Annotated in this window: 69 protein-coding genes and 2 riboswitches; of the genes, 33 read left to right on the plus strand and 36 right to left on the minus strand. The window is 43.9% G+C overall.

What is annotated here, in order from left to right; genetic code table 11:
• From B4K26_RS01860 to B4K26_RS01880, 5 genes are all read left to right on the plus strand, one after another.
• The coding region (locus B4K26_RS01860) for a ComEC/Rec2 family competence protein (protein WP_296243187.1) at window positions 1-2,441 on the plus strand (2,441 nt) is incomplete at its 5' end.
• Between the two features lie 3 nt (window positions 2,442-2,444).
• A complete protein-coding gene (locus B4K26_RS01865; RefSeq protein ID WP_296243188.1) occupies window positions 2,445-2,804 on the plus strand; it encodes a hypothetical protein in 360 nt (119 codons plus the stop codon).
• A 272-nt stretch (window positions 2,805-3,076) separates the two neighbouring features.
• Entirely contained in the window at window positions 3,077-4,132 is a 1,056-nt protein-coding gene (gene sppA, locus B4K26_RS01870; protein ID WP_296243189.1) for a signal peptide peptidase SppA, read from the plus strand.
• Between the two features lie 147 nt (window positions 4,133-4,279).
• The gene (locus B4K26_RS01875; protein ID WP_296243190.1) at window positions 4,280-5,167 is read left to right on the plus strand and encodes an alpha/beta fold hydrolase; all 888 of its coding nucleotides are present in this window, start codon (window positions 4,280-4,282) and stop codon (window positions 5,165-5,167) included.
• A 77-nt stretch (window positions 5,168-5,244) separates the two neighbouring features.
• Entirely contained in the window at window positions 5,245-6,033 is a 789-nt protein-coding gene (locus tag B4K26_RS01880) for a CPBP family intramembrane glutamic endopeptidase (protein ID WP_296243191.1), read from the plus strand.
• Window positions 6,034-6,115: 82 nt separating this feature from the next.
• Here B4K26_RS01880 and dusA read toward each other — a convergent pair whose 3' ends face one another.
• The 3 genes from dusA to B4K26_RS01895 form a co-directional block, all read right to left on the minus strand.
• Complete coding sequence (dusA, locus tag B4K26_RS01885; protein ID WP_296243192.1) at window positions 6,116-7,087, minus strand: tRNA dihydrouridine(20/20a) synthase DusA; 972 nt, start codon at window positions 7,085-7,087, stop codon at window positions 6,116-6,118.
• A 203-nt stretch (window positions 7,088-7,290) separates the two neighbouring features.
• Window positions 7,291-8,592: an MFS transporter gene (locus B4K26_RS01890; RefSeq protein ID WP_296243193.1), complete on the minus strand. Its 1,302-nt coding sequence runs from the start codon at window positions 8,590-8,592 to the stop codon at window positions 7,291-7,293.
• A 90-nt stretch (window positions 8,593-8,682) separates the two neighbouring features.
• Window positions 8,683-10,356: a phospholipase D family protein gene (locus B4K26_RS01895; protein ID WP_296243194.1), complete on the minus strand. Its 1,674-nt coding sequence runs from the start codon at window positions 10,354-10,356 to the stop codon at window positions 8,683-8,685.
• A gap of 682 nt (window positions 10,357-11,038) precedes the next feature.
• Between B4K26_RS01895 and B4K26_RS01900 the strand changes: the two genes are divergently transcribed.
• The 4 genes from B4K26_RS01900 (at window position 11,039) to B4K26_RS01915 (ending at window position 14,982) form a co-directional block, all read left to right on the plus strand.
• Entirely contained in the window at window positions 11,039-12,313 is a 1,275-nt protein-coding gene (locus B4K26_RS01900) for an O-succinylhomoserine sulfhydrylase (protein ID WP_296243195.1), read from the plus strand.
• Window positions 12,314-12,393: 80 nt separating this feature from the next.
• Window positions 12,394-12,723: a YbaB/EbfC family nucleoid-associated protein gene (locus B4K26_RS01905; protein WP_296243196.1), complete on the plus strand. Its 330-nt coding sequence runs from the start codon at window positions 12,394-12,396 to the stop codon at window positions 12,721-12,723.
• Window positions 12,724-12,844: 121 nt separating this feature from the next.
• Window positions 12,845-13,438: a recombination mediator RecR gene (recR, locus tag B4K26_RS01910; protein WP_296243197.1), complete on the plus strand. Its 594-nt coding sequence runs from the start codon at window positions 12,845-12,847 to the stop codon at window positions 13,436-13,438.
• A gap of 218 nt (window positions 13,439-13,656) precedes the next feature.
• The gene (locus B4K26_RS01915) at window positions 13,657-14,982 is read left to right on the plus strand and encodes a ribonuclease D (protein WP_296243198.1); all 1,326 of its coding nucleotides are present in this window, start codon (window positions 13,657-13,659) and stop codon (window positions 14,980-14,982) included.
• 56 nt (window positions 14,983-15,038) lie between these two features.
• On the opposite strand, the gene B4K26_RS01920 is transcribed toward B4K26_RS01915, so the two are convergent.
• From B4K26_RS01920 to gcvT, 5 genes are all read right to left on the minus strand, one after another.
• Window positions 15,039-15,713, minus strand: a complete 675-nt coding sequence (locus tag B4K26_RS01920) for an esterase/lipase family protein (RefSeq protein WP_296243199.1) — start codon at window positions 15,711-15,713, stop codon at window positions 15,039-15,041.
• A gap of 145 nt (window positions 15,714-15,858) precedes the next feature.
• Window positions 15,859-18,756: an aminomethyl-transferring glycine dehydrogenase gene (gene gcvP / locus B4K26_RS01925; protein ID WP_296243200.1), complete on the minus strand. Its 2,898-nt coding sequence runs from the start codon at window positions 18,754-18,756 to the stop codon at window positions 15,859-15,861.
• Window positions 18,757-18,830: 74 nt separating this feature from the next.
• Window positions 18,831-19,589, minus strand: a complete 759-nt coding sequence (locus tag B4K26_RS01930; RefSeq protein ID WP_296243201.1) for a nitroreductase family protein — start codon at window positions 19,587-19,589, stop codon at window positions 18,831-18,833.
• A gap of 256 nt (window positions 19,590-19,845) precedes the next feature.
• Window positions 19,846-20,226: a glycine cleavage system protein GcvH gene (gcvH, locus tag B4K26_RS01935; RefSeq protein WP_296243202.1), complete on the minus strand. Its 381-nt coding sequence runs from the start codon at window positions 20,224-20,226 to the stop codon at window positions 19,846-19,848.
• 70 nt (window positions 20,227-20,296) lie between these two features.
• Window positions 20,297-21,466, minus strand: coding sequence for a glycine cleavage system aminomethyltransferase GcvT (gcvT, locus tag B4K26_RS01940; protein WP_296243203.1), 1,170 nt, complete (start codon window positions 21,464-21,466; stop codon window positions 20,297-20,299).
• A 182-nt stretch (window positions 21,467-21,648) separates the two neighbouring features.
• A riboswitch (glycine riboswitch) is annotated at window positions 21,649-21,806 on the minus strand.
• 52 nt (window positions 21,807-21,858) lie between these two features.
• Window positions 21,859-21,996, minus strand: a riboswitch (glycine riboswitch).
• Window positions 21,997-22,232: 236 nt separating this feature from the next.
• On the opposite strand from gcvT, the gene B4K26_RS01945 reads away from it, so the two are divergent.
• The 4 genes from B4K26_RS01945 (at window position 22,233) to B4K26_RS01960 (ending at window position 25,823) form a co-directional block, all read left to right on the plus strand.
• Window positions 22,233-22,553: a YcgL domain-containing protein gene (locus B4K26_RS01945; RefSeq protein WP_296243204.1), complete on the plus strand. Its 321-nt coding sequence runs from the start codon at window positions 22,233-22,235 to the stop codon at window positions 22,551-22,553.
• Window positions 22,554-22,736: 183 nt separating this feature from the next.
• Complete coding sequence (locus B4K26_RS01950; RefSeq protein WP_296243205.1) at window positions 22,737-23,354, plus strand: hypothetical protein; 618 nt, start codon at window positions 22,737-22,739, stop codon at window positions 23,352-23,354.
• Window positions 23,355-23,655: 301 nt separating this feature from the next.
• Complete coding sequence (locus B4K26_RS01955; RefSeq protein ID WP_296243206.1) at window positions 23,656-24,519, plus strand: AAA family ATPase; 864 nt, start codon at window positions 23,656-23,658, stop codon at window positions 24,517-24,519.
• A gap of 80 nt (window positions 24,520-24,599) precedes the next feature.
• Entirely contained in the window at window positions 24,600-25,823 is a 1,224-nt protein-coding gene (locus tag B4K26_RS01960; RefSeq protein WP_296243207.1) for a vWA domain-containing protein, read from the plus strand.
• Window positions 25,824-25,937: 114 nt separating this feature from the next.
• Here the strand turns inward: B4K26_RS01960 and B4K26_RS01965 are convergent, their stop codons facing one another.
• From B4K26_RS01965 to B4K26_RS01980, 4 genes are all read right to left on the minus strand, one after another.
• A complete protein-coding gene (locus B4K26_RS01965) occupies window positions 25,938-26,765 on the minus strand; it encodes a phosphodiester glycosidase family protein (protein WP_296243208.1) in 828 nt (275 codons plus the stop codon).
• 69 nt (window positions 26,766-26,834) lie between these two features.
• Entirely contained in the window at window positions 26,835-28,637 is a 1,803-nt protein-coding gene (locus B4K26_RS01970) for an FMN-binding glutamate synthase family protein (protein WP_296243209.1), read from the minus strand.
• A gap of 582 nt (window positions 28,638-29,219) precedes the next feature.
• Entirely contained in the window at window positions 29,220-29,678 is a 459-nt protein-coding gene (locus B4K26_RS01975; protein WP_296243210.1) for a DIP1984 family protein, read from the minus strand.
• A gap of 170 nt (window positions 29,679-29,848) precedes the next feature.
• On the minus strand, window positions 29,849-30,676 hold the full coding sequence (locus tag B4K26_RS01980; RefSeq protein WP_296243211.1) for an IclR family transcriptional regulator: 828 nt from the start codon (window positions 30,674-30,676) through the stop codon (window positions 29,849-29,851).
• Between the two features lie 174 nt (window positions 30,677-30,850).
• Here B4K26_RS01980 and B4K26_RS01985 point away from each other — a divergent pair, with 174 nt between their 5' ends.
• Both B4K26_RS01985 and B4K26_RS01990 read left to right on the plus strand, forming a co-directional pair.
• Entirely contained in the window at window positions 30,851-32,035 is a 1,185-nt protein-coding gene (locus B4K26_RS01985) for an acyl-CoA dehydrogenase (protein ID WP_296243212.1), read from the plus strand.
• Between the two features lie 260 nt (window positions 32,036-32,295).
• Entirely contained in the window at window positions 32,296-33,495 is a 1,200-nt protein-coding gene (locus B4K26_RS01990; protein WP_296243213.1) for a CaiB/BaiF CoA transferase family protein, read from the plus strand.
• Here B4K26_RS01990 and B4K26_RS01995 read toward each other — a convergent pair.
• Complete coding sequence (locus B4K26_RS01995) at window positions 33,492-34,256, minus strand: IclR family transcriptional regulator (RefSeq protein WP_296243214.1); 765 nt, start codon at window positions 34,254-34,256, stop codon at window positions 33,492-33,494. The genes B4K26_RS01990 and B4K26_RS01995 overlap by 4 nt on opposite strands.
• Before the next feature lie 266 nt (window positions 34,257-34,522).
• On the opposite strand from B4K26_RS01995, the gene B4K26_RS02000 reads away from it, so the two are divergent.
• The 3 genes from B4K26_RS02000 to B4K26_RS02010 all read left to right on the plus strand — a co-directional run bounded on the left by B4K26_RS02000 (window position 34,523) and on the right by B4K26_RS02010 (window position 39,118).
• Complete coding sequence (locus B4K26_RS02000) at window positions 34,523-35,995, plus strand: NAD-dependent succinate-semialdehyde dehydrogenase (RefSeq protein ID WP_296243215.1); 1,473 nt, start codon at window positions 34,523-34,525, stop codon at window positions 35,993-35,995.
• A 162-nt stretch (window positions 35,996-36,157) separates the two neighbouring features.
• The gene (gene gabT, locus B4K26_RS02005; protein ID WP_296243216.1) at window positions 36,158-37,459 is read left to right on the plus strand and encodes a 4-aminobutyrate--2-oxoglutarate transaminase; all 1,302 of its coding nucleotides are present in this window, start codon (window positions 36,158-36,160) and stop codon (window positions 37,457-37,459) included.
• Window positions 37,460-37,675: 216 nt separating this feature from the next.
• The gene (locus B4K26_RS02010; RefSeq protein WP_296243217.1) at window positions 37,676-39,118 is read left to right on the plus strand and encodes an APC family permease; all 1,443 of its coding nucleotides are present in this window, start codon (window positions 37,676-37,678) and stop codon (window positions 39,116-39,118) included.
• A gap of 72 nt (window positions 39,119-39,190) precedes the next feature.
• On the opposite strand, the gene B4K26_RS02015 is transcribed toward B4K26_RS02010, so the two are convergent.
• The 4 genes from B4K26_RS02015 to B4K26_RS02030 all read right to left on the minus strand — a co-directional run bounded on the left by B4K26_RS02015 (window position 39,191) and on the right by B4K26_RS02030 (window position 45,211).
• On the minus strand, window positions 39,191-40,564 hold the full coding sequence (locus B4K26_RS02015; protein ID WP_296243218.1) for an NAD-dependent succinate-semialdehyde dehydrogenase: 1,374 nt from the start codon (window positions 40,562-40,564) through the stop codon (window positions 39,191-39,193).
• A gap of 274 nt (window positions 40,565-40,838) precedes the next feature.
• On the minus strand, window positions 40,839-42,332 hold the full coding sequence (locus B4K26_RS02020) for a Na+/H+ antiporter NhaC family protein (RefSeq protein ID WP_296243219.1): 1,494 nt from the start codon (window positions 42,330-42,332) through the stop codon (window positions 40,839-40,841).
• Window positions 42,333-42,492: 160 nt separating this feature from the next.
• Window positions 42,493-43,824: an NAD(P)/FAD-dependent oxidoreductase gene (locus tag B4K26_RS02025; protein WP_296243220.1), complete on the minus strand. Its 1,332-nt coding sequence runs from the start codon at window positions 43,822-43,824 to the stop codon at window positions 42,493-42,495.
• Between the two features lie 43 nt (window positions 43,825-43,867).
• Complete coding sequence (locus B4K26_RS02030; RefSeq protein WP_296243221.1) at window positions 43,868-45,211, minus strand: glutamine synthetase family protein; 1,344 nt, start codon at window positions 45,209-45,211, stop codon at window positions 43,868-43,870.
• Window positions 45,212-45,723: 512 nt separating this feature from the next.
• On the opposite strand from B4K26_RS02030, the gene B4K26_RS02035 reads away from it, so the two are divergent.
• Together B4K26_RS02035 and B4K26_RS02040 are read left to right on the plus strand one after the other, a co-directional pair.
• Window positions 45,724-46,464 carry a gamma-glutamyl-gamma-aminobutyrate hydrolase family protein gene (locus tag B4K26_RS02035; RefSeq protein WP_296243222.1) on the plus strand — a complete coding sequence of 247 codons (741 nt, stop codon included), beginning with the start codon at window positions 45,724-45,726 and terminating at the stop codon, window positions 46,462-46,464.
• The gene (locus tag B4K26_RS02040) at window positions 46,439-47,182 is read left to right on the plus strand and encodes a cupin domain-containing protein (protein ID WP_296243223.1); all 744 of its coding nucleotides are present in this window, start codon (window positions 46,439-46,441) and stop codon (window positions 47,180-47,182) included. The genes B4K26_RS02035 and B4K26_RS02040 overlap by 26 nt, the downstream gene beginning before the upstream one ends.
• 45 nt (window positions 47,183-47,227) lie before the next feature.
• Here B4K26_RS02040 and B4K26_RS02045 read toward each other — a convergent pair whose 3' ends face one another.
• The 8 genes from B4K26_RS02045 to B4K26_RS02080 form a co-directional block, all read right to left on the minus strand.
• Window positions 47,228-48,559, minus strand: a complete 1,332-nt coding sequence (locus B4K26_RS02045) for a glycosyltransferase (protein WP_296243224.1) — start codon at window positions 48,557-48,559, stop codon at window positions 47,228-47,230.
• An 80-nt stretch (window positions 48,560-48,639) separates the two neighbouring features.
• Window positions 48,640-49,512 carry a TIGR03915 family putative DNA repair protein gene (locus B4K26_RS02050; protein ID WP_296243225.1) on the minus strand — a complete coding sequence of 291 codons (873 nt, stop codon included), beginning with the start codon at window positions 49,510-49,512 and terminating at the stop codon, window positions 48,640-48,642.
• 42 nt (window positions 49,513-49,554) lie between these two features.
• Complete coding sequence (locus B4K26_RS02055) at window positions 49,555-50,823, minus strand: putative DNA modification/repair radical SAM protein (RefSeq protein ID WP_296243226.1); 1,269 nt, start codon at window positions 50,821-50,823, stop codon at window positions 49,555-49,557.
• Between the two features lie 232 nt (window positions 50,824-51,055).
• Window positions 51,056-51,952, minus strand: a complete 897-nt coding sequence (locus B4K26_RS02060) for a hypothetical protein (RefSeq protein ID WP_296243227.1) — start codon at window positions 51,950-51,952, stop codon at window positions 51,056-51,058.
• A 401-nt stretch (window positions 51,953-52,353) separates the two neighbouring features.
• A complete protein-coding gene (gene greA, locus B4K26_RS02065; RefSeq protein ID WP_296243228.1) occupies window positions 52,354-52,830 on the minus strand; it encodes a transcription elongation factor GreA in 477 nt (158 codons plus the stop codon).
• 370 nt (window positions 52,831-53,200) lie between these two features.
• Window positions 53,201-56,455: a carbamoyl-phosphate synthase large subunit gene (carB, locus tag B4K26_RS02070; RefSeq protein ID WP_296243229.1), complete on the minus strand. Its 3,255-nt coding sequence runs from the start codon at window positions 56,453-56,455 to the stop codon at window positions 53,201-53,203.
• A 137-nt stretch (window positions 56,456-56,592) separates the two neighbouring features.
• Entirely contained in the window at window positions 56,593-57,825 is a 1,233-nt protein-coding gene (gene carA, locus B4K26_RS02075; RefSeq protein ID WP_296243230.1) for a glutamine-hydrolyzing carbamoyl-phosphate synthase small subunit, read from the minus strand.
• Window positions 57,826-58,155: 330 nt separating this feature from the next.
• The gene (locus B4K26_RS02080) at window positions 58,156-58,704 is read right to left on the minus strand and encodes a phosphatase PAP2 family protein (protein ID WP_296243231.1); all 549 of its coding nucleotides are present in this window, start codon (window positions 58,702-58,704) and stop codon (window positions 58,156-58,158) included.
• Between the two features lie 117 nt (window positions 58,705-58,821).
• On the opposite strand from B4K26_RS02080, the gene B4K26_RS02085 reads away from it, so the two are divergent.
• Complete coding sequence (locus B4K26_RS02085) at window positions 58,822-59,358, plus strand: gamma carbonic anhydrase family protein (protein WP_296243232.1); 537 nt, start codon at window positions 58,822-58,824, stop codon at window positions 59,356-59,358.
• Window positions 59,359-59,377: 19 nt separating this feature from the next.
• Here B4K26_RS02085 and B4K26_RS02090 read toward each other — a convergent pair whose 3' ends face one another.
• Entirely contained in the window at window positions 59,378-59,824 is a 447-nt protein-coding gene (locus B4K26_RS02090; RefSeq protein WP_296243233.1) for a hypothetical protein, read from the minus strand.
• 193 nt (window positions 59,825-60,017) lie between these two features.
• Here B4K26_RS02090 and B4K26_RS02095 point away from each other — a divergent pair, with 193 nt between their 5' ends.
• The 3 genes from B4K26_RS02095 to B4K26_RS02105 all read left to right on the plus strand — a co-directional run bounded on the left by B4K26_RS02095 (window position 60,018) and on the right by B4K26_RS02105 (window position 62,414).
• The gene (locus tag B4K26_RS02095) at window positions 60,018-60,719 is read left to right on the plus strand and encodes an HAD family hydrolase (protein ID WP_296243234.1); all 702 of its coding nucleotides are present in this window, start codon (window positions 60,018-60,020) and stop codon (window positions 60,717-60,719) included.
• A 112-nt stretch (window positions 60,720-60,831) separates the two neighbouring features.
• Window positions 60,832-61,927, plus strand: a protein-coding gene (gene prfB / locus B4K26_RS02100; protein WP_296243236.1) for a peptide chain release factor 2 whose coding sequence is annotated in 2 segments (ribosomal slippage) — window positions 60,832-60,903 and window positions 60,905-61,927 — 1,095 coding nt in all. Because the reading frame shifts where the segments join, the coding sequence is not laid out codon by codon here.
• A gap of 202 nt (window positions 61,928-62,129) precedes the next feature.
• Window positions 62,130-62,414, plus strand: a complete 285-nt coding sequence (locus B4K26_RS02105; protein ID WP_296243237.1) for a pyrimidine/purine nucleoside phosphorylase — start codon at window positions 62,130-62,132, stop codon at window positions 62,412-62,414.
• 93 nt (window positions 62,415-62,507) lie between these two features.
• Here B4K26_RS02105 and B4K26_RS02110 read toward each other — a convergent pair whose 3' ends face one another.
• Window positions 62,508-62,960, minus strand: coding sequence for a GNAT family N-acetyltransferase (locus B4K26_RS02110; protein WP_296243238.1), 453 nt, complete (start codon window positions 62,958-62,960; stop codon window positions 62,508-62,510).
• A 179-nt stretch (window positions 62,961-63,139) separates the two neighbouring features.
• Between B4K26_RS02110 and B4K26_RS02115 the strand changes: the two genes are divergently transcribed.
• The 7 genes from B4K26_RS02115 (at window position 63,140) to B4K26_RS02145 (ending at window position 74,046) form a co-directional block, all read left to right on the plus strand.
• A complete protein-coding gene (locus tag B4K26_RS02115) occupies window positions 63,140-64,258 on the plus strand; it encodes a DNA topoisomerase IB (RefSeq protein WP_296243239.1) in 1,119 nt (372 codons plus the stop codon).
• Window positions 64,259-64,420: 162 nt separating this feature from the next.
• Complete coding sequence (locus tag B4K26_RS02120) at window positions 64,421-66,172, plus strand: AMP-binding protein (protein ID WP_296243240.1); 1,752 nt, start codon at window positions 64,421-64,423, stop codon at window positions 66,170-66,172.
• 64 nt (window positions 66,173-66,236) lie between these two features.
• On the plus strand, window positions 66,237-67,016 hold the full coding sequence (locus tag B4K26_RS02125) for an SDR family NAD(P)-dependent oxidoreductase (RefSeq protein ID WP_296243241.1): 780 nt from the start codon (window positions 66,237-66,239) through the stop codon (window positions 67,014-67,016).
• A gap of 127 nt (window positions 67,017-67,143) precedes the next feature.
• Window positions 67,144-67,713: a L,D-transpeptidase family protein gene (locus tag B4K26_RS02130; protein ID WP_296243242.1), complete on the plus strand. Its 570-nt coding sequence runs from the start codon at window positions 67,144-67,146 to the stop codon at window positions 67,711-67,713.
• 372 nt (window positions 67,714-68,085) lie between these two features.
• Window positions 68,086-70,683, plus strand: coding sequence for an ATP-dependent chaperone ClpB (gene clpB, locus B4K26_RS02135; protein ID WP_296243243.1), 2,598 nt, complete (start codon window positions 68,086-68,088; stop codon window positions 70,681-70,683).
• A 238-nt stretch (window positions 70,684-70,921) separates the two neighbouring features.
• Window positions 70,922-72,118, plus strand: coding sequence for a PQQ-dependent sugar dehydrogenase (locus B4K26_RS02140; protein ID WP_409521373.1), 1,197 nt, complete (start codon window positions 70,922-70,924; stop codon window positions 72,116-72,118).
• 272 nt (window positions 72,119-72,390) lie between these two features.
• Window positions 72,391-74,046 (plus strand): BCCT family transporter, encoded by a 1,656-nt coding sequence (locus B4K26_RS02145; protein WP_296243245.1) that lies wholly within the window; start codon window positions 72,391-72,393, stop codon window positions 74,044-74,046.
• An 88-nt stretch (window positions 74,047-74,134) separates the two neighbouring features.
• On the opposite strand, the gene B4K26_RS02150 is transcribed toward B4K26_RS02145, so the two are convergent.
• The 8 genes from B4K26_RS02150 to dnaQ form a co-directional block, all read right to left on the minus strand.
• Window positions 74,135-74,488, minus strand: a complete 354-nt coding sequence (locus B4K26_RS02150; RefSeq protein ID WP_296243246.1) for a hypothetical protein — start codon at window positions 74,486-74,488, stop codon at window positions 74,135-74,137.
• A 223-nt stretch (window positions 74,489-74,711) separates the two neighbouring features.
• Window positions 74,712-75,080, minus strand: a complete 369-nt coding sequence (locus B4K26_RS02155; protein ID WP_296243247.1) for a DUF3144 domain-containing protein — start codon at window positions 75,078-75,080, stop codon at window positions 74,712-74,714.
• Between the two features lie 87 nt (window positions 75,081-75,167).
• A complete protein-coding gene (gene metK / locus B4K26_RS02160; RefSeq protein WP_296243248.1) occupies window positions 75,168-76,334 on the minus strand; it encodes a methionine adenosyltransferase in 1,167 nt (388 codons plus the stop codon).
• A gap of 452 nt (window positions 76,335-76,786) precedes the next feature.
• A complete protein-coding gene (gene nth, locus B4K26_RS02165) occupies window positions 76,787-77,482 on the minus strand; it encodes an endonuclease III (protein WP_296243249.1) in 696 nt (231 codons plus the stop codon).
• Between the two features lie 52 nt (window positions 77,483-77,534).
• Entirely contained in the window at window positions 77,535-78,383 is an 849-nt protein-coding gene (locus B4K26_RS02170) for an RnfABCDGE type electron transport complex subunit B (protein ID WP_296243250.1), read from the minus strand.
• 117 nt (window positions 78,384-78,500) lie between these two features.
• Window positions 78,501-79,544, minus strand: coding sequence for an NAD(+) diphosphatase (nudC, locus tag B4K26_RS02175; RefSeq protein WP_296243251.1), 1,044 nt, complete (start codon window positions 79,542-79,544; stop codon window positions 78,501-78,503).
• Window positions 79,545-79,654: 110 nt separating this feature from the next.
• Window positions 79,655-81,337 carry a hypothetical protein gene (locus B4K26_RS02180; RefSeq protein ID WP_296243252.1) on the minus strand — a complete coding sequence of 561 codons (1,683 nt, stop codon included), beginning with the start codon at window positions 81,335-81,337 and terminating at the stop codon, window positions 79,655-79,657.
• A gap of 180 nt (window positions 81,338-81,517) precedes the next feature.
• Window positions 81,518-83,164, minus strand: coding sequence for a DNA polymerase III subunit epsilon (dnaQ, locus tag B4K26_RS02185; protein WP_296243253.1), 1,647 nt, complete (start codon window positions 83,162-83,164; stop codon window positions 81,518-81,520).
• A 293-nt stretch (window positions 83,165-83,457) separates the two neighbouring features.
• On the opposite strand from dnaQ, the gene B4K26_RS02190 reads away from it, so the two are divergent.
• Together B4K26_RS02190 and B4K26_RS02195 are read left to right on the plus strand one after the other, a co-directional pair.
• The gene (locus B4K26_RS02190) at window positions 83,458-84,015 is read left to right on the plus strand and encodes a hypothetical protein (RefSeq protein ID WP_296243254.1); all 558 of its coding nucleotides are present in this window, start codon (window positions 83,458-83,460) and stop codon (window positions 84,013-84,015) included.
• A gap of 67 nt (window positions 84,016-84,082) precedes the next feature.
• Window positions 84,083-84,388, plus strand: a complete 306-nt coding sequence (locus tag B4K26_RS02195) for a hypothetical protein (protein ID WP_296243256.1) — start codon at window positions 84,083-84,085, stop codon at window positions 84,386-84,388.
• A 172-nt stretch (window positions 84,389-84,560) separates the two neighbouring features.
• On the opposite strand, the gene B4K26_RS12835 is transcribed toward B4K26_RS02195, so the two are convergent.
• Window positions 84,561-85,022 (minus strand): YkvA family protein, encoded by a 462-nt coding sequence (locus B4K26_RS12835; protein ID WP_409521371.1) that lies wholly within the window; start codon window positions 85,020-85,022, stop codon window positions 84,561-84,563.
• Window positions 85,023-85,092: the final 70 nt, after the last annotated feature.

The raw sequence follows: 85,092 nt of genomic DNA on the forward strand, positions 1-85,092 counted from the left end.
CTATATATTTTGGGTTTGGTATAATATTAGCGTTAGCGCTGATTATTGGTAGTGGATTCCTCGCTTTATTAAGTCAACAACAGGCAGAAAGTAGCAAAGTAAAACAACCACTGCGCGTTCAAGCGTTGGTGAGCATCGAAGGGATCAGTGATAGTGTCTATGATATCGCAAGTACTAGTGGCTATCGACAAGTAGCGACCATCAGCCAACTATCGCCGTTGTTAACCGAACTAACGTCGCAAGAATTAGATAACCTTACGGCCGAGTATGCGGCGAATCATAGAAAAGAGCTTAATAATAGCCTAAGCAATAGTAAGAACAGTTTAAATGAAGGTAGTTTCGAAGATTCCGAAGGTTTTGAAAATAAACAATACCGCGTACTGCTCAACGCGTATCCAAAAAAACCATCCAAGCAATCAAAAAAGAAGCTTTCTAAAAGTCAATCTAAAAAACTATCTAAGCAAGCACAAATTACCGACTTAAATCGTTTGCAGCCGGGTGATAAATTATTTATGACCTTGACACTGGCGCCGCTTACCAACTCTGAGCAAGTACTGAATAATCCAACGGGGTTTGACAGCTATCGTTGGTTGCGAGGGCGACATATTGATGGCGTCGCCAATATCTTAGCGACTAGTACCTCAGCCGCTGCGCTTGATGACTCAGTGGTAGCATTTAAAGCCGATGGCTCTTATCTTCAACGTTTTCGCACCCGTATAGACCAAGGACGTTGGCAACTACGTCAGCACTTTTATCAAAATTGGGCAACGCAAACCAGCGCAGAGCAGCAAGCAAAAGCGGTCACCTTAAGCTTACTAACAGGCGATCGTAGTTTAATCAATCGTGACACAAAAGATTTATATCAGCTGGCCGGTATTTCACATTTACTGGCTATCTCAGGGACGCATGTTTTATTTTTAGCAATTGTGTTAGCAGGATTGGCGGTATTATTACTTAATCGTTTTTGCCCCTCTCTTTATCGTCATTTGCCACGCTGGCAAGTTCGTTGGTGGGTCATGATGAGCGCCGCTTTTATTTATGCGTTATTTACAGGTTTTGATGTGCCCGCTGCCCGTACTGCATGGATGCTATTAGCCATCGGTTTGATACGCCTGACACTGCTGCCTATGAGTACTATGCGGATATTGTTGGCGCTTGCAATATTGATGGCATGGCTTGACCCATACGTATTATGGCAGGCAGGTTATTGGCTGTCTTTTATAGCGGTGGCGTTACTATTAAAATATGAAGACACTTCAGTACAATGGCGTCAAACAGAGTTTGCAAGGTTAACCACCACTAATTCTAATGACAATAGAAATTCTAATGACAATAGAAACGCGAAAATACTTCAACAAATATGGTTAGGGTTTAAACGCCTATTTAAATTACAGTTTTGGTTATTTATTGCCCTATTACCCATTACGTTATTGTTATTCGGCAAGGCATCACTACTAGGATTAATCGTTAATCTATTTGCCATTGGCTTATTTGGCTGGGTGATTGTACCGCTGAATTTATTAGCAGGGCTTTGTTATCTTATTGTGCCCGCGCTAGCAGATGCGGTTTGGGTGTTAGTGATTGCTATTGTCGCTTATTTGCACGAGCTTATCACGTGGCTAACGGCATTACCGATATTCTCAGGGGCATGGCTTTATACGCCAGTCAATATGGCTGTTTTGCTGATAGTATTATTGGCAATACTGCCATGGTTATTGCCTCGCGGGCTTACCAGTCGTTGGTTAGCATTGCCGCCGCTCACACTGCTAGTGATGACGATATATGCCAATCAGCAGTCATTAACTACGATACCAACTCTCTATATTTTACCAACTGGTGATCAATATCTAAGCGCGGCTTTGCTGCAATATCCCGTGATAAATAATGAAAATAATAATAAAATCGTTAGCTGGCTATTTTTAGCGGATCACAGACCTTATGGGGTCCGAACGATGCCAAGTACGCTGACGGCAGACAAACTCTCCTTAACCCTAGAGCAGCAATTGCATAGCATGTCTATTAAGCGCTTAGAAGGTATCATAGTGCAAAGCAGTAGCGCGGCATTGACTGATTCATTAGTGCCATTAAAGACTAACGATAATAAACCTTTGCAGACCAATATTTCCAAACCAAACATTTTTAAACCAAACGATTCTGAATTGCTACCAATGACAGTGGCTCAGTTAAGCCAACGTTTTCCAACCGCTCAATATTGGCAAGCAGGACGAAGTGAGCGCTGGCCTGAGATTCAGCAAGCCTATCAAGCAATCACTCAAGCCAAAACTCATTCGACTATTAGCGCCCAACGTTGTGAACAAGGTAAAATCTGGCAACTTGCTAATGGTGATTTTACCTTACAAGCCGTGACGGGCTGGAGTAAAATAAACGATGCCAGTGTTTGGGACTGTACGATTGCTGTTGATAGTCGTTTGCCCATTTAAGTCATGAATTATAATGCCGCTGATCCACTCAGATCATTGTCTGCAAAGGTACAAACACTCACATCAAGTAATCAGTCGCCAACTCTTCAAGCTAAAAATGCTCAATCACGCCTGATTTTAAATGCCGATACACACCCACGTGTTTGGCAAATGTGGTCACTGCTATGTTCAATTGAACCGAATAATAACAATGCGTTAAGCCATCCATTAATCAATGTCATAAATAGCAGCACATGGGTCGGGAACAGCACCTCGCAAATATCTACTGACGTAATAAGTCAGCAACAAATACATGAGATAATCACTTATGATAATAAGCCGCTAGAGGTCGTCTTAACTTTTCAGACTGATATTAAGGATTAACCCTAGGTTTTACCTTAATAGTGCTATTCTTATAAAATCCCTCGTTCTTATAAAGTCTCCACCTTATGATATCAAGCTATTTCACAGTTCTGCTATTGAACCATGAGAGAAATGGCACCATACTTAGTAGCTTGTTTAACTTTTATCAAAGTGCTATAAAACGAACTTATATAATTGACAATACTTATTGTTGTTCTATGAAGTTGTTGCTCTGTTAAGTTCAAAGACTCTCTCTTTTATCGTTTTACATTATTTCTGACTTAGGAAGTTATATGCCCAACTGGCCACCAGACCCTAACAAACGTCCTGATAACTCGGCAAATCAGCCAACGCCGATGCAGCAGCCAAATCAGCCGAGCGGACAAGAGTGGCGACTGCTTGAAAATACGTTATTAGCCAGTGTGGTTGAGCAGCGCCGCGCCCGCCGTTGGAGTATTTTCTTTAAGTTATTAACTTTTGGTTATATATTATTAATATTTTTGACCATTGGCCGCGGTTGTAGCACTAAATCACCGTCGGGACTTGAAGGTGTGGATACCAGTAAGCCACATCTGGCCGTGGTTGAAATCCAAGGGACGATTAGTAGCGGCGATGCCGCCAATGCTTACGACGTCAATAAAGCCTTGACTCGCGCTTTTGAAAACAGCAATGCAAAAGCTGTGGTGCTCGATATTAACTCGCCCGGCGGCTCGCCTGTTCAGTCTGATGAAATCTGGCAGACGATGATGGATTTGCGTCAAGAGTATCCTGATAAAAAACTCTATGCGGTGATCGGTGATATGGGTGCTTCTGGCGCTTATTATATTGCGTCGGCGGCGGATGAGATTTATGTTAATCCATCAAGTTTGGTTGGTTCGATTGGCGTTATTATGCCAAGCTATAATATCGAAGGCTTAATGGATAAATTTGGCGTCAAAGACCGCACCATAACGGCGGGCGAGTATAAAGATATCTTAAGCCTATCACGTCCGCTCACTGCCTATGAAGAGCAGCACGTCGAAAAAGTGCTTAATAATACCCATAAGCACTTTATCAATGCGGTAAAACAGGGCCGCGGCGATCGTTTAAAAAATCCTGAACAAAACAAACTGTTCTCAGGCCTGTTTTGGACAGGTGAGCAGTCTATTGAGCTGGGTTTAGCTGACAAAAAGGGTAGTATTTCAACTTTAGAGAAAAAGCTGAAGCTTGATAATGTGGTCAATTATACGCCAACCGATCCGTTTAGCTTATTTATGGATCGCTTCGCGGTGAAGCTGGGCGCAGGGCTCGGTTCAAGCATCAAGCTTGATGTGTTGCCGCAAGAAGCTGGTAACGCGCAGATGCGTTAAGCACTTTATATTTTAGATTTAATGTGTATGATTGTTAAGGCTGAGCGTATGATTATGCTCAGCCTTAATTGTATATAAGTTTTGACTATTATAATAAATATTTCAAATAATCATTTAAATCCCTATTTAAATTACTGAGAGCTTGTCATGAGTGCCATTAACTCGCAAACCTTTGCATTATTGCCCAAATCTAAAATAACCCAAAAGCCAGTCATCCATTTTGCTCATGCCAATGGCATGCCCAGTGCTGTTTACGCGCCATTTTTTGAACCGCTTGCAGAATTTTTTACCATTGAATATATTCCGATGTTGGGTAATACGCCTGATTATCCAGTAGATGATCATTGGCAGAGTCTGACGCAGCAGATTATCGATAGTGTTAAACGCACTTGTGAGCAGTATGGGGTAAGTCAAGTGGTAGGCATCGGCCATTCGCTTGGCGCCATGTGTACCATGCAAGCGTTATACCGTGCGCCAGAAATCTTTGCGCAAGCGGTGCTGATGGATCCGCCGTGGATTTATGGCAAAGTCAGTTTGCTATGGCATTTGGCAAAAACCGCAGATAGATTACCACTCATGAATAATCGCTTGATGGATAAGCTGTCACCAGCGGGCGTGTCTAAGCATCGCCGTGATGTTTGGGATAGCCGCGAAGATGCGTATGATAAGCTGCGTCATAAAGGCTTTTTTAAAGATTTTGATGAGCGTAGTTTTCAAGGCTATATCGAGCATGGTTTACATGAGCGCGCGGACGGAAAGGTAACATTAGCCATTCCTAAAGCGAGCGAAGTCGAAGTTTTTCGCACCAACCCGTCATGGTATTGGCTGGCCCCAAACCATGGGCCAAAGCCGCCCGTTACCCTTATTATCGGTAAAGACAGTATCTTTCTTAAGCGCCGTTTTCCGCAGCAAATCAAATCGCGCCTTAATATCGATTACGAAACCCACGCAGGCGGCCATATGTTCCCGCTTGAGCACCCAGAATCGGTAGCACGTCAGGTGCTTGAGCTTATTAAGCAGCAGTTGCCAAAATAAGCAGATTTTTTCTAATACTCATAGTTGATTTCAGAGCAACTGTGGGCAGCTAGCTCCACCTTTTGAGTAACGTCTTTATGCTAAAAAATGCAACTACTTTGCCTCATGGGGTAAAATCGCCGAAGTCTAGGCCATTATTTTCGCGCTTGGGTGCGTTGCTATTGATCATTGGCATGGTAGTGACGTTTTTTATCAGTCAATTGATAGGCGTCTATATCGCTGGCAAACTGGTATTGCCTGCTACTAAAAACGCCACCATGGGTGATATTTTCTTTTTTGGCAGTAACGACGGCACCGTAGTCAGTGTTTCCATCATGATAGGCTGCTTGTTACTGGTAGCGATCAGCATTTTATTGATTCGTATAAGGGGTGGGAGTATACGGCAGTATCTGGCGCTGAAGCTATTTTCATGGGCGATAGCCATCGGTATGCTAGGGTTATTGCTTATATTTATGATTGGCAGTCAGGCATTGACCTATTTGCTTAATGAGTCACCATTGGTCTTCGTTGATCCTTTATACCAGTCTGTCAGCTCAGTATGGCTATTGGTATTTGCGATGGTTATCGTTGCGCCAATCTATGAAGAGCTTATATTTCGCGGATTGTTGTGGTCGGCTATTGCAGAGCAGTTCCCAGATGCATCCTATTCAGGACATCGTGGGGCGATAGTAGCAAGTCTGGTGACCAGCTTAATATTTGCAGCGATTCACTTGCAGTATGGGATTTATGAAATCAGTACCATTGTAGTATTGGCATTGATCTTTTGCTACGCTCGCATCAAATCAGGCTCGCTAGTATTACCGATGCTGCTACATATTATTAATAATGGGGCGGCGATGGCACAGTATTTAGCGCAAGTTGCTTAAATGCTTGTGTATAAAATAACGGCTAATTGGCGAATACTTGCAGCAATTAGCCGTTATCTTATGCGAGGTGGGTTACTTGTTTTTAAGCCTCTGGATTTAATGCTAATACTTCAGCCGCCGCTCGTTTAACCTCATCAATTGTTAACTGAGGCTTACCGCTTAATGCCTGTCGCCACCTGCGAGCGCCCATCAAACCTTGAAACAACCCTAGATAATGCCGCATCATCGTTGGCAGCGCTTCACCTTTAGCGACTTGTGCTTCTAAATAGGGATACAATTTTGCTAAAATATCTGAGCGCTTAGGGATGGGTTCACCCCATAAGCTATTGGCTTCTGCCAGTAAATACGGGTTATGATAAAACGCCCGTCCAATCATGACGCCATCGAGATGCTGCAAATGCGCTTTAATATCAGCAACCGTCTCGATACCGCCGTTAATCTCGATATCAAGCGTTGGAAAGTCCTGTTTAAGGCGATAAACATCGTCGTAGCGTAATGGCGGTATTTCACGATTTTGCTTGGGACTCAAACCCTGAAGCCACGCCGTACGAGCATGGACAATGAAACGTGTACAGCCAGCTGTAGCCACTGTCTGCACAAAATCTGCCATAAACTCGTAACTGTCAAAATCATCAATACCAATACGGTGCTTCACGGTTACCGGAATATCGACTGCTGCTTGCATGTGCTTGACCAACGCTGCAACTGTATTGGGTTCTGCCATAAGGCACGCGCCAATTTTATTATGCTGGACGCGATCAGAAGGGCACCCCACGTTAATATTGACTTCATCATAGCCATGCTGCTGCGCAAACTCAGCACATTGAGTCATCTCGCTAATGTCTGCGCCGCCAAGTTGTAGCACAAGTGGATGCTCAAGCGTATCAAAGCGCAGATGCCGCGCGCGATTACCATGTATCAGGGCACCAGTACTAATCATCTCGGAATAAAGATAAACGTGCGGATTAAACAGCCGTGCAAAGTAGCGGTAATCTGTCGTTGTCCAATCTATCATTGGTGCAACAGAAAGCCGTTTGTTGGTCATATCAACCATTAGAGTAAAGCCTCTTTATTATGCATAAATACTTTTAATTGCATTTTTAAAATGCGTTTAAAATGATAATAGATAAAGCGCCATGATTTATGTCTCCATGACGCCTTTTTATTACTCTATTTATATAGGTTAAATAGTAGGAAAATCAATGGGAAAGCAGAACAAGGATAAATTAAACAGTTGTCAAATTAAACCGCCGTTTCCTAAATGACCTCATTAATTTTTTTAAATTCCGGCAAATTATAAAAATAAATCCCCATGATAATGCCGATAAAACCGATAAAGGTGATATACAGCGCAGGCGAAAAACTTATATATAAAGTGGCGTAACCAAGCCCAAAAGGCACCAACACCCCAACAATACCGTAAGCAACATTATAACAAAAAGCCATGCCAGTCAGGCGAACATTGGTTGGAAATAATTGCACCAAGATGGCAGGAACCATACCCACAATACCCGCACAAAAGCCCAAAAGCGCATACATAATAAGAATATAATCGCCACTTGCTTGCAGATGATAAAAGAACGCAAACATCTGCGTAATCAATAAGATAGAGCCGATGGCCAACACTTTACCAAAGTTTTGATGGTTGGATATGAGACCATAAAACACGCAGCCAAAAATCATAAACACGATGCCTAAACTGTGCGAGAATCCAAATAAATCATTGTCTAAGGTAAATCGCAGCTCAATTAGATCGGGTAGTAATAGAATGATGACAGTGGTAATGCTCGCTATGATAAAAGTGAGAACCAAGCCGACAAAGATAGAATGTTTACAATGTTTAAAGAGTAGGATAAAGGGTTTGGCAATATAATCGCGCGGCTTTGCCTTTTTCATGGAGATAAAAAACGGTGATTCATCTATCCAGCGCCAAGCCAATAGAGGCACTACGCTTAGTATTGCCGCCATAAAAAATGGTATCCGCCAACCGTAAACAGCCAATTGCTCAGTAGTCATGGAATTGGTTAGCCAAAGAAAAAAAGCGTTGGAAAATAGGACACCAATAAAAAAACTCGCAGTCACATAACTACAGGCAACTGACAAATATTGGCGCGGAACATGCTCTGAAACAAAAACCCACGCTAGGGGCGCAAACAGCCCAAATGCCATTCCTTGTATAAGACGTAAGACGATAAATAAAGCGGGCGCAACCATGCCCCATTGTGCATAGGTCGGCAAGCATGCCATCGCTAGCAAACTTGCGGCGGTCACCAGAATACTGATTAATAATATAGGTTTTCGACCACTGATATCACCAAAGCGTCCAAAGATGACGCCGCCAATAGGGCGTGCCAAATACCCGATCGCAAACAGCCCAAGCCCTTGTATTTTTGCCATCGCTGCGCTGGTATTGGCAGGAAAAAAGGCGGCTGCTATGATATCGGCAAGATACAAATAAATCAAAAAATCAAAAAACGCGACCGCGCTGCTAAAGCAGATGAACAGTACGGCATTTCTATCCTTAGAAGTCATCAGGGCATATCGAGAACGAGAAGGCATAATAGATCACGCATCCACATAAGAGAAGGGTTTGTTAAAATGGCTAAATAAAACTTATTGCATAAAACTTGTCATGTAAAAGTGTTGTCTTTACAGTAACCAATCAATCGGTAGCCATGACATGATAGCCAGCCAAACATGATCACTAATATCGACGCGCGGCTCTGAGTCGTAAACGACCTTTTTACCATCTTCTTCGGTCAACCACTGCAAACTGCCATTTTCTAACAACTTAACTTCATAGGCTTGACCCAATAATTCATCGCTGAGCGCACTATGCAATTGTTTTGCCAGCTCTTCATCATTGATAATCACGCCCATCTCGGTATTAATATTGGCGGAGCGCGGATCGACATTATATGAGCCGATAAACACTTGATAATCGTCAACGGCAAAGGTTTTAGCATGTAAGCTGGTGGACGATTGACTGCGCGCTTTCCAAAGCTTATTTTCGCGTTTTTCTTCAGAAGCAGTTGATTTTAGCTCGTAGATTTTTACCCCAGCTCGCAATAAGCTCGGGCGCCACTGACTATAGCCGGAGTGTACGGCGGTCACATCGGTGGCATCAAAAGAGTTGGTCAGAATCTTGATGTCAATCCCCGCTTTAGCCAACTCGACCAGCGTATTAACGCCGTCTTTGGTTGGGACAAAATAAGATGAGATGATAGTCAGACGCTTGGTTGGACTACCTAACAAAGTTCGTAGCTGATGCACCAAATTGGTATCCGCTGGGACGGTTTTGGTCAATTTGCCCACGTCATCACTTAAAAACTGCATGTCCGTCCAGCGAAAAGGCACGCGCTTGTTTATTAAGTCGTTATCAATAGAGGAGTCTTCGATAGCGGTTTTATAGACGTCTAAGCTGCTTTTACTGTTGTCTTTCTCATCATCTCTTAGTTTGTCTAAACCCTTTAAGAAATCAGCGGTTTCGCCATTATCAAGGGTCGCTAGGGTTTCGATATCAAATGAAATTGGCGCTGACCAATAACTTGCAAAGCTATTATCAATGTCGGCGACGACTTTGCCGATAAGTAAAACGTCTAAATCTGCAAATTGGCTATTTTTATCGTTGCTTAAGTATTCATCACCAATATTGCGCCCGCCAATAATGGTGATTTGCTTATCAAAAGTCATGCTTTTATTGTGCATGCGCCGATTGATTCGCGGTAGTCCAGTGACGTAGTTCAAGGTTTGAAATTTACGATACATTAAGGGGTTGATGATGCGTACCGCGATATTAGGGTGACTGGCAAAACGTAATAAATGCTGGTCGAATTTGGCGTTATTATTAAAATCATCCAATAACAAACGGACAATAACACCGCGCTCGGCGGCATCCCATAAGTCTTTTAGCATGAGCTGTCCGGCTTGATCGTCGTGCCAGATATAATACTGCGCATCGATATTCCGTGTGGCCATGCCGGTCAAGATACTGCGTGAAGCAAAAGCGTTGGCACCCGTCACAATCGGATGATAGCCTGATAAGTCAGGATGGATGTCGTTTTGTTCACTGATAGCCGCTACCAAATCAGTGCGGTCAGTTTTTGAATGGGTATTCAGACTGTCTTTTTGGCTATTGCCTCGCTGACTGTTATTTTGCTCGCGATTATCTTGTCGATATAAGGCATCAATACGGGCTGATAAAGCTTGGCTTTCAGGTAAATGTGGCTGCTTTGGCAAACTCTGACATCCACTAAGACCTAAGGTGAGTCCGAGTGTTAAGCTCAACGATAAGTTAACGGGTTCTATACTGAACATCGACATAAATGGGTGACCTTAGTGGACCTAAATATAATAAAGGGCTTGTTAAAGATGAGCTTGAGTTTGCTTGCTGTTTTTACCGATGATAGCACTGATTATAGAGCGCGTAACAGTTTCGCTTAAAGCAATATTCAAAGCGCCGCTAAGCTTAGCAGCTGTCATCACTTGTGCCTATTGTAAATACGTTATTTTTTTGGCTTACAGCGGCTTATCTGGCTATGATTTAAAAATCGTTCAGTCATCGTTTTTTCTTGCATTTTTTTGCATTGTGTTGTTAGAAATGTGTGAGTGGGTCTTGGTATAAATATTTGACAGCAACTACTTAACATTAATTGTTTAATAAAAAATGTTTAATAGTAAATAAGTGCTAGGGCGTATCCTCATTTTAAAAATGGTAATAAAAATGAGATAAATTGCCGCCAAATAAGGAAAATAGCGCCGTTAATATCGGGATATTACCCAGCTATTTGACGATGTTTGACAAAACTTAGCCATTTTTAGCCCATTTAGATGTCCATCGATTGAATTGAGGACACGCCCTAAATACTATGCAAAAATAATATTTAGCATGCCTTTGAAACCAGCTGTTTGGAATAAGTTGACATGCTATGATAACGCGAATGAATGATGTTTATAATCAAAAATAAGCCGTCTATTTAATAATAACCTGGGCAATGGAAAATTTATGAGTCAATCGCAAGTGCATGATGATAACAATTTGAATAAATTAGATCCCAACTGGCGCAATGATGCGCTCAATTTAGACCTTGGTTATGGCATGCAAACCATTGCTGTGCGGGCAGGGCAGCATCGCACCGATGAAGGCGAGCATTCAGAGGCTATTTTCACCACCAGCTCTTATGTCTATGAATCTGCAGCGGATGCTGCAGCGCATTTTAATGGCAGCAAAACTGGAAACGTTTACTCGCGCCATACCAATCCTAGTGTTCGCACCTTTGAGCGTCGTTTGGCAGCGCTTGAAAATGGCGAGCGCGCGGTGGCAACGGCATCAGGCATGGGGGCGATTTTGACCATGTGCCTCGCTTATCTAAAAGCAGGCGATCACCTGCTAGCAGCCAATCAATTATTTGGATCATCCATTGGTTTATTTAATAACTATATGGCAAAGTTCGGCGTTGAAGTCAGCTACGTTGATTGCTTTGATAATGAGGCATGGACGAAGGCTGTTCAGCCAAATACTAAGGTAATTTATTGTGAAAGCCCTAGCAATCCGTTGGCACAAATTTGTGATATCGGTTATTTAAGCAAGTTGTGTAAAGCCAATGATATTTTACTCGTCGTCGATAATTGTTTTGCCACGCCTGCACTGCAACGTCCACTCGATTTGGGCGCCGATGTGGTGATTCATTCTGCGACTAAATACTTAGACGGTCAAGGTCGCGTATTAGGCGGGGCGCTAGTCGGTAACGATAAACTCATGCAAGAGGCATTTACTGTAGTACGTTCGGGCGGTATCAGCATGAGCCCATTTAATGCTTGGGTTTTCACTAAAGGACTTGAGACGCTTAAATTACGTATGCAAGCCCATTGTCAAACTGCCAATCAAGTGGCAGAGTTTTTGGACAACCATCCCAGTGTCAGTACCGTACATTTTTCAGGATTAACTGATCATCCCGCTCATGAGCTTGCGACCCGTCAACATCATATGAAAGATGGCTATGGCGCTATCATGGGCTTTGAAGTAAAACCATCGCCTAGCCGTGATGCGAAAGCAGCTGCTTGGCATGTCATTGATTCAACGCAAATGGTCTCTATCACCAATAATTTAGGCGATGCCAAAACCACGATTACCCATCCAGCAACCACTACTCATTTTCGCCTGAGCGCCGAAGCCCGTGCTGAAGCAGGTGTTAAAGATGGCCTTATCCGTTTGTCGGTTGGGTTAGAAGATGTAGAAGATATCATTAAAGATTTGGCACGTGGTTTAGACAGCTTGTAAAGATAACGGTATAATCGCTGTTAGCATTTTATATCAGTAAAATACCAATCTTTCATTATTAAAGAGCAAAAGAGGCAACTATGAATATTCAAGCATTGATGCAACAAGCACAAACGATGCAAAAGAAAGTTGAAGCGAACGTTGAAAACGCTAAAAAAGAGTTGGCGACTAAAGAAGTACAAGCCGAAGCGGGCAGTGGTCTGGTAAAAGTTACCATGACAGGTCGTCACGTGGTTAAGCGTTTGACCATCGATCCAAGCTTATTGGAAGATGAGCCAGATATGATCGAAGACTTAATCGCTGCTGCGATCAATGATGCAGTTCGTCAAGCGGATGAGCTTTATGAAGAAACCATGGCTGGTGCAACCTCAGGAATGGGCTTACCACCTGGAATGCAAGGTATGTTCTAAATAACGGTTTTCAAACACTAAATACTGCTTATTGAACACAAAAATGGGGTTGTTATCGACACGATACGACCCCATTTTTATAGCTACGATTTATAAATTAAGTTAAATAAAGGAAGTTACTTTGCTAACAGCCAAATTTGATCAGCTGGTCAAACAGCTGCGTATTTTGCCAGGTGTGGGTCAAAAAAGCGCCCAACGTATGGCGCTGCATTTACTCACAAAAAAACGCCCTCAAGGCATGGCGCTAGCGCAGGCGCTTGATGAGGCGATGCGTGAGATTGTTGAATGCCAGCGCTGCCATAGTTTTAGCGACGAGTCTGTTTGTCCATTATGCCAAGACCCGAGGCGCGATGATAGCTTGCTGTGCGTGGTTGAAACCGCAGCGGATGTGATGGCTATTGAACAAACGGCAGGTTATCGTGGGCGTTATTTCGTCTTAGGTGGTCATTTATCGCCAATAGATGGCATCAGTGCCGATGACCTAAATATCGATCAGCTGGTCTGGCGAGTTAAGCAAGAGCCAGTTGAAGAGTTAATTTTAGCGACTGGTACGACGGTCGAAGGTCAAACCACCGCCCACTTTATCAGTGAAGCGGTCAGTCGTCATGTCAACAAGATCACGCGTTTGGCACAAGGCGTTCCGATGGGCGGCGAACTTGAATATCTTGATAGTATGACTCTTGGTCAAGCAATGCAAAATCGCTCATTTTTATAATATTTCTATCTTTTGATATAGCAGCAATCAAGGAAGGTTTATGCCAGCCGCAGATGACTAGTAACGTATCGGTTTTATTTCGAACGGACTATCGCTGCTTTTTTAAAACGAAATTTTGTCCATCTGATTTTATGATATTGTTATAATGGTTTTCGTTTTTTCATTGTTAAGGCGCGGTTTAGCGTTTTATTCTCTTCTATTTAAGCAGGTATCTGCCCGTGTCAAACCATGTTTCAACCGCTTCAACCTCCTCAACCCAATTAAGTACTCTCAATAATGCTGCTCATGATGACAATTTAGCCCAGCAACTAGATCATATGAATACACAATCAGCAGATTTGCCACCAGAGCCAGACATTGATGCTCTGCTAGATACCGCTGATGAAGCAGCTGTTACCTGGGTGCGTAAGCAAGATAACTTGGCTGAAGTTATCAATGCATTAGCGACTTGCGGGCGAGTAGCATTAGATACTGAGTTCATCAAGCGTGATACCTACTATCCGCGCTTGGCACTGGTTCAGCTCAACACAGGCAGTCATGTCTATCTGATAGATGCGCCGCAATTGCAACTGGCTGAGCTTTGGCAAGCTTTGGCTAAAGTGGACGTGGCAATTTGGCATGCTTGCGGCGAAGATTTGGGTATTTTTTATCTGTTGTCTGGTTGTCCGCCATTGACCAATATTTTTGATACGCAAATTGCGCTGTCATATTTAACGGGTCAATTGCAGATGGGCTACCAGCAAGCGCTTGATGATCAGCTAGATATGCACATTGATAAAGAACAAAGCCAATCTGATTGGTTACAACGTCCGTTATCAGATGAGCAAGAGCAGTACGCAATTGATGACGTACGCTTTTTGCCCGCGCTCTATTTGAGCCTTGAATATGAGTTGAAAAAGCAGGGTCTGTTTGAATATGTTTGGGCGGACTGCCAGCTTTATGCCAGTGACCTTTATGACGCTCAGCATATGGCTGACGATGAGATGTATCTAACGATGGCAGATTATCGTTATACGTCGGAGCAAATGGCGATACTACAAGCGGTTGCCACGTGGCGCGAGGAATTGGCACGGGCAACCAATCAGCCGCGTACTTTTGTGATTAAAAAACAAGCAGTGCGCGAGATTATTACGGAAAAACCAAACAGTATGCGCGAGCTTGCACACAAAACCACCATGCACCGTAGCATGTTGCGCTTATATGGTGAAGAGCTGCTCAAAGTTATTAAAGAAGCAAAAAACCTGCATCCTGCTGAGCACCCAGACTGTCTCTTGCCGCCGTACCGTTCAAAAAATAAAGTACTGTCAAAAGCGGTTCAACAAGCAATTGATGAGCAAGCCAAAAAAATTGGCGTGCCTGCCAATGTATTGATGCGTAAGAAATGGCTGGCGCAGTTATATGAAGTGATTGCATTTGATAAAGATCTCAGCGAGCTACCAGAAGGACTAAAAGGCTGGCGCAATGACTGGGTCATGCAAACTTTGATTCCAGTGATTGAGCAGCATAAAACCGAATTACAACAAGGTATGGGTATAAAAAATTAAGAGAATCTAATCTATCAGATTGGGTCAAGTTTAGCGTTTGTAATATCTAAATGCTTTCAGCGTTTAAACTGTCCATGTTGCAAAAAATAAATCGTCTGCTCGACAACTTCTTTACTTACCAACATGCCTGTATGCGAAACTGGTAAGATAATGTGATCCGTCGCGGTATCTATTTTGGTTTCTTCAATATATACCGTGCCATCGTGTAGCAGATGTTCTTCCGATGGTATGTTATCTGACTTACGCAGCTTTCGATTGTGATACTGCAAAAACAGCTGACCCAAACCGTAGGGGCGATTACCGGCAATCACGCCTAAGCTAATATGTTCCGGTAAAGAGGCGACGGTTCCATCTAGCGCATCGATGTACGAGCGTCCCACTACCGCAGGGGTTAAACGCCAAATATAATCTGCACAAATACTGCCTAAATGCGGTGTTCCTAGCGTCACGCAGCGTCCAATCTGCCATTTTGGATACTCAGCGACAAAATCACGAATAATCAAACCGCCTAAACTATGGCCGACCAGATCGATTGGCTGGTCAGGATGATGATGGTTTTCTAGCCAGCTATTTAGACGGTCGCTATTGGTTTTGATATTATCACGCATGCTACGATAACCATATTGATGAGTATCAAATCCTGCGGCTTGCAAGCGTTTAGCCAGCGGACGCATAATCCAAGGCGTTTGATGTAGACCATGAATCAGAATAACGCGGTTTTTTTGTTGCATATCGACACCCATTAAAAACGTACGGTTAACACCTTGATGATATGGATAGTATAGCGCTAAATACCTTAAGCAAAATAAAAACCTCCAAATCAGCTGCTGACTTGGAGGTTTGTTTTTATCTTTTATAAAGTATCAAAAGCGGATGCTACATATAGTTTTCGATACTTGGGCAAGAGCACATAAGGTTCTTATCTCCATAAGCGTCATCGACACGTGCCACACTCGGCCAGAACTTATGGGCACGGATGTATGACAGTGGGAATGCGGCGGTATCACGGCTGTACGGATGCGCCCATTCTTCGCTGGTGATCATCGCCGCGGTATGCGGTGCATTGACCAATGGATTGTCCTCTAACGTCCAACCCTCTTCGCCAGCTTTGGCTTTCATCGCTTCCGCTTTGATAGATTTGAGCGCACTGATAAAGCGGTCCAATTCTTCTTTTGACTCAGATTCAGTTGGCTCAATCATCAAAGTGCCTGCTACTGGGAAACTCATCGTTGGCGAGTGGAAACCATAATCCATCAAGCGCTTAGCGATATCGCTTTCACTGATGCCAGTTTCTTCCTTCAATGGACGAATATCGATGATACATTCGTGAGCGACGCGACCGTTTTTACCGGTATAAAGCACAGGATAGTGGTCTTTAAGCTGGCTGGCAACATAGTTGGCATTTAATAGCGCAAGCTCAGTGGCTTTAAGTAGGCCATCACGTCCCATCATGGCAATATACATCCATGAGATTGGCAAAATGCTGGCAGAGCCATAAGGCGCTGCCGATACCGCTGAGCAGTCTTTTTGCGCATTATGCACAGGGCTTAGGGTATGGTTAGCCATGTATGGCGCTAAATGCGCTTTCATGCCGATAGGGCCCATACCTGGACCGCCGCCGCCATGTGGGATACAGAAGGTTTTATGCAAGTTCATATGTAGTACGTCAGCACCGACATCGGCAGGCTGCATCATACCAACCTGCGCATTCATATTGGCACCATCCATATAGACTTGGCCGCCATGCTTATGAATCAAATCACAAATATGACGGATGCCTTCTTCAAATACGCCGTGCGTTGATGGATAGGTAATCATCAAGGCGCCTAAACGAGCGCTATGCTCTTCACATTTAGCGGTCAAATCATCGATGTCTACGTTACCGTTATCATCAGTTTTAATGACGACGACTTGCATGCCCATCATCATGGCAGTGGCAGGGTTGGTACCGTGCGCTGACATTGGAATCAAGCAAACATCACGCTCAGTCTCATCCAATGATTCATGATAGCGGCGGATGGCTAATAGACCCGCATATTCACCTGAAGCGCCAGAGTTTGGCTGCATAGAGACTTCATCAAATCCAGTGATGGCTTTTAGTTGTTCTTGCAAGCTGTCAATCATGGCGATATAACCGGTCACTTGACCGCGCGGCGCAAATGGATGCACATTGGCAAATTCAGGCCAAGTAATCGGCAACATCTCGCTAGTAGCATTTAATTTCATGGTACAGCTACCAAGAGAAATCATGCTACGGTTCATCGCCAAATCTTTGTCTTCTAGCGACTTTAAGTAGCGCAGCATTTCGTGCTCGGTATGATGTGAGTTAAATACCGGATGGGTCAAGATATCATCGGTGCGTAAGTGCTCACTATCAAGAGAAACGCGCGCTTCTTTAGGTAAGTCATGGGCTTTACTCACGAACAACTGTGTTAACACCTTGAAGTCTTGGGCATCGCTGGTCTCACTGAAGGCAATGCTCAATTTGGTGTCACCAAGACGCCATAAGTTATAACCAATATTGTCGGCATTTTCAAAAATTTGAGTTGCCAGTTTTTCTGAACCACAATCAACGACGACACTATCAAAGAATTGATCGTGTACGACTTTTAAATTACTGTCGTTAGCACCTTTAATAACATCAGCAAAGGCAGTCGCAAACGCATGGATACGAGTGGCAATTCGTTTAACGCCATTTGGGCCATGATAAACGGCATACATACCGGCTAGATTGGCAAGCAATACTTGTGAGGTACAAATGTTTGAGTTGGCTTTTTCACGGCGGATATGCTGCTCACGAGTTTGTAATGCCATTCGTAGGGCGGTATTACCCTGCGAGTCTTTAGAGACACCAATAATACGGCCAGGTGCTGAACGTTTGGCTTTATCAGAGAAAGCAAAGTAGGCAGCATGTGGACCACCAAAGCCCATCGGGATACCAAAACGCTGGGTGCTACCCAATGCCACATCGGCGCCCATATCGGCTGGCGATTTTAGTAGTACCAAGCTCATGATATCACTGACGACGCTGACGTAAGTTTTGTTTTTCTTAACGGCAGCGATAACGTCGGTTAAGTCTTTTACATCGCCTTCAACACCAACGTATTGGAAGATAGCACCGAAGTAATCGCCTGATTTAGCCAATTCAAAATCACCAACGATCACTTCCCAGCCAAAGTACTTAGCACGAGTATTAATAACGTCTAGTGTTTGCGGATAGATACGCTCATCCACAAAAAACTGGTTTGATTTACTTTTGCTCACACGCTTCGACATGGCCATCGCTTCTGCCGCAGCCGTTGCTTCGTCAAGTAATGACGCACCAGCCATTTCTAGACCTGTTAGGTCAATACAAACTTGCTGGAAGTTAAGTAGCGCTTCTAAACGACCTTGGGCGATTTCCGCTTGATAAGGGGTATAAGCGGTGTACCAGCCTGGATTTTCTAGGACGTTACGCTGAATCACCGCTGGCATTCGCACAGGCGAATAACCTTGGCCAATATAGCTTTTGTTGACCGTAATATCGTCTGCCATAGTGCGCAGTTTGGCAAGCGCGGCATGCTCACTCATCGCTACAGGCAAATCTAGCTCTTTATGCAAGCGCACAGGCTCAGGCACAGTATCATTGATAAAGCTGGCCATGTCTTTGTAGCCAACGGCACTTAGCAGGTCGGCTTGCTTGCTTTCATTTGAGCCTAAATGACGATAAACAAATTCAGCTTCGTTGAATAAACCTTGAAAGGTATCAAACGTTGGGTTTTGCGAGATAGTCATAACAGTCCTTGGTAAAAGGGATGATAAAAGAGATGGCTAAAATAACGAATAAAAATTAATGATGGCTTACGGTTTTAGACGTAATGGACAAATTGAGTTTGGTCAAAGCGAAATTGGCTGTTGTAAATGCCATTATCAGCGCGCTCGCCAGCACCAATCATCATAATGATATGGTGATCGTCGCTTAAATTTAATAAGCGCTTCATCGCAGGCTCATCAAAACCGCCCATCGGACAGCTATCAAAACCGTGCGCGCGTAGTGCAAGCATGAAGTTTTCGGCCGCAAGCGCGGTATTGTTGGTTGCCCAGTTTTTGGTATCTTCGAAGGTATAATAAGGCGATTTAATCGGACCTTTGACGCGTCTGACCAATTTTGTTGCGCCCCATTTAGCCGCTGAGATAAGGTTAGCAGGACCACGCAAAAAATCCATAGCAACGACTTTGGTATAGTAATCTTTGACCTTTTTTGGCACTGGCGTATCTGGATATTCGCGTAAGATTTGCTTGGCATGGTCGTGCCAAACATCGGTACGCGCCACGACCGCAATCAAGCGTGCTGAGGTTTTTGCCGCGTTTTGATTCATGCAGTTTTTTACCGCGCGTTTGCGCTTATCCGCATCATCAATCACATAAAATTCCCACGGCTGCAGGTTGCTTGAGTTTGGCGCAAGCATGGCCAAACGTAGACAATCTGCTAATACGTCATCTGGTATCTTGGTGTCGGTAAAGCGACGGACAGATCGGCGCGATTCGACCACGTCGCGAAACGCTTGCAGCTGCGGAGTATTATTGGGCGTGGCAATAGTTGCTTGGTTGTCAGTGGCAAGGGTCATATGAAAATCCATGCTGGGATTGAGTGCTCGACTAGATGTATTTATTGAATCGCATTGCTAAAAACTTGCGACCAATAAGTAAAACAAATAAATGGGCTTGCGATTGCAAGTAATAAATTGAGCGATAAGCATTTTAGAAAAAGCGCACAGATACCAGCTGATGCCAATATCTGTTATATCGAGTTGTGATTATTACCATTAAAAATAGCGATATTTTAATCAAATACCACTTTTAAACACGAGTATTAAACTAATATTACAGCTCGTTTTCGTATTCATCAGCGGTCATCAGAGCTTCATAGTCAGCGATATTGTCAGGCTTCATTTTAAAGAACCAACCTTCGCCATACGGATCAGAGTTGATGATTTCTGGATCGTCTTCTAGCGCTTCGTTGATGGCGACTACTTCACCTGAGATAGGAGCATAAACGTCAGAAGCGGCTTTTACTGATTCGACCACAGAAATTTCGTCGTCAACCGCGATGATGTCGCCCACGTCTGGCAATTCAACAAACACCACGTCACCGAGTAGGTCTTGAGCATGGTCAGTGATACCAACAGTAATCGTACCGTCGTCTTCTAGGCGTAGCCACTCGTGGCTGGCGATGTATTTTAGTTCTGCTGGGATGTTGCTCATGGTCTCTCTCCTAAATGATAGAGAATGGTTAATAAAAAAGGGAAACTAATAATAAAATTTATCAGGGAGATCAGTCAAATTGCTGCTTGCCATTACGGACAAAGGGCAGCTTCACGACGCGCACATCAACGAACTTACCTTTACCGCGCAAATCGACCTGCACGCTATCGCCGTCAGATAAGCTCGCAGGAACACGAGCAATGGCAATCGAATTTTTTAGGCTGGGGGAGAAGGTGCCACTGGTAATAAGACCTGTTTGTTCATTATCAGTGCCTTGATTGATGGTCACTGTCATGCCTTCACGCAGGACACCACGTGTGGTGAGCAGTAAGCCAACTTGCTTCATGGCCGTGTTGTCGTCTTTTGACTGCTGACGTTTGCTCACCAACGCTTCACGGCCAACAAAGTCACGATCGTTTTTTAATGCCAGCGTCCAGCCCATGTTGCACTCGTAAGGGCTAACGTTGTCGTCCATATCATGACCATAAAGGTTCATTCCAGCTTCCATACGCAAGGTATCACGTGCGCCAAGGCCAGCAGGTTTGACGCCATTGGCCTTTAATTGCTCAAAGAAGGCCGGAGCATCACTGCCATGCATAATGACTTCAACACCGTCTTCGCCTGTATAGCCAGTACGCGCTACAAACCAATCAGTGCCTTCGATATCGGTTAAATCGGCACCAACGAAAGGTTTAAGTCCCGCTAAGGTATCTGCCCAGTTAGGTTTGGTTTGTGCCAATTTTGCAACGGCATTCGGTCCTTGGACCGCGAGCATAGCCAAGTCATCACGTTCCGTTAAAGCAACATCAAAACCTTCGGCGACTTTATGAAACTGAGCCATGTCTTTATCACGAGTGGCAGCGTTTGACACGATACGATATTCGGTGGCGTCTTCATTCATCAGATAAACGATTAAATCGTCAATGATACCGCCTTGCTCATTGAGCATCGGAGAATAAAGCGCTTTACCGACGGTTTTTAGTTTATCGACATCATTGGCGAGTAGCTTTTGTAGCCATGCTTTGGCATCAGGGCCTTTAATATCGGCAACGACCATATGCGAGACGTCAAACATACCAGCATCGGTACGCACCGATTCGTGCTCTTCAATTTGTGAACCATAATGGATGGGCAATTCCCAACCAGAAAAATCGACCAGTTTGCCATCACTATCAAGGTGCGACTGGTAAAGGGGCGTGCGCTTTGGGGCTGAAGTACTTGTGCTTTGAGTGTCGGTCATAACAAATCCTTATGGAACATCAGCAGCATTTGATAATCAGTCATAAAATATCAAAGTAGCAGGGCAGATGTGCATTATCATAGTAGTGAGAAGCAATCTTGCAGGGCGCAAGCGTTGCGACCAAAGGTCGTACAAAAAAATAGAACAATTAGCCAAACAGACGCCGAACGTCGGTTTAAGCAAAAGCCCTATCTGTCCTGTAACCTGAGATTTTCAACACGAATCATCATTGTTTGTCTATCAAAGCATGAGCTTTAAAGGCAATCGCGATGATGCCGCATTTTCTCCCCTTCGGTGAGTAAGGCGTCGTCCGTCCTTACCGCTCTCCAGATTTGTTATGCCTTATGTTTTGGAATGCTATGCGATTTTAGTAGCAATAAAACAGTCATGACATATGTTTTTCAGTCCTTTTACCTGAGCGATTGGCAGGGTGTATGCGCCTTCGGTGGTCATGTCGCAATTATTAGTGCAAGCTCATTAATATGAACGCACTCAATATTGTGCTCAAGACTCTCTCCTGAAAAACGCTTTTATTATGAAAGGTTCAGGCTGTTTTTACAAGCCATCTGCCTCATTAAAGTCGATAATGTTGTGAAAAAGAACCTTTTAACAAAATAACGGGTAAATTTATTTATAAATAATAGGTACTAAGGGTAATTATAAAGGTTAATTTTACTGTGATTTACCATAGCCGAACGTAAAGCGACTACGGATTATGGCGTCAAATATGCTAATCTATAGCGATAGTTTCTGATAGGTTGTTTTTATGCATTGCGATATTTATAAATTCCCCAAACACGATGATATGTATGTTTACATTGCTCGTCCTGATTATCCTGATGATACCGACGAAATTAAAGATTGGCTGGGTGTGCTACCAAAAGATTTCCGTGCCAGCTTAGGGCGTAGTAAGTTTGTCATGCATTTAGACTTGGCAACTACGCCATCGCTTGCGCGCGTCGATAAAGAAGAGGTGCTGGCAAAATTAAAGTCGCAAGGATATTTTGTGCAATTACCGCCACAAGATGTCATGCGCCGTCAGGCTGAGCTGCGCGCCCGTGAAGCACAGGACAATATCTACGATTAGGGCGTTTTTTAGCATTAATGCATTTTGGTAGAAAGTCATGATAAACTAACCACTATTAAATACATATAATCAAGTTCAGATATCGATTATGTATTTTGTCGTACTTTTGGTCTGACAAAACTTACCCTATACCGTTAGACGCCTTATGTACTACCGGTAATAAACGCAGGTAATGAAACACGCATGGATTGGTTAAAAGGCATTATAGACAGCTTACCGATGGGCGCTATCAGTGACACTCTTGGTGAGATTACGATTTGGTGGGGGCAACTGGTAAAAGACGTGCCACCCGCAGACTTACCTATGTATGCATATCTTGGCGGTGTCATTATCGTTTTGATACTTTGGCTGTTGGTTGCTCGCATTTTGCCGCGCCCACTCGGCGGTATGAGTTGGATGATGCTATTTGCTGTGTTATTAGCACCGGGTACGGCTCTTGGTGATCCCAGCGTCATAGCTCCCGCAAGTATTGGTGTCGTTTATGCGATTATGATGAAAGACACTGCTGGCGCGATTACGAATATGTTGCCGATTTTGGTGGTACTGGTAGTAGGCTTGTTTGTTGGTTTTGTTTGGCAACTGATTCGCGGTGCGTTTGAATCAAGCTTGGATAAAGCGCGTAGCCGAACGGCAGAAGATGCGCAAGCGACCGCTCAATTGACTACTGGTAATTACTTGGCAGACGATGCTAGTTTATCAGAGTCGTTTGATCATTCAGCATTGACGCCTAAACCTGAAATAACTAAGACTGAATTAAATAAGCCTAAAGCTGAGGTTAGCTTAAAAAAAGACCGCAAATAATAAGCATGAGTCATATAGCTTTTTGCTTTAGATTTTTACAAAATAAAAGACACCTTGCGTGTCTTTTTTTATGTAATTCCATTTGTCCATCGACGCTGAAAAGCTAATTTTAGAATAAGACACAGTAAATCGTTATTAATTTAAATCATATTTGGTGGTCAATTCGAACGCATGAGTATTTTGGCAATCTATAGGGCTGTGCTAATCTAAATGATTGTGTAACTTCTAACGATTTCCTCTAAGCTTTCTACTATATTTAACAGATAACAATAACTGCGATTTAATTAACCGAGAATGTATTATGAGCACGACTGATAAAACGAAAAAGAGCTTTACCGGCACGCAAAACTATATCGCCACTGACGATTTGCAGCTCGCTGTTAATGCGGCGATGACGTTACAAAAGCCGCTACTGATTAAAGGTGAGCCGGGCACAGGGAAGACATTATTAGCAGAAGAGGTAGCGGAGAGTTTGGGAATGCCGCTGATTACGTGGCATATCAAATCGACCACCAAAGCTGAGCAAGGACTATATGAGTACGATGCGGTATCGCGCCTACGGGATTCGCAACTGGGTGATGATAAGGTTTATGAGATTGGCAATTATATCAAGCCCGGCAAACTGTGGGAGGCCTTTACTAGCAGCGAGCGCAGTGTGTTACTGATTGATGAAATTGATAAAGCCGATATTGAGTTTCCAAACGATTTGCTGCATGAGCTCGATAAAATGTCTTTTTACGTCTACGAGACGGGCCAAACCATCACTGCCGAGCAGCGTCCGGTGGTTATCATCACCTCAAATAATGAAAAAGAGCTACCGGATGCATTTTTACGTCGCTGCTTTTTCCATTATATCGATTTTCCTGAGGAAAATACCATGCGCCAAATCATTGAAGTGCATTTCCCTAATATCCAAGAAAAACTCGTCAATGATGCGCTCGATATTTTTTATAAGCTGCGTAGTATTCAAGGCCTCAAAAAACCACCATCAACGTCGGAATTGGTCGATTGGTTAACGTTATTGCTCGCTGATGATATGGCACAAGCAGAGCTAGAAGAAAATTTGCGTGGTGAGAAGTCTATTCCGCCACTATATGGCGCGCTGCTGAAAAACGAAGCCGATGTGAGCTTGTTGCAACGTTTTGCCAACATGATGCGTCGATAAGCGTCGGATTGTTTGTCATAATTAAAATAATCAAGCGGTGTAATTCGTAACTATATCAGCCAATAAGTGATGCGACTTTTATGTTTATCAAATTGTTCTATACTTTACGTACTTACGGCGTGCCGGTCAGTACGCGTGAGCTGCTTGACCTAAATGCGGCGTTAGATCAAGGGCTAATGATGCAGCCGCATCCTGAAAATTCAGAACTGTCTACTTTTACCAGTCGCGAAGATATGTATCGACTGATACGCCTTTGTATGGTCAAAGATGAGCGCCATTTTGATAAATTTGACCGCGCTATGGCAGATTATTTTGAGGGTGTTGATAGTCTCGATATGGATGAGCTACTAGCGAAGCTGACGGACATTCCTAAAGAATGGCTCGATCTCAAGCTTGATCCAAAAAATCTGACCGAAGAGCAGCGGCGCTTGCTGAAAAAGTACGGCTCATTAGAAGAATTGATGAAAGCGCTTGAAGAACGTCTGAAAGAGCAAAAAGAGCGTCATCAAGGCGGTAGTAAGTGGGTCGGCACTGGCGGTACTTCACCATTTGGTGCTTATGGCGACCATCCAGAAGGCGTACGCGTTGGCGGTGAGTCGCGTAAACGTAGCGCTGCGAAAGTATGGGAGCAGCGTAAATACCGCAATCTCGATGATGACAATCAGCTTGGGACGCGCCAAATTCAGATGGCACTGCGTAACTTGCGTCAGTTTGCCCGTACCGGCAGCGCCGATGAGCTAGATATTCACGAAACCATTAAGCGCACCGCCAAAAAAGGTGTCCTCGATATTCATATGCAAGCTGAGCGCCGCAACCGCGTCAAGGTACTAATGCTATTTGATGTTGGTGGCAGTATGGATGTTCACGTCGAAGCATTGGAAAAATTGTTTTCTGCGGCCAAAAATGAATTTAAAACGTTAGAGTTTTTTTACTTTCATAACTGTCTATATGATTATGTTTGGAAAGACAATAATCGCCGCCACAGCGCGCCGATGCCGACTTATGAGCTGCTCAATACCTATGGTCGTGAGTATCGGGTGATATTTGTCGGCGATGCGTCGATGTCGCCGTATGAGCTGATGACGGTTGGCGGTAGCGTCGAATATATGAATAATGAGGCGGGCATCGTATGGCTAAAACGGGTACTGGCACATTTTGACAAGGTCGCTTGGCTCAATCCGGAAAATCCTGCGTATTGGCAGTATACGCAAACCATCGTTGAGATTAAAAAACTCTTCGATAATAAGATGTATCCGATGACTTTACATGGCGTGGAAGAGATGACCAACTATTTGGCGCGCTGATTGATGATAGTAAGAAATATTCTCTTTATTTATTGTTTAAACAGGCATAAAAATAGCCGTTATAAAATATATAGCGGCTATTTTTTCTATTTTTTCTTTTTTACTCTTTCGTTTCTAATTCTTTGTTTCCAGCAGCCCAATCATCACGCCCATCTCTTTTTTGTCATGTTTATCAATGCTAGGAGCATAGAGCGCTGAGGCGATGCCGCCGTCCAAGAATAACGCATTTGGACAGTTTAAGTCATCTTTAAACAGCGCGGCAAATTGATAAAAGCTGACTGGCGCTTCGCTATTGACAAACTGGACGCTGCCATCGCTGCATATCCCGACGCCATTTCGCAGCTTTATCGAGTGGCTGTTTGGGTCAAATTTGGGATGGATTTCATCATTAATGACGAGCATCGGCCCTGACTGTGTGGCATACCAAGGTTGTACCTTGCCACTTTTGAGCTGGTTATATAGGGCTTGGCTTTCAGTAATTTGCACCTTTCCAGATTTATCCCACCACAACACACCATTGGGCAATAAGTGAAAGTTACCGCCGCCTTCTTTAATATTTAATGCGCGCAGCTCTTTACCTTTAATGACCGTATAACCAATCGGCGCGTAATTTTCATCATACATGCCTGCATTCATGGCAAAGTTTAGAGTTTGATCAGAAGGAAGATCAGCAATTAGTTTCTCAAAGGTCAGCAATGGCTTGCTGCTACCAGTTTGTTTCCAAAATAGCTGTAATGACGTTCGACTCTCAGTCAATACTTGGGACTCAACACGGCAAATGCTGTAGGCGAATGGTAATGTTTGAGACTGGCACGACCCGTTTTTTGTATGATTGGAGGTTGAATTCTCACTGTCATCATTGATAGGCTGGCAGGCGCTGATGCTTAATGCCATCAGCGCTGTCATGATTTGAGACGATAACGTAAAAAAAGGAGTTGTCATGAACACGTCTTCTTTATAAAAGCCGCCAAGTACCCAGTTTAGGGCAATATTTTAAGGGAATTCAGGCTTTTAATTGCCAGTTTCGGGAATATCACGGACGGTATTATTAACATTGCCGATCAACTGACCACTATCCGTTATCACGGCAAAGCTGCCAAGGCCATGCTCCGTAGACGGACTGGGTTCTTTGCCTTTATCGCGCGAGTCTTTGTTGTAGGCAATCAACGCCTCATTGTTGGATAAAAAGCTATCTGCGCTCGCCATCACCCACATCTGGTTAAATACGTCAGCGCGCGCGCTACTACTGAGTAGTGCGCCTTCATCAGCAAAGTAATAAAATTTGGACAACAATTTTATCTGGCCGTCATCTAAGCGCCGTGCAATGTGATAAGGCTGCAGCTGACTTGGGTGTTGAAGCCCTACAGCCCCCACAATACTGGCTAAGGATTTTAAAGTGTTTTTATGAAAATTAGCAACTCGCTCGGCTTTGCTGGGGACATCAAGCGCTTTTTGGCGATACGGGTCTTGGGTGGCGACACCAACCGGACAGGTATTGGTGTGACATGAACGTGACTGGATACAACCAACAGCAAACATAAAACCGCGTGCCGAATTACACCAGTCAGCACCTAGCGCAATCATTCGGGCAATATCAAAGCCTGAGACGATTTTTCCGCTAACCCCAAGCTTGATTTTGTCACGAATACCCGCACCAACCAAGGTATTGTGAACCAATAAAAAACCATCGACCATCGGCATTCCGACGTTGTCCATAAATTCAACGGGCGCCGCTCCTGTACCGCCTTCAGCCCCGTCAATGACGATAAAGTCAGGATAATTGTCTGTTTCTATCATAGCTTTAACAATAGCCATAAACTGCCACGGCTGGCCGATACAAAGCTTAAAGCCCACCGGCTTACCGCCAGACAAATCGCGTAGCTGTTGCCAAAAATCTACCAGCTCAAGCGGGGTACTAAATGCACTGTGTGAAGAAGGTGACACACAGTCTTTGCCCATAGGGACGTGGCGTGTATCGGCGATCTCTTGCGTGATTTTCTCTGCAGGGAGGACACCGCCTTGACCGGGTTTAGCACCTTGTGAGAGCTTGATTTCAATCATTTTGACTTGTGGGTCTACTGCTTTCTCAGCAAAAGTTTGTGGATCAAAGTTACCAAACTCATCGCGGCAACCAAAATAACCCGTTCCCAACTCCCAGATCAAATCGCCACCAAATTTGCGGTGGTAAGGGCTAATAGCACCTTCGCCAGTGTCATGAGTAAATCCACCCATTTTCGCGCCTTGGTTCAGCGCCATAATCGCATTCGCAGACAAGCTACCAAAACTCATCGCTGAGATATTAAACACCGACATATCATGAGGCTGCTTGCAGCGCTCGCCGCCAACAATGATTCGAAAATCTTTATTTTCTAAGGGTTGACTGACCGCCGATTGTAAAAACCACTCTTTGCCATGTGTGTATAAGTTGTCAAGCGTCCCAAAAGCGTTGGTGTCACTGACGTTTTTGGCTCGCTGATACACCAAAGCACGTTGCTGACGAGCAAATGGCACCTGCGCCTTGTCATCTTCTAAAAAGTACTGGCGAATTTCAGGACGAAAATCTTCAAGCAAGTAACGAATATGGCCAGCAACGGGATAATTTTTCAAAATGGCATGCTTTGACTGCAGCAAATCATAAACGCCAAGCGCAACGCCAATACCGCCCAAAACGATTAACCACCCATTCATTAATAATAGCCCTGACAAAAACAGCAAGGCTGCAGCGGCAAAAGTACTATAGCGTAACATGACGCCGACTAAGTAAGGAGAATCATGTTTTGGTTTTGGGTTTAAATTGGTACGAGATTGGGGCATAACAATACTCAACAGTGAGACGAAAATAATAAAAATGCGGCGACAATAAAGTAAACCATCAATAACAAAATAACCATGTCATAAACATGGTTATTTTATTTGGATTACTAGCTCTCATTTACCGCGCACATCATACATATATGATAACACCGTGTCGGTTTAATTGGGTAACAGAGTGCTAATTTTATTCTCAGAACGGACGTTTTTAGACGTAAATAACTTTAAATGCTGACAAGAAGAAGAGTTTTTGAGGATTGTTTGTCGAAGGAGAAAAGGAAGGGACATTCACGACATGGCAAAAAGTACTAAAAATAAGATTGAAATCGACCGTCAGTGTCTGGTGGTAAGGTCTAAACAGTGCTTTGTGAGCGGTGACGTGTGCAGAGCATGAGTGGTAAAAAAAGCGTCTGCCCGCAACGCATAGCGGCACTACAGTATGTTTTCAACCCCCTGCTGTGTAGGTTTGGGGTCTGACACTCGCCCAGTCGGTTTCAAAAGGGCAGACTATCCGTCTATTATCAAATGTTACTGTTAAATGATTAAAACGGACAGAAAATTCTACTATTAATGAACTAAAGATTCTTATTCGACAAGGTCAATTTGCCAGTTATTCGCTTGAATAACAATATTAATTTTGCGTAATTTCATCGCAATATCATCAGCTTGCTTTTGTAAGCCCGCGACTGAGACCATGACATGCCATTTAATCTCGCGAGGGCTATAGCGGTCAACCTCGGTATCAGTGGCTTCAATAGCCTCAATTAATAACTTATGACGCATCTCTAATGTATCACGCTCCACCAACAGCGTCAGCATGGATTGGCCTTGATCGGTTTTTGCAATCGCATTAGTACGGTGAAGACGTTCAATCAAAACAGACAAGTCAGTAATGACTTGGCTAGCCTCAATCATCAGTGCGTTTGGGTCTTCGTTTGGCGTGTCGCCTTCTTGGACCTTGACATTGCTACGAATCCGTCCTTTGATTTGGGCGAGCTTTTTTTGCATATCGCTGCGGATGAGTAGGGCTTCGGCGAGTTTCATTTTTACTCCAATATTTTTATTTTTATTTAGGTTAAAGTTTAACGTCTCTCACCCTTGAACACAAACCATCTGTCGCAGAGTATGCACCACTTCTACCAAGTCGCTTTTTCTTTGATACATTATCAATCTCTTTATACGACGGTGAAAAATCGATAAGTCAATTAAATTCTCTAAACCCCACTGCCAACCTTTTCAGCCAGCGCCTGCAATTTAAGCACCATCGCCGCCGCATATTCTTCCGCTTCCCAGTTAGCGCTCGGCACGCTAGCATTAAGCGAATACGCATACTGCCCAGTAGCAACATCGTATACCCCAACGGCTACCGCCAATATGTCGGTAGAAAACTCTCCATCTGATACCGTATAACCATATTTTGCATAATGCTCTGTCGACTCGGCTAAGGCCGTCTGTGCGCGGTCAAACTCTTCTTTTGATAGATGGTCCTGTAAATTACTAAGAATCACGGCTTGTCTTGCGGGCGAGCTTGCTGCGTAGAAAGCGCGACCAATGGCAGTGCGTGCGACTGGCAAAGCTGAGCCAACTTGCAAATTGACCGATAGGCGAGCAGGGCTACGACAGCAAGCGTGATAGCGCATTTCTCCTTCGACTTCGGTGGCCAAATTTACCGATACTTCATTTTCACTGGCAAACTGCCGAAGCAGTGGTTCCGCTGCCGCGACCATGTCATGACGACTCCATGCGGTCGCGCTTAGACGCACGGCGTTACTGCCTAATTGATACTGTCCATGTTCCGTCATGCGTAAGAATCCAAGCGTCATCAAAGTATGAATAAGCCGAGTAATGGTCGCTTTTGGCAAAGCGGTCATCTGACACAACTGCTGATGACTAAGCTGCTCATGCTGCTCAAAGGCAGCTAGTAACGTCAGCCCGCGCCCAAGAGCGGTGACAAATTGCCGGTCATTATTGTCTTTACTGTGCTCAAGAACGCCCGTTATTCGATCCAATAACGGTAGGGCAGCTGATACATTTTTTGTCATTTTATGCTCATTTTTTTGATAAAGGTTTACAGCGTCGTAAAACTTTGCTTAAATAGATTTATATTATGAAACTAAGTTTCGCACAGCGGTACTTACAAGTCAATAACCTGTGAAGTCAATTTATTCATTAATCACGAATCGTCGGTCAGGATGACGGACATCAAGGAGATCCACATGGCAACATCTACGCGCCCAAGTTTTGATTGGGAAGATCCACTTTTATTACGCGACCAACTCACCGATGAAGAGCGCATGGTCACGGACAGTGCCCGTCAGTTTTTTCAAAAAGAGCTGATGCCTGGTATTTTAGAGGCCAATCGCAACGAGAATTTTGACCGTAATATCATGCGCCAAATGGGTGAGATGGGTTTACTTGGTGTGACGATCGACGGTTATGGCTGTGCTGGTTTATCGAGTGTTGCTTATGGTTTGATTGCCAAGGAAGTTGAGGCGGTGGATTCGGGTTATCGTTCGGCGATGAGCGTGCAGTCAAGCTTGGTCATGCACCCTATCTGGGCGTACGGCACCGAAGAGCAAAAAGAAAAATATCTGCCGAAGCTTGCCACTGGTGAATATGTTGGCTGCTTTGGTTTGACTGAGCCAGATTCAGGCTCAGACCCTGCTTCAATGTCGACCCGAGCGCGAGCAGTGGATGGCGGTTATGAGCTGACGGGAAATAAGATGTGGATTACCAACAGCCCTATCGCTGATGTGTTTGTCGTTTGGGCAAAAGATGACGCCGGTGAGATTCGTGGTTTTATCTTAGACAAAGGCATGAAAGGCTTATCAGCGCCGAAGATTGAGGGTAAGTTTTCACTGCGTGCTTCGGTTACAGGCGAGATTGTCATGGACAAGGTATTTGTTCCTGAAGCCAACGCTTTTCCAGATATTCGTGGTTTAAAAGGACCGTTTGGCTGCTTAAATAAAGCCCGTTACGGTATCGCTTGGGGTTCAATGGGCGCAGCAGAATTCTGCTGGAAAGCGGCGCGTCAATATACGCTAGACCGTAAGCAGTTTGGCCGTCCATTGGCTGCAACGCAGCTTGTACAATTAAAGCTTGCCAACATGCAAACAGAAATTGCCCTAGGTTTACAAGCTGCGTTACGTGTTGGCCGTCTGATGGATGAAGACAATGCCGCGCCTGAGATGATTTCACTCATCAAGCGTAATAACTGTGGTAAGGCACTCGATATCGCCCGAATTGCACGTGACATGCACGGCGGTAATGGTATCTCTGATGAGTTCCATATCATTCGCCACGTCATGAACCTAGAAGCGGTGAATACTTATGAAGGGACGCACGATATTCACGCGCTTATCTTGGGTCGTGCGCAAACCGGAATTCAAGCGTTTTATTAATTGTTGTTAGCTAATAACTGCTAGCGGGTTTTTAGACCATTAACGTACGTTGCTGTTTGGCTTTGTAATAAGCGCATTTAAACAGTAACGTACGTTTCTAAATGGTATTTAGCTAAGCGCTATTTAGCGTTGTTATGCCTCATTTATTTATCAGTGCTTATTATTAAAGCATTGAAGAAAAGACAGTAAAAGCTAAATGATACATAGCAATTTTTTATTAAATATTTATCAAAGAATAAGTGACATAATAAGGGAAGATTATGACTGATATGGCAAATGGTGCATTGCACGGTATCAAGGTGCTTGATTTATCGAGAGTATTGGCCGGTCCTTCTTGTACCCAAGTACTTGCCGACCTTGGCGCCGAAGTCATCAAGGTCGAACGTCCGCATATTGGAGATGAAACGCGGCACTGGGCACCGCCAAAATTCAGCGATGACACCTCCGCTTACTACGCCACTATTAACCGCAATAAAAAATCCCTGACCGTTGATATTACAACGCCTGCCGGACAAACGATTATTAAACAGCTGGTTGCTGAAAGTGATATTGTCGTTGAAAATTTCAAGGTTGGCGGTCTAAAAAAATACGGCTTAGATTACGACAGTCTAAAACTAGACAATCCGCGTCTGATTTATGCCTCTCTAACGGGTTTTGGTCAGACAGGTCCCGACGCCAAGCGCCCCGGTTACGACTATATTATTCAAGGTCTATCAGGGCTAATGAGCATCACCGGTCCGAGCGATGGCGAACCGCATAAGGTTGGGGTGGCAGTTGTCGATTTGTTTGCAGGATTGCAACTGACCATTGGTATCCAAGCCGCTTTATTAGCGCGTCAACATACTGGACTTGGACAGCATGTCGATGTGGCATTGCTTGATAGTGCGCTTGCAATGCTTGCCAACGTCGGAATGAATTATTTAGCATCAGACCAATTGCCGCCAAGACTGGGTAATCAGCATCCTAATATTGTGCCCTATCAAGTATTTGAGACGGCAGAAAAAGAACACTTTATTCTAGCTTGTGGCAATGACAGTCAGTTTGCCAAACTTTGTGATCTATTAGGGGTTGATTGGCATGGCGACAGCCGTTTTGCGACCAACCCGCAGCGTGTTGCCAATCGTGAGCTACTGTGCGCTGAGCTTGCTAAAAAATTCTCTGAGAAACCTCGCACTTATTGGCTAGAAGTCTTAGATGACGTAGGTATTCCAAGCGGGGCAATTCATAATATCGCTGACGCACTGACCATGCCACAAGCCCAAGCGCGTGAAATGATTGTCGATTTCGCGGCACAAGGTAGTCCAGTTCGAGCGCTTGGAAACCCAATCAAGCTATCCGCGTCGCCGGTTACTTATCATTCGCCGCCGCCTCAATTGAGCGAGCATACCGATAGCACGCTTGCTGATTTGGGCTATGACAGGGAGATGATCGCCAAACTTAAAGCCGATGGGATTGTTTAATGCTCGTCCTTAAAACCCAAACGCTGCTCGATTTGTTCGGCCAGTTCAATCAAAACGGCACTGACTTCAGCACGTTTGGACTCATATTCTGCTTGCAAAAAACTGACTGCCATCCCTGCAACTGCATTGCCCGACGCATTACGAATATAAGTGCCTAAGCAATACATGCCCTCGCGCAGTTGCCCATCGTCGAGGGAGATGCGACTGTTTTTAATGGCGGACAGCTCGGTCGACAAATCGGTAAAGTTATCGACACCGTGCTGGGTGATGGGCGTAGGAAATCCGCTGGCGTAGATGGATTTTATATTGTCCATAGTGAAGGTGGAAAGCATGGCTTTACCCGTAGCAGAAAACACCGCTGGTACACGAACACCCGCGCGGAAAGTGAAGCCGAGCGGGGCAGGCGCTTCATGACAGGCCAAAAATACCACTTCACCCAAGTCGAGCTTGGACAAAGTCACCGTATGCTGAAGTAGAATCGGGTACTGGACAATAAGGTCTTTAAATAACTGGGTGACGCCTTGCTGCTGCTCGTATCTTCCCGCCCAGTACATCAAATACGAGCCCAAATGAAATCGACTATCGCTGTCTTTATAAATGACATGTTTGGCTAAAAGACTCTGCAAAATATTGTGGGTTGAGCTACGCGGCAGATTTAGCGCTTTGGCAATATGCGCCGCTGTTAAAGGCTGCGAACTATCGGTAATCAAATCTAAAATCTGAAAGGTTTTGTCCAAGGCAGGAACGGCAGTGGTGCTCATAAGAAACCTTTAAAAGTCGGTAAAATGAAAAAATTATCAAAATAAAGTAATAAATCAGTACAAATTCGATAATAGCGCTTGCAAAGTTGAGTTCATCATTCTTATAATAATGTCTCATATATAGAATATATGTTCATTATATTGAACAAATAACAAGTTATCAATAATTATTTAAGTCATAACCGTCTATTTATTGTTAGTCATTTATTTATTGCTATAAATCTGCAAACCCTATTTGCAAAATAACACCGACAAGGAGTGTCACCATGTCACAACAGCCACATACGCTACAACTATCAAATCCAGATCTACTAAAACAGCAATGCTTTATTAAAGACGGCTGGCATGACGCAAGTGATGCGGCCACTATCGACGTGAGCAATCCTTTTAGCGGGGATATTATCGGTAACGTACCAAGTCTGACGACCTCCGATGTTAACGATGCGGTTACGGCTTCTCATGACGCGCAAATCACGTGGGCGGCCAAAACTGCCAAAGAACGTGCTGAGTTACTACAAAAGTGGGCAGACCTTATCGATGCCAATAAAGAAGATTTGGCCATCATTATGACCGCCGAGCAAGGCAAGCCTTTAACTGAATCACGCGGGGAAGTTGGCTATGCCAATAGCTTTATCCGCTGGTTTGCTGAAGAAGGTAAGCGTGTTTACGGCGATGTCATCCCTGCCAATCAATCACAATTGCGCCACGTTATCCTAAAACAGCCCGTTGGCGTTTGCGCGGCCATCACGCCTTGGAACTTCCCAGCAGCGATGATTACCCGTAAAGCGGCTCCTGCACTAGCAGCAGGCTGTACCATGATTATCAAACCTGCCACCGAAACGCCGTTTTCTGCATTGGCACTCGCCGTATTGGCGGAGCAAGCCGGTATTCCAGCAGGCGTCATCCAAGTGGTGACTGGCAAATCTTCAACCATTGGCGACATTCTAACTGGTGATGAGCGCATTCATAAACTGTCGTTCACGGGCTCTACTGAAGTCGGTCGTACCTTGATGGCACAGTGCGCCCCAACCATCAAAAAACTGTCATTAGAGCTGGGTGGCAATGCGCCATTTATCGTCTTTGATGATGCTGATCTTGAAAAAGCCGCTGAAGGCTTAATTGCTTCTAAATATCGCAACGCTGGTCAAACCTGTGTTTGTGCCAACCGTGTCTATGTGCAAGACAGTATCAAAGACAAATTCCTCGATGTATTTGTACAAAAAGTCGCTGAGCTTAATGTCGGTAACGGCATGGATGAAGGCGTGGATATCGGACCTTTAATCAACAAAAAAGCTTTGGATAAAGTACAAGCGCTACTCAAAGATGCGCTAGATAAAGGTGCAACCCTTATTACGGGCGGCAGCACCAACGGCGCATCAGAGCTGTCTTATAATCCAACAGTGATTACCGATATCAGTAGTGACATGGATATTGCCCATGAAGAAATTTTTGGTCCTATCGCCACCATCTTTACCTTTAAAGACGAAGCTGATGTCATCCGTCAGGCCAACGATACCATTTATGGTTTGGCCGCTTACTTTTACAGCAGCAGTTATGCTCGCTCATGGCGCGTCACTGAAGGACTTGAGTACGGCATTATCGGTCATAACACCGGTCTGATTTCTACCGAAGTCGCACCATTTGGCGGGGTCAAGCAATCAGGCTTTGGCCGTGAAGGCTCAAAATATGGCATCGAAGAGTATGTTGTGACCAAATATTGGTGCTCTGATATTAGTTAATAACTGGAGCTAATCGTTAGCTATTATATTTGCACAATTTAATTTTTATATCGCATGAAACGGGATTCAGCAGCATGAATCCCAACTAACACTAAATCTTATTCTATAAACCGCCATACCATCATTGGCACCTACGCAAAAAAGAAAGAAAAGGATATTCTTATGACTACTACCAATCAATCGTTACTTGCGCGCCGTAAAGCTGTGTTACCAACAGGTCTGGGCGTAGCGTTTCCTATCTTTGCCGAAAAGGCCAAAAACTCGGAAGTTTGGGATATTGAAGGCAATCGTTATATCGACTTTGTCGGCGGCATCTCAGTATTAAATACCGGTCACAGCCATCCAAAAATTACTCAGCGAGTGCATGAGCAGCTAGACAAATTTACCCATACTGCCGCGCAAATGATCAACTATGAATGCTATGTGGAACTTGCTGAAAAGCTTTGCGAAAAAGCGCCTATTAGTGGTCCAAAAAAAGCCTTTTTCTTGACCACTGGCGCAGAAGCGGTCGAAAACTGTATCAAAATTGCCCGTGCAAAAACTGGTCGTCCAGGGGTGATTTCTTTCGTTGGCGGTTGGCATGGTCGCACGCTGATGTGTATGAGCCTAACGGGAAAAGTATTGCCGTACAAAAAGAACTTTGGTCCGATGCCAGGCCCTGTGTTCCATGCGCTATTTCCAGCAGAAGAGTTAAACGTCACCGAAGCGCAAGCATTGCATAGTCTTGAAATGATTTTCCAAGCGGATATCGACCCAAGTGAAGTGGCGGCGATGATTATCGAGCCCGTTCAAGGCGAAGGTGGTTTCCATCAAGTCACACCATCGTTTGCCAAAGCCTTGCGCGAGATTTGTGATGAGCATGGCATTGTGCTGATTTTTGATGAAGTACAGTGTGGTTTTGCCCGTACAGGTACACTATTCGCCAGTGAGCAGTTGGGCGTTGAGCCTGACCTTATGACTAGCGCTAAGAGCTTGGCAGGCGGCTATCCTATCTCTGCCGTTATTGGACGCGCTGACATCATGGATGCGCCGCAAGTCGGCGGTTTGGGCGGTACCTATTCTGGAAACCCATTGGCTTGTGTGGCTGCGCTTGCCGTTATGGAAGTGATTGAAGAAGAAAACTTGCTTGAGCGTAGTGTTGAGATTGGTGACAAAATCGAAGCATTCTTAAAGGATTTAAACCTAAGCAGCATCGGTCATATTCGTCATAAAGGCGCAATGTTAGCGTTTGAATTAATCGACAGCGACGGTAAGCCTGATACTGAAGCAACGGCGAACCTAAAAGCCAAAGCCTTTGAGCAAGGACTGTTATTAGCGTCTTGTGGCATGTTTGGCAACGCTATTCGTGTGATGGTGCCGTTGACAGTAGAAGACGAAGTATTACAAGAAGGTCTTGATATTATCAAAGGTATTTTGACCGCTCAAGGCGTTAATTTAAAAAATGAAAGCTTAAGCTTAGGATAATGACAGTGCTGCTTTGAGTGGTGGTTTTACAACGGCGCCTTGCAAGTCAAGACGCCGTTGCTGTCTCTACTAAGCAGTTTTTAAATATCACTAGACCTATCGCTTGATAGGCAGGAAAAGATAAAAAAGGGCAACGCCCTATTACATAAAAATAGTTGGTATCAGTGCCATTAGAAAAAGGTCTGACACGGATGACACACGGACACGGAGTAAGTTATGTCTGAGCTAAAAAAATCGCTGGGTATGTTTGATATTATTGCCTTAGCATTCGGCGCTATGGTCGGTTGGGGTTGGGTCGTTTTGGCAGGGGACTGGATCATTGCAGCCGGAACGTGGGGTGCGATGTTAGCATTCATGATTGGTGGCTTGGCTGTCATTATGATTGGGGTTAACTATGCTGAGCTTGCCTCATCGATGCCAGTAACTGGTGGCGAGCATACGTATACGCATCGGGCGCTAGGCGTCACGGTCTCATTTATCTGCTCATGGAGTATTTTGTTCGGTTACTTTTCTGTCGTCGCTTTTGAGGCGGTCGCATTACCAACGGTGATTGAATACTTTATTCCCAATTATAACCAAGGCTATCTATGGACGATAGCGGGCTGGGATGTTTACGCCACTTGGGTTGGGGTGGGCATGCTCGGCTCAATTATTGTCACTTGGCTCAATATTCGCGGCATGGAAGTCAGTGCTTGGTTCCAAAAAACTGCGGTGATGGGTATTTTGTTTGTCGGCACGTTATTGTTTATTGGGGCGGTGCTTTATAGTCCTGAAACTTCGACCGCCGTGCAAGCACCTGCCTTTATTGGTGGTATTGGCGGTATGATGACAGTGATTGTCATGGTGCCGTTTATGTTTGTTGGCTTTGACGTTATTCCGCAAGCAGCGGAAGAGATTGATCTGACCCGTCCCAATATTGGTAAGTTTTTGATAATCTCTATCATTATTGCGGTGATGTGGTATGTCGGCGTGGCATGGAGTGTCGGTCGCACCTTGCCGTTGATTCAGGCGCAAGGCTCAACGTTAGCGACGGCTGATGCGATGACCAATGCATGGCAGGGTAGATGGGCAGGGATCTTACTGGTTATTGGCGGTGTGCTAGGTATTTTATCGAGTTGGAATGCGTTTTTGATCGGTGGCAGTCGCTTACTCTATGCCATGTCAAAAGCCCATATGTTGCCTGCGTTTTTGGGCAAGCTACATCCAAAGTATAAAACCCCAAAAAACGCTATTTTATTGATTGGTGGTCTAGCGACGCTTGCGCCATTATTTGGTCGTAAGATGCTAGTATGGATCGTTGATGCTGGTGGTTTTGGTATCGTGATTGCTTATACCTGTGTCGCCATCTCTTTCTTAGTCTTGCGCTACCGTGAGCCCGATATGGTGCGCCCGTTTAGAGTGCCAGCTGGAAAGCTTGTCGGTATGTTTACCATTGTACTGGGCATTGGATTGCTCATTTTATATATGCCAGGGATGCCGTCAGCGCTGAGCGCTATCGAGTGGTGGATCTTCTTTGGTTGGACAGCGCTCGGTATCGGTCTTTATAGCTATGCCGTCGTAAAATATCCGGGTATCAGTGAATCCATCATGGCAGAGGAGTTACGCGAATTAAAAATCGTCAATCAGTTATGGTTAAAAGATAATCCGCCTAAGAAGTAAATACTGCCTTTATAATAACAAGCCTAGCGTCTACAAACAGATGCTAGGCTTTTTTAGTACGATTCGAATAGATTAGGATTTATCACGAATCAATTTATAGTTTAAAAACTCGGTAATGCCAAGGGTACCAAGCTCGCGGCCAAATCCTGAGCGTTTGACGCCGCCAAAGGGCGTGTTGGCTTCACTACCAGACGGCGCGTTAATTGTCACCATACCGACGTCTAGCTTATCAGCAATATCAGCGGCCAACGCCGCATCCTGCGTTTGGATTGAAGCGCCAAGGCCGAAAGGTACATCATTAGCGATTTTAATCGCCTGCTCAATATCACGAGCCTTATAGACAACAGCCACCGGACCGAACAGCTCCTCATAATAGACATCCATAGAGTCGTCAACGTCAGTGAGAACAGCAGGAGCAAACCAAGCACCCGGTTTGTCTTTGATCATACCACCCTCGACCAGTACCGTTGCACCAGCTTGGATAGCGCTGTCGAGCTGTGCTTGTAGATTGACAGCCGCCGCTTTAGAAGATAGTGGTCCAATAAAGGTTCCTTCATCAAGAGGATCGCCCAATGTCATATTGCATACCGCATTGGTAAAGGCTTCGACGAATTGATCATAGACTGACTCGACTACGATCAGACGTTTGGCTGCATTACAAGCTTGTCCTGTATTACCAAAACGACCTTCGATTGCACCTTTCACTGCTTGTTCGATATCGGCATCGGCTGCGACGATAAAGGCATCCGAGCCACCAAGCTCCAATACGACTTTTTTAAGTGCACCGCCGGCTATTTTTGCCACTGATTGTCCAGCTCGCTCAGAACCCGTCAACGACACACCTTGTACGCGTTGGTTTTTGATGATGGTCGCCGCCTGCTCGTTGGTCGCAAATACATTGTTATAGACGCCCTCTGGTAAGCCTGCTTCTTTAAAAATATCAACGATTACTTCTGCCGTTTTCGGGCACTGCGGCGCGTGTTTTAAAATAAGCGTATTGCCTGCCATAAAGTTAGGGGCAGCAAAACGTGCAACCTGATAATGCGGGTAGTTCCACGGCATAATGCCTAAAAGCACGCCGACAGGACGCTTTTCTACAAGTGCAGAACCGCTATCAACATCGATGGTATGGGGCGCTAATAACTGCGCAGCGTTATCAGCATAGTAACGAAAAATATCAGCTACTAAGCCAATCTCGCCTTTTGCTTGCGCGATAGGCTTGCCCATCTCTGCTGCGACGATACGCGCCAACTCATCTTGACGCTCAAGGTAGATGTCAGCGATTTTATGTAGTAGGGCACTGCGTTCGTCTAATGTTACCTTGCGCCAGTCTTCATAAGCGCGGTCTGCTTTTTCAATTGCTTGCTGAATGTCTTGCTCAGTAGAGGTTGGGTAGGTGGCTTCTACTTCGCCAGTCGCTGGGTTAGTGATTTGATAGTCGCTCATTATTATTTCCTTTGGTTCAAAATCCATTTGTGGTTGTTTTATTATCGATATATTTTTAAATTTTTTTAATCTGCGATGGTTGGTAGTTATTAATACTATCAAGCATTGTATTATTTCCAAACGCAGCTATCAACGCTCATATCTTAATGATTTAAAAGCAATAATTCGATAGCAAAATCATTGTATTGCAGGGGAAACATTGACTCAGTCATTATTTGTATGGTTTAGCCAATCACTAACGCTCATCGTATGCCGCCTATGCTCTAGATAGCGCTCAAGCCATCATATAACCCAAACCGAGGAATGTCACGACGGATAAAACCGCGCCAAGCATGGCATAGGGGAATTGGCTAAAGGCATGTTGCATTGGCGAACAGCCAGCTCCTTGTGATGCTAATAATGATGAGTCACTAAAGAAGCAGGCATGACTACCAAATGAAGACGCCGATAATAAAGCCCCAATCATCAATGGCGTGCTGACGCCAAGTGCTAAAGAAATGGGAAATACAATCGGCATTGCAAGGATATATAAACCCCAACTTGAGGACGTAGCAAAGGTTAAGAACGCCATGACGCCAAAGATGACAGCAGGAAAGATGACAATTGTCATATAGGGCGTGATGGCCTCGATTACGTATGTCGTCATGCCAAGCTCATCATTGATGGCTTTTAAAAAGAAGCCACCGACTACCGTTGATAATGGATAGAGCATGACTTGGAAACCTTTAAAAATGGCTTCCATTTGGGTTTCAAAACTTAAGATACCTTGTGCCCAATAAATGAGAACAGTAACAAAGCAGGTCAGTAATGCCCCTCTTAACAAATCAATTTCAAAATAAATGGTTGAAACAATCAATAAAATCATGGGAAAAGCGAAGTTCATGATATTGGCTTTAAACGATAACTTGCGTTTGGCCTTGACGTTTGAAACCAATTGCTCATCAACAAAAGCTTCAGGTACAGGGTTGCCGCCTTTGGCGCGAGATTCCGCTTTTTTCATTGGTCCCCAATCACCCAAAATGCCATATGCCACCAAAAATACAATGACCAGTGCAAACCAAGCATACGCCATAAAAGGTATGGCACTCATATAAAGTGCCATACCACCACCGTCTTTTGCGACGCCATTTTCTTCTAAAAGTCCGGCAAAGTAGACCGCCCAAGTCGAAATAGGCACAATAACGCACATCGGCGCCGCCGTTGAATCGACGATGTAGGCAAGTTTTTCTCGCGATACCCCATAAAAATCTGTCAATTTCTTAACAGACGTAGATACAGCAAGACAGTTTAAATAATCATCAATAAAGACCACAACGCCCAATCCTGCAGTCGCTAGTAATGATTGACGGCGTGATTTGATGATTTTTTGTAGCCATTCACTAAAGCCATCGAGACAACCGCTGATCTCAAGCAGCTGAATCAGACCGCCCATCAAGCCACAAACCAATACCACCCAGACAATGGTTTCATTACCGAGTACGAGGGATATATTTTCAGCAAAAGGCGAAACCAAATCAAACGGATTGAGCATCACGAGACCCGCGACACAGCCTGCAATCATAGATTCAAATGGTCGCCTAGAAACAATGGCAGTGACCAATACTAATAATGTAGGTAATAGCGATAAAGCACCCCATGATTCGTTTGGTGCACGGATGGTCGATAGCCAAGCAAAAGCGATATATATGACAATCCCTGCTAATACCGTCAAAAATACTCGCTTGTTATGAAACTGCCCCTCGACAGCTTCGCTGAGTTTCATGTTCATATTTACGCTCCCTGTAAAACCTAATTTTTTAAAACTCTGTTTTATGGTTATTGCTCGATAGGTAGTAGCGCAGTAGCGCAGTAGCGCATCCTCTTTCTATCGAGTGCCATCACAACAATCCATTGCTATGACAGATAATTATGGTTAGATTTTGACGTCGTTACATGCCAGTGGTGTCTTTTAGCGCGTACCACCAAGAGCCCATCACAGAATAGGGCACGCGTAGGGCGCGTCCACCTGGGAAAGGAATCCAAGGTATCTTGGCAAAAGTATCAAACTCTTTGGTGCGACCGTTGATGGCATTAGCTAATATCTGCCCAAACAAATGCGAACCTGTCACCCCATGGCCGCTATAGCCATGGGCGAAATAGACACGATCATGCAGTTTGCCCATTTGTGGTACGCGAGAAAAAGACAAGGCAAAGTTACCACTCCACGCATAGTCGATTTTGACATCACGTAGCTCTGGAAAAATCTTATTCATATTTGGTCGGATCTTGGCGGTGATATTGGCTGGGTCTTGACCACCGTAGACGGTACCGCCGCCAAATAACATGCGCTTATCCGCTGACAGACGATAGTAATCAAGAATATAGCGCACATCTTCGACGCAGACGTCAGTTGGCAGTAGCTGATCTGCTAAATCACCTAAGGGCTCGGTGGCGATAATCTGCGTCGATACCGGCATGACGCGGTCAGTTAATTTGGGTATGACTTTATTGAGATAGGCATTGCCGCACAGCACCGCTTGCTTACAAGTGACGCTACCAAATTCAGTGATAATCTTGATAGAGTCATCGGCATATTCAATATCAACCACTAAGGTGTTCTCATAGATAGTACCGCCAGATTTTTCAATAGCAGCGGCTTCACCAAGGGCGAGGTTTAGTGGATGGATATGACCACCTGAATGGTCAATAATACCGCCCACATAGGCGTCGGTTTTGATATGTTCTTGGATACCATTTTTGTCCAGCATTTCTCGATCATGCATCCCATGACTTTCCCATAAGGCATGCGTCTGTTGTAAGTCTTTTAACTGACCGTTATTTAACGCCGCAAAGATATTTTTCTCTTTAAGATCGCAGTCGATATTATAATCAGCGACAAAGCGACGGATGATTTTGCCACCACGGGTCACGAGCTGACCGACGAAGTCTGCGTTTTCTTGACCATAAGACTTTTTAATCTTTTGAAGGCTGGCGTTAAGACCGTTGACAATTTGACCGCCATTACGTCCTGACGCGCCCCAACCAATTTGCGCACCTTCTAAAACCACCACTTCATGATCGGTTTCAATGAGATGCAGCGCTGTTGATAAGCCACTGTAGCCGCCACCGATCACGCAAATTTCTACTTGAATATCATTTTTTAGCGTCGGTCTATCGGGTTTAGGGTTACGGCTGGCTGCATAATAACTATCAGGATATTGGCCATTGTCTGAATAATGCGGGATATTGCGTGTGTTATTCGAAGCTAGGTTTTGGTTCATTGTTGCATTGCTCCTTAAGTTGCTATTTGAGTTATTCGACATATCAAACATCCTGTAAATAGGTGAGGTATTCAAGGTTGGTCACTTGCTGAGCAAAGCGTTTGGCTTCTTGTTTTTTGACAGCAATCAATAGCTCAATCATCTCGCTTGGAAACAGTGCATCAATGATGTCGCTGCTTTCAAATTTGCGGATAGCGGACAGCCAGTCTAATGGTAAAGTTTTAAGCTCGGCTTCGTTGTAAGTAATGCTATTGACCGGCTCTGGTGCTTCAAGCTTGTTTTCGATGCCATAGAGCATACCTGCTAATACGGCGCTACAGACCAGATAAGGGTTGGCATCCGCGCCAGAAACGCGGTGCTCGATACGGCGTGCTTGTGAGTCGCCGCCTGGGATGCGGACAGCAGCGGTGCGGTTTTCATAACCCCATGACACATTGTTTGGTGCCAAAGTACCAGGCGTAAAGCGGCGGTAAGAGTTGACATGTGGGGCAAATAATAAGGTGCAATCTGACATGGTTTTTAATAAGCCAGCGACCGCATGACGCAAGATGTCTGACCCTTCTTCTGAGCCGTCATCAAAAACATTGTTGCCATCTTTATCGAGCAAGCTGCAATGAACGTGAAAGCCGTTGCCGGATTGCAAACCAAAGGGTTTTGCCATAAAGGTAGCCGTCAGCTTGCGGCGTGCTGCGACGGATTTGACCACTTGCTTAAATAAAATGGCATCGTCAGCAGCTTTTAAAGGGTCATCGACGTGCAGTAAGTTAATTTCAAACTGACCACAACCGTTCTCAGCTAAGGCTGCATCAACTGGAATATCGAGTTTTTTACATTGCTCATAGACTTCGTCTAAAAATTCATCAAACTGCAATAAGTCATTGATACTTAAAATAGAGGTTTTGTTTAAACGTAGACCACTTTTCGGGCGAATAGGCGGTCTTGGCGTTTCACCTTCGGTGTAATCAACCAAATAAAACTCAAGCTCCGTTGCCATAACTGGCGTCAACCCCAATGCTTTAAATTTTTTGCTGACGTAATCTAAAACATGGCGTGCGTCACCGTAATAAGGTTCGTTGTCTTCGGTATAAAGCCAAACGGGTAGGAGCGATGAGGGCGCGCTGGTATTGAGGAGCGGATAAGCAGCACGACCGGTAGGACGGGCGATGGCATCGATATCACCATTGCACTGAGAGGACTCGATGACATCCGCACCCCAGATGTCGACGCCTAAAATCGATAATGGCAAACGTATCGCGCCGTTCTCTGCTTTTTCCATCTGATTAAAGGGGATGCGCTTACCACGAAGTAATCCATTGATATCCCCCGCTGCAACATACACATATTCCGTATTATTTGCAGATTCGACCATTCCCTTGGTTGTCGTCATGTCTATTATCCCTATTGATGTTAATTTTTGCTCTGATTATGGTTGCGCCGTTTATGGCCGCTGTCATTCATAATTGACAAGTCATGATTGTGAGTAACGTTAAATAAAACAGTGTTTCTAAATAAAACAGCACTTATAAATACCGTGGCTGATACCACATGGTTTGCTTTACTAAGTATTTACTTCATATGATTGCGTAATATTTCTACTGCAAAATGAATCACTTAGCGTTGTTCTTAGTGTTGTTTTCATCGGTAATGACATCTGGGTAGTCGATACGGTAATTCACCTTTTGTCTTACTGATGTCCTTCAATATATTATTGAAACTTATAGTTGTCAATTAATATTTAAATCTATTAAAAAGTAATTAATTATATTCATTATGGTTTTAATTAACTAAAAATGAAGTTTATAGTTTACATTATCCAAAATTTTGTGTTAGATTTTAATCAAGAACATCTCGGCATATTGAAAATTTGAGGCTTAGATATCACATTCAAGGAAGAGTAAAATGCAAACTTATCGCCCCATTATTGCCATCGTTTCCTGTCATAAAATGGTTGACGGTCAACCTGCGCAAGCGGTGTATCAAAAATACATCGATGCGGTACATTTTTATGGTGGCAATCCTATCTTGCTGCCCAATACCGTCGCTGAAAGTGAGAACTTCGCTGCTTTGATTGCCACTGTTGATGGTATTTTATTGACGGGCAGTTACAGTAACGTCGCACCTGCACGTTATGGCGCCACGCATATTGAAGAAAAGCAGGACTTAAGGCGTGATGAGCTGAGCTTTAAACTGCTTGCTCATGCAGAGAAGGCTGGTACGCCTTTATTGGCAGTGTGCCGCGGCTTGCAAGAGATGAATGTCTATTTTGATGGCAGTTTGCATCCAGATTGGCGTGAGGTAGAAGGATTTTATGAGCCTCATTTGGAGGACAATACCCAGCCGCTTGAGGTGCAATACCAGCCAGTACATGATGTGATCATTCAACCTGAGGGTCGACTGGCAGCGTTTGGTGAAAAATGGCACGTCAATTCATTGCATAAACAAGCCATCAATACAGTAGGTAGAGATTTATTTGTCGAGGCGCGCGCACCGGATGGATTGGTGGAAGCCATCAGCTTGATAAAACATCCATTTATGATTGGTGTACAATGGCATCCTGAGTTAAATTATGCACAAGACGATTTGTCAAAATTTCTATTCAAGGAATTTATCCACTATGCCAGCAAAAAACACGGTTCATGATAGTGCAGAAAACGATAGCGTAAAAGAGGGCGCTGTGCCTGAAAATGAGATGGACTTACTCGAAGACGAGGCTGAAGAAGACGAAGCTGATGACGCTAACAGCGATGGAGAGGACACGTCAGAGCCTGAGGAGGCGCCTTCCATACTCGAGATGGATGGACAGCCAGAAGAGGACATCGGTAAAAAAATCAATCAGCTGCGCCTTGCAAAAGGTTATTCGCAACGCAAGCTGGCAAGGATGGCAGGGGTAACCAATACTTCAATCAGTGCAATTGAGCGTAACAAAGTCAGCCCAGCGGTCAATACGCTTAAGGCAATTTTACAGGTGTTAGGGTCTGATTTAACGACCTTTTTCAGCGATGAGTGGAAAGAGCCCAAAGCCCGCGTGGTGGTCACACCAAAGGATTTGATAGAGCTTAGTGAGTCAAGCAGTAGAGTGTCGTTAAAGCAGGTATATAACTGTAGCACCACTAAAAATCTGGGATTTTTGATTGAGACGTATCAGCCCAATAGCTCGACCGAAGAAAAAATAGCTCATGAAGGCGAAGAGATTGGCACCGTTATTGAAGGCAAGGTCCTGATTCGCATTGAAGAGACGACTTATTTGTTGAATGAAGGTGACAGCTATGTGATTGATACCATTAAACCGCACACTTTTATCAATCCTACTGATGGCATAACTCGCATCGTAAGTGCGCATACGCCGACGACTTATTAAGTTAGTATGAAAGCTCAATTAGCGTTACATTTAGACTGGTAGGTTTTAATGGTCTTGAGTGGCTTCTAAGCCGTTGGCTGCTTGTTCTTTGTCTTTCGTTTTACTATCGTCTTTAAGCAACCTGACTTTGGCATTTTTATCTGCTAGTTCAATTTTGACATAAGGGGACTCAGAAATAGTTTTAGATGTCTTGCTAAAGCTTTTTTTAGTCCTTTTTACCGCTGCTGCATCCACCTGCGCTTGCTCTTCTGCAAGCGATTGGTCATATAACCCTTGATATACGATAAGCGTTTCTTCAATCATCTCACGCATGGTGAATTTGTTGGTCATCTCAGGACGGGTGACACTTTCTAGTTGGTTGCGTACCGCTTTACAGAGTGCTTTGGCGTTGTATTTTTTCACCAATCCTTGCGGATATAACGGCTGTAAAATTTCGCTAAAGGCTGCTTGATCCCAGCCAATGACCGGCGTTCCTAAATGAATCGCTTGAAGCGCATTGATGCCGATAGATTCCGGCTCATTGGCAAGCGCCATGACGATATTGGCCGCCGACAGCCATTCACGCATGTCATTACGCTTGCTGCCGACATAGGTAATGCGCTCAGAGAGCCCAAGCGTATTGCTACGCTGACGAAAATCTTCATGCGCCACATCGCCTTCGCGGTAATCTTCATCCATAATAATGACGTGAATATTGGGAAATTGTTCTTGCAAATTGCCCAAAATATCAATCAGCCATTCTTGTCCATATTCGTTGCCGATGATGGTCGGAAAAACCAGCCATTTCTTATGCTCAAGTTCAGGATATTCAGCAAAAGTATGGCGCAACCAATAAACAGAAGGATTATGCCGATACGGATAACGGCGAGTATCGACACCGCGGTAAATGCGCTTGATGACTTTAGGTTCTAGCTCCTCACGGCGCAGGCCTTTTTTTAGATAATTGGTCACACTATCGGACACGGTAATGATGGTATCGACATCGAGTAGCGCTTGCGAGTATTTATTAATCGGATAAAATCCGTACATGGTCGAGACCAGTTTTGGTCGGCGCTTAACGCGTGCGCGGCGCAAAGCTAAATGCAAAACCCATGCTGGTGTGCGTGAATGTACATGAATGATGTCGGGATCGTATTTTTCAATCAGGCGGCGTAGCGGTGCGACTTGAAGCAGTGACAGCCAAGATTTTTTATTCATATAGAGCTGATGATAAATACTGCCGTCACGTTTTAGGCGTTTGACTAAGTCATTTTCTTCATCAGCGCTGGCGATGATAATGGAAGTATGGCCATTTTTAGCCAAAGCACGCCCTAGATGAAAAATACCGCGCTCGGATTCATCATGCTTTAAAGACGACAGTAAGCGCATAACTTTCATAATAGCGTCGGTTACCAAATCAAATATCAAGTTGCTATTGTCAGTTAAAAGCGCTCAAAACTCAACCTTGATTCGTAGACTTAGCGACGTTTTTGTAGATGCTCAGCATTTGGTAGAACCTGCTTTTCACTTAAGTATTTCCAATAACGCTGCGGCAGATATTGCTTATGCAGCCGTGAGTTTTTACGCTCCTTGATATTGACGTTGGTAAAGTAGCCTTGCCAAAACTTTTGATAGCGCTGCTCGTCTTCGCTATGAATACTGGCAGGATTTCGTAGCACTGCATCGTCTAAGTCGGTGATGGTTTGTAGGTCAGCAGGGCGCTTGGAGGTACTTTTACTTTTGTCATAATAAATGCCATAGCCGCGAGCGACATCATAAATTGCCCAGTGTTGATCTTGATAACGCTGACGAAAATGCTCACCAATCAGTGGCAGCACATTAAAATCAGGCTCAACACGAGCGAAATAAATATCATCAATGGTATGCTCAAAGCGCACAAACGCTTCCATACGGTGTTTTTCTCGGCTGACAGACTTGACGGTCTGTACCAACTCTAAAACGTTTAGGTTGCCCAAGTCCTCCATGATAGCGCGGTTAGGGTAGTCGATTGCATATTTGACTACCTGAAATAAAGTGGTGCCGATATGGTCTTTTTCGGACAAAAATCCCCAAAGGATGTTGCGCATTCCCGAACGACCCAATAACTGATTAAGTTTTATCAATACGCGTTCGGCGTTTTCTTCGTCGGTCGCAACGCTTACCGCTTGAGAGATTAATGACGGCACATAACAATCTTGAGCGATCAGCTGTAAGGATTTATCGTCTTGTAATTTATGAGCATAAATGTAGAAAACTGCGCTCAGCCAACCTTCAAAACTTGGCTCATAAAGCACAATACTGGGCGTTAATTGACCGACAATATAGTCATGCCTTTGCATAAGGTGCGACATTTATGTTCCTATTTAAAGTAGTAGCAATTAACACCATATTCATTAAAACAGTGCCAATTGTCCGTTACGTTGGTCTTTATATTTGGTCTGCGTTTGCGCCAGTACATATTGGCGGAAGTTATCACGCGTTAAATGAGCAAGATGTTCATTTTTACCGGTAGTCGCGATAAAGTATTTGGCGCGGTTGACTGCTGCACCCATTTTTTTCAGATGATAAAGCGTCAATTGGTTAAACTTGCGCGCCTTCATTATCTTCTTAGCTGTTTTGGTGCCGATGCCGGGAATTCGGACAATCATCTCGTAAGTGGCGGTTTGAATATTAACAGGGAAATGCTCACGATGACGGATGGCCCAAGCCAGTTTTGGGTCGCAATCCAAATCTAAAAACGGCGAGTCGGGCTCAACAATTTCGTGGGCGCCAAATCCATAAAAGCGCATCAGCCAATCGGCTTGATAGAGGCGATTTTCACGTATCATCGGCACTGGCGTCCCAATCGCTGGCAGGCGACTATCGGACAACATCGGCACGTAACCTGAGTAATAAACACGTTTTAAATCATATTGCTGATAAAAATGGCTCGATAGCTGAATCACTTGCAAGTCGGTCTCATTACTAGCGCCAACAATCATCTGGCTAGTCTGGCCTGCTGGCACAAATTTGGGCGCTTTTTTATGGGTCTTACGGCTCTCTTTAATGGTAATAATTTCAGTTTTAACGGTTTCCATCGGTGCTTTTAATTCATCATGTGACTTCTCTGGAGCAAGCAGTGCCAGACCAGACTTGGTCGGAATTTCAATATTAACGCTAAGCCGGTCGGCATAAAGCCCTGCTTCTAATAACAATTCTTTTGATGAACCAGGAATGGTTTTTAGATGGATATAACCGTTAAATCGTTCACGAGTACGTAGTATCTTGGCGACCTCGACCAGTCGCTCCATCGTATAGTCGCCACTTTTAAAAATACCTGAGCTGAGAAATAACCCTTCGATATAATTACGGCGATAAAACTGCATAGTCAAATCAACCACTTCCTCGACACTAAAAGCCGCGCGCGGCGTGTCATTACTTTTACGCGAAGTACAATAAGCACAGTCATAAATGCAATGATTGGTTAGTAGAATTTTAAGGAGGCTGACGCAGCGGCCATCTTCGGTATAGCTGTGGCAAATACCCGTTGCGGAAGCATCACCGAGTCCGCCGCCTTGGTTTTTGCGCGTACCAGCGGAAGAGGAACAAGAAACATCATACTTAGCAGCGTCCGCTAAAATGTTAAGCTTACCTTGCAGTCGTTCATAATTGATGGTGGCCATGAGCACTGTTTACCAAAACACTTATTGACATTTATTTTAGCAAAATTAAGGTTAAATCATTGTAAAGGTGGGATAATGAGATAAACAAGACGACAAGTAGTGTCGCTTGGTGATAAAAAATGACTATCGGAAATGCTCCGTCATTCACTTTTCTTCAAAATAGATAAAGCCCAGCATTCGCCGGGCTTTATAGTAATTATTTAATAGAAGCTGTTTCTATACGGCGTAATTTTTATTGAACCTTCGCACGTATAACCACAGTCTGAGCGGCATTTGGACTTAGATCAACTAAATTCCATTTCAGGCCCGAATAATTTTCTTTGACGACAACGGTATTACCCACTTGCTGAATGGTTTGATAGGTGTCACCACCTGTGGTCGCAAGCGTCGGCAAAGGGCTGTTTAATGACACCAGTCTCACGCCACTTGGCAGAGAAACCATCGCATTGATATTGTTGACAGGCTGGGTAGTGGTATTGGTGTAAGTGGTATGATATTCAATCACGTCACCGGGTGCGATATGATTGGCTGGCACCGCCACTTCACGTCCATCACTATTTTTAAGGATTTTCATTACCTTGGTTTTGGCATTGACCACATCAGGGGTGCTAAAAGTTGGATTAAGTTGCAACGCATCTACAGAGGTAACAGTCATCACTTGGTTGGTCACTGGTTGATTGGCAATGACCTGTGTCGTCACTGGCGTATTGAGCACAGGCAACTGGGTTGTTGGTGTGACAGGAAGTACTTGAGTAACGGTGCTGGTCGGTACGGTAATAACATCGACACGGCTGCTTTGATTGGTTGTTTGACTAGTCACAGGAACACTGGTCACGGTCGCACTGCCTTGGTTAACGACATAGCGCGGAACATTGGTCACTTGTGTGGCGTAAAACGGCATACCATCTTGCATAGTAATACCGTTAGGCGTAGCAGTGATCACTGCTGTCTTACCATCAGAATAGTTTTCAACTACTGTAGTACTGCTGCTAACAGAGGGTACGACCGTTACTTCAGGGGCAGCAATGGCTGAAGACATAACCAATACACTACCAGCCAAAAGTGCTGATACTGCCGTAAAAGTGGCCGTTTTTTTAGTCATTGATGTATTAGTGATATTTGTAGTCATAATAATTTCCTTTAAATACAGTCAGTCAAGCAAAAATAAAAAATCGTTGGATAAACAAAACCCCCGTTAAATGACACTACAGAACAGGTCAAATAACGAGGGTAAATAAAGGTTGATAGCGCAGATTTGCCATCTTTCCATCATTATTTTTAGTTAGACGATAAACAATGAATATTAAGCTCATTGCTCTGCACTCTCTATGCAAAGATTATGCGCTAAAACGAATTGAGGTGAAAAGCAGCATTGTGTAACTACCTGCTATAAATAACAGTTTCTTGTGCAGCTTTCTTTTCTCATCATTCTGTCTGTGCTTTAGGCGTAAGCAGATTAACAGCTTACTTGTTATAAATAATGATGGTTATTAAAGGTGTTTTATTAAAAGTCATTAAAAATCACGATAATTAGTCGTAAATGACTTTCATAATTTCATATTCGACCACACCTTTTGGCGTTTCGATACGTGCTTCGTCGCCTTCAGATTTACCGATGAGGCCACGAGCAATCGGTGAGTTGACTGAGATTTTGCCAGCCTTAAAATCCGCTTCATCATCACCAACGATTTTATACTGCTTTTCTTCTTCGGTGTCCATATTTTCAATCACGACGCTTACACCGAATACCACGCGACCATCATTTGGTAGTGTAGTAGGGTCAATGACTTGTGCAGCGCCAAGCTTGGCTTCGATGTCACGAATACGCGCTTCACAAAATCCTTGCTGCTCACGAGCGGCATGGTATTCAGCGTTTTCTTTTAGGTCACCGTGTTCGCGAGCTTCAGCGATAGCAGCAGTGATACGGGGACGGTCGACACTTTTTAACTGTTTGAGTTCAGCCTCTAAAGCGGCGTGACCTTGTGGGGTCATGGGATAACGTTGCATGTTTTTTCCTTAAACCAATAACACGGGCACCATTTCATGATGAGATGGTGTCAGTGTTGTTGCAATGAGTATGTAATATAAAAAGAGTGAGGTTGAGGCTGCGTCGTAAGTAAATGTACACTTAGCTATTAACTATCAGCACGGATACACTGACCAAAAAGATGCCTTAACCTTACGTAATAAAAAGCATAGTCGCAGTTCAGCCACTATGCTTTTTAGGTCTATCTTTTAAAAACTTTATTTTTTAAACCACTATATTTTTTTAAGTACTACGGTCGTGTAAAAACCAGTAATAAGTTTGGCAGCCGCTTTTAAATAGGCGTTACCATTATGCTTAATCTACTGAAATTATACAGCCAAGTCAATAGTGCTAAGCGATAGTCTTTGCTTGTTCGTGCAAATCTTGAAGTTTATAAACCTCAAACGGTAAGTCAATTGTATAAGATTTACAAACCGCATCTGCCGCGCCTAAAGTAGTCACATAAAACACTTTGCCTTGAAGCGCACTTCGGCGGATAGAGAATGAATCCTCTTGTGCCTGTTTGCCTTCGGTAGTGTTGATAATCATATCGATTTTACCATTTTTCAAGGCATCAACAATGTGCGGGCGACCTTCGGTGACTTTATTAATTTGCTTACATTCAATACCATTTTCCGCCAGTACTTTTTGTGTTCCCGTAGTGGCGACAATGTTAAAGCCAAAGTCGATCAGTTGGCGCGCAATAGGGGCGACTTGTTCTTTATCGCTATCACGAACGGAGATAAAGACGGTTTTGGTTTCGCCTTCAGTTGGCAGTCCTGGTAAGCGCTCATTACTACCAATAACCGCCTTGTAGAATGCTTCGCCAAAGGTTTTACCAACGCCCATGACTTCACCAGTTGATTTCATCTCAGGGCTTAAGATGGGGTCAACACCGGGGAATTTAGCAAATGGGAATACCGCTTCTTTGACCGCAAAAAATGACGGAACGATTTCAGTGGTAAAGCCTTGGTCTTTTAGTGACGTGCCAGCCATACAACGCGCGGCTACTTGTGCTAGTGAGGTACCAATGCATTTTGACACAAAAGGTACGGTTCTCGCTGCACGTGGATTGACCTCTAAAATATAGACCGTTTCACCTTTTACCGCAAACTGGACGTTCATTAAACCAACCACGCCGAGCTCTTTTGCCATAGCGACGGTTTGTGCGCGCATTTTATCGCAAAGCTCGTCAGATAATGAGTAAGGCGGCAATGAACAGGCTGAGTCGCCTGAATGAACGCCTGCTTGTTCGATATGCTGCATGATGCCGCCAATGACCACATCAGTACCGTCACAAACACAATCAACATCGACTTCGATGGCGTCGTCTAAGAAGCGATCTAACAGTACTGGCGCTTCGTTTGATGCTTGCACTGCTGTACGTAAGTAATGTTTGAGCTCATCTTCGTTATAGACGATTTCCATCGCGCGACCACCAAGAACATAAGATGGGCGTACTACCAATGGATAGCCAACGTCTTTTGCTTTGACCAAACCATCTTCTAAACTGGTTGCTAGAGCATTTGATGGCTGAACTAGGTTGAGTTGCTGAATCATATGCTGGAAGCGTTCGCGGTCTTCTGCACGGTCGATCGCATCAGGGCTGGTACCAATAATTTTAACGCCAGCTGATTCTAATGCGCGTGCCAATTTCAGTGGCGTTTGACCCCCAAATTGTACAATCACGCCATCAGGGTTTTCGATGCGGACGATTTCTAATACGTCCTCTAAGGTGATTGGCTCAAAGTAGAGACGGTCTGAGGTGTCATAATCGGTTGAAACCGTTTCAGGGTTACAGTTGACCATGATGGTTTCATAGCCGTCTTCACGCATCGCAAGGGCCGCGTGAACACAGCAATAATCGAACTCAATACCTTGGCCGATACGGTTTGGCCCGCCGCCGATCACCATGATTTTCTTGTTATCGGTTGGATTGGCTTCGCATTCGCTATCGTAGGTTGAGTACATATAAGCGGTACTAGTGGCAAATTCTGCCGCGCAGGTATCGACACGTTTATAAACGGGATAAACACCCAAATCCCAACGTTTTTTGCGCAATTGCTTTTGTGAGACGCCAAGCAGTTTTGCCAATCGCAAGTCTGATAAGCCTTTGCGTTTAAAGCGACGCAGATTGGTTTCGTTCAACCCGCCAAAGCCTAATGCTTTTACTAGGGCTTCGGTCTTGACGATGTCTTCGATTTGCACCAAGAACCATGGGTCGATTTTGGTAAAGTTAAAGACGTCATCGACACTCATACCTGCGCGGAATGCATCTGCCACGTAGTAGATACGATCTGGAGTCGGGATAGTTAAGCGATTGGTAATTTCACTACGCGCTTTTTCGATGCTTACTTTTGCTAAGTCGATTTGCTCATCAAAACCGTCAGCGCCTGTTTCCATTCCACGAAGTGCTTTTTGCATCGATTCTTGGAAGTTTCGGCCAATCGCCATCACTTCACCGACTGATTTCATCTGCGTTGATAGGATGTTATCGGCTTGGGGGAATTTTTCGAAGTTAAAACGTGGAATCTTGGTCACGACATAATCAAGTGCAGGCTCAAAGCTGGCTGGCGTTTTGCCACCAGTGATGTCATTTTGCAATTCATCTAGGGTATAACCAATCGCCAGTTTTGCAGCAATTTTCGCAATTGGGAAACCTGTGGCTTTTGATGCCAGTGCTGATGAGCGTGACACGCGCGGGTTCATCTCAATAACAACCATACGACCCGTATCTGGATTAATACCAAACTGCACGTTTGAGCCGCCTGTTTCAACACCAATCTCACGCAGTACAGCGAGTGAGGCGTTACGCATGATTTGATATTCTTTGTCGGTCAAAGTCTGCGCTGGGGCAACCGTAATTGAGTCGCCGGTGTGAACACCCATTGGGTCAAAATTTTCAATCGCACAAATGATGATGCAGTTGTCATTTTCGTCACGAACCACTTCCATCTCGTACTCTTTCCAGCCGATTAACGACTCATCGATGAGCAGTTGATGGTTTGGTGATAAATCAAAACCGCGCTCACAAATCTCGATAAATTCGTCACGATTGTACGCAATACCGCCGCCTGAGCCACCCATAGTAAATGACGGACGAATGATACACGGATAGCCCATTTTTTCTTGAGTGGCAAAGGCTTCTTCCATGGTCTCAGCCGTTTCTGCACGCGGGCATTCAAGGCCGATGCGCTTCATGGCTTTATCAAACAAGTTACGGTCTTCAGCCATCTCTATTGAGTCTTTGGTCGCGCCGATTAACTCGCAGCTATATTTAGTTAATACGCCGTGTTTGTCCAAATCTAGCGCACAGTTTAGCGCTGTCTGGCCGCCCATCGTTGGCAAGATCGCATCGGGACGTTCTTTGGCAATGATTTGCTCAACCGTTTGCCACGTAATCGGCTCGATGTACGTCGCGTCAGCCATGACAGGGTCGGTCATGATGGTTGCCGGGTTTGAGTTGACCAAGATGACGCGGTAGCCTTCTTCTTTTAGCGCTTTACACGCTTGTGCGCCTGAGTAGTCAAACTCACAGGCTTGACCAATGACGATAGGGCCTGCGCCAATGATAAGAATGCTTTTTATGTCGGTACGTTTTGGCATAGTTAGGGCTACCTTCGTTATATGATGTTTTAATTGATTATATTTGGATAAAACAGTATTTAAAAAAATACTATTGTGTTTTGCGTGGGTCAGCTTAAATCATCAAGCATGATCTAAGCTGTAAAAGAATATCTATTTTAGGCTTTAGCCTTTTCCATCATCTCAGCAAACTTATCAAATAATGGTGCACAGTCATGCGGGCCCGGGCTGGCTTCTGGGTGACCTTGGAAGCTAAAGACTGGCTTATTGGTCAGCTCAATCCCTTGGTTAGTACCATCAAATAATGAGCGATGCGTCGATTTAACATTATCAGGCAACGTGTCTTCGTCAACCGCAAAACCATGATTTTGACTGGTAATCATAACCGTACCAGTGGCTAAATCTTGGACAGGGTGGTTAGCACCATGATGACCAGTTTTCATTTTAATGGTGTTGGCACCGCTGGCAAGACCAATCAGCTGATGACCTAAGCAGATACCAAAGGTTGGAACGTCCGTTTCTTCAATGATATGGCGTACTGCATCGATGGCATAATCACAAGCTGCAGGATCGCCAGGGCCATTTGATAAGAAAATACCGTCTGGATTCATAGCCAGTACGTCTGCGATGGGCGTTTGTGCGGGGACAACCGTCACGTGACAGCCACGATCAACGAGCATGCGCAAAATGTTGGTTTTAGTCCCGAAGTCATAGGCGACGACATTATATTTTGCATCAACATGGGTGCCAAGCTGCTTAAAGAAGCCGCCCGTCCCGCTGTCATGGCTTCCCACCACATCACGGTTGAGTAGGGTGTCTGACAAATCCCAGCTACCGGCAGTCCACTCAAACGTCGTCGGCGTACAGCATTCTTTTGCCAAGTCCATGCCTTCGATTCCGGCAAACTCTTGCGCCAGTTTAATGGCTTGGGCTTCGTCGTCTTTGCTAATCGTTGCGCCGTTGGAAGCGGTAAAAATACAGCCGTTTTGCGCACCTTTATCACGTAACAGTCGAGTCAGTTGGCGCGTATCAATATCAGCAATAGCGACCGTATCATGGCTTTGTAAATAATCCGTCAATGACTCTGAATTACGGAAGTTTGAAGTGACCATCGTCGCGTCACGAATAATAAGGCCTTCAGCCCAAACTTGATGGCCGTTGCCCGACTCGACATCTTCAGCGTTGGTGCCAGTATTGCCAATGTGCGGATAAGTGAGGGTGACCAGCTGGCGCGCGTAACTTGGGTCAGTTAGGATTTCTTGATACCCTGTCATGGCTGTATTAAAAACCACCTCACCGACACGATGACCGAGACTGCCGATACTCACACCGCGAAAAATCGTACCGTCTGCTAGTGCCAAAATTGCTTGTATTTCTGCCGATGAATTCAAGGGTTGCCTCCGCTGTTATGGGTGAGTGCCGTGATATTTTATGGTGAGAGTTTTGTGCTAAAACGGCCTTTTATGTTTATCTAACTTCTGCTAAATACACATAAAAAAAGCCCTAAAGCCAAATTTTTTCCACAAAAAAGCGAGAAGACATCATAGATGAAAAGGTACAGGATTCACTAAGGGTGAATGAGTAACTTGCATCATGTCCGCTCGCTTTGGCACAGATTTTGCGCATTATACTAGAGTTTTGCGTTAAGGGCTAGCATCTTATCTCTTCTGTTATTTCTAATGTCTGTATTTAGTGCTTTCAAATGGGATAAATAAGCGCTATTAAAAATTATAATGCACCGATAAACCATAGTAATCTGGCGATAAGTTGGTGGCGATGTGCAATTGATCATCATAATAGCTTTTGGTTAGATACATGCTAATGACAACCCCTAACGCGGCCCCTGCCAATACATCAGCCACATCATGTTCATCGGCCTCAACGCGGCTATAAGCCACAAATCCTGCGCCAATATAAGCAGGAATGCCATATTCTAAGCCATAACGTTTATGGATAAAGCTAGCACCTTGAAACGCTCTTGAGGTATGACCTGAGGGAAAGGAGTCATTATCGCTACCATCGGGTCTTTCTTTATCAATCACTGTTTTTAAGGCATAAGTCGCAGCAACATTGGTCGCAAATGAATAATAAAATTGCTCTCGGCCCTCTTTATCATCCATATAATAAGTGCTACCGTAAGCAGCAGCAGGGATGACAAAGGATAAAATATCTCCTGCCTTGTCAATACTAGAGCTACTACCCGCATGAGCAGGAATAGCGATAATAATACTTGATAACAAGATAATCGCTGGATACTTTTTTCTGAGCATGACGGCGCGCCTAAATAAAATTGATGGCCGAGAGTATACTACAAAGATTTTATGAAGCTTTATGACTATCGAGCTTTACAACGTATTTTTTATAAAAATAATGACTAAGGATGCATTATGATTTATCAGTATTTAGAAAAAACCCCAGAGTTTGCCGTACCCTTTAACGGCTGGGTGGCAGATACCGCACGCGTGATAGGTGATGTCTATTTAGGTCATCAAGCCAACGTCTGGTTCGGGGCGGTAATTCGCGGTGATAATGAGCGCATTCATATCGGTAATTATAGTAACGTGCAAGAAAACAGTGTGATTCATACCGATGCTGGTATTGAGGTAAAGATTGGTAATCATGTCACTATTGGCCATTTAGCGATGTTGCACGGCTGTGAGATTGGCGATAATAGCTTGATTGGGATTGGCGCTGTAGTGCTTAATAACGCCAAAATTGGTAAAAATTGTATCATTGGTGCAAAAGCCCTAGTCACTGAAGGAAAAGAGATTCCCGATAATTCGCTCGTTATGGGTGCGCCCGCAAAAGTCGTCAAAACCTTAACCGACGATCAAGCAGCGATGTTAAAGCTGTCAGCCATGCATTATGCGGAGCGTTGTCAGAAATTTAAAACTGGCTTAACAGAGATAGCGATGCCTGATTGATTTCGGTAGTAGTGGGTTTTTATACCATAAGCATCATAACCAACCAAATAATGGCAAAAATGATAATACCGATAATCAGGCCACGAAAGATATCATGGCGAATAGAGTGGTCATTAAGATAAGCGTTGTTGCCAGTCTCATCGATATTCATAGCATTGACACTTTCAGCACCAGCGCTTTTACCAGCGATAAAACCTGTTAACGCCCCCAAAACCAGCATAAACGGGGTAAAGAGCCAAAATATCTCGCCATTGCCCATACCAGCAATTGAGCGAATCACGACGATAGCAAGATCAATAAGCAAGCCGCCAAAGCCATACATTAGGGCGGTAAGTAATGCATAAAACAGACGTTCTAAAGGAGACTGATGGCTTTTACCTAACTGTCGCCGCCTAATCTCTCTGATGGAGCGAGCAGGGCGACGCGGTCTATTTAGCAATACAGTCTTATCGTTAGGCGCTTTCATAGGAGTCTCTATTGTTATTATTCAGCAAGCTAAAAGGGCAGTAAAGTAAATAATTTAGCACAATTTTGTTGGGTAGACACTCGCATTCACGAAATATTACCGGGGGAATCTTAGGGTAATAGCAGGTTTTCTATAAAATCCCATTCAACATTCAACATTCAACAATATCTTTTATTAGTAATAAGGCTCGACTATGCAAGTCACACAATCAGGACATACGGCAAAACAATTGGCACTCTTTGATCTAGACCATACCTTACTTGACGTCGATAGCGACTACTTATGGGGTGAGTATATTGTTAAACACAACTTGGTCGATGAAGCGGAATATCGTACTGCCAATCAGAAGTTCTATAATGATTATATCGAAGGTACGCTTGATGCTACGGAATATAATGAATTTGTGGCTCAGTTTTTAAGTAGTTTGCCGATGACTAGACTACATGAGCTTCGCGAAGACTATATTAAAAGCGAAATTGAGCCGCATATTCGCCCAAAAGCGATGGAAGTACTGTGTCAGCATATCGAGCAAGGTCACGATGTGGTCATTATTTCTGCCACCAATGATTTTGTGGTGTCAGCCATTGCCAAACGTTTCGGTATCGAAGATAGCAACGTACTATCGACGCCACTTGAGATACAAAACGAGCGTTATACCGGTAAATTAACGGATAAGCCAAACTTTAAAGAAGGTAAAATTTATCATTTGGATAAATGGTTAAATAAGCAAAAGGCTGCTGGCAGTCATTACGATAAAACCTATGCCTATTCAGATTCCAAAAATGATATTCCACTGCTTGAATGGGCGGATGTTGCTATTTGCGTGTCGCCTGATGAGGCGCTACATGCGCACGCCCTCGCGCATCGCTGGGCAGTAGAAGATTGGTCGATTTAATAGAGAAGTGACTGAAACAATCACAAGAATTAGCCAAACATTTTATCCCAATCTCATTTAAAATAGCACCCTATCAGTTTTAAAAAAAACAGTTTAAAAAACAGGAAATTTTATGGAAATCAATCCGTATCAAGAACGAATCAAAGATTTATCAGAGCGTGGACAGGACCTTCGGAGGTATCTTTGACTTCGATGGTAAGCAAGAGCGCTTAGAAGAAGTCAATTTAGAATTAGAAAACCCTGAGCTTTGGAATGATCCTGAGCGTGCAACCAAGATTAATAAAGAAAAAAGCCTGCTTGACGGAGTGATTGACGTTGTCGTCTCTCTTGAAACGACCTTAGAAGATGCGTCAGCAATGCTTGAGTTGGCCGTAGAAGCAGAGGACGAGACATTGCTTGCTGATGTTCAAGCAGAACTCGATAGTGCCGAAGAACGCGTTGCAGATTTAGAGTTCCGCCGGATGTTTAGTGGTGAGATGGATCCAAACAACTGCTATTTAGATATCCAATCGGGAAGTGGTGGAACAGAGGCGCAGGACTGGGCAGAAATGCTGCTGCGAATGTATACGCGCTGGGCAGATTCTCACGGCTTTAAAGTGGACGTCATTGAAGTATCGTCAGGAAGCGTCGCTGGCATTAAATCAGCAACGATTGAGATTAAAGGCGATTATGCCTTTGGTTGGTTACGGACTGAGATTGGCGTGCATCGCTTAGTTCGTAAGTCGCCATTTGATAGCAATAATGGTCGTCATACCTCGTTTGCTGCTGTCTTTGTCTCGCCTGAGATCGATGATAATATCGAGATTGATATCAATCCGGCTGATTTACGCATTGATACTTATCGTTCATCGGGAGCGGGCGGCCAGCACGTAAATACTACTGATTCAGCCGTTCGTATTACTCACGAGCCATCTGGCGTGGTGGTCACGTGTCAAAACGAGCGTAGTCAACATGGCAACAAAGCGACGGCAATGAAGTTACTACGTGCTAAGCTTTATGAGCTTGAGATGCAAAAACGCATGGAATCTCAGCAAGCGGTTGAAGACAACAAGTCTGACGTCGGTTGGGGCAGTCAAATTCGCTCTTATGTACTCGATGATTCACGTATTAAAGACTTACGTACTGGCGTTGAAACGTTTAATACCAGCGCTGTACTTGATGGTGATTTGGATCAATTTATCGAAGCCAGTTTAAAAGCTGGATTGTAGTTGTCACTATGAATGTTAAAAGTAAGTGTCATACATAAATTATGTCATGCATGATTTAATAAAGAACGCTCAACTTCGTTGTTCGTAAGCTCTCAAAGTCGTTCGCTTATCTTTATTAAATCAAGCCTAAAAACTGTGTGCTGTACTTATATAAAGCTAAATTTAGTTCATTCTCTGAAATAAATATAATTTAAGGAAAACTATGCCAAGCGTTAATAACTATTTTGATAATAAAGTCACTTCTATTGCTTTTCAAACAGCAACCCTGCCTGCAACCGTCGGTGTGATGGAAATCGGTGAATACGAATTTGGCACTAGCGAATTTGAAACGATGAGCGTGGTTAGCGGTGCTTTGACGGTTAAGCTACCAGAGAGTGACGAGTGGCAGACCTTTAATGCGGGCGAGCAATTTACTGTTGACGCCAACCAAAAATTTCAAGTAAAAGTAGCAGTGGAAAGCGCTTATCTGTGTACGTACGGTAAATAGTCATTTCTCATATGAGTGCAGTCGTCAAAAAAGGCGCCAAGTTTATACTTGGCATTTTTTATTTTGAAAAGCTTATAAAACTGCTGCTATTAATCATAAATCCTTGCGGTATTGAATCATATCTGTTTTAGTGGCCAGCATATCGTAAAGATAGCGCGCTGCTGTATTGCCTTCTTGGGTGGTCCAATAGACTCGGTTACAGTTTTTTTGGCGAGCGAACTCATAAACATGCTCAATCAATGTCCTTCCAGCGCCTTGACCGCGAATATCTTCACTGACATATAGGTCCTCTAAATAACAACATTCAGTGGTATTCCACGTATTGGGATGTAGCACCACATGCGTAAAACCAACCAAGTTATCCTCAATCCAAGCGCCAAAACCACAAATCGGCATATCGCTATCGAGCAGGTTGCTCCAAGTCTTGTCTGTGGTGCTGAGTGGTAAACGAGTTTCATAAAACCTTAGGTAGTTTTGCCACAATTTTGACCAAGCGTCGTAATCAGCTTTAGAGTATGGCGTTATTCTAATAGAAGTATTTTCCATTATATTTTATTCAACTTAAGTTATAGATTTTAGCGAATTATGGCTTAAAAACTCATCATTTAGAACCTTTTAAAGGAGTGTTTTACACATCGATTACACTTTGCTCGTGGCAAACAAACAGCAAAAACAGCCGCAATTCATTATGCTAAAACGTCTATTTTATCAATCGAGTATTTTTTATGGCGAAGTCAGACCAGCAGACAACCACGCAAGATATGCGCCATGATTATGAGTATTTGGCGCGCTTAGCCAACTTGCGCTACGTCAGCGACGATGAGCCGGGATTTACGCGCAGGCGTTGGGGTCGTGGATTTACTTATAAAGATGCGGCCGGCAAAACGGTCAAAGACAAAGCGCTACGTCAGCGTTTTGATGCGCTGGTGATTCCGCCCATGTGGTCAGAGGTTTGGATATGCCAAGATGAGAATGGCCATTTGCAATCGACTGGTCGTGATGAAAAAGCTCGAAAGCAGTACCTATATCATCCAGAGTGGAATCGCGTTCGTGACAAGGTTAAGTTTGATGCGATGATAGGTTTTGCCGAGGCCTTGCCCAATCTGCGAGCGCAAGTTGAAAAAGACTTAGAAGCGGCGCCGCTATCACGCGACAATGTCCTTGCTGCCGTGGTTAAATTATTAGAAACAACGTTAATTCGTATTGGTAACAGCCGCTATGCAAAGCTCAATAAAAGCTTTGGACTCAGCACGTTACGCAGCAGGCATGTGAGTGAAACGGAGTCAGGACTGGCGTTTGATTTTGTTGGCAAAAGCTCAAAAGAGCATCATATTGAATTGCAAGACGAGCGTTTGGTTGAGATTGTTCAAGCCTGTTCTGAGTTGCCAGGTTATCAGATTTTTAAATATTTGGATGACAATGGCAATAAACAAGTCGTCGATAGCAGTGATATCAACGACTATATTCGTAAACATACTTGTGCTCAAGATGGCGAAAGTAAGAGTTACAGCGCCAAGGATTTTCGAACTTGGATGGCAAGTGTGTTGGCCGCCAGTCATTTATACGATGAGCTGCAAACGCCTATAGGAAAGTCGATATTAAATACTGAACCTAACAGTGCTGAGCGTCAACAACTGGTGGTTGATATGGTTAAAGAAGTCGCAGAAGAACTTGGCAATACGCCTGCTGTCTGCCGTGCTTCTTATATCAATCCCATTGTGATTGAGCGTTTTTTGGCAAGGCAGTTTTTTGACACGTATAAACAAGCGCGCCGTGGACGAACTAAAAATTATCAAAGCTGTGAGGAGAAGGCGTTACTTGGGTTTTTAAGCGTCTTCCAATAAAGGTTTCAAGGTTCGGTTCTTAAAAAATGATACATTATGTATTGAAATAAGTAAAAAAATACGTTACTAATAGACTATCTTAACGATTAAGATAGAAAATACTCATTTTTGCTAAACCGTAAATTTTCTATCACTTACTCACTATTGCTAAAGGATTAGCTTATGAATACCTTCTCTGCAAGTCAATCGGCTGTAAGCCCTGCTACAGATAGCGCCCAGACGCCAACCAGTTATAATGACTATTATCATAACTTTAATATAGATAACTTATTAACAGAAATGTATGGTGAGCATTTAGATGACCGTTTAAATGCTTATATGGCCTGCTGTGGTCGCCATGTTCGTGATGGTCGCGGGGACAATACTGCTCTAGTCCATGAAGATACCACTGGCAAAGTAACGCGAATGAGCTTTGCCGAGCTTGATAAGGCGAGTGCGCAAGTTGCCAACCTACTAAAATCTTACGGCGTTCAAGTCGGCGACCAAGTGGCGACCATGCTGCCGCGTACCCCTGAGCTGCTCACCATTGTTTTAGCGACTTGGCGCATTGGCGCAGTGTATCAACCGCTATTTACCGCTTTTGGTTACGATTCGATTAAATATCGCATGGATAAAGCTAATACCAAAGTGGTTTTTACCAATGAAGAAAACCGCGGCAAGTTTGAAGACTTAGCTGAGCAAACCAAAATGGTCATGATTAGCAGCGAGAATGATGCGCAAACGGATAGCAAAAACAAATGGGCAGATGATAATTACGCCCAGATGATGGCATCACAGTCGCAAACGATCGAGCCCGTATTATTGGATACCGATGCGCCGTTTTTGCAAATGTTTACCTCGGGAACGGTAGGAAAATCAAAAGGCGTCAGTGTACCGTTATCAGCACTATCTGCTTTTTATCTGTATATGCGCTACGCCATTGACTTACGACCTGATGATAACTACTGGAACATGGCCGATCCAGGCTGGGCGTATGGACTATATTACTCCATTACGGGACCCTTACTGATGGGTGTCACTACCTATTTTAATGAGGCAGGCTTTGACGCTGAAAATACTCGCGATTTTATGGTTCGTCATAAGATTACCAATTTGGCGTCTTCACCAACGGCATTTCGAATGATGAAATCTAGCGGCGTCTTTGAAAAGGCTTATGATGATAATAGTTCTGATGCTAATGATTCTGATACTAACAATAAACTATCACTGCGCTGTGCCAATTCAGCAGGCGAAACTTTAAACACTGAAGTGGTGAATTGGGTCGAGACATATTTAAACTGCCAAGTGAAAGATCAATATGGTCAAACAGAGACGGGCATGACATGCTGTGCGCACCATGCGTTAGCACATGAATGCCCCACTGGTTCGATGGGAATGGCGCTACCGGGTCACACACTCGTCGTATTAGATGATGATAGGCAAGTATTACCCGATGGTGAGCAAGGTCAGCTTGCGGTGGTGGTTAGCCAATCGCCCGCATTTTATTTCCGCGGTTATAGCTGGAATGAAAAAGACGCCTTTACAGACGATTACTATTTGACCGGCGATGTGGTCGAGCGTCATAGTGACGGCAGCTATTGGTTTTCAGGTCGAGATGATGACATTATCACTACGGCAGGATATCGCGTTGGACCAACTGACGTCGAAAATACTGTGCTTGAGCATGAAGCTGTTGCAGAATCCGCGGCGGTAGGTGTTCCTGATGAAGTTCGCGGTCACACTATAAAGTCTTATGTGGTACTAAAAGAAGGTATTAAAGGAACAGACGAGATTGCCAAAGAAATCCAAGATTTGGTTCGTAAACGCCTATCGACGCATGCTTATCCACGTGAAGTTGAGTTTGTGTCTGAGTTACCAAAAACGCCAAGTGGTAAAATTCAGCGTTTTTTACTACGAAGTTTATCTGCCTCTTAAATAAAATGAAATTATTAAGCGAGTAACAAATAAGACAGTTAAATAATAATACCAAGGAAGAGTTATGCAAATTGAACAACACAGCTTTTTGGTCACTGGCGGAGCATCAGGTTTGGGTGAGGCAGTGGTTCGTGCTATCGTCGCTCAAGGCGGTAAAGTCGTTATCGCCGACCTTAATGAGTCAGCAGGGCAAGCATTAGTTGATGAGCTTAGTGATCATGCCCGTTTTGTACGCTGTGATATTACCAGTGGTGATGATGTGCAAGCGGCTGTCGCTACGGCTGAAAAAGAATTTGGCGGTTTGCAAGGGTCGATTAATTGTGCTGGCATCGCTGTCGTGCAAAAGCTCTTAGACCGCGAAAACAATCCAGCGGAGCTTGAGGCTTTTAGTCGCGGCGTGAATATCAATCTTGTCGGTTCTTTTAATGTGGCACGCTTGGTCGCGGCCAGTATTGCTAAGCGTGTGGCTGCTAAGCCATCAAATGAAGCCAATATGGATAATGGGATTATCATAAATACAGCCTCTATCGCGGCTTTCGATGGTCAAGTAGGGCAAGCGAGTTATTCGTCGTCAAAAGCGGGCGTGGTCGGTCTGACGTTACCGCTTGCTCGTGAGCTGGCGCGTCATGGTATCCGCGTCATGACAATTGCACCGGGCGTTTTTGCGACGCCGATGATGGAAACTATCCCGGAAAAAGCGCGTGAGCAGCTAGAGGCAAGCGTTCCTTATCCTAAACGTTTGGGAAATCCAAGTGAGTTTGCTAAATTAGTACTGCACATCATTGATAATGCCTACTTAAATGGTGAAGTCATTCGCTTAGATGGCGCGATTCGTATGGTATAACGACTGTCAGAAGGTGTTTTTATCTTATTCATTATTTTTGCACAGCGTTTAGCGCCAAAAAATGGCATAGTGCTTTGATATATTATGACTCATTGCTATTAAATATTAGTTATATGGATTAAAGCCTATGTTATTTTTTCGCCCAAATGTCAGGAAGTATTTAAGTGGGCTCTTTATCGCAATTGGATTTAGCCTTGCTGCTATTATGAGCACAAGTGCCATCGCTACTGCTAAAAATATTGCTAAACAACCGCAGACCATTCCTAGTGACGTTGTTATCGATAAAGTTTTTGTCGATAAATCTGAGCGTCGTCTGCAGTTATTAAGCGGTGATAAAGTTATTAAGTCCTATCATATTGCGCTTGGTGGCAATCCTATTGGTCACAAACAACAAGAAGGCGATCAGCGCACACCGATAGGCTCGTATATTCTTGATTATAAAAACGAGAAATCTCAATATTATCGTTCTATTCACGTCAGTTATCCCAATGCTGTCGATAAAGCCCGTGCTAAGAAACACGGCGTGAGCCCAGGTGGCGCAATTATGATTCATGGTCAAAAAAATGGCTTTGGTGCCTTAGCGATGCTTAACCAGCAGCGCGATTGGACAGCAGGATGTTTGGCAGTCACCAACGATGAGATGGATGAAATTATGGCGGCCGTGAAGGTTGGCACTCCCATTGAGATTGTTGAGTAAGTGGCGCTTATTTAACCTTTATTAACCTTTTAATTTATATATGACTCCCTTGTTTTTAATCCCATTTCTCTTTCTTAAATCCTCAAATTTCTTTTATTTACACTCTTGAAATACGTCCATAATGTGCTTATTAAGAAACTATATTAATATCATTGTTGCTAGTAAGGTTTAATTTTGAATTGTTACTTATTTTTCTTGTATGTGTTTACACTAGTAGGTCACTAACTATTATTGACAATAGTTAAATAGATATTGAAATATTACTCAATAAACCCTATATAAATAACAACGAAAAGCCTGCGGTAATGTTTAATACTTATAAAAACCGCATCGACTACTTAGATATTTAAGCAATTATAAAAGGACACAAATATGAGGTTCGAAAAATTTACCCAAAAGCTGCAATCAGCGATTCAAGAAGCACAAAGTCTGGCGTTAGGCCGCGATCATACTGGTATTGATCCGGTACATTTACTTGCGGTATTGCTGCAAGATGAGTCTAACTTGTCTATCTGCCAACAAGCGGGCGCATCTATTCCTGCCCTAAAGAATGGCGTCGCCAAAGCGCTCGACAATCAAGCGACGATTAGCGAGCCAACAGGCGATGTTAATTTAAATCCAAATTCGGTGAAGATTTTAAACTTGGCAGATCGCCAAGCCCAAAAAGAAGGCGATGATTTTATCGCGACTGAATGGGTGATGTTAGCGCTCGCTGAACAAGGCGAAACCAAAAAGATATTTGAGAACGCGGGTGTGACGGCGACTAAATTAAAAGCGGTCATTGAGCAACTGCGTGGTGATGAAACGGTGAATAATCAAAATGCCGAAGATCAACGTGACGCGCTGAATAAATATACTATTAATTTAACTGAGCAGGCGGAACTTGGTAAGCTAGACCCCGTGATTGGTCGCGACGAAGAGATTCGCCGTACCATTCAAGTATTATCACGTCGTACCAAAAACAACCCTGTTCTCATCGGTGAGCCGGGTGTTGGTAAAACTGCTATTGTCGAAGGCTTGGCGCAAAAAATTATCAATGGTGATGTTCCAGAAGGGCTACGCCGTAAAGAAGTGCTATCGCTTGATTTAGGCGCGCTGATTGCAGGAGCAAAATTCCGCGGCGAGTTTGAGGAGCGACTCAAAGGCGTGCTGAGCGATTTGGCCAAACAAGAAGGCAATGTCATCTTGTTTATTGATGAGCTACATACCATGGTCGGCGCTGGTAAATCAGAAGGCGCGATGGATGCGGGCAATATGTTAAAACCTGCGCTTGCGCGTGGTGAGCTGCACTGCGTTGGTGCGACGACATTGGACGAGTATCGTCAATTTATCGAAAAAGATGCCGCCCTTGAGCGTCGATTCCAAAAAGTATTGGTCGATGAGCCAACGGTCGAAGATACCATTGCTATTTTGCGTGGTCTAAAAGAGCGTTATGAGCTGCATCACGGTGTCGATATCCAAGACAGCGCGATCATTGCAGCAGCGCGGATGAGCCATCGCTATATTACTGATCGCAAATTACCGGATAAGGCGATTGACCTCATTGATGAAGCGGCAAGTCGTCTGCGGATGGAAATGGACAGCAAACCTGAAGCACTCGGTAAGCTTGATAGCCGTTTGATTCAGTTAAAAATGCAGCGCGAAGTGCTCAAAAATGAAGAAGATGCTGGCGCGCAAGCAGAACGTAAGGTGCTTGATAGCCAAATCGAAGAGCTAGAGAAAGAATACGCCGATCTTAATGAGATTTGGCAGGCTGAAAAAGCGTTGGTTAAAGGCAGTCAGCAGCTAAAAGATGAGCTGGACAAAGCGCGTATTGCTTATGACAAAGCCAGCCGCGAAGGCGACTATGAAACCATGAGTAAGCTGCAATACGAGACCATTCCGCAGCTTGAGCGCCGTATCACTGAGTCGGATTTGGCAGAGCAAAAAGAGCAGAGCGGTGAAGATAGCGGTGTAAAACTGCTACGTAATAAAGTCACGGATAACGAAATTGCGGAAGTCGTTGCCGCAGCGACTGGAATTCCAGTCAGTAAGATGATGCAAGGCGAGCGTGACAAAATGCTGGCGATGGAAGAAAAACTCCACGAGCGCGTCATCGGTCAAGATGAAGCGGTCGAAGCGGTCGCCAATGCGGTGCGTCGTAGCCGGGCTGGTTTGTCTGACCCGAATCGTCCTTCAGGTTCGTTCTTGTTCCTTGGCCCAACGGGTGTCGGTAAAACTGAGTTGACCAAATCACTGGCGAACTTCTTGTTTGATAGTGAGGATGCAATTGTTCGTATCGACATGAGTGAATATATGGAGAAGCACAGCGTCAGTCGCTTGGTGGGTGCGCCTCCAGGGTATGTCGGTTACGAAGAAGGTGGTACATTAACCGAAGCGGTTCGCCGTAAGCCTTATAGCGTGATATTGTTTGACGAAGTTGAAAAAGCGCATCCTGATGTGTTCAATATCTTGCTACAAGTGCTAGACGATGGTCGCTTGACTGATTCGCAAGGTCGCGTGGTCGACTTTAAAAATACCGTCATTATCATGACCAGTAACTTGGGTTCGCATAAAATCCAAGAAATGGTTGGTGAGAGCTACGAGGATATTAAAGCGGAAGTCATGGAGTCAGTTGGGCAGCATTTCCGTCCAGAATTCGTCAACCGTATTGATGAAATTGTCGTATTCCATCCGCTTGGCATGTCGCAGATGGCGGGTATTGCCGATATTCAATTGGATCGTTTACGTCAACGTATTCAAGAGCGTGAGATGGATATCGAGCTATCGGCAGATGCGATGAATAAACTGGTCGCAGTGGGTTATGATCCTGTGTATGGTGCGCGTCCACTCAAACGTGCTATTCAGCAAGAGATTGAAAACCCATTGTCACTGAAACTGCTAGCTGGGGATTTTGTCCCAGGCGATATCATCAAAATTGATGTCGGCGCTGATGATGAGCTAACTTTTGATAAGCTTAGAATGAGCTAAGAGCACACTTAAACAGCCATTTTTGACGTTAAGCCAGACCCCTCATTTGTTATTGCAAGTGAGGGGTTTTTCTATGAGCACACATAATCTGTACCAGAATAGATGATGCGCTTGCTATATTATAAAAAAGTGCACAAGGATGGCTAGCATGACAAATATAATTATGGCGACGGAAAGGCACACTGCTCAAACCCCTAAAAATAAAAGGCTCAAAAAATATATAGCACTATCATTAGCAATGATGTCGCTACTATTTAGCACAGCTGCTTGCTCTGATAAGTCAGTCATTGAGGCTGATGGCAATTTGACAGAACAGCAAAAAACCGAAGATTCAGTCGTCAATGAATTTTTACATTCTGAAAAACCTACCTTTACTACCAAGACCGTTGCTACCTTTAATGAACCGTGGGCAATGACGGCGTTACCAACCATTAATGATGCAGCGCCTAAACTTCTGGTGACCCAAAAAGTAGGAGCGTTATTTATTGTCGATACAGCTACAGGTGCGAAGACGGCCGTGACTGGCTTGCCAAAAGTAGCTTATGGCGGGCAAGGCGGTCTTGGTGACATTGTTCTTGCGCCAGATTTTGCCAGATCTAACAATATATATCTTAGCTTCGTCGAAGCCGGAACAGGAAATGGTAGTAATAAATTTGGCGCTAAAGTTATTCGAGCAAAGCTGACAGATTTGGATACTGATGCGCCGCGTTTACAACGAACTATGCCAATTTGGCAGCAAATTCCAAAGGTAAAAGGCCAAGGTCATTATAGTCATCGATTACTTTTTTCACCTGACGGGCAGTATTTATATATCAGCTCAGGTGAGCGTCAACAAAAAACGCCAGCGCAAGATATGAGCGTGAATTTGGGCAAAATTATCAGATTACGTGCCGATGGTTCAGTGCCAACCGATAATCCGTTTACGGGAAATGGCAGCGACATTGCCGCCCAGTTTTGGACAACTGGTCATCGCAATGTGCTTGGCATGGCGTTTGATGATGAGGGTAGACTTTGGGCGCATGAAATGGGACCACGGGGCGGTGATGAATTTAATTTGATAGTAAAAGGCAATAATTACGGCTGGCCAATAGTCTCGAACGGACGCAATTATTCAGGGACGGATATTCCTGATCATGATACGCGTCCTGATTTTGCTGCACCAAAAATATCTTGGACACCTGTGATATCCCCTTCGTCGATGAGCATTTATAAAGGGGGTAAACACCATGACTTCCCAGCGTGGCAAGGTAATGCTCTGATCAGTGGTTTATCATCAAAAGCGCTCATCGTGGTCAATGTTGATGACAACAACAGGGCTACCGAACGTTATCGTTATGATATGGGAGAGCGTATTCGTAGTGTGTTAAATGTCGATGGCCAAGTTTGGGTGCTAGAAGATGGTAATAATGCCAAGTTATTAAAACTACAACCATAAACATTCAGATATTTTTATGGAAAGAAATTTACTGTTTTAATGATAAGCGACTGTTTATTGTAATTTATTTGATAAGAAAAAGAGGATAATTCTTTCAGTGTTTCCCCTATGTTACTAAATTTAAACACTTTGATAAATAGTATCAAAAAAGCTCTAAAGCACTGGTCTACCTTAGGCTTTCATTAATCTAACTATTGTCGTAGCGCTCAGCCACGTTTGATAGTTGGGGTCTATCTTGTTAAGGTAGGCACCCCAAAAAAATGAGATTATGAATGGATCATGTGAAAGTTGGCCGATTGGGCCCTTTTCCACGGGTAAGTAGACCTGTGTTTTTAACTTCTGCGCTTTTAATCCTCGCGTTTATTATTTTCGGTGCCTTTTTTAATGATGTGGCCAGTGAAATATTTGGTCAAGCCAAGGCATTTGTGTCTATACGCTTTGGTTGGTTCTTTATTGTCGTCGTCAATTTAGTGCTGGTCATGAGTATTTACATGATTTTTAGCCGCTACGGTGATATCAGGCTTGGTCATCAAACAGAGGAGCCAGAGTATAATCTGGTTTCCTGGATTGGCATGTTATTTTCAGCCGGTATCGGTATTGGGTTACTGTATTGGGGAACTGCCGAGCCACTATATCACTTTATGGCGCCACCATTAGGCGAGGCTGAAACGATTGCTGCGGCCAAACAAGCAATGAATATTTCGTTTTTACATTATGGTCTGCACGTTTGGGCAGTCTACGGCATGGTGGCATTGGCACTGGCGTATTTCCACTATCGAGTGGGTTTACCGTTGGCTATTCGCTCTACCTTATATCCTTTGATCGGCAAAAAAATCTACGGTCCTATGGGCCATACGGTCGATATACTGGCGGTGTTCGGAACCATGTTTGGTGTAGTAACGACGCTAGGCCTTGGGGTATTACAGATTAATTCTGGCCTTGAGACGTTATTTGGTATTCCTAATAACATCACTGTGCAGATCATTTTGATTGTTTTTATTACGATGCTGGCAGGAATGTCGTTATTTATGGGGCTGGATAAAGGTATCAAGCGCCTCAGTAATATCAATATATTTTTCACCGTCGTACTACTCAGCTTTGTGATTATCTTAGGACCCACGCAATTTATCTTTAATAGCTTTGTTGAAAATATCGGTAATTATCTGCATCAAGTTATACCGTTGGGGACGTGGACTGAATCTTATAATGGCGAAGAGAACTGGCAGTCATCGTGGACGATTTTTTACTGGGCATGGTGGATTAGTTGGTCACCTTTTGTAGGCGTATTTGTCGCGCGTATCTCTCGTGGTCGCACCATTCGTGAGTTTATATTGGGTGTATTGTTAATCCCTATTACTATTTTATTTTTATGGTTTACCGCGTTTGGTGGCTCCGCTGTTCATATGGAGCTGATGGCCGCTGTTGATCCTAGTATTGCAAGTCCAGGCTTAATTGAAGCGGTCAGGGCTGATACGGGTAGTGCGATTTTTAAGTTGATGGAATCTTTTCCATTTACATCAGCACTGAACCTGCTGATCGTAGTGATGATTGTCCTTTGGTTTGTCACCTCATCAGATTCAGCCAGTTTTGTCATTGATATGCTGACCTCTGGCGGTGATGCCAATCCACCAAAAATCCAGCGCTTATTTTGGGCGGGAACAGAAGGGGTTATCGCGGCGGTATTATTAGCAGCGGGCGGTTTGGACGCACTACAAGCAGCCTCTATCGTTTCAGGTTTCCCGTTTGCTGTCGTCATCGTTGTTATGATGTATTCGTTACTGCGCGGTCTCAGTCGAGATAGGCTAATATTATATCGCAATCAGCAGTGGTTTATCACTGAGGAGTCAGCAGAGCATAATTCAGCCAATGAGTTCCGTGATGAAGACTTGCTAACAGGTCCTCCTGATATCGAAAAACCTGATGAGTAGCTTTATTTGGTAAATATCATTGAATACCAAAGCCCCAATTTTATATAAAGTTGGAGCTTTTTTAGAATTCAGCGTCGTTATTTTATTATTAGCGAACGTTGACGCCAGGCTCTGAGCATTTTCCTTCAATGAAACCCAATGCCGCCGTAGAACCACAGGCTGAGCAGGCATTGCCCGCAGTACGATAGCTGACACCTGAATTGGTCTTTATTTTAACGCAGACAGGGTCATATTGCATGGTACACATCGTTTGTTCAGGATTATAAGGCGGACATTTGATAAAAGGGTTATCACGGGATATTTGCTGTTCGTATTCAATGGTGTGAATAGGAGGCGTGTCAGGTGCATTAACACTTTGGATATTATTACAGCTTGCCAAAGTCATCATTGATAAGCCTAATAATGATATACATAATCGCCGTGATTTAAATAAATGCTTCATAGTAATATTTCCTTATAGACAGCATTCGATAACTTCCTGTCGTCGATATTTAGCCTTAACTATATAAATCATAAACAGGTCTAAATCTATAGTAGCCTATTTAGCAACAGTCATCCATTAAATCATGACTAACAAAAAACCCAAGCCTAATCATAAGCTTGGGTTTAGGTTTTTTGGTGCGGGAGTTTTTGTAACTTTAGAAAACGAGGGATATGCCAACGATTTATTTAATCGCCTTATCATCGTTATTAAGCTGAACATATTTGTCAAAGTTTTGAGCATAATCGGATAAATTGTCGCTTAACATCTGACGGTATTGTTTGGTATAAAACTCAACGATATCATCTTTTTCTTTGGCAAAATCATCACCTTTTACAAAGCCAATCGAGGCGACCGACGCGCTATAACGGGCGGCTGCATAGAGCAGAGATGCGCCTACTTGACCCGAATGAGCATCAGGGCCTAATTGGCTATTGGCGACACCAATAATGGCATCCGCACGTTGGTAGAATGCCTGCATTTCAGGAGTGATTTCAAGAGCAGGGTCAATATCGTCATTTTGGACATTGTCTGGCGTGTTGTTTTGAGACATAAGCGACTCCTAGTCATAGTAGGTAAGTTTGAATTTATCACGACCATTTAATAGTTAGATCAGTGAATAGGATATTTAGCGCAAGCCTTACAAACCAGCATCCGCTTTTAAAATATCAGCTTTGTCTGTTTTTTCCCAAGTAAAGGCGGTTTCAGAACCTTGACGACCGAAATGACCAAAGGTAGAAGTTTGCTGATACATCGGCTGTAATAGGTTCAGCATACGAGTAATGCCATAAGGGCGCAAATCGAAATGGGTACGAATCAGGCGGATAATTTCTTCATGGCTGATTTTATTGGTGCCAAAAGTATTAACTGAAATAGAAGTCGGCTCAGCGACCCCAATCGCATAACTGATTTGTACTTCACAGCGCTCAGCGATACCAGCGGCAACAAGGTTTTTGGCCACATAACGCACCGCATAAGCGGCACTACGGTCTACTTTTGAAGGGTCTTTTCCGCTAAATGCACCGCCACCATGACGCGCCATACCACCATAAGTATCAACGATAATTTTGCGGCCAGTAAGACCGGCATCGCCAACAGGACCGCCAATCACAAACTTGCCAGTCGGGTTGATGTGATAGCGCGTTCCCGCATGTAATAAATCTGCTGGCAGTACTTGTTTGATGATAGATTCCATCACCGCTTCTTGTAAATCGGTCTGTGAAATACTTGGGTCGTGCTGGGTAGATAACACTACCGCATCAATGGCAACAGGCTGACTGCCATCATATTTTAGAGTCACTTGCGCTTTTGCATCTGGGCGCAACCAAGGCAGCTCACCTGCACGGCGCAGCTCAGACTGACGCTCCATTAAGCGGTGCGCATATTCGATAGCGGCTGGCATCAACACTTCGGTCTCATTGCTGGCATAGCCAAACATGAGGCCTTGGTCGCCTGCGCCTTGTTCTTCAGGGTCATTGCGGTCGACACCTTGAGCGATTTCAGGAGATTGTTTGCCTAGCATGTTAATGACTGCACAGGTTTCGCCATCAAAGCCCAAGTCAGAGTGGTGATAACCAATACCGTTTACCGTATCACGAACGATACGTTCAACGTCGATATTGGCAGTTGTGGTGACTTCACCGGCTAGGATCACTGCGCCAGTTTTGACTAGTGTTTCGCACGCCACACGTGCATGTAAATCTTCACGTAAAATGGCATCAAGGATGGCATCTGATATTTGGTCAGCCATTTTATCTGGATGGCCTTCGCTCACAGATTCTGAGGTAAATAAATTGTATTCGCGCATAATGGGATCGCTTAATTGAATCAATAAAAATAGGAAAAAGCATAACGTCTGGGCGCTGCTTTAAGTAATATTGACCAAACAAATTGATTGCTCGGTGATAACTTGTTGATAAATCGTACTGCTCAATTTACTTTAATAAAAGTATTTACTGAATAGGTTTGAAAAAATATGGTTAAGCTTAGCTCGCTTTAGGGTAATAGCATAAGTGATATTTCATACTAAGCATTTACCAATAATGCGTTTAATGTCTGATTATAGTGTAGTAATAAATCGGGCGTAGCAGCGTTAAAATAGGCTTATTCTAACTCGAAACGTGAGAAAACTCTAGTGAGCGTCGCTTGTTCTTTTATAAGTAATACTCAACAATGGCATTATTAGGATTAAGTATCGTCTCTTTTGTGATGAGTTTAATTGTGATTGGCCTTCAGCTATTGTCAAAACTAACGCTACAATTATAATTCTAAAAACTTGGCTTTATCTTTAAACATACACTCTTCATAAACAGGGCATGCGCCGCATTTTGGCGTGCGCGCCTGACACGTATAGCGCCCATGCAAAATCAAGTAATGGTGTGCATCAATGATAAAGTCATCGGGGATACGTTCGAGTAGTTTTTTTTCAACGATTAAGACGTTTTTACCCGTCGCAAGTCCAGTACGGTTGCCGACACGAAAGATATGGGTATCGACTGCCATTGTCGGCTGCCCAAAGGCAGTGTTTAAAACCACATTTGCGGTTTTGCGCCCAACCCCTGCTAAAGACTCTAGATCTTTACGGTTATCAGGAACCGTACTATTAAATTTCTCAATCAGATCACGGCAAGTTTTGATGACATTTTTAGCTTTAGCATTATATAAGCCAATATTCTTAATATACGCTTTCAATCCTTCTTCGCCTAATGCCAAAATGGACTCAGGCGTATTTGCTACAGGATAGAGCTTATTGGTAGCAATATTAACGCTGACGTCGGTTGCTTGCGCTGATAATATAACGGCGATTAATAGCTCAAAATTACTATTATAATTCAGCTCAGTTACCGGCTCATCAATCGTCGCTGCCAATTTCTCAAAGAACGGACGAACGTCACGATTGGGCATGCGCCTCGAAGGCGGCGTCTCGGCAGTTTTATGTTTAACGGTTTTACTCATGATATTTTTACTATTATTTTAGCGGTTAGTTATTCAAAATAGAGGTTAACTATTAAAGTTGCGCAAGTTCCGCTTGTAATGATTCAAGCTCCATCTGCTTGCTCGCGTTGGGACGTACACTGAGCTGTTTTTCTAGCTTTTTAATTTTACTACGGAGCTTTGCGGCGGCAATGGTATTTTTTGCTTGTTCTTCGCTGATGTTTAACGACTGACTAACAGCATTATTTAGTTTAGCTTGTACCATGCTAACCACGGGTTTGCTATTACTGCTATCGGCAAGTTGTTCACTAACGCGTCTTAAATGAGTATGATAGCGTTGGCGCAAATCGTCTTGTTCAAGGGTGCGCTCAGCTGCCGACAGCGTGCGCTCAACAGTGACCAAATCAATGCAATCAACGGGACAGGGCGCGATACATAGCTCACAGCCCGTGCATAAATCCGTAAAAATAGTATGCATGTGCTTGCCCGTACCGACAATAGCGTCAACAGGGCAAGCAGGGATACACTTGGTGCAGCCAATACAATCATCTTCTCGAATCACGGCGCGTACCTCGGTAGGCCGTGCAGAGGTTGTATCTATCGGCCACTGCGAAGGCGCAGCCGTCAGTAATGGCTCGCTGCTATCGATATCGGGGATATGAGCGATAGCATCCGTTACAGGCTGACCGCCGGGCACACATTTATTATAAGGCTCATCGTCGACAACAATTGCTACGGCATACGGCAAGCATCCATCGGCATGGTCGCAAAGCCCGCATTGGGTTTGTGGCAGGCAGGCGTCAATGCGCGCAATCGTTGCTTGGGTAGCAGCAGGCAATCTCTCTATATTCAAGCTATCGAACAATATAGGAAGATTGATAAGACGGATATTATTACTGTCTTTACTCATGGTGCTTTGCATTTAATATAAAACCTTATTATCTCTTCTAGTCGCTCTGAATGCTGATCTGATATTAGAATAAATAGGGTAATAGCTATATTTATAAAAGATATCTTGCCTTTATAAATTAAACAGCAATTAAAGTGTGATGCCTTGTTCATGGGCAATTTGCGCAATCAGCTCATAAGCAATACTGCCTTTAAACGGTATTTTGGGTAAATTTGTTAGGTCAAAAAAATCCGCGTGTGACAGCTCATCTTCTTGTATCACGATTTCACCACCTGCATACGACGCTCGAAAACCAAGCATTAAATTAGACGGAAACGGCCAAGGCTGACTGCTGACATAGCGAATATCGGTAAGGCTGATATTGACCTCTTCTGCCACTTCGCGTACTACCGCATGCTCTAGACTTTCACCAACCTCTACAAAACCGGCAATCAAACCATACTGTAACGTCTGATTAGATGTTTTTTGTTGTCCATAACGGTGATGATGCGCCAATAAAATTTGCATCACGCCCGTTTGTGGGTTCGGACGAGTAATAGCGGTGATAATGCATGGCTGCACACGTGGATAATGGCGTAAGCAGCAAACAGGACAAACCATTGCGCGCTCACCGCAGGTGGCGGCGATGACTGGGGTAGCACAGCGGCTACAAAACTGCGTATCTGTTTGCCAGCGCAACAGCTGAATGGCTTGGCTAAGTTGGCCAGATAGGGCAACTGGTAAATGAGTGATAAGCAGACGATAGGCAATAAAGGCGCAGGCGTCAGTTTCTAGACTACTTTCTAAATGACTATTTTCTAACCCATCACTTTCTAAAATTTTAGGCGAAGTAACATTATGAGCTTTTGCATAATCATAAGTAATGGCAATGGCAGCTTGTGCGGTAAAATCATTAGCAGTAAATGAATTGGCAGTTTTAATTCTAAAATCAGCCAGACGATCTGCATCTTTACTATTAATGCTACTGCTATTGTCATTAGGTAACCAGTGAGCTGGCGCTAAGCTTTCAAGTAGCGTTACTCGGCTAACTTGATAGGCTGGCTGAGCGTCACTAGCACTTAACGCTGTGATGTCGATATCCGACTGTGGTAATTGAACCTGCACAGGCCACCAACCGTTAGGCGTTTGACGGCATAAAACCGTTTCGTCATTGAGGATAAAGGCATTGGTCATAAAGCAAGTTTCCAAACAGTCAAAGACAGACTCATATCCGCTGTACGAGTCTGTTTAAAATAAGTGGTTAAATGATGGCTAAATAAGCAAGCTACCTGATACTCTAGCAATTAAGCAGCGAGCAGTTGGCTTAAGCTTTGTTGTCCGACATCTAGCGCCTGTTTACTCACGGGACGATTGTTCTCAAAGCCATCTAAGTGGTGGTCAACCGCCATAATGACATCAGCAATATAAGCCAAAGTGCTGTCATCTAGGCGTGCGCCACTGTTAATACGCTGCTGCAAATAACTCGCTAATTGGCTAAGCATACTCGCAGGCGTGGGCAATTGTAAAAAGCGCACTGCACCCCCTACTTGGCGCAGCATTTCAGGAATATTTTGAATATTCAATACATCTCGCTCAGGTTCAGCCAAATAGTCCGTGATGGCTTGTTCGGCACTGGCAATAGCCGTGCGGCTTTCTTGTATCAAGGTGTCGTAAGCAGTATTCAGCTGATGTAGTGAGATATGTGGATTATTCAAAGGTAAGTAGATGGCACCTGGGGTGTGCATTTCTGCCATCGCGATAGTCGCGTTTTCAGCATGCATCAACGCCAATAATAAGTGATCAAAATCTTCTGGAGTAGGCGTACGCCATTTACTCACGGCATCTGCTGCAGCGTTCAGACTGTTTGCAGCATTTGCCAATCCTAATAACTGAAAAGCTGACCGCAATTCGGTAAGCTGCTCAGTGATTTGAGAGGTTTGCATATCGACAGGATTAATAGAATCACCGCGCGCGTAGCTATCGACATTCTCTTTAATAGTATTGATTTGCGCTTGAATAATCGTATTTAACGTATCGGTTAAAGCACGATTAGGACCAAATAAGAAGCGCTCCATTTGTTCACGCTGTGAATCTTCTAATTGATTGGCAGCATAGAGATCACGCAGCGTTTTTGCCTCTTCGGTGTCACGTTGGCAAGCAAAACTGACTAAGTTTGCAAAACGCGAGTCCATAACCGGCAGATAGCTTTGAAACTGCTGCTCTAAGTAAATAAGGGTGTGTTTTTGGCTCAAATTTAACGGTAAGATGTTGGCGATATCAGCAACGGCAGCCTTAGCTGCCTGCCAAAACAAACTATTGGTATTTGCTGCTATCAAGGCGCAAGCTGCCGACATCGCATCGAGTTTTTGCTGCTCATCTTGGTTCACCTTGCCGTCTTGATTTAGCAAAGCAACGCCAAGTCCACTACGATAAGCGTAAGTTAATAATTCGCTATCAAGATTGAGCTCGCTAAGCGGTTGAAAATTGTTTTCAGGGTTGGCAATAATGACGCTACTATGACCAAACGCTGCAAAATAATCGGCAGCGATAGGTGCTTCGTGACTGTGAGCGTTGAGTTTATTAATAATAGGTAGCAGTAAAGTTGGCTCTACCGATTCAGTCAGTAATACAAACTCCACGTAACGATCAAGCGTCATTATGGCTTCTGATAAATCCATAATCAAAGCGTTATTATTATTATCGCCACTGTCATAAAGTTTTTGTAAACCATGAACAATTGCTGTATTTAGCGCTTCTGCACCTACCAAAGCAATCAGCTCAAAAATACAAGACAGCTGTTTTAATACAATAATAGAGTCTAACAATAAAGGCGCTTGGCTATCATCATCATTAAATTCGCCCAAATGAATTTCGGTATCTTTTAAAATGACGTTAATTTCATCGTGCAATAAATGCAGTGATGGTAGGTTAAAATCAGTCACACTCAAGGTTGGGGCGGTCAATTTCATTTGTGTAGAAGGGTTCATAGTTATTTTTTTCCATGACGTACTGATGAAAATAGCAAGGGTTTAGATCACAATGTAAAAATGTATATCAATAAAGTTTTAACGCTTATCGGCATAATCAGCAAGATTAACTTACTCAACGGTCAGTATAAGACGTTATGTCAATATAAAAAACCATTTTAATGACTTTTGCTTCACTAGCTACATTTTCGCCTTGAGTTCAGGATAATCTTCGGCAAGTGCAGTATACCAGCTTTGATTGGCGCTCTCGTTACTACTCGATTCAAGCAGTAAAGCGGCCAAATCGGCAAAGTTTGCATGAGCAGTGTGTCCGCCATCAGCTTGGGTATCTTCCTCAATAGCCAGCGTGACCTGTCCACCGGTCATTGCCAAATAAACTTCTGCTAAAATCTCAGAGTCAAGTAATGCCCCGTGGAAAGTACGGTCTTGTTTACCGACATCTAAGCGGCGAACGAGGGCATCGAGGGTGTTTTTTTGCCCAGGATATTGCTGTTTGGCCATCATCAACGAGTCGGTCACTTTTACACGCTCGGCAAAGTCGTGCATGCCAACTTTGGCAAACTCCATATTTAAGAAGTTCATATCAAAGGTGGCGTTATGAGCGATGATTTCTGCACCATCCATAAAGTCATACAATACCTGAGCCACTTGATCGAAGGTTGGCTTATCGGTTAAAAACGTTTCAGAGATACCATGAATGCGAATAACTTCCTCATCCATTCCGCGCTGTGGGTTGATATAGACGTGGAGCTTTTCGCCTGTAAATTTACGCCCAACCATCTCTACTATACCGACCTCGATAATTCGGTCGCCCTTCATTGGATCAAGACCGGTGGTCTCCGTATCCATAATGAGCTGGCGGTCAGATTCATGGCGATGGATAGGTTTGGGTAGTAGCGGTATAAAATGCGGATTGGCACGGCTGGTGTCACCATCAAATTTTGGCGAGTCAGTTTCTGTGTGGTTTTCTGACTGGTTTTCTAAGTTGGCTGCTATTTCAGTATCCATATTCAAATCTATCTCTGACATATCGGTATTTCTCATGGGTTTGCTAGCATGATGCTGAGGTTGGATTTCATATGGTGGGCAGTTTTCTTCGACTAAAACATCATTATTTATTATTTCGTCGTACTGACTACCGTCTTTTGAAAAGTTGTTTTCTGCTGCCTCGCTTTCTAATTCTGTCTCAAGTTCATCATCCAGCATGTTAAAGCCTAACGGATCAAATTTTAGCCAATCGTCGCCCGAATTCAGTTTTTTATCAGTCGTTAATAGGTCTTTTTTTTTAGAAAAATCTCGCGAGTTAGCCGTGGTTAAATTCTCACTACTAGATGTCACACCCAAATTCGCCAGCTCGTCTGCTTTTTCATTGCCTGCGTGCCCCGCATGACCTTTGACCCAATGCCATTCAACATCGTGCTGCTGGCAAAGCTCATCCAGTCGCTGCCACAGATCTTGGTTGGCGACGGATTTTTTACTGGCCGTTTTCCAACCGCGTTTTTTCCAACCTTCAATCCACTCAGTGATGCCCTTTTTGACATAGCTTGAATCTGTCCAAATCTCGACGGTTTGCTCACGAGGACTGTGGGTTAATGCTTGGATCGCACCCATCAGCTCCATGCGGTTATTGGTGGTTTCTTTATCACCGCCATATAAGTCCTGCGTGCGCCCGTCACTAAATATCAGGTGTGCGCCCCAGCCACCAGCGCCCGGATTACCTTTACAGGCACCGTCCGTATAAGCAACCGTCGTATTTGCTTTAGCGGCGAGCGGATTATTTGCATTGATAGTACTAAATGACTGCGCTAACGTAGGATTTTCTGACATAAAAATGTATTGACCTAATAAATGATAAACTTGGAGCGAAGAGGTTTTCTAGCGTTATTTTTACGCAGACTAGCACCGCTTATTTTAAGGTTGAGTATAACAAATCTAACCTAGCTATGGGTGGCTGCCATGCATAAAATCGTAAAGGCGCAGATGATAATAATAACGCTGTGGTTTTCTGTTAAAATGGCTGCGATTGTAGTGTGATGGCAAGATTTGATTAGTTTCTTTGATGATTTTTAATAGTTACACACTCAATATCAGTTTTTTATGTCCAAATGTAGGATAACCCTATGATGTCCGTACGCCCAAACGTGTTTTATAAGAAATTGACGGCTTTAATGGTCACTATTACAGCAAGTAGCGCGCTGTTTTTGAGTGCGTGTGATGATAGCAATACTCAATCGAATACTAATACGGTTGAAACGAAAACAGATTTATCAGTATTTGAAGGCTGCTACACCGTAAGTCATGATGAGCCTGCGCAAATAAAGGTAAGTCAACAGGGCGGCGCTTGGGTCATGCAAATGAAAGAGCCGGCAAGTAGCGGGCGTGTTTGGGATGACGCTGAACCGTTAGAAGTGATTAAAAATAGCGATATTCCAACATTTTTCTCTATTGATCCTGATAATGTCGATGCGGTCATTGGTCGTCCGGATAGAGTACTGGTGCTGGCGCATGTGAAACCTGTTTATGCCAATATTGATCCGCTACTCGACAGTGAGTATCTGTCTTATATTTATCGCGGCGCCAATACCATCTATCGCGTGGAATGTGATGACGTTAATACAGATATTTTAGCCAATCCTCATGCCAATATCGTCATTGACAACGTTAATGAGCGCAATTGATTGGCAGTGATAGACCAGTATTACGCATCATTTTTGATAATTAACCATCGCAGCAGAGTTAGGTAATATGAATTTTTTTAGTTATGTGGTGTTGGGTGGGTTTTGTTATGCAGCTGGCTGGGCAGTAAGAACCTATATCCTCGATAAACAGCCTAAACCTGAACAGCCTTATAACCTCAAGCATCCAACTATCTTGGGATATCTTGGGGCATTTTTTATTATCATGATGATAGTGTCGTGGCTGATTGGCCGCTATTTGCTCGGCCATGCCACGATTGATTTGCCATTTATTATTGTCAATAGTCTCGTCGGTACCTTTGTTTATTCATTTGGACTCAATCCCGAAAAACCCAACTATGGAGTACCTGACTAATAGCTGTTTGTTAATAGCTGTTTGTAAAGTTAGACAATTAGGCTTACTGAATCAAAGGCATACACTACAACGTTTTGGTCTTATATTCAGTCTCTGAATTTATGATAAAGCTGGTTTCATAAAAAGGCACGGTCAAAGAATATCATTGACCGTGTCTTTTTAATGGCTGTTATTACTTGCCAGAACCTTTGTCTTCTTTCTTTAGGCTCTTATTTTTATCTTCTAGCTTTTTATCGCTAGGCTTTGTCTCTTCTTTAGCAGCGGTCTGCTTATCTTTCCAAGTTTTGTACGTCTTTAAATCTTTTTCCATCAATTTGAGACAAAATTTCAACACTAATACGTCATCGATATAACCGATAAACGGAATAAAGTCAGGAATAATGTCGATAGGGTTTAGGACGTAAAGCAGCCCAACTACAGCCGCTGAAATGGTTTTATAAGGAATATTGCGATAGTTGCCTTGGTAATAATCTTTAACCAAGCTCATCATTAAAAGTAAGTCCTTGGCATAGCTTTCAAGGCCTTGACCTTTTTCGAGTTGGTCGTTTAGCTTGTCTTCTTTACCCAAGAGAACTTTAATACTATCCATCAGGCTTTTATTGTCTTTTTCTTTGGTTTTCTCTTTATCGCCCATCGTTGTATTCCTTTTATAGTATTGAGTATGTATTAGTAGTTAACATTTATGGTTAATGGTTAATGGTTAA

It is taken from the genome of Psychrobacter sp. UBA6766 (genome assembly GCF_002453355.1).
Classification (GTDB): domain Bacteria; phylum Pseudomonadota; class Gammaproteobacteria; order Pseudomonadales; family Moraxellaceae; genus Psychrobacter.

Excerpts from the sequence above, each read along its gene's own strand:
- B4K26_RS01865 (WP_296243188.1), top strand. The coding sequence starts at position 2,445 with ATGAATTATAATGCCGCTGATCCACTCAGATCATTGTCTGCAAAGGTA.
- sppA (WP_296243189.1), top strand. The coding sequence starts at position 3,077 with ATGCCCAACTGGCCACCAGACCCTAACAAACGTCCTGATAACTCGGCA.
- B4K26_RS01875 (WP_296243190.1), top strand. The coding sequence starts at position 4,280 with ATGAGTGCCATTAACTCGCAAACCTTTGCATTATTGCCCAAATCTAAA.
- B4K26_RS01880 (WP_296243191.1), top strand. The coding sequence starts at position 5,245 with ATGCTAAAAAATGCAACTACTTTGCCTCATGGGGTAAAATCGCCGAAG.
- dusA (WP_296243192.1), bottom strand. The coding sequence starts at position 7,087 with ATGGTTGATATGACCAACAAACGGCTTTCTGTTGCACCAATGATAGAT.
- B4K26_RS01890 (WP_296243193.1), bottom strand. The coding sequence starts at position 8,592 with ATGCCTTCTCGTTCTCGATATGCCCTGATGACTTCTAAGGATAGAAAT.
- B4K26_RS01895 (WP_296243194.1), bottom strand. The coding sequence starts at position 10,356 with ATGTCGATGTTCAGTATAGAACCCGTTAACTTATCGTTGAGCTTAACA.
- B4K26_RS01900 (WP_296243195.1), top strand. The coding sequence starts at position 11,039 with ATGAGTCAATCGCAAGTGCATGATGATAACAATTTGAATAAATTAGAT.
- B4K26_RS01905 (WP_296243196.1), top strand. The coding sequence starts at position 12,394 with ATGAATATTCAAGCATTGATGCAACAAGCACAAACGATGCAAAAGAAA.
- B4K26_RS01920 (WP_296243199.1), bottom strand. The coding sequence starts at position 15,713 with ATGCAACAAAAAAACCGCGTTATTCTGATTCATGGTCTACATCAAACG.
- gcvP (WP_296243200.1), bottom strand. The coding sequence starts at position 18,756 with ATGACTATCTCGCAAAACCCAACGTTTGATACCTTTCAAGGTTTATTC.
- B4K26_RS01930 (WP_296243201.1), bottom strand. The coding sequence starts at position 19,589 with ATGACCCTTGCCACTGACAACCAAGCAACTATTGCCACGCCCAATAAT.
- gcvH (WP_296243202.1), bottom strand. The coding sequence starts at position 20,226 with ATGAGCAACATCCCAGCAGAACTAAAATACATCGCCAGCCACGAGTGG.
- gcvT (WP_296243203.1), bottom strand. The coding sequence starts at position 21,466 with ATGACCGACACTCAAAGCACAAGTACTTCAGCCCCAAAGCGCACGCCC.
- B4K26_RS01945 (WP_296243204.1), top strand. The coding sequence starts at position 22,233 with ATGCATTGCGATATTTATAAATTCCCCAAACACGATGATATGTATGTT.
- B4K26_RS01950 (WP_296243205.1), top strand. The coding sequence starts at position 22,737 with ATGGATTGGTTAAAAGGCATTATAGACAGCTTACCGATGGGCGCTATC.
- B4K26_RS01955 (WP_296243206.1), top strand. The coding sequence starts at position 23,656 with ATGAGCACGACTGATAAAACGAAAAAGAGCTTTACCGGCACGCAAAAC.
- B4K26_RS01960 (WP_296243207.1), top strand. The coding sequence starts at position 24,600 with ATGTTTATCAAATTGTTCTATACTTTACGTACTTACGGCGTGCCGGTC.
- B4K26_RS01965 (WP_296243208.1), bottom strand. The coding sequence starts at position 26,765 with ATGACAACTCCTTTTTTTACGTTATCGTCTCAAATCATGACAGCGCTG.
- B4K26_RS01970 (WP_296243209.1), bottom strand. The coding sequence starts at position 28,637 with ATGCCCCAATCTCGTACCAATTTAAACCCAAAACCAAAACATGATTCT.
- B4K26_RS01975 (WP_296243210.1), bottom strand. The coding sequence starts at position 29,678 with ATGAAACTCGCCGAAGCCCTACTCATCCGCAGCGATATGCAAAAAAAG.
- B4K26_RS01980 (WP_296243211.1), bottom strand. The coding sequence starts at position 30,676 with ATGACAAAAAATGTATCAGCTGCCCTACCGTTATTGGATCGAATAACG.
- B4K26_RS01985 (WP_296243212.1), top strand. The coding sequence starts at position 30,851 with ATGGCAACATCTACGCGCCCAAGTTTTGATTGGGAAGATCCACTTTTA.
- B4K26_RS01990 (WP_296243213.1), top strand. The coding sequence starts at position 32,296 with ATGACTGATATGGCAAATGGTGCATTGCACGGTATCAAGGTGCTTGAT.
- B4K26_RS01995 (WP_296243214.1), bottom strand. The coding sequence starts at position 34,256 with ATGAGCACCACTGCCGTTCCTGCCTTGGACAAAACCTTTCAGATTTTA.
- B4K26_RS02000 (WP_296243215.1), top strand. The coding sequence starts at position 34,523 with ATGTCACAACAGCCACATACGCTACAACTATCAAATCCAGATCTACTA.
- gabT (WP_296243216.1), top strand. The coding sequence starts at position 36,158 with ATGACTACTACCAATCAATCGTTACTTGCGCGCCGTAAAGCTGTGTTA.
- B4K26_RS02010 (WP_296243217.1), top strand. The coding sequence starts at position 37,676 with ATGTCTGAGCTAAAAAAATCGCTGGGTATGTTTGATATTATTGCCTTA.
- B4K26_RS02015 (WP_296243218.1), bottom strand. The coding sequence starts at position 40,564 with ATGAGCGACTATCAAATCACTAACCCAGCGACTGGCGAAGTAGAAGCC.
- B4K26_RS02020 (WP_296243219.1), bottom strand. The coding sequence starts at position 42,332 with ATGAACATGAAACTCAGCGAAGCTGTCGAGGGGCAGTTTCATAACAAG.
- B4K26_RS02025 (WP_296243220.1), bottom strand. The coding sequence starts at position 43,824 with ATGAACCAAAACCTAGCTTCGAATAACACACGCAATATCCCGCATTAT.
- B4K26_RS02030 (WP_296243221.1), bottom strand. The coding sequence starts at position 45,211 with ATGACGACAACCAAGGGAATGGTCGAATCTGCAAATAATACGGAATAT.
- B4K26_RS02035 (WP_296243222.1), top strand. The coding sequence starts at position 45,724 with ATGCAAACTTATCGCCCCATTATTGCCATCGTTTCCTGTCATAAAATG.
- B4K26_RS02040 (WP_296243223.1), top strand. The coding sequence starts at position 46,439 with ATGCCAGCAAAAAACACGGTTCATGATAGTGCAGAAAACGATAGCGTA.
- B4K26_RS02045 (WP_296243224.1), bottom strand. The coding sequence starts at position 48,559 with ATGAAAGTTATGCGCTTACTGTCGTCTTTAAAGCATGATGAATCCGAG.
- B4K26_RS02050 (WP_296243225.1), bottom strand. The coding sequence starts at position 49,512 with ATGTCGCACCTTATGCAAAGGCATGACTATATTGTCGGTCAATTAACG.
- B4K26_RS02055 (WP_296243226.1), bottom strand. The coding sequence starts at position 50,823 with ATGGCCACCATCAATTATGAACGACTGCAAGGTAAGCTTAACATTTTA.
- B4K26_RS02060 (WP_296243227.1), bottom strand. The coding sequence starts at position 51,952 with ATGACTACAAATATCACTAATACATCAATGACTAAAAAAACGGCCACT.
- greA (WP_296243228.1), bottom strand. The coding sequence starts at position 52,830 with ATGCAACGTTATCCCATGACCCCACAAGGTCACGCCGCTTTAGAGGCT.
- carB (WP_296243229.1), bottom strand. The coding sequence starts at position 56,455 with ATGCCAAAACGTACCGACATAAAAAGCATTCTTATCATTGGCGCAGGC.
- B4K26_RS02080 (WP_296243231.1), bottom strand. The coding sequence starts at position 58,704 with ATGCTCAGAAAAAAGTATCCAGCGATTATCTTGTTATCAAGTATTATT.
- B4K26_RS02085 (WP_296243232.1), top strand. The coding sequence starts at position 58,822 with ATGATTTATCAGTATTTAGAAAAAACCCCAGAGTTTGCCGTACCCTTT.
- B4K26_RS02090 (WP_296243233.1), bottom strand. The coding sequence starts at position 59,824 with ATGAAAGCGCCTAACGATAAGACTGTATTGCTAAATAGACCGCGTCGC.
- B4K26_RS02095 (WP_296243234.1), top strand. The coding sequence starts at position 60,018 with ATGCAAGTCACACAATCAGGACATACGGCAAAACAATTGGCACTCTTT.
- B4K26_RS02105 (WP_296243237.1), top strand. The coding sequence starts at position 62,130 with ATGCCAAGCGTTAATAACTATTTTGATAATAAAGTCACTTCTATTGCT.
- B4K26_RS02110 (WP_296243238.1), bottom strand. The coding sequence starts at position 62,960 with ATGGAAAATACTTCTATTAGAATAACGCCATACTCTAAAGCTGATTAC.
- B4K26_RS02115 (WP_296243239.1), top strand. The coding sequence starts at position 63,140 with ATGGCGAAGTCAGACCAGCAGACAACCACGCAAGATATGCGCCATGAT.
- B4K26_RS02120 (WP_296243240.1), top strand. The coding sequence starts at position 64,421 with ATGAATACCTTCTCTGCAAGTCAATCGGCTGTAAGCCCTGCTACAGAT.
- B4K26_RS02125 (WP_296243241.1), top strand. The coding sequence starts at position 66,237 with ATGCAAATTGAACAACACAGCTTTTTGGTCACTGGCGGAGCATCAGGT.
- B4K26_RS02130 (WP_296243242.1), top strand. The coding sequence starts at position 67,144 with ATGTTATTTTTTCGCCCAAATGTCAGGAAGTATTTAAGTGGGCTCTTT.
- clpB (WP_296243243.1), top strand. The coding sequence starts at position 68,086 with ATGAGGTTCGAAAAATTTACCCAAAAGCTGCAATCAGCGATTCAAGAA.
- B4K26_RS02140 (WP_409521373.1), top strand. The coding sequence starts at position 70,922 with ATGATGTCGCTACTATTTAGCACAGCTGCTTGCTCTGATAAGTCAGTC.
- B4K26_RS02145 (WP_296243245.1), top strand. The coding sequence starts at position 72,391 with ATGGATCATGTGAAAGTTGGCCGATTGGGCCCTTTTCCACGGGTAAGT.
- B4K26_RS02150 (WP_296243246.1), bottom strand. The coding sequence starts at position 74,488 with ATGAAGCATTTATTTAAATCACGGCGATTATGTATATCATTATTAGGC.
- B4K26_RS02155 (WP_296243247.1), bottom strand. The coding sequence starts at position 75,080 with ATGTCTCAAAACAACACGCCAGACAATGTCCAAAATGACGATATTGAC.
- metK (WP_296243248.1), bottom strand. The coding sequence starts at position 76,334 with ATGCGCGAATACAATTTATTTACCTCAGAATCTGTGAGCGAAGGCCAT.
- nth (WP_296243249.1), bottom strand. The coding sequence starts at position 77,482 with ATGAGTAAAACCGTTAAACATAAAACTGCCGAGACGCCGCCTTCGAGG.
- B4K26_RS02170 (WP_296243250.1), bottom strand. The coding sequence starts at position 78,383 with ATGCAAAGCACCATGAGTAAAGACAGTAATAATATCCGTCTTATCAAT.
- nudC (WP_296243251.1), bottom strand. The coding sequence starts at position 79,544 with ATGACCAATGCCTTTATCCTCAATGACGAAACGGTTTTATGCCGTCAA.
- B4K26_RS02180 (WP_296243252.1), bottom strand. The coding sequence starts at position 81,337 with ATGAACCCTTCTACACAAATGAAATTGACCGCCCCAACCTTGAGTGTG.
- dnaQ (WP_296243253.1), bottom strand. The coding sequence starts at position 83,164 with ATGTCAGAAAATCCTACGTTAGCGCAGTCATTTAGTACTATCAATGCA.
- B4K26_RS02190 (WP_296243254.1), top strand. The coding sequence starts at position 83,458 with ATGATGTCCGTACGCCCAAACGTGTTTTATAAGAAATTGACGGCTTTA.
- B4K26_RS02195 (WP_296243256.1), top strand. The coding sequence starts at position 84,083 with ATGAATTTTTTTAGTTATGTGGTGTTGGGTGGGTTTTGTTATGCAGCT.
- B4K26_RS12835 (WP_409521371.1), bottom strand. The coding sequence starts at position 85,022 with ATGGGCGATAAAGAGAAAACCAAAGAAAAAGACAATAAAAGCCTGATG.